This is a genomic window from Pseudomonas sp. GL_139_B, assembly GCF_057834475.1.
This window is the reverse complement of sequence record NZ_CM174403.1, coordinates 3,054,736-3,170,078: the sequence shown is the minus strand read 5'-3', so window position 1 is coordinate 3,170,078 and position 115,343 is coordinate 3,054,736. Positions and strand designations below refer to the sequence as shown.

The 115,343-nt window shown below is 58.2% G+C and carries 98 protein-coding genes and 3 pseudogenes (2 of these 101 only partly in view); 36 read left to right on the top strand and 65 right to left on the bottom strand.

Annotated features, from left to right (window positions below; translation table 11 throughout):
• Positions 1 to 23 precede the first annotated feature (23 nt).
• The gene (locus AC3ISI_RS14435) at positions 24 to 383 is read left to right on the top strand and encodes a DUF6124 family protein (protein ID WP_489337592.1); all 360 of its coding nucleotides are present in this window, start codon (positions 24 to 26) and stop codon (positions 381 to 383) included.
• 175 nt (positions 384 to 558) lie between these two features.
• Here the strand turns inward: AC3ISI_RS14435 and AC3ISI_RS14430 are convergent, their stop codons facing one another.
• The gene (locus AC3ISI_RS14430) at positions 559 to 1,869 is read right to left on the bottom strand and encodes an MFS transporter (protein WP_489337591.1); all 1,311 of its coding nucleotides are present in this window, start codon (positions 1,867 to 1,869) and stop codon (positions 559 to 561) included.
• Positions 1,870 to 2,036: 167 nt separating this feature from the next.
• On the opposite strand from AC3ISI_RS14430, the gene AC3ISI_RS14425 reads away from it, so the two are divergent.
• Positions 2,037 to 3,155, top strand: a complete 1,119-nt coding sequence (locus tag AC3ISI_RS14425) for a sugar diacid recognition domain-containing protein (RefSeq protein WP_489337590.1) — start codon at positions 2,037 to 2,039, stop codon at positions 3,153 to 3,155.
• A gap of 149 nt (positions 3,156 to 3,304) precedes the next feature.
• On the top strand, positions 3,305 to 4,441 hold the full coding sequence (locus tag AC3ISI_RS14420; RefSeq protein WP_489337589.1) for a glycerate kinase: 1,137 nt from the start codon (positions 3,305 to 3,307) through the stop codon (positions 4,439 to 4,441).
• A gap of 161 nt (positions 4,442 to 4,602) precedes the next feature.
• Here AC3ISI_RS14420 and AC3ISI_RS14415 read toward each other — a convergent pair whose 3' ends face one another.
• From AC3ISI_RS14415 to AC3ISI_RS14390, 6 genes are all read right to left on the bottom strand, one after another.
• On the bottom strand, positions 4,603 to 5,916 hold the full coding sequence (locus AC3ISI_RS14415) for an IS4 family transposase (protein ID WP_489336474.1): 1,314 nt from the start codon (positions 5,914 to 5,916) through the stop codon (positions 4,603 to 4,605).
• A 118-nt stretch (positions 5,917 to 6,034) separates the two neighbouring features.
• Complete coding sequence (locus tag AC3ISI_RS14410; RefSeq protein ID WP_489337588.1) at positions 6,035 to 7,012, bottom strand: NAD(P)-dependent oxidoreductase; 978 nt, start codon at positions 7,010 to 7,012, stop codon at positions 6,035 to 6,037.
• Positions 7,013 to 7,033: 21 nt separating this feature from the next.
• Positions 7,034 to 8,332, bottom strand: coding sequence for an MFS transporter (locus tag AC3ISI_RS14405; protein WP_489337587.1), 1,299 nt, complete (start codon positions 8,330 to 8,332; stop codon positions 7,034 to 7,036).
• A gap of 111 nt (positions 8,333 to 8,443) precedes the next feature.
• A complete protein-coding gene (locus tag AC3ISI_RS14400; protein WP_489337586.1) occupies positions 8,444 to 9,418 on the bottom strand; it encodes a sugar kinase in 975 nt (324 codons plus the stop codon).
• Positions 9,411 to 10,193, bottom strand: a complete 783-nt coding sequence (locus tag AC3ISI_RS14395) for a sugar phosphate isomerase/epimerase family protein (RefSeq protein ID WP_489337585.1) — start codon at positions 10,191 to 10,193, stop codon at positions 9,411 to 9,413. The genes AC3ISI_RS14400 and AC3ISI_RS14395 overlap by 8 nt, the downstream gene beginning before the upstream one ends.
• A gap of 166 nt (positions 10,194 to 10,359) precedes the next feature.
• Complete coding sequence (locus AC3ISI_RS14390; protein ID WP_489337584.1) at positions 10,360 to 11,385, bottom strand: LacI family DNA-binding transcriptional regulator; 1,026 nt, start codon at positions 11,383 to 11,385, stop codon at positions 10,360 to 10,362.
• Between AC3ISI_RS14390 and AC3ISI_RS14385 the strand changes: the two genes are divergently transcribed.
• The 4 genes from AC3ISI_RS14385 (at position 11,345) to AC3ISI_RS14370 (ending at position 17,001) form a co-directional block, all read left to right on the top strand.
• Positions 11,345 to 12,466, top strand: a complete 1,122-nt coding sequence (locus AC3ISI_RS14385; RefSeq protein ID WP_489337583.1) for a hypothetical protein — start codon at positions 11,345 to 11,347, stop codon at positions 12,464 to 12,466. The two genes, AC3ISI_RS14390 and AC3ISI_RS14385, sit on opposite strands and share 41 nt — an antisense overlap.
• A 77-nt stretch (positions 12,467 to 12,543) precedes the next feature.
• Positions 12,544 to 13,002, top strand: coding sequence for a hypothetical protein (locus AC3ISI_RS14380; protein ID WP_489337582.1), 459 nt, complete (start codon positions 12,544 to 12,546; stop codon positions 13,000 to 13,002).
• A complete protein-coding gene (locus AC3ISI_RS14375) occupies positions 12,950 to 14,593 on the top strand; it encodes a hypothetical protein (protein ID WP_489337581.1) in 1,644 nt (547 codons plus the stop codon). Before AC3ISI_RS14380 ends, AC3ISI_RS14375 begins: the two co-directional genes overlap by 53 nt.
• 200 nt (positions 14,594 to 14,793) lie before the next feature.
• Positions 14,794 to 17,001: an autotransporter outer membrane beta-barrel domain-containing protein gene (locus tag AC3ISI_RS14370; RefSeq protein WP_489337580.1), complete on the top strand. Its 2,208-nt coding sequence runs from the start codon at positions 14,794 to 14,796 to the stop codon at positions 16,999 to 17,001.
• A gap of 62 nt (positions 17,002 to 17,063) precedes the next feature.
• On the opposite strand, the gene AC3ISI_RS14365 is transcribed toward AC3ISI_RS14370, so the two are convergent.
• The 6 genes and pseudogenes from AC3ISI_RS14365 to AC3ISI_RS14340 all read right to left on the bottom strand — a co-directional run bounded on the left by AC3ISI_RS14365 (position 17,064) and on the right by AC3ISI_RS14340 (position 24,032).
• Positions 17,064 to 17,531, bottom strand: coding sequence for a hypothetical protein (locus tag AC3ISI_RS14365; protein WP_489337579.1), 468 nt, complete (start codon positions 17,529 to 17,531; stop codon positions 17,064 to 17,066).
• Positions 17,532 to 17,680: 149 nt separating this feature from the next.
• A pseudogene (locus AC3ISI_RS14360) lies at positions 17,681 to 17,776 on the bottom strand (DUF1345 domain-containing protein); the annotation flags it as partial.
• Between the two features lie 150 nt (positions 17,777 to 17,926).
• The gene (locus tag AC3ISI_RS14355; RefSeq protein WP_489337578.1) at positions 17,927 to 18,796 is read right to left on the bottom strand and encodes a hypothetical protein; all 870 of its coding nucleotides are present in this window, start codon (positions 18,794 to 18,796) and stop codon (positions 17,927 to 17,929) included.
• Between the two features lie 137 nt (positions 18,797 to 18,933).
• Positions 18,934 to 19,572 (bottom strand): DUF1345 domain-containing protein, encoded by a 639-nt coding sequence (locus AC3ISI_RS14350; RefSeq protein WP_489337577.1) that lies wholly within the window; start codon positions 19,570 to 19,572, stop codon positions 18,934 to 18,936.
• A gap of 188 nt (positions 19,573 to 19,760) precedes the next feature.
• The gene (locus tag AC3ISI_RS14345) at positions 19,761 to 22,859 is read right to left on the bottom strand and encodes a multidrug efflux RND transporter permease subunit (protein WP_489337576.1); all 3,099 of its coding nucleotides are present in this window, start codon (positions 22,857 to 22,859) and stop codon (positions 19,761 to 19,763) included.
• Positions 22,860 to 22,874: 15 nt separating this feature from the next.
• The gene (locus tag AC3ISI_RS14340) at positions 22,875 to 24,032 is read right to left on the bottom strand and encodes an efflux RND transporter periplasmic adaptor subunit (RefSeq protein WP_489337575.1); all 1,158 of its coding nucleotides are present in this window, start codon (positions 24,030 to 24,032) and stop codon (positions 22,875 to 22,877) included.
• Between the two features lie 293 nt (positions 24,033 to 24,325).
• Between AC3ISI_RS14340 and AC3ISI_RS14335 the strand changes: the two genes are divergently transcribed.
• Together AC3ISI_RS14335 and AC3ISI_RS14330 are read left to right on the top strand one after the other, a co-directional pair.
• The gene (locus AC3ISI_RS14335) at positions 24,326 to 25,027 is read left to right on the top strand and encodes a response regulator (protein WP_489337573.1); all 702 of its coding nucleotides are present in this window, start codon (positions 24,326 to 24,328) and stop codon (positions 25,025 to 25,027) included.
• A 4-nt stretch (positions 25,028 to 25,031) separates the two neighbouring features.
• Complete coding sequence (locus AC3ISI_RS14330; RefSeq protein ID WP_489337572.1) at positions 25,032 to 26,333, top strand: ATP-binding protein; 1,302 nt, start codon at positions 25,032 to 25,034, stop codon at positions 26,331 to 26,333.
• A gap of 144 nt (positions 26,334 to 26,477) precedes the next feature.
• Here the strand turns inward: AC3ISI_RS14330 and pncA are convergent, their stop codons facing one another.
• From pncA to AC3ISI_RS14310, 4 genes are read right to left on the bottom strand one after another with little or no spacing between them, the layout of a single operon-like run.
• Positions 26,478 to 27,107, bottom strand: coding sequence for a bifunctional nicotinamidase/pyrazinamidase (pncA, locus tag AC3ISI_RS14325; RefSeq protein ID WP_489337571.1), 630 nt, complete (start codon positions 27,105 to 27,107; stop codon positions 26,478 to 26,480).
• Between the two features lie 50 nt (positions 27,108 to 27,157).
• Positions 27,158 to 27,925: an anti-sigma factor family protein gene (locus AC3ISI_RS14320; RefSeq protein WP_489337570.1), complete on the bottom strand. Its 768-nt coding sequence runs from the start codon at positions 27,923 to 27,925 to the stop codon at positions 27,158 to 27,160.
• A complete protein-coding gene (locus tag AC3ISI_RS14315; RefSeq protein ID WP_489337715.1) occupies positions 27,922 to 28,419 on the bottom strand; it encodes an RNA polymerase sigma factor in 498 nt (165 codons plus the stop codon). Before AC3ISI_RS14315 ends, AC3ISI_RS14320 begins: the two co-directional genes overlap by 4 nt.
• A 57-nt stretch (positions 28,420 to 28,476) precedes the next feature.
• Positions 28,477 to 29,019 carry a tetratricopeptide repeat protein gene (locus AC3ISI_RS14310; protein ID WP_489337569.1) on the bottom strand — a complete coding sequence of 181 codons (543 nt, stop codon included), beginning with the start codon at positions 29,017 to 29,019 and terminating at the stop codon, positions 28,477 to 28,479.
• Positions 29,020 to 29,356: 337 nt separating this feature from the next.
• On the opposite strand from AC3ISI_RS14310, the gene AC3ISI_RS14305 reads away from it, so the two are divergent.
• On the top strand, positions 29,357 to 30,169 hold the full coding sequence (locus tag AC3ISI_RS14305) for a crotonase/enoyl-CoA hydratase family protein (RefSeq protein WP_489337568.1): 813 nt from the start codon (positions 29,357 to 29,359) through the stop codon (positions 30,167 to 30,169).
• Between the two features lie 6 nt (positions 30,170 to 30,175).
• Positions 30,176 to 31,006 carry an NAD(+) diphosphatase gene (gene nudC, locus AC3ISI_RS14300; protein ID WP_489337567.1) on the top strand — a complete coding sequence of 277 codons (831 nt, stop codon included), beginning with the start codon at positions 30,176 to 30,178 and terminating at the stop codon, positions 31,004 to 31,006.
• On the opposite strand, the gene AC3ISI_RS14295 is transcribed toward nudC, so the two are convergent.
• Positions 30,974 to 31,753, bottom strand: a complete 780-nt coding sequence (locus AC3ISI_RS14295; protein ID WP_489337566.1) for a TSUP family transporter — start codon at positions 31,751 to 31,753, stop codon at positions 30,974 to 30,976. The two genes, nudC and AC3ISI_RS14295, sit on opposite strands and share 33 nt — an antisense overlap.
• Positions 31,754 to 32,007: 254 nt before the next feature.
• Positions 32,008 to 32,484 (bottom strand): nuclear transport factor 2 family protein, encoded by a 477-nt coding sequence (locus AC3ISI_RS14290; RefSeq protein WP_489337565.1) that lies wholly within the window; start codon positions 32,482 to 32,484, stop codon positions 32,008 to 32,010.
• A 270-nt stretch (positions 32,485 to 32,754) separates the two neighbouring features.
• Here AC3ISI_RS14290 and pssA point away from each other — a divergent pair, with 270 nt between their 5' ends.
• Positions 32,755 to 34,098 (top strand): CDP-diacylglycerol--serine O-phosphatidyltransferase, encoded by a 1,344-nt coding sequence (gene pssA / locus AC3ISI_RS14285; RefSeq protein WP_489337564.1) that lies wholly within the window; start codon positions 32,755 to 32,757, stop codon positions 34,096 to 34,098.
• On the opposite strand, the gene AC3ISI_RS14280 is transcribed toward pssA, so the two are convergent.
• From AC3ISI_RS14280 to efeU, 5 genes are all read right to left on the bottom strand, one after another.
• Positions 34,055 to 35,272, bottom strand: a complete 1,218-nt coding sequence (locus tag AC3ISI_RS14280) for an MFS transporter (protein WP_489337563.1) — start codon at positions 35,270 to 35,272, stop codon at positions 34,055 to 34,057. The genes pssA and AC3ISI_RS14280 overlap by 44 nt on opposite strands.
• A gap of 194 nt (positions 35,273 to 35,466) precedes the next feature.
• Positions 35,467 to 36,291 (bottom strand): iron uptake system protein EfeO, encoded by an 825-nt coding sequence (gene efeO, locus AC3ISI_RS14275; protein ID WP_489337562.1) that lies wholly within the window; start codon positions 36,289 to 36,291, stop codon positions 35,467 to 35,469.
• Positions 36,292 to 36,315: 24 nt separating this feature from the next.
• Positions 36,316 to 37,611, bottom strand: a complete 1,296-nt coding sequence (efeB, locus tag AC3ISI_RS14270; RefSeq protein WP_489337561.1) for an iron uptake transporter deferrochelatase/peroxidase subunit — start codon at positions 37,609 to 37,611, stop codon at positions 36,316 to 36,318.
• Between the two features lie 18 nt (positions 37,612 to 37,629).
• Positions 37,630 to 38,829, bottom strand: a complete 1,200-nt coding sequence (gene efeO / locus AC3ISI_RS14265; RefSeq protein WP_489337560.1) for an iron uptake system protein EfeO — start codon at positions 38,827 to 38,829, stop codon at positions 37,630 to 37,632.
• 8 nt (positions 38,830 to 38,837) lie between these two features.
• The gene (efeU, locus tag AC3ISI_RS14260) at positions 38,838 to 39,677 is read right to left on the bottom strand and encodes an iron uptake transporter permease EfeU (protein WP_489337559.1); all 840 of its coding nucleotides are present in this window, start codon (positions 39,675 to 39,677) and stop codon (positions 38,838 to 38,840) included.
• Between the two features lie 274 nt (positions 39,678 to 39,951).
• On the opposite strand from efeU, the gene AC3ISI_RS14255 reads away from it, so the two are divergent.
• From AC3ISI_RS14255 to AC3ISI_RS14230, 6 genes are all read left to right on the top strand, one after another.
• Positions 39,952 to 40,968: an AraC family transcriptional regulator gene (locus AC3ISI_RS14255; protein WP_489337558.1), complete on the top strand. Its 1,017-nt coding sequence runs from the start codon at positions 39,952 to 39,954 to the stop codon at positions 40,966 to 40,968.
• A gap of 278 nt (positions 40,969 to 41,246) precedes the next feature.
• Positions 41,247 to 42,911, top strand: coding sequence for an AMP-binding protein (locus AC3ISI_RS14250; RefSeq protein ID WP_489337557.1), 1,665 nt, complete (start codon positions 41,247 to 41,249; stop codon positions 42,909 to 42,911).
• Between the two features lie 16 nt (positions 42,912 to 42,927).
• Positions 42,928 to 43,689, top strand: coding sequence for an SDR family NAD(P)-dependent oxidoreductase (locus AC3ISI_RS14245; RefSeq protein ID WP_489337556.1), 762 nt, complete (start codon positions 42,928 to 42,930; stop codon positions 43,687 to 43,689).
• Positions 43,690 to 43,700: 11 nt separating this feature from the next.
• The gene (locus AC3ISI_RS14240; protein WP_489337555.1) at positions 43,701 to 44,894 is read left to right on the top strand and encodes an acetyl-CoA C-acyltransferase; all 1,194 of its coding nucleotides are present in this window, start codon (positions 43,701 to 43,703) and stop codon (positions 44,892 to 44,894) included.
• Positions 44,895 to 45,039: 145 nt separating this feature from the next.
• A complete protein-coding gene (locus tag AC3ISI_RS14235; RefSeq protein WP_489337553.1) occupies positions 45,040 to 46,167 on the top strand; it encodes an acyl-CoA dehydrogenase in 1,128 nt (375 codons plus the stop codon).
• A 14-nt stretch (positions 46,168 to 46,181) separates the two neighbouring features.
• Positions 46,182 to 46,955, top strand: coding sequence for an enoyl-CoA hydratase (locus AC3ISI_RS14230; RefSeq protein WP_489337552.1), 774 nt, complete (start codon positions 46,182 to 46,184; stop codon positions 46,953 to 46,955).
• A 107-nt stretch (positions 46,956 to 47,062) separates the two neighbouring features.
• On the opposite strand, the gene AC3ISI_RS14225 is transcribed toward AC3ISI_RS14230, so the two are convergent.
• The 13 genes from AC3ISI_RS14225 to arnB all read right to left on the bottom strand — a co-directional run bounded on the left by AC3ISI_RS14225 (position 47,063) and on the right by arnB (position 62,202).
• Positions 47,063 to 48,214 carry an acyl-CoA dehydrogenase family protein gene (locus AC3ISI_RS14225; protein WP_489337551.1) on the bottom strand — a complete coding sequence of 384 codons (1,152 nt, stop codon included), beginning with the start codon at positions 48,212 to 48,214 and terminating at the stop codon, positions 47,063 to 47,065.
• A gap of 3 nt (positions 48,215 to 48,217) precedes the next feature.
• Positions 48,218 to 49,324 (bottom strand): enoyl-CoA hydratase/isomerase family protein, encoded by a 1,107-nt coding sequence (locus AC3ISI_RS14220; RefSeq protein WP_489337550.1) that lies wholly within the window; start codon positions 49,322 to 49,324, stop codon positions 48,218 to 48,220.
• A 193-nt stretch (positions 49,325 to 49,517) separates the two neighbouring features.
• Entirely contained in the window at positions 49,518 to 50,225 is a 708-nt protein-coding gene (locus AC3ISI_RS14215) for an HPP family protein (protein ID WP_489337549.1), read from the bottom strand.
• A gap of 162 nt (positions 50,226 to 50,387) precedes the next feature.
• Positions 50,388 to 51,566, bottom strand: coding sequence for an MFS transporter (locus AC3ISI_RS14210; protein WP_489337548.1), 1,179 nt, complete (start codon positions 51,564 to 51,566; stop codon positions 50,388 to 50,390).
• Positions 51,567 to 51,815: 249 nt separating this feature from the next.
• Positions 51,816 to 53,351: an ArnT family glycosyltransferase gene (locus AC3ISI_RS14205; RefSeq protein WP_489337714.1), complete on the bottom strand. Its 1,536-nt coding sequence runs from the start codon at positions 53,349 to 53,351 to the stop codon at positions 51,816 to 51,818.
• Between the two features lie 53 nt (positions 53,352 to 53,404).
• Complete coding sequence (locus tag AC3ISI_RS14200) at positions 53,405 to 54,784, bottom strand: UDP-glucose dehydrogenase family protein (RefSeq protein WP_489337547.1); 1,380 nt, start codon at positions 54,782 to 54,784, stop codon at positions 53,405 to 53,407.
• Positions 54,781 to 55,182 carry a 4-amino-4-deoxy-L-arabinose-phosphoundecaprenol flippase subunit ArnF gene (gene arnF, locus AC3ISI_RS14195; RefSeq protein ID WP_489337546.1) on the bottom strand — a complete coding sequence of 134 codons (402 nt, stop codon included), beginning with the start codon at positions 55,180 to 55,182 and terminating at the stop codon, positions 54,781 to 54,783. Before arnF ends, AC3ISI_RS14200 begins: the two co-directional genes overlap by 4 nt.
• Positions 55,179 to 55,523, bottom strand: a complete 345-nt coding sequence (arnE, locus tag AC3ISI_RS14190; protein ID WP_489337544.1) for a 4-amino-4-deoxy-L-arabinose-phosphoundecaprenol flippase subunit ArnE — start codon at positions 55,521 to 55,523, stop codon at positions 55,179 to 55,181. The genes arnF and arnE overlap by 4 nt, the downstream gene beginning before the upstream one ends.
• The gene (gene arnT / locus AC3ISI_RS14185; RefSeq protein WP_489337543.1) at positions 55,520 to 57,169 is read right to left on the bottom strand and encodes a lipid IV(A) 4-amino-4-deoxy-L-arabinosyltransferase; all 1,650 of its coding nucleotides are present in this window, start codon (positions 57,167 to 57,169) and stop codon (positions 55,520 to 55,522) included. The genes arnE and arnT (AC3ISI_RS14185) overlap by 4 nt, the downstream gene beginning before the upstream one ends.
• On the bottom strand, positions 57,166 to 58,050 hold the full coding sequence (gene arnD, locus AC3ISI_RS14180) for a 4-deoxy-4-formamido-L-arabinose-phosphoundecaprenol deformylase (protein WP_489337542.1): 885 nt from the start codon (positions 58,048 to 58,050) through the stop codon (positions 57,166 to 57,168). Before arnD ends, arnT (AC3ISI_RS14185) begins: the two co-directional genes overlap by 4 nt.
• A complete protein-coding gene (arnA, locus tag AC3ISI_RS14175; RefSeq protein ID WP_489337541.1) occupies positions 58,050 to 60,041 on the bottom strand; it encodes a bifunctional UDP-4-amino-4-deoxy-L-arabinose formyltransferase/UDP-glucuronic acid oxidase ArnA in 1,992 nt (663 codons plus the stop codon). The genes arnD and arnA overlap by 1 nt, the downstream gene beginning before the upstream one ends.
• Positions 60,038 to 61,057, bottom strand: a complete 1,020-nt coding sequence (gene arnC, locus AC3ISI_RS14170) for an undecaprenyl-phosphate 4-deoxy-4-formamido-L-arabinose transferase (protein ID WP_489337540.1) — start codon at positions 61,055 to 61,057, stop codon at positions 60,038 to 60,040. Before arnC ends, arnA begins: the two co-directional genes overlap by 4 nt.
• Complete coding sequence (arnB, locus tag AC3ISI_RS14165) at positions 61,054 to 62,202, bottom strand: UDP-4-amino-4-deoxy-L-arabinose aminotransferase (RefSeq protein WP_489337539.1); 1,149 nt, start codon at positions 62,200 to 62,202, stop codon at positions 61,054 to 61,056. The genes arnC and arnB overlap by 4 nt, the downstream gene beginning before the upstream one ends.
• Positions 62,203 to 62,622: 420 nt before the next feature.
• Here arnB and AC3ISI_RS14160 point away from each other — a divergent pair, with 420 nt between their 5' ends.
• On the top strand, positions 62,623 to 63,525 hold the full coding sequence (locus AC3ISI_RS14160; protein WP_489337538.1) for a site-specific integrase: 903 nt from the start codon (positions 62,623 to 62,625) through the stop codon (positions 63,523 to 63,525).
• A 2-nt stretch (positions 63,526 to 63,527) separates the two neighbouring features.
• On the opposite strand, the gene AC3ISI_RS14155 is transcribed toward AC3ISI_RS14160, so the two are convergent.
• From AC3ISI_RS14155 to AC3ISI_RS14110, 10 genes are all read right to left on the bottom strand, one after another.
• Positions 63,528 to 64,598 (bottom strand): ABC transporter ATP-binding protein, encoded by a 1,071-nt coding sequence (locus tag AC3ISI_RS14155; protein WP_489337537.1) that lies wholly within the window; start codon positions 64,596 to 64,598, stop codon positions 63,528 to 63,530.
• On the bottom strand, positions 64,595 to 66,193 hold the full coding sequence (locus AC3ISI_RS14150) for an ABC transporter permease (RefSeq protein ID WP_489337536.1): 1,599 nt from the start codon (positions 66,191 to 66,193) through the stop codon (positions 64,595 to 64,597). Before AC3ISI_RS14150 ends, AC3ISI_RS14155 begins: the two co-directional genes overlap by 4 nt.
• A 3-nt stretch (positions 66,194 to 66,196) precedes the next feature.
• Complete coding sequence (locus AC3ISI_RS14145) at positions 66,197 to 67,210, bottom strand: iron ABC transporter substrate-binding protein (protein ID WP_489337535.1); 1,014 nt, start codon at positions 67,208 to 67,210, stop codon at positions 66,197 to 66,199.
• 381 nt (positions 67,211 to 67,591) lie between these two features.
• Positions 67,592 to 69,133: an ArnT family glycosyltransferase gene (locus AC3ISI_RS14140; protein WP_489337534.1), complete on the bottom strand. Its 1,542-nt coding sequence runs from the start codon at positions 69,131 to 69,133 to the stop codon at positions 67,592 to 67,594.
• Entirely contained in the window at positions 69,130 to 70,878 is a 1,749-nt protein-coding gene (gene arnT, locus AC3ISI_RS14135) for a lipid IV(A) 4-amino-4-deoxy-L-arabinosyltransferase (protein WP_489337533.1), read from the bottom strand. Before arnT (AC3ISI_RS14135) ends, AC3ISI_RS14140 begins: the two co-directional genes overlap by 4 nt.
• A 116-nt stretch (positions 70,879 to 70,994) precedes the next feature.
• Positions 70,995 to 71,618 carry a lipopolysaccharide core heptose(II)-phosphate phosphatase PmrG gene (gene pmrG, locus AC3ISI_RS14130; protein WP_489337531.1) on the bottom strand — a complete coding sequence of 208 codons (624 nt, stop codon included), beginning with the start codon at positions 71,616 to 71,618 and terminating at the stop codon, positions 70,995 to 70,997.
• A 249-nt stretch (positions 71,619 to 71,867) separates the two neighbouring features.
• Positions 71,868 to 72,428, bottom strand: a complete 561-nt coding sequence (locus AC3ISI_RS14125; protein WP_489337530.1) for a PqiC family protein — start codon at positions 72,426 to 72,428, stop codon at positions 71,868 to 71,870.
• Between the two features lie 32 nt (positions 72,429 to 72,460).
• Positions 72,461 to 74,119: a PqiB family protein gene (locus AC3ISI_RS14120; RefSeq protein WP_489337529.1), complete on the bottom strand. Its 1,659-nt coding sequence runs from the start codon at positions 74,117 to 74,119 to the stop codon at positions 72,461 to 72,463.
• Positions 74,100 to 74,756 carry a paraquat-inducible protein A gene (locus AC3ISI_RS14115; RefSeq protein ID WP_489337528.1) on the bottom strand — a complete coding sequence of 219 codons (657 nt, stop codon included), beginning with the start codon at positions 74,754 to 74,756 and terminating at the stop codon, positions 74,100 to 74,102. The genes AC3ISI_RS14120 and AC3ISI_RS14115 overlap by 20 nt, the downstream gene beginning before the upstream one ends.
• A complete protein-coding gene (locus AC3ISI_RS14110; RefSeq protein ID WP_489337527.1) occupies positions 74,753 to 75,349 on the bottom strand; it encodes a paraquat-inducible protein A in 597 nt (198 codons plus the stop codon). The genes AC3ISI_RS14115 and AC3ISI_RS14110 overlap by 4 nt, the downstream gene beginning before the upstream one ends.
• A 243-nt stretch (positions 75,350 to 75,592) precedes the next feature.
• On the opposite strand from AC3ISI_RS14110, the gene AC3ISI_RS14105 reads away from it, so the two are divergent.
• The 5 genes from AC3ISI_RS14105 to AC3ISI_RS14085 all read left to right on the top strand — a co-directional run bounded on the left by AC3ISI_RS14105 (position 75,593) and on the right by AC3ISI_RS14085 (position 81,211).
• Positions 75,593 to 75,874, top strand: a complete 282-nt coding sequence (locus tag AC3ISI_RS14105; RefSeq protein ID WP_489337526.1) for a YtcA family lipoprotein — start codon at positions 75,593 to 75,595, stop codon at positions 75,872 to 75,874.
• Positions 75,875 to 75,890: 16 nt separating this feature from the next.
• On the top strand, positions 75,891 to 76,943 hold the full coding sequence (gene mdtN, locus AC3ISI_RS14100; RefSeq protein WP_489337525.1) for a multidrug transporter subunit MdtN: 1,053 nt from the start codon (positions 75,891 to 75,893) through the stop codon (positions 76,941 to 76,943).
• A complete protein-coding gene (locus AC3ISI_RS14095; protein ID WP_489337524.1) occupies positions 76,940 to 78,985 on the top strand; it encodes an FUSC family protein in 2,046 nt (681 codons plus the stop codon). Before mdtN ends, AC3ISI_RS14095 begins: the two co-directional genes overlap by 4 nt.
• Positions 78,982 to 80,451, top strand: coding sequence for an efflux transporter outer membrane subunit (locus AC3ISI_RS14090; protein ID WP_489337523.1), 1,470 nt, complete (start codon positions 78,982 to 78,984; stop codon positions 80,449 to 80,451). Before AC3ISI_RS14095 ends, AC3ISI_RS14090 begins: the two co-directional genes overlap by 4 nt.
• A 142-nt stretch (positions 80,452 to 80,593) precedes the next feature.
• On the top strand, positions 80,594 to 81,211 hold the full coding sequence (locus AC3ISI_RS14085; RefSeq protein ID WP_489337522.1) for a dihydrofolate reductase family protein: 618 nt from the start codon (positions 80,594 to 80,596) through the stop codon (positions 81,209 to 81,211).
• Between the two features lie 3 nt (positions 81,212 to 81,214).
• Here AC3ISI_RS14085 and AC3ISI_RS14080 read toward each other — a convergent pair whose 3' ends face one another.
• The 4 genes from AC3ISI_RS14080 to AC3ISI_RS14065 all read right to left on the bottom strand — a co-directional run bounded on the left by AC3ISI_RS14080 (position 81,215) and on the right by AC3ISI_RS14065 (position 84,547).
• Complete coding sequence (locus AC3ISI_RS14080; RefSeq protein WP_489337521.1) at positions 81,215 to 82,570, bottom strand: ATP-binding protein; 1,356 nt, start codon at positions 82,568 to 82,570, stop codon at positions 81,215 to 81,217.
• The gene (locus AC3ISI_RS14075; RefSeq protein WP_489337520.1) at positions 82,546 to 83,211 is read right to left on the bottom strand and encodes a response regulator; all 666 of its coding nucleotides are present in this window, start codon (positions 83,209 to 83,211) and stop codon (positions 82,546 to 82,548) included. Before AC3ISI_RS14075 ends, AC3ISI_RS14080 begins: the two co-directional genes overlap by 25 nt.
• A gap of 106 nt (positions 83,212 to 83,317) precedes the next feature.
• Complete coding sequence (locus AC3ISI_RS14070; RefSeq protein WP_489337519.1) at positions 83,318 to 83,755, bottom strand: hypothetical protein; 438 nt, start codon at positions 83,753 to 83,755, stop codon at positions 83,318 to 83,320.
• Between the two features lie 27 nt (positions 83,756 to 83,782).
• Positions 83,783 to 84,547, bottom strand: coding sequence for a COG4705 family protein (locus AC3ISI_RS14065; RefSeq protein ID WP_489337518.1), 765 nt, complete (start codon positions 84,545 to 84,547; stop codon positions 83,783 to 83,785).
• 245 nt (positions 84,548 to 84,792) lie between these two features.
• Between AC3ISI_RS14065 and AC3ISI_RS14060 the strand changes: the two genes are divergently transcribed.
• Positions 84,793 to 86,346 carry a phospholipase D family protein gene (locus AC3ISI_RS14060; protein ID WP_489337517.1) on the top strand — a complete coding sequence of 518 codons (1,554 nt, stop codon included), beginning with the start codon at positions 84,793 to 84,795 and terminating at the stop codon, positions 86,344 to 86,346.
• A gap of 17 nt (positions 86,347 to 86,363) precedes the next feature.
• On the opposite strand, the gene AC3ISI_RS14055 is transcribed toward AC3ISI_RS14060, so the two are convergent.
• The 3 genes from AC3ISI_RS14055 to AC3ISI_RS14045 form a co-directional block, all read right to left on the bottom strand.
• Positions 86,364 to 87,035 carry a class I SAM-dependent methyltransferase gene (locus AC3ISI_RS14055; RefSeq protein ID WP_489337713.1) on the bottom strand — a complete coding sequence of 224 codons (672 nt, stop codon included), beginning with the start codon at positions 87,033 to 87,035 and terminating at the stop codon, positions 86,364 to 86,366.
• 35 nt (positions 87,036 to 87,070) lie between these two features.
• The gene (locus AC3ISI_RS14050; RefSeq protein WP_489337516.1) at positions 87,071 to 88,486 is read right to left on the bottom strand and encodes a DUF2252 domain-containing protein; all 1,416 of its coding nucleotides are present in this window, start codon (positions 88,484 to 88,486) and stop codon (positions 87,071 to 87,073) included.
• Positions 88,487 to 89,044: 558 nt separating this feature from the next.
• Positions 89,045 to 89,578 (bottom strand): hypothetical protein, encoded by a 534-nt coding sequence (locus tag AC3ISI_RS14045; protein WP_489337515.1) that lies wholly within the window; start codon positions 89,576 to 89,578, stop codon positions 89,045 to 89,047.
• A 49-nt stretch (positions 89,579 to 89,627) separates the two neighbouring features.
• Here AC3ISI_RS14045 and AC3ISI_RS14040 point away from each other — a divergent pair, with 49 nt between their 5' ends.
• A complete protein-coding gene (locus AC3ISI_RS14040) occupies positions 89,628 to 89,891 on the top strand; it encodes a hypothetical protein (protein ID WP_489337514.1) in 264 nt (87 codons plus the stop codon).
• Positions 89,892 to 90,107: 216 nt separating this feature from the next.
• On the opposite strand, the gene AC3ISI_RS14035 is transcribed toward AC3ISI_RS14040, so the two are convergent.
• The 3 genes from AC3ISI_RS14035 to AC3ISI_RS14025 all read right to left on the bottom strand — a co-directional run bounded on the left by AC3ISI_RS14035 (position 90,108) and on the right by AC3ISI_RS14025 (position 93,360).
• Positions 90,108 to 91,403, bottom strand: a complete 1,296-nt coding sequence (locus AC3ISI_RS14035; RefSeq protein ID WP_489337513.1) for an OprD family porin — start codon at positions 91,401 to 91,403, stop codon at positions 90,108 to 90,110.
• Between the two features lie 130 nt (positions 91,404 to 91,533).
• Positions 91,534 to 91,989: a type II 3-dehydroquinate dehydratase gene (locus AC3ISI_RS14030; RefSeq protein WP_489337512.1), complete on the bottom strand. Its 456-nt coding sequence runs from the start codon at positions 91,987 to 91,989 to the stop codon at positions 91,534 to 91,536.
• Between the two features lie 15 nt (positions 91,990 to 92,004).
• Complete coding sequence (locus AC3ISI_RS14025; RefSeq protein WP_489337511.1) at positions 92,005 to 93,360, bottom strand: MFS transporter; 1,356 nt, start codon at positions 93,358 to 93,360, stop codon at positions 92,005 to 92,007.
• Positions 93,361 to 93,525: 165 nt separating this feature from the next.
• On the opposite strand from AC3ISI_RS14025, the gene AC3ISI_RS14020 reads away from it, so the two are divergent.
• Positions 93,526 to 94,410: a LysR family transcriptional regulator gene (locus AC3ISI_RS14020; RefSeq protein WP_489337510.1), complete on the top strand. Its 885-nt coding sequence runs from the start codon at positions 93,526 to 93,528 to the stop codon at positions 94,408 to 94,410.
• A gap of 101 nt (positions 94,411 to 94,511) precedes the next feature.
• Positions 94,512 to 95,903: an MFS transporter gene (locus AC3ISI_RS14015; RefSeq protein WP_489337508.1), complete on the top strand. Its 1,392-nt coding sequence runs from the start codon at positions 94,512 to 94,514 to the stop codon at positions 95,901 to 95,903.
• Positions 95,904 to 95,946: 43 nt separating this feature from the next.
• On the opposite strand, the gene pcaG is transcribed toward AC3ISI_RS14015, so the two are convergent.
• From pcaG to pcaQ, 3 genes are all read right to left on the bottom strand, one after another.
• Positions 95,947 to 96,549 (bottom strand): protocatechuate 3,4-dioxygenase subunit alpha, encoded by a 603-nt coding sequence (pcaG, locus tag AC3ISI_RS14010; protein ID WP_489337506.1) that lies wholly within the window; start codon positions 96,547 to 96,549, stop codon positions 95,947 to 95,949.
• A 12-nt stretch (positions 96,550 to 96,561) separates the two neighbouring features.
• Entirely contained in the window at positions 96,562 to 97,281 is a 720-nt protein-coding gene (pcaH, locus tag AC3ISI_RS14005; protein WP_489337505.1) for a protocatechuate 3,4-dioxygenase subunit beta, read from the bottom strand.
• A gap of 125 nt (positions 97,282 to 97,406) precedes the next feature.
• Positions 97,407 to 98,336, bottom strand: coding sequence for a pca operon transcription factor PcaQ (gene pcaQ / locus AC3ISI_RS14000; protein ID WP_489337504.1), 930 nt, complete (start codon positions 98,334 to 98,336; stop codon positions 97,407 to 97,409).
• A 422-nt stretch (positions 98,337 to 98,758) separates the two neighbouring features.
• On the opposite strand from pcaQ, the gene AC3ISI_RS13995 reads away from it, so the two are divergent.
• The 3 genes from AC3ISI_RS13995 to AC3ISI_RS13985 all read left to right on the top strand — a co-directional run bounded on the left by AC3ISI_RS13995 (position 98,759) and on the right by AC3ISI_RS13985 (position 104,045).
• Positions 98,759 to 100,846: an autotransporter family protein gene (locus AC3ISI_RS13995; protein ID WP_489337503.1), complete on the top strand. Its 2,088-nt coding sequence runs from the start codon at positions 98,759 to 98,761 to the stop codon at positions 100,844 to 100,846.
• Positions 100,847 to 101,205: 359 nt separating this feature from the next.
• Positions 101,206 to 102,603: a GGDEF domain-containing protein gene (locus AC3ISI_RS13990; protein ID WP_489337502.1), complete on the top strand. Its 1,398-nt coding sequence runs from the start codon at positions 101,206 to 101,208 to the stop codon at positions 102,601 to 102,603.
• Positions 102,604 to 102,911: 308 nt separating this feature from the next.
• Positions 102,912 to 104,045: a pyridoxal-phosphate-dependent aminotransferase family protein gene (locus AC3ISI_RS13985; RefSeq protein ID WP_489337501.1), complete on the top strand. Its 1,134-nt coding sequence runs from the start codon at positions 102,912 to 102,914 to the stop codon at positions 104,043 to 104,045.
• 96 nt (positions 104,046 to 104,141) lie between these two features.
• On the opposite strand, the gene AC3ISI_RS13980 is transcribed toward AC3ISI_RS13985, so the two are convergent.
• Together AC3ISI_RS13980 and AC3ISI_RS13975 are read right to left on the bottom strand one after the other, a co-directional pair.
• Positions 104,142 to 104,504 carry a DUF6124 family protein gene (locus AC3ISI_RS13980; protein WP_489337500.1) on the bottom strand — a complete coding sequence of 121 codons (363 nt, stop codon included), beginning with the start codon at positions 104,502 to 104,504 and terminating at the stop codon, positions 104,142 to 104,144.
• A gap of 413 nt (positions 104,505 to 104,917) precedes the next feature.
• Positions 104,918 to 105,733 carry a helix-turn-helix transcriptional regulator gene (locus tag AC3ISI_RS13975; RefSeq protein ID WP_489337499.1) on the bottom strand — a complete coding sequence of 272 codons (816 nt, stop codon included), beginning with the start codon at positions 105,731 to 105,733 and terminating at the stop codon, positions 104,918 to 104,920.
• A 96-nt stretch (positions 105,734 to 105,829) separates the two neighbouring features.
• Here AC3ISI_RS13975 and AC3ISI_RS13970 point away from each other — a divergent pair, with 96 nt between their 5' ends.
• A complete protein-coding gene (locus AC3ISI_RS13970; RefSeq protein WP_489337498.1) occupies positions 105,830 to 106,786 on the top strand; it encodes a threonine dehydratase in 957 nt (318 codons plus the stop codon).
• Between the two features lie 148 nt (positions 106,787 to 106,934).
• Here the strand turns inward: AC3ISI_RS13970 and gltS are convergent, their stop codons facing one another.
• Positions 106,935 to 108,149: a sodium/glutamate symporter gene (gene gltS, locus AC3ISI_RS13965; protein ID WP_489337496.1), complete on the bottom strand. Its 1,215-nt coding sequence runs from the start codon at positions 108,147 to 108,149 to the stop codon at positions 106,935 to 106,937.
• 265 nt (positions 108,150 to 108,414) lie between these two features.
• On the opposite strand from gltS, the gene nspC reads away from it, so the two are divergent.
• From nspC to AC3ISI_RS13950, 3 genes are all read left to right on the top strand, one after another.
• The gene (gene nspC, locus AC3ISI_RS13960) at positions 108,415 to 109,512 is read left to right on the top strand and encodes a carboxynorspermidine decarboxylase (protein ID WP_489337495.1); all 1,098 of its coding nucleotides are present in this window, start codon (positions 108,415 to 108,417) and stop codon (positions 109,510 to 109,512) included.
• Between the two features lie 26 nt (positions 109,513 to 109,538).
• Positions 109,539 to 110,783, top strand: coding sequence for a saccharopine dehydrogenase family protein (locus tag AC3ISI_RS13955; RefSeq protein ID WP_489337493.1), 1,245 nt, complete (start codon positions 109,539 to 109,541; stop codon positions 110,781 to 110,783).
• A gap of 202 nt (positions 110,784 to 110,985) precedes the next feature.
• Complete coding sequence (locus AC3ISI_RS13950) at positions 110,986 to 113,892, top strand: sensor domain-containing phosphodiesterase (RefSeq protein ID WP_489337491.1); 2,907 nt, start codon at positions 110,986 to 110,988, stop codon at positions 113,890 to 113,892.
• Positions 113,893 to 113,927: 35 nt separating this feature from the next.
• Here the strand turns inward: AC3ISI_RS13950 and AC3ISI_RS13945 are convergent.
• Both AC3ISI_RS13945 and AC3ISI_RS13940 read right to left on the bottom strand, forming a co-directional pair.
• Positions 113,928 to 114,902 (bottom strand): annotated as a pseudogene (locus AC3ISI_RS13945) (methyl-accepting chemotaxis protein); the annotation flags it as partial.
• Between the two features lie 282 nt (positions 114,903 to 115,184).
• A pseudogene (locus tag AC3ISI_RS13940) lies at positions 115,185 to 115,343 on the bottom strand (PAS domain-containing protein) (its annotated part continues 93 nt past the right edge of the window); the annotation flags it as partial.
• Positions 115,335 to 115,343, top strand: partial view of a hypothetical protein gene (locus AC3ISI_RS13935; RefSeq protein WP_489337814.1) — the beginning only. 456 nt of this gene lie beyond the right edge of the window; 9 of the gene's 465 nt are visible here — the first part of the coding sequence; its start codon is at positions 115,335 to 115,337; the stop codon falls past the right edge of the window. The pseudogene AC3ISI_RS13940 and the gene AC3ISI_RS13935 sit on opposite strands and share 102 nt — an antisense overlap.

The window sequence follows — 115,343 nt, the reverse complement described above, 5'->3', positions numbered from 1 at the left end:
TTTCGACGCAAGGAGTTTCATCTATGTTCAAGATCACACCCAACCCACCCGAAACCGACGACGTTTCCCCGTACGAATCCACCGATCCCAAAAAACTCAACACCGCCGCCGACCGCGCCCTCGATTACTACCTCAAACCGGTCATCCCCAAAGACACCCCACGCAAACCCAGCACCATCTACTTCGTCGGGCCCGACACCGATAACGAAACCCTGCTGGTCAACGCTTGTGAGTCGTTGGCGTCAGCGAGTGTGATGTTGAGTGATTTCGCGGGGCAACTGAACGGTACACAGCGCCACACCCTGCTGGGCATTCAACACTCCGTGATGCTGGGTGAACTGGCGGTGAACCGGATGCTGGATAACGTCGATCCATATAGCTAACACGGTCTCAAGATGATCGTTCCCACGCTCCGCGTGGGAGTGCAGCCCCGGACGCTCTGCGTCCCTTTGAGAGCTGGAACGCGGAGCGTCCCTTGAGGCATTCCCACGCAGAGCGTGGGAAAGATCAAATGAAAAACGGCCCGCAAGGGCCGTTTTTTGTAGGGCTGGAACAGGCTTACACCCGCAACGTCCGCGTCATGCGCAGCGCCAGCAAGCTGCCACACACAATCACGCCCGCCAGCAGATAAAGCGCAGCATCGGTCGAGCCGGTGCTGTCCTTGACCCAACCCACCAGATAAGGGCTGAGGAACCCAGCCATCTGCCCCATGGAGTTGATCAACGCCAAACCACCCGCCGCCGCACCTGCGCTCAGCAGTGCAGTCGGCACCGGCCAGAACATTGGCAGGCCGGTGAGGGCGCCCATGGTGGCGATGGTCAAGCCGAGGATCGCAATGGCTGGCGTCGTCGCAAAGTTCACGGCAATCAGCAGACCCACCGCGCCCATCAACATCGGCACCACCAAATGCCAGCGCCGTTCTTTGCGCAGGTCAGCCGAGCGACCGACCAGCAACATGAACACCGCCGCAAGCAGGTACGGAATCGCACTCAACCAGCCAATCACCAGGTTATCGCTGAAGCCCAGGTTCTTGATGATCGACGGCAGCCAGAAGTTGATCGCGTAAACGCCGCTCTGGATGCAAAAGTAAATCAGACCGAACGCCCAGATCGCCGGATTTTTGAATACGGCCGACAGCGAGTCGGTGGTTGTTTTCGGTTTGTTGGCCAGGTCTTCAGCGTGATCCGCTTCCAGTACCGAGCGCTCAAGCGGGGTCAGCCATTTGGCGTTGGCGTAGCTGTCGCTCAGCAGGAAGTAGGCGAGGGCGCCGAGAATCACGGTCGGAATGCCTTGCAGCAGAAACATCCACTGCCAGCCGGCCAAGCCACCCTGGCCCGCCGCGAAATGATTGAGGATCCAGCCGGAGAACGGGCTGCCGAGCAGGCCGGACACCGGAATCGCCGACATGAACAGCGCCATGATGCGGCCACGGCGGAAGGTCGGGAACCATTGCGAGAGATACAGCACCACGCCCGGGAAAAACCCCGCTTCCGCCGCGCCAGTGAACAGGCGCAAGGTGTAGAACTCGGTCGGTGTGGTGACGAACAGCAGGCAGGTTGAGAGCGTGCCCCAGACGATCATCATCAGCGCGATCCAGCGTCGTGGGCCGAATTTGGTCAGGGCCAGGTTGCTCGGCACGCCGCACAGTACGTAGCCGATAAAGAAGATCCCGGCGCCGAGGCCGTACACGGTTTCGCTGAATTTCAGGGCGTCGAGCATCTGCAGCTTGGCAAATCCAACGTTCACCCGGTCGAGGTAGTTGAACAGGTAACAGATGAAGATGAAGGGGATCAAACGCAGGGTAATGCGTTTGTAGACGGCGTTTTTCTCGTCAATGATGGCCTGGGTAGCGGCGGCGCTCTGTGGCATGGAGGCTCTCTCTTTATTATGATTTTTTGCGATGCAAGGGTAACGTTGATCGCCTGGAGAGTCTCGGCCACGCTTCGGGTTGTTGTCTTTGTGCCTGAGCACAGGGTTTTAGACCCAGGCCCGTGCGGGTGAACAATCCGTCCCACCCGTTTTTCAAGGATCCCGTTATGTTCGAACTCGATCACGATCTGGCACAGGACATTGTAGACCGGGCAATGGCCATCCTCCCCTACAACGTTAACGTCATGGACAGCCAAGGGTTGATTCTCGGCAGCGGCGAGCCGGAGCGGATCAACACCCGTCATGAAGGTGCGCAATTGGTGTTGGCCAATGGCCGGGTGGTGGAGATCGACGCGCAAACCGCGATTCATCTCAAGGGCGTGCAACCGGGAATCAACCTGCCGCTGCTGCTCGATGGGCGCTTGATTGGTGTACTCGGCATTACCGGCGATCCCGAGCCACTGCGCACGTACGCCGAACTGGTGCGAATGACCGCGGAGATGCTGGTCGGCCAGCGCAATCAACAGGCCGAACAGCATTGGCGGCGTCAGCGTTGCGATGATCTGTTGGCGTTGCTGCTGAGCGAGGCGGGGGATTCGCCGCGATTGCTCGATGAAGCGCAGCAGTTGGGGCTCAAGCCGCAGATGACGCGGGTGCCGTATCTGTTTGAATTGGGCATGGAACACAGCCCGGCGCAAACCGTTGAAGCGCTGAGCGCCTGGCTGACCTCACGTTACTCGGACAGTTGGTGCGTCAGTTCGGCGAAGTCATCGTTACTGTGGTGCCGACCGGCTTCGCAAACCATCGAAAATGAAAGGCTGCTGGAAAAACTCGACGCTCTGGGATGGAATATTCTGCGCATTGCGGTGGGCGGGCAGGCCGAGGGTTTGTCGGGACTGAGGCGCTGCTACCGCCGTGTCGGCGACTTGCTCGCATATGGGCGCGATGTATTACCGCGATCGCGCTTGCTGACGCTGACCCGTTACCGATTGCCGGTGATGCTCTGGCGGCATCGTAACGACGATGCACTGGATGAATTGCTTAAACCGCTGCGTAAGGTCATCGCCAAGGACGGCAACGGCCAACTGTTGACGACCTTGCGCAGCTGGTGTGATCACGATGGGCAGAGCCAGGCGTGTGCCGATGCGCTGGGGATCCACCGCAACAGCCTGCGGTATCGGATGGAGCGGATTGCCGAGCTGAGCGGGGTTGATCCGCTGAAACTGGACGGGATGCTCGCTTTGTATCTCGGTGTTCAACTGCTGCCGCAGACGGATGTCCCGTAGCGATCTCAAGGACGCCATCGCGAGCAGGCTCGCTCCCACAGGGGTTTTGTGAAAATGAACAATAAACACCATGACCGCTTGTGCAGCAGACTGGCGTTATTGTCCGGGGCTACTGGCAGCATGGAGCGCATTGGAACTGGAGAATTCGCATGAAAATCGTCATCGCCCCCGATTCGTTCAAGGACAGCCTCAGCGCTCAAGGCGTGGCCGACGCTATTGCGTTAGGTCTGGCAGACGTCTGGCCTGATGCGCAACTGATCAAGTGCCCGATGGCCGACGGCGGTGAAGGCACGGTTGAGTCGATTCTGGCAGCGTGCGAGGGCGAATTGCGACGCACAAATGTACGTGGTCCGCTCGGTGCAACCGTCAATGCCGCATGGGGCTGGCTGCCGCACAACCACACCGCGATCATCGAAATGGCCGAGGCCAGCGGCCTGCAATTGGTGCCGCCGGGCATGCGCGATGCATGCGTCAGCAGCACCTTTGGCACCGGCGAACTGATTCGCGCGGCCCTCGACGCCGGGGCGCAACGGGTGATTCTGGCAATTGGCGGCAGCGCCACCAACGATGGCGGCGCCGGAGCGATGCAGGCGTTGGGCGTGAAGTTGCTCAATGCGCAGGGACAAAGCCTGGCGCCGGGTGGTTTGGCGTTGGCGCAACTGGATCGCATCGATCTCAGTGACTTCGACCCGCGTCTGGCCGAGGTGCGCTTCAACATCGCAGCCGACGTTAACAATCCACTGTGCGGTCCTCACGGCGCTTCAGCGATATTCGGCCCACAAAAAGGCGCATCGCCCGAGCAAGTCCAGCAACTGGATAATGCGCTTGGGCACTTTGCCGAACTGTGCGCCCATGCGTTGGGGCACGACGTCAAGGACGAACCGGGCAGCGGTGCGGCGGGCGGGTTGGGATTTGCTGCCAAGGCCTTCCTCTGCGCCCAATTTCTGGCCGGCGTGGAAGTGGTTGCTGAGCTGGTCGGGTTGACTGAAGCGATACAGGGCGCTGATCTGGTGATCACTGGCGAAGGGCGATTCGATGCCCAGACTTTGCGTGGCAAGACGCCGTTCGGCGTGGCGTGCATTGCCCGGCAGCAAGGTGTGCCGGTGATCGTGATTGCCGGCACCTTGGGTGAGGGTTACCAGGCGTTGTACGAGCACGGCATCGATGCCGCGTTTGCCTTGGCGAGCGGGCCGATGACGCTCGAGCAGGCATGCGCTGAGGCTCCCCGGTTGCTACGTGACCGTGCCGTTGATATCGCACGGGTCTGGCGGATCGCCAAAGCCTGACGCAAAACGCGCAGTCTTTGGCAGCAGGGGATTTGCTGGAGGCGCGGCGAGCCTGAAAGATTTTCGCTGAGTTTGATGGCCCCTTCGCGGGCAAGCCCGCTCCCACATTGGATCTGTGGCGCACACAAAACCCTGTGGGAGCGGGCTTGCCCTAATGCCAGTCAGTTAAGCCCTCTTGCCTTCTTTTTGGGATATTTGACTGGTCTGGGCTTGACCACTCGTGGATAACTTCGCTCTCGTCTGGCAGGCAGCATGAAGTGCTTAGCCTGGACTCTCAGTTCTGCCAGTCGTTTAGGGATCGTGCCTGGCGTTTCCAGCGGGCAGAAGCGCAGCGCATTGGTGACCGCTTGAGCCAGCCAGAGAAAACTCAAGCGCTGCGGCACCACCTTTATTTCTTCAGCCATCAAGCGCATTTCCTGACGGATCAGGTTGTAGGCCAACAGAGTTCCCCACAGTTCTTGGCGCACCAAATCAGGTTGTTTACTGCGTAATTGCTCCCCCTTAAGCAGGTTTTGCTTGATCTCGCGGTAACCCAATTCAATTTCCCAACGTTCGTTGTAGTGCCCCGCCACCCGATTGGCAGGGTAACGCTCGGCATCGATCAACGAGGTGAGATAACGGCGGGGTTTGTCGTCTATCGAATACTCAATCAGCCGTGCATGCCAATGGGTAGGAAGGTCTGGACGTTGCTTGAGCGCATCTCGGGATACAGCCAATCGCACGAGCCAATCACCGGCGCCCAACTCTTCGACTACCTCGTATTTAAGCGGTTTGCGTGCCCGCATGAGCCAATGCCGTTCGGTTCCACTGTGCTGCCAGTCGAGCAAGAGGGCTGCCGAGTAATAGGCACGGTCAAAAATCGTCACCGAGTGATCGCTTACCGCTTTCTCCAGACCTTTGGCATGGCGAAGTTCGCCGATAGCAAACTCGCCAAAACAGGCGGCCCGAATCAAGTGACTATAGGTATCCATCAGGCAAACACCGCGCACTTGTGGCCAGGCTCCGTCTCCCGAGTGAGTCCGCCCGCCACCGAAGGCTTGGCGGTTTTCTGGCGTGTCGGGGGTGGACCACACCACGCCGTCTACCGCAAAGCTGCGTAACCCTAAAAAGCCAGCCGAAGCGGGCTGCTCAGCGCCGCCCCATGACTCGGCCAATTGCTTGAACAGTGCGGCCAGCGGCTCTGCTCCAAGCCGTTGCCGGGCCTGGACTGCGGCGCTGGGCACAGGCACCTTGGCTTCGCCCAAAGCCAGTCCCAGCTGCTGCACAATGAGCCAAATCGGCTCGTTCTTGAACAAAGCCAACCCCACCACCAACCATACGATGCGCTCGGCCGGCAGGCGTCTGCGGCGCAGAGAAACCGTTCCGGTCGAGGCCAGCGCTTGCTCGATCCATAAAGGATCAATCAGTTGCGCAAGGCGCTCGAAAGAGATCGGATTGAGTTTGGTAACTTCTTGAAGGGCGTTTTGCAGGGACATGAAGCGGGCTCATAAAAACATAAGCCCGTTTCTATTACTGCTTGGCGGGCAAGTCAATTCCTTAACTGACTGGCATTAGGGCTTGCCCGCGATGGCTGCCTGACAGGCACCGAATTTCTTAAGCCTGCCACGCTGTGGTATTCACCAAATTCCTCGGCCGCTCACCCGCCAACGCCATCAGCAAATTGTCCACCGCGCACGTGGCCATCGCCTCCCGCGTTTCATGCGTCGCCGACCCTATGTGCGGTGTTGCCACCACGTTGTTCAACGTCAACAGCGGCGAATCCGTGTCCAGCGGTTCACGCTCAAACACATCCAGCCCCGCCCCCCGAATCTGCCCCGCGCGCAACGCTTCAATCAGAGCAGATTCGACCACCACCTTGCCCCGGGAAATGTTGATGAAAATGCTCTCCGAGCGCATCAATGCGAATTCTTCAGCGCCGATCAACCCTTCGGTTTCAGCCGTCAGTGGCAAGGTCAGGCAAATGAAATCCGCCTGCTGCAAAAGCTCGGTCAGGCTTCTGTACTGAGCATTGAAACGCTGTTCCACCGCCGGTTTTGGCGAATGGCTGTGATAGATCACCGGCATGCCAAACCCGAAATGTCCGCGCTGCGCCAAGGCCTCGCCAATGCGTCCCATGCCGATGATGCCCAGAGTCTTGCCATGCACATCGGTGCCAAAATGCACCGGGCCGATGTTGCGTTTCCACTGGCCGCTGCGAACCAAGTTCGCCAGTTCCACCACACGCCGGGCGGTCGCCAGAATCAGCGCGAAACCGGTGTCCGCGGTCGTTTCAGTGAGCACGTCCGGCGTGTTGCTGAGCAGGATGCGGCGATCGGTGAGGTAATCGATGTCGTAGTTGTCGACGCCGACGGAGACGCTGGCGATGGCTTCGAGATTCGGCGCCAGGTCCAATAAATCCGCGTCCAGTTTCAGGCTCGCGCCAAGCAAACCGTGGGCCCGGGGGAGGACTTCACGCATTTGCGCGAGGCCCTGCGGGTTGAGGTTGTCGATCAGCGTCACCTCGGTGTGCTCATGCAGGCGAGCCATGAGCAGCGGCGAGAGTTTCTTGTACAGCACAACCTGCTTTTTCATCGTCATGTTCTCAATTTCAATTCAAGGGTGAGCAGTCGCCGGATGTTGTGCAGCAGCCTTCTCAATGACCCTGTCACTGGCGCCGGGCTTGAGGAAAATCGTCAGCACCACCGAGAGCATCAACGCGCCGCTCATCAGTAAATACGAAGCCCCCGGCGATCCGGTGCTGCTGTTCAAGTAGCCCACCAGATACGAGCCTCCGAACGAACCCAGCGCGCCCATGCTGTTAATCAGCGCCATGGCGCCGCCAGCAACGTTGGCCGGAAGAATTTCCGGGATAATCGCGAAAAACGGCCCGTAAGGCGCATACATGCAGGCGCCGGCAATCACCAGCAGGGTGTAAGACCACCAGAAATGTTCGGCGCCCAATGCGTAGGAGGCGTAGAACGCGCAGGAGGCGATCAACAGCGGTGGCCAGACGAAGCGTTTGCGTTTCTGCAATTTGTCCGAGCCCCAGGACACCAGCAGCATGCCAATCACGGCGGCCAGATACGGCAACGCCGACAGCCAACCCGCTTCGATCATGTCCATCTGCGCGCCAGCCTTGAGGATCGATGGCAGCCACAGCACGAAGCCGTAAACCCCAATGCTCCAGCAGAAAAACTGCAAGGCGAGGATGATCACCTTCGGCGAGCGAAACGCTTCGGCGTAGTTCTTCACGGCTTTGATGCCAACCTGTTCGGCGGCGAGGGCGCTTTCAAGGTCCTGCTTCTCTTGATCGCTGAGCCACGTGGCTTGTGCCGGACGGTCATCGGCCAGCCGCCACCAGATAAACGCCCAGAGTACCGCCGGCAACCCTTCGATGATGAACATCCAGCGCCAGCTGAAATGCTGCACCAGATACCCCGACACCACTGACATCCAGAGCATGGTCACCGGGTTGCCGAGGATCAGGAAGGTGTTGGCGCGTGAGCGTTCGGCACGGGTAAACCAGTGGCAAAGATAGATCAGCATCGCCGGCATGACGGCGGCTTCGACTACGCCGAGCATGAAGCGGATGACGATTAGCCAGTAGGCGTTGGAGACGATTCCGGTCAGCGTCGCGAGGCCGCCCCAGAGGATCAGGCTGACGAAAATCAGCTTCTTGACGCTGTGCTTCTGAGCATAAATCGCGCCCGGCACCTGGAAGAAAAAATAACCGAGAAAGAACAGCGCGCCGAGCATCGACGACAGGCCGGGTGTGATCATAAGGTCGGCGGCCATGCCCGAGGCAGCGGCGAACCCGTAGTTGGCGCGGTCCAGATACGCCAGGCTATAGGTGATGAACACGATGGGCATGATGTACCACCAGCGGCGGGTGGGGAGTGAAGCTGTTTTCATAGCGGTGCTCCTGAGCTTGTTGTTTTTGTCGCAGCAGGTAACGGGTTAAATCTTTAGTGACTGCAAGGGCCTCTTCGCGGGCGAGTCCGTCCAATTACAGGGGGGGGGGCGCTAGTCCTGTAGGAGCAGAGCTTGCTCGCGATTGACGCCCTCAAATTCAGCAGATAATTCCAGCCGGGTCGGCAAACCTTCCATATCCCCCCGACTCTGCACCGCCCGGCTACCAATCCAGTTGGCCCGCCGCACGGCGTCGACAACGCTGTGGTTTTCCAGGAGCGCGCTGATCATGCCGACGGCAAAACCATCGCCGGCGCCAACCGTATCGACCACGGTTGCCACCGGCACACCGGCGACAAATCCCTGATCTACAGGCGTGCGGTAATACGCACCCTGCGGGCCGAGTTTGATCGCCACCGCTTCTGCACCGAGATCAAGGTAAAACGCCGCGATATCTGCCGGGTCTTCAAACCCGGTCAGCAAACGACCTTCACTCAACCCCGGCAGCACCCAATGGGCGAGGGCAGCGAGGCGGTTGATCTCGGTGATCATCAGCTGTTCGCTGGCCCACAGGCTCGGCCGCAGGTTCGGGTCGAACGACACGCTGCGCCCGGCATGGCGCATGCGGGTCATCAGTTCGAAGGACATCTCCCGAGCAGACGCAGACAACGCTGGCGGAATGCCGGTGGCGTGCAAGTGCCGAGCATTGAGCAGTTGCGGGGAAATCGACTGCACCGACAAATGACTGGCCGCTGAACCGCGACGGAAATATTCGACCGCCGGATCGCTGCCATCGTCAGTGCGGGACTTGAGCTGAAACCCGGTCGGGTGTGCCGGATCGATGGCGACATGGCCGCAGTCCAGGCCTTCTTTGCGCAGCGTATCGACGACAAACCGCCCCAACGAATCGGCGCCCACCCGGCTTAACCACGCCACGTTGAATCCGAGCCGTGAAAGGCCAATCCCGACGTTGCTGTCCGCCCCGGCAATACGTTTGTGGAACTGGCCGACGTCGGCCAAATCACCGCTTTGCTCGGCGACAAACATTGCCATGGTTTCGCCGAACGACAAGATATCGAACTCAGACATGCTCATTCTCCAACCGGGTTTGACCGAGGTGGGCGAGGGTGGCGACGTGTTCCTGGGTCAATTGCACCAGGTCATCCCCTCGCAGCGGATATTCCGCCGCCCGCATAACGCCTTGGCTCATGTGCCGCAGCAGTTGCTCCCACGATTGCACATCGCTGGCCGTCGGCGGGATGGCGACCAGTTTGCCATCGGCGCGGCGTGTCACAGCTTTGCAGTGCACATAACCGACATGCCGACCGAGCAATCGCGCGGCGCTGGCGGCGGACTGGTCTTGCCATTGCCAGTTGCCGATATCGAAGGTCATTTTGATCGGCAGCCGGTGCTGCGCAACCTCGCCGAAAAAGCGTTGAAACGGTTCGATGCGGCCTCCGTGCAAAGTCTGGTCGTTTTCCACCAGCAACTGCACTGGGCTCTGAGCGAGGACGCGGCTCAATGCCTGGAGATCATTGTTGTCAGTAAAGTAACCCAAGGAGATTTTCAGCCATTTGGCGCCGAACGTTTCGGCACGCTCAAGGGTTGTGAGCAGGTCGGGATTGGGTTTCGACTGACCGGCCAGCCACAGTTCCATCGGCGCAGAGTAGATACTTTCCAGACCTTGGGATCGGCTGTCGTCAGCCAGTTGCAGCGGGTTTTCATCCGTCAGCAACTCTTCGCGCCATTCAATTTGGGTGGCGCCGGCGGCGGCCAATATGTCGATAAAACTGCCTTGGCCGCGTTGACGCACAAGGTCCGCGCCGTAGCTGGAGAGGCTGATGGAAACGGGTGGTTTATTCATTGTTCTGCACCTCTGAAACCGGTTTCATTTTTTTTCAAAAAAAATGGCTGCTTAAGTGATGGTGTTCTTGCGGGCCTCTTCGCGGGCAAGCCCGCTCCCACATTGGATCTATGGCACCCACAAATCCCCTGTGGGAGCGGGCTTGCCCGCGAAGGGGTCATAACAATCACCGCAAATTCCCAAGGGTCGACCCCCGCACAATCAACCGCGCCGAAAAATCCAGGGTCCGCACCGCACCGACATCCCCGCGCAGCCGCTTGAGCAAACACTCAAACGCACTCGCGCCAATTTCTTCCGTCGGCTGAGCAAGCGCGGTAATCCCGCTGCCCACCAACGGATACCAATCCAGATCATCCAATGCGATCAGCCCGACGTCCTCAAACAAATTGCAGTGCAACTCACGCAGCGAATGAGTGCTGGCCAGCGCGGCAATGCCATTGGCAGAGAACAAGGCTTTCGGCCCCGGACCGGGAGTGTTCAAGAATGTTTTCAACTGCGTGGTCAGCTCATAGCCGGTCTCGATCACCGCACCTTTGAATGACGGGCGTTGCGCGATCTGCGCCTTGAAACTGCTCACCCGCTCGGTCCGCGCGCTGGTGCCGTCAAGCGGTTCGGTCACCATCAGCACATCGCGATAACCGCGTTCCTGCAAATGGGCCAGCGCCATTTCCACCGCCGCCGGGTTGTCCAACCCGACCAGATCGCTCTCCAACTGTTCGACCTTGCGGTCCACCAGCACCAGCGGCATTTCGCGATGCAGTTCGCGCAGTTCGTCGCGGTGATGGCCCAGAGTGTTCACGATCAAACCTTCGATGTTGTACGAGCGCAGCAGCGCCAGGTGCTGACGTTCCTGCTCGTCATCGCGGTCGGTGTTGCACACCACCAGGCTGTAGCCGTGTTGACGGCAAGCGGTTTCCACCCCGTGCATCACGGCAATCGAATAAGGGTTACGGATGTCGGCCACCAGCATGCCGATCAGGCGAGTGCGCCCGCGTTTCAGACCGCGAGCCATCTGGTTGGGGCGGTAGCCGAGTGCGGCAATCGCCTGCTCGATGCGAAGGGCAGTGGCATCGGAGAGCAGGGCGCGGTCGTCGCCGATGAAGCGCGAGACGCTGGCCTTGGAGACGCCGGCGTGTTCGGCGACGTCGAGCATGGTCACGCGGCTGCGCTGGGCGGCGGAGAAATCGTTCACGGAGTTGGGCCTTGTTTTTGTTTTTGATCTTGCGGTGATGAAACCGGTTTCAGTAGGCGCCAAAAGCAGATTCTTCGTCAAGTTTGATTATGGAAGAAGTTGCGTAGAAACCGACAGGCGGTCATCAAGCCTGTCAGATATGACAGTAGACCACTCGATAAAAGTCACGCTTAATTCATTTCAAATGAAAACCGAAAGATTAGAGCTTATCGAGATATTAAATGCGTCTCGACAGGGAGCGCTCATGGCAACTTTTAATAAAAAAATCAAGAAGACAGATAGTTCATCATTGTCACCGGGAGTTCAAAACTATGACGCGCCTGAAGTAGTTGGTGTAGATATTAATGACCCGGAAGGGCAAGTGCCTATAGAGCTTATCACTAAGGGGTTAGAGGTAGTAGTTGAGCGCTGGGAAAACTTTCCGGACAAGCCGCCTAGAAAAGACCGTTTAAGGGTGGCCTGGGAGTTCGCTGGCACTACAACATGGGTTTTTGATGAGCTGGTCTACCCCGTCCCGCCAGAGCGGATCATTATAAAAATTGCCCCGGATTTGTTAACGGAAGATGGCATCGCATATGTCAGCTATGAGGTGTTGCTGGAGGACCTCAATCTTATACCTTCTGCAAGGCGAAAGTTAACAATAGACAGCGCTCCAGTTGATCTTCTTGAGCCAACATTTCCGAGTGCGGATTCCCAAGGATATCTGAATTGTTATACCGATAATCCTCCATTGTGGGAGGGGGTCCGAGTAAAGGTACTGCCCGATCCAGGCTTTGCACTTGAGGATGTACTAATCGTTTATTGGGAAGGTTATAAAAGCCTTAATGGGAGTGGACCGCCTATTGCTAACACTTACAAGAACATACGCAAGACAATATTGACGCAGGAAGAGTTGGATAAAGGTGTCGAAGTGTTGGTTGACCCCTTTGTGCCTCACATCGAGCCAATGATAGATAACGCGTCTGCGCTTGCTCGATACTCCCTGGAAAGAAATGGTCGGGTAGTAAGAAAGTCAAAAGTCGGACTGGTGCGTATTGATAGAACTCTTCCAGGGCTGAGGGGTATCTGTGGACCACCCTAAAGGACGTTGTGTTTTGAGTAGGCTAGATTTTAAAGAATGGTTGCTTGGGAATTAATTAATTAATGGAGTTATGAAAAATGAATAAGTTGACTAATGCTGGATCCCGAGTGATTCGTTCTGCCGGTAGCCGGCGGCGTATGCCGGGAGTTTTGGCAGAAAAAGCACCAGATGTCCCAGGGATTCTTGCGGATGGAACACTTCCGGTAACCCTCATACCGGTGGGAAGTCCATTATCGGTAATAATTCCGAAGTGGAATAATGAACATGTAGACGACTATGTTGAATTTAGAATTCTTAAGGATACTCTCCCTGCAGATCCTTTAACCGATGGAACGATTGTGGAGGAAGGAGAGGCTGGGCCAATTATTGGGCGCCCAGTTAAAGTAGAGGTAACGCCGGATTGGTTAATCGAGGACGCAAGCGTACCTGGCCCTGCCACTTATTACATCTGGCCCTGCCACTTATTACATCTGGGCAGTCATCTTGTTGGCAGGTATCAACCCGATAGAAACCCTCCCCACCAAAATCATCGTTGACCGCACGGCACCGGGTCAAAGCAAGGCGACGGGCGTGAAAGCTCAACTTAAAGTCGCAACATGGCCACTCGACTTATTAAACAACCCGATTAACGATACATTTATTACAAACAACCCCGGCGGGTTGGTTATGACAATCCCTAAGGATTACGACAATCCTTTGCCGCCACCTAATGGTGATACTTACAAACTTTGGATGAGCGTAAGTTATTCGGCCACGCCGACATTTTTACCCGTCAGTTCGGGTGAGCTACCAGCAGACGGAAAAGTCACGATCCCAATTGCCGAAGTAGCAAAGTTGCTGGGGCAGTCGGTGTACGTCTGGTACCAACTTACTGATTTCGCGGGAAATGTGAGTAACACTTCAGTGCCCGCGGGGAAAGCCGTACAGTTATTGCCTCCGCCGGTGTTGAAAGCAATCACCGTTCCGAAGGCGGATCCTGTTATCAATATTCAGGACTGTGTCGACGGTGTGACGGTCGAGATGGCAAGAGGTGACAATGTACAGAATACAGATCATTACGTACTTCAATATGGAAACGTAATTATTTATGACGAAGAAGCTGGGGCCGCGGCGACGTTTTCGATACCGATCGACAAAAATGTTATAGCCAGTAAGTACAATGACGCAACAGGTGGCGATCAGCCGATAACGGTTACGTGCAGTTTGTCCCGGGGTCCTATCAAAGTCGGGAATGAGGTAACCGTCGGTGTTCTGGCGAATCTGGACTATGCGGGTCCGATCAACCCGGAACATCCCAGCGTTGAGAACCCTGCAATGGATCCTGTGGAGGTTTACGGCGTTTTGGATTTGAAGAATGAATTAACACCCGAAGATTTTGACAAAGAAGCGAGGATGACCATCAAGCTTTGGGATGAACCTGGCAGGCAGCCAAAAAATGGGCAGGAGGTTAGAGTTTACTTTGATGGCAAGTTTGTTCCGCCAGTTATATTTTTAAATGATGGCGATGAGGGGAAAGAGCTGTCGCATGCACTTCCTTGGGACAGCGTTAAAGACTCCGTGCCGGGTGCCGTCAAGGCTTATTGGACTGTCGCTACAATTGGCGGTGTGAATACAACGGAGTCAGTAAAAACAGACGTTGCATTCAACGCCATTAAAATCGAACTGAAAGAGCCTACGGTTGAATTTTCACGTGGTGGGAAAATAGGTTGTCCTACCTTGGTTGCGCCTAATTATGAAATCAGCATTATGGTGCCACCTAATCCCGTTCACCTGCCAGAGGATGCGGAGGTAACAGTTTTCTTCAAAGGTTATTCGGATTTTCCAGGCGTTACGCCCAATCCTGATGCTAACCCATTTAGTGTGACGCATACGGTATTGGATACGGAGGTGAATACAGGGTTTAAGGTTCGCGTAACTCCATTCAATCCTGTTATAAAATACTCGACCGCCGAGCCTGACGAAAATACGCCGGGCACTTACTCTGGTGCAGCCAAAGTGTGGTATGAAGTTAATATAGGTGGGTCACCCACGCCGACGCCATCACTAGAGTCTGATTATGAAGTGATTTTGATCAGGACAGATTTTACATATTGTGACGGAACGAAATATGACGATGGCAAACCATAGTTGAATTATGGGTGTGATTGGGGAGGGCTGCCGTCATCCCCTTTCGCGCTTATGTATTGTTATCAGAGTGGCTGTAAATTTTCCGATGCATTTAGAGATTATTCCTACATACCTTGGTTACTCAGGTCGATATTCTCGCCGCCAATTTACAGGAAGAGCGGTGGCTACTGCTCTTGAACTGGTCATTACAGGGAAGCGCTATGTCACTCAGGTTAAAATACACCTTCGGCCACTTAACCTCGCGTTACGTTATGTTGGTTGCCATGCCGTTACTGGTCAATAATCAGGCCCTTGCCAGAGCGCTTATTCCAGGCGAAACCGCCGTAATTTCAAATCCTTCACCATCTGAAACATGGGCTGCTGGGCGCAGTAGTTCTCTGACGATAAACGGTGGCGGCACACTCAGCATTGCTGCTAGCGGCGCGTCCTCTGTTGTTCTTAATGGCGTTACAACTACTGGCACTAGCGGTGCAAGTGCTGTTCAGATCACCAACAGCACTGCAGATATATTCGCGAGCAACATAGTGGGCAATCGATTGGGGCTGCAGGCCGCGCGTACCGCCAACAGTTCGACCGGCTCGGTAGTCAATGTGAGCGATAGCGTTATTTCAGGCGTAATCGGAGGGGCCGCCGTTTCCTCCTATAGCATGCTTAATCTTTCCAATACACGGGTCGAAGGCACCGGGGCTAACAGTTATGGCCTTGCGTTGTTAGGGGGAAGTGCCAACATTGCGGCCGATAGCCGCGTTGTGGGTGTACAAAACGGCGTAGTCTTTAAATCAGACCCAACTGATACACAATCCAGTCAACTGGTCCTGAACCACTCGCAGATTGAAAGTACTAGCGGTGCAGCCATTCTCGTCGATGTGCCGAGCACTTCCGGTTCGACGGTGCGGGTCGACGTCAACGATGGTTCGTCGATAGTGGGTGGCAATGGTGTCATTTTTGATGTGGGGGGTGGTGCCGTCGCGACGATGAACGTCGATCGCAGCACGTTGTCAGGTGACATAGTGAGCGACTCTGCGAGTAGCGCCTCTGTTGTTCTGAGTAATGAAGCGGTGCTCAATGGACGCATGGAAAATGTAGCCAATGTCACGATTAATGAAACAGGGCGATGGAATGTGACGGGTATCAGCAACGTCGGTTCGCTTGAGATGAACGGTGGCACGGTGTCGATGCATTCAGGCACTGGATTTTATCAGTTGAATCTCGACCGATTGACGGGAAGCGGTGGCAAATTTGAATTGAAAACAGATTTTGCGACAGGTGAAACCGACAGACTCAACATTAGTGGCGAGGCCTCAGGCAAGCATCAACTAGCCGTCGCCAGTAGTGGACAGGAGCCCGCCAGCGGACAACCCATCACATTAGTTCATACGGGCGGCGGGGACGCGCAATTCAACTTGAGTGGCAACTCCGTTGATCTCGGTACCTTTAGTTACAAGCTGGCAAACAGTGGAAACGACTGGTTCCTTGACCCTACGACGAGCGTTGTGAGTCCTGGGGCGCGTTCAATTTTGGCTATATTTAATACGGCGATCCCTGTTTGGTACGGCGACATGGCGCCTGTTCACAGCCGACTCGGTGAGTTGCGCGACAGTGAAGGTAAGGCCGGTAGTTGGGGGCGGGTTTACGGGAAAAAATACAACGTGGCAGATGGTTCGGGGGTGGGATACCAGCAAACACAACAAGGTTTCTCGTTAGGGGCTGATGCTCCGTTGCCCTTTGGTGATAAGCAATGGGTGATTGGTGTGCTGGCAGGACAGAGCCGGTCGAACCTGAACCTTGATTACGGCACTTCCGGCACGATCAATAGTTACTATTTGGGTACCTATGCTACGTGGATTGACCGGGCCAGCGGTTACTACTTTGATGGTTTAATGAAACTCAATCATTATCGCAACGAGTCAAACGTTTCCTTGAGTGATGGAGATCGAGCCAAAGGCCGCAACAATACCTTGGGCATAGGTTGGGAGAGCGAATTCGGACGACACATCGTGTTTAACGACACATCCTTCATCGAGCCGTTCGCGAAGCTTTCGGCAGTGGTTATTCAAGGAGATGACTTCAGCCTGGACAATGGCATGGAGGCCAAAGGCGATAGCGGCCGTTCTTTGTTAGGAAGCGTCGGGATGAGGGTCGGCCATGCTTTCAACTTTGAAAAAGGTGTTTCGGTGCAGCCCTATTTGAAGGGCAGTTGGGATCACGAGTTTGAACAAAATAATGAAGTAAAAGTGAACAATACTGTATTCAACAATGATCTGTCTGGCAGTCGTGCTGCATTGGGGGGCGGTCTTGCGGTTTCGATGAGTGAAGCGCTGCAAGGTCATGCAGAGTTTGATTACATCAACGGTAAGAATTTCGAGCAGCCTTACGGCTTTAGTTTGGGGTTGCGTTATCAATGGTAGCATTCGTTATTTACTAGATAGGAGGCACCGGAGCAGCACACAAATGCATGCTCCGGCATTGTTTAGCCCTGCTTCCCGAGCACTATAAAATCGGGGATGTCTATTGCAAATGTTTCGCTGCCGTCGCTACCTGAATTGTCCATCACAGCATTCAATTCGCCTGTAATTGAATTTAACTGCTCGTCGAGCGTAAATCGTATAGTGCCACCAACGCTCTTATGAGCAGTGGGCTTCTCCGGGTCGGAGTAATCGACGTAATCGACAAAAATACTTTTGTCGATTTTAGCCAGTTGGTGCGTTCCGTCTTCCAGATCAACAGGGATGTAAATCCTTATCTCCTTATAAGTAAGATCGCTGGCTCTATCGTGCACGCGAACCACCAAGCGCTCGCCAATTGGATCAGGGTGAGCTTCATTTTGCAGATTAAAGGAGGTCGCCTTATAAGCTATTCCATCGACTGTTCCTTCGAATCGATTTTCCTGGTTGTTTCTGATTCTGGGTGCGAATACACGTTGCGCTGTTGAAGCCATGATGGGAATCTCCAATTTTGATAGAAGTTATCCTTAAACACTAGGTGCCTTGTACAGGCGTTATCATAGAAGCGCGAAATAGGTGGCTTTGTATACTGTCAAGATTGACAGGTATAAAAGGAGGGTCTGCTATCGCACTTTAAAATCAGTCATCCGAAAAGCCCCGCAGCGATGCTGATCGAAAACCCGAGTATCGCTGTATTGAAAACAAAGCTTATCAGTGACTGCGCTTGCACACTTGGCCGCGTTGAACATGCCAGCAATATATCCATGGATCTTTGAATACCGTCAAAGTTTGGGTCGACCGGAGCCAGTGATTGACCTGGACCCAAGAAGGGCCCAGGCAGTCAGGCAAGGCGGGGCGACCGCACAGATAAAAAAAGGCAGCAGAGAGTTCATTTCTGCCAACGGAACTTACCCTTTGTCACAGAAACCTTTTTATCAGGATCGGTTACGCCTTTGGCATCGAACGACAGACTCCCTTCAAGATGCTGTTCGGTAGGGTCGAATGCGAGGTAAAGCTCGCCGCTGATCGCTTTAAAAACATCGGTTTCCTGATTGGGCGTGACGTAAGCAGCGCGGATATTTGCATCATCTTTGCTGAAGATATGCAGCCCTGCTTTCACGCCGTCCTTGATAAAGAGGGTAATACGGTGCTGCTTGGGTGGGAGCAGATCCCAAACAAACTGGTCCGCAGTGAGTACCAACTCCTGCTTGTCGTACTTGACACTCATGGAGTCCGACATGAACTCCTGGCTGATACCGCCTATCAAGGTTGCACTGAATGCGCCTTGCGTCTTCCGGGCGCAGACACAGTCGGAAGTGGTGATGCCAGCCAAGTCAAAGTTCGCATCGGTGATAGTGATGATTTCGCTTCCGGAACTCGCCTTGCAGTGGAAACTGCCTTTCATTATTTGCTTGGCAGCGTGATAGGTCACCCTTACCGTTCCTTCAACTGAGGTGTAAGGCCTGCTGCCTGCATCTACATAACGCCAATACCTTGCAGTCGAAAGATCTGACGATTTCATTTCATAGGTGTGGGTTTGGCCGTCTTCGGGAATGTCGCCTGGCAGATACAGATCAATACCCTTGAACTCGGTCGGCTGGGAACCAACTCGCTGAGTGGCCCCCAAGTACCAAAGGACTTTGTCCTTGTACAACTGCATTTCTAGTGGGTCGCCCACGAAATCACCATCGACGTCACTTTTAGCTGTAAACGTGCCGGTTGTAGAGTGTTTTGATGCATCAGGTTTTGTAGAAGGCATGATGTTGCTCCTTGGCCGAGTATCTGGCAGGAAAAGGTTTCCTGCCTACCCAAAAATATGCCAGGTGCAATCGCTGTTGAACTGTCAAAAATGACAGGTATAAGGGAGCGGGCTGCTATCGCGCTTCGAACTAAACATCAGAAAAGCCCCGCAGCGATGTTGATCGAAAACCCGAGAATCGCCGTATTGAACACAAAGCCGATCAGCGACTGTGCCAGCACTATTTTGCGCATCCCCGGCGTCGCCACGCTGACATCAGAGGTCTGCACCGCAACACCGATGGTGAACGAGAAGTACAGGAAGTCCCAGTAATCGGGGTTATCCAGCCCCTCCGCAAAGCGTAACGCCAAGTCTTTGCCATCCCACGTGTAAAACAAACGAGCGTAGTGCACGCTGAAAATCACCCCGATCAGCAGCCACGAACCGATGACGCTTAGTGCGGTAAACCCGTAATGCAGCCACTTGCGGGTGGTGTCCAGGTCTGTGCTGCCAGCCAGTTCGTAAGTAATGGTGGCCAGGCTGGCAAGTGCTGCGAGGCACACCACAAACAGCACCAGCCCGGCGTTTTCGTCTTCGATCTCGGCGATGCGCTTCACGTCTGGCGCCTTGGCCCGTGCGGCGAGCCACAGCATCAGGACCAGATAAGTCCAGACCCCGACATTCCAGCCGACGAGGATTTTACCAATGACCGTATCGGCAGGAACCAGAATGCCTGTCGCCACCCCCAGGATGGTGGCGGCAGACAGGCGAGGGTGGGTGCGGGCGAGGAAGGGCATGGAGGCTCGATGCGTCAGGACTTTGCAAATACCTTAGCCCAGTGCAGCCGGCAACGCGATCGACTGTGGGAGCGAACCTGCTCGCGATGGCGGCTTAATAGCCGACATTGATGTTGAGTCTGATGGCCTCATCGTCGGAACGCCGCCCGGAGCCGGCTCGCTCCTACATTAGTGGATCTGTGTGGTGGTTAGATGTCCTTGTGCCGTTTGCGCACCAACTTCATCACCACCACAAAAAATACCGGCACAAACACCATCGCCAGCGTTGCCGTGATCATCCCGCCTATCACCCCCGTACCAATCGCTTGCTGACTCGCCGAGCTGGCCCCGGTGGCAATCGCCAACGGCACCACGCCGAGAATAAACGCCAGCGACGTCATCACAATCGGCCGCAGTCGCAACCGCGCGGCTTGCAACGTGGCGTCGATCAAGTCGTGGCCTTCGTCGTACAGGCTCTTGGCGAATTCAATGATGAGGATCGCGTTCTTCGCTGACAGGCCGATGATGGTGATCAGCCCGACCTTGAAAAACACATCGTTGGGCATCCCGCGAAGGGTCACTGCCAATACTGCGCCGAGCACACCCAGCGGCACCACCAGCAGCACCGAAGTCGGAATTGACCAGCTTTCATACAGAGCCGCCAGGCACAGGAACACGATCAGCAGCGACAGGCCGAGCAGAATCGGCGCCTGACTGCCGGACAAGCGTTCCTGCAACGACAACCCCGTCCATTCCTGACCCAATCCCGCCGGCCCCAGTGCAACCAGTCGCTCGATTTCCGCCATGGCTTCACTGGTGCTGTGGCCCGGCGACGGCTCGCCCGAAATGGCGACCGCCGGATAACCGTTGTAGCGGGTCAGTTGCGCCGGGCCCTGGGTCCATTTGGCCTTGACGAAGGCCGACAAGGGCACCATTTGTCCGGTGTTGTTGCGCACGTGCATCTTCAACAGGTCGGCCACCTGGCTGCGTTGATCGCCTTCGGCCTGCACCACCACACGCTGCATCCGTCCCTGATTGGGGAAGTCGTTGATGTAAGCCGAACCAACGGCGGTGGACAGCACGTTACCAATGTCGGCAAACGACACGCCCAGCGCGTTGGCTTGCTTGCGGTCGACGTCCAGTTGCACTAGCGGCGCTTCGGCCAAGGCGCTTTCGCGCACGTTCATCAGGATCGGGCTTTTTTCGGCAGCGGCGAGCAGTTCACTGCGGGCTTGCATCAGCGTGGTATGGCCAAGACCGCCACGGTCCTGCAAGCGGAACTCGAAGCCGCTGGAAGTGCCGAGACCGTCAACCGGTGGTGGCAACACGGAAAAAACCACGGCGTCCTTGATCTGACTCAGCGCGGCGTTGGCTCGGTCGGCAATCGAACTCGCTGAATCGTCACTGCTGCGATCAGACCAATCCTTGAGCGTGGCGAACGACAGCGCGGCGTTCTGCCCGCTGCCGGAAAAACTGAAGCCGAGAATAATCGTGCTGTCGCCGATGCTCGGTTCCGTGGCGTTATGCGCCTCAATCTGCTCAACCACCTGCACCGTCCGGTTCCTGCTTGCACCGGGTGGCAGTTGTATATCAGTGATGGTGTAACCCTGGTCCTCGACCGGCAGGAACGAGGAGGGCAGGCGACTGAAACACACCCCCAGTCCGATCAGCAGCACGCCATAGATCAGCAGGTAACGCCCGCTGCGTTTCAGTGCGTAGGCGACCCAGCCTTCATAACGTTCGGTCAAACGGTCAAAACCCCGGTTGAACCATCCGAAGAAACCGCTTTTGTCGTGATGCTCGCCCTTGGTAATCGGCTTGAGCAGCGTGGCGCACAACGCCGGGGTCAACGTCAACGCAAGGAACGCCGAGAACAGGATCGAGGTGGCCATGGACAACGAGAACTGGCGGTAAATCACCCCTGCCGAACCCTGCATGAAAGCCATCGGAATAAACACCGCCACCAGCACCAGCGTGATGCCGATGATCGCCCCGGTGATTTGCTTCATCGCCTTGCGCGTCGCTTCCTTGGGCGACAGGCCTTCAGTGACCATGATCCGCTCAACGTTCTCCACCACCACAATGGCGTCATCGACCAGAATACCGATGGCCAGCACCATGCCGAACATGGTCAGCACGTTGATCGAGAAGCCCAGCACCAACATCGTCGCGAACGTACCCATCAGCGCGACCGGCACCACCAGCGTCGGGATCAGCGTATAGCGGATGTTTTGCAGGAACAGAAACATCACCGCAAACACCAGCAGCATGGCCTCGCCAAGGGTGTAAACCACTTTGGTAATCGAGACTTTGACGAAGGGCGAGGTGTCGTAAGGGATCTTGAATTCCACGCCAGCCGGGAAGTAGCGCGACAGTTCGTCCATCTTCGCGCGCACCCGCGTGGCGGTGCTAAGGGCATTGGCACCGGGTGCCAGTTGCACGCTGACGGCGGTCGACGGTTTGCCGTTCAGGCGGGTAGAGAAATTGTAGTCCTGGCTGCCGATCTCGACCCGCGCGACATCGCCTATGCGCACGGTAGAACCATTTGGGTTGGCCTTGAGGACAATGTCGGCAAACTCTTGCGGCGTTGATAATTGGCCCGTCACCAAAATGGTCGCGGTGATTTCCTGTGTGGTGCGAGTCGGCAGGTCGCCAATGCTGCCGGCGGACACCTGGGCGTTTTGCGCGACTATGGCGGCGTTGACGTCGGCCGGGGTCAGGTTGAAACCGATCAGCTTCTGCGGATCGATCCAGATGCGCATGGCCCGTTCGGCGCCATACAACTGCGCCTTGCCGACGCCGTCCAGGCGCTTGATCTCGTTCATCACGTTGCGCGCCAGGTAATCGCTGAGCGCTACGTCGTCGAGTTTGCCGTCGCTGGAAGTGAGGGTGACCAGCAGCAGGAAACCGGCGGAAACTTTTTCTACCTGCAGGCCTTGCTGAATCACCGCCTGCGGCAGCCGCGACTCGACCACCTTGAGGCGGTTTTGCACATCAACCTGGGCCATTTCCGGGTCAGTGCCCGGTTGAAACGTGGCCTTGATGGTGGCGCTGCCAAGGCTGCTTTGCGACTCGAAATAAAGCAAATGATCGGCGCCGTTGAGTTCTTCCTCGATCAGGCTGACCACGCTTTCGTCCACTGTCTGTGACGAAGCGCCCGGATACGCGGCGTAAATTTCGATTTGTGGCGGTGCCACGTCGGGGTATTGCGCCACCGGCAACTGCGGAATGGCCAGTGCACCGGCCAGCAGCATGAACAACGCAACCACCCAGGCGAACACCGGGCGATCAATAAAGAACTGCGGCATAAAAAAGCGTCCTGCTTACTGACCAGAAACCTGGGCAAGTGGAAGAGGGGTACTGTCGATCTGGACCTGCTCACCGGGACGCGCGTGTTGCAGGCCTTCGATGACGATGCGGTCGCCAGGCTTGAGGCCGCCGGTAACGATCCAGCGATCGTCCTGCTCCGCGCCCAGTTCAACCGGTTGCAAGCCAACGCGCTCTTCGGCGTCGAGCAGCAACACTTGCGCAATACCGGCACTGTCCCGCTGGACGGCCCGTTGCGGCACGCTGATGCCTTGCTGGTTCACCGCTTGCTCCAAACGTACACGCACGAAGCTGCCGGGTAGCAAGTCGAACTCCGGGTTGGGGAATTCGCTGCGCAGGATGATCTGGCCAGTGCCGGGGTCCACGGTTATGTCGGTGAACAGCAGCTTGCCCGGGAGTGGGTAGAGGCTGCCGTCGTCCTGGATCAACGTCGCTTTGGCTTGACCCTGACCGACTTGCTGCAACTGGCCGGAGCGGAAGGCCCGGCGCAGGTTGTTGAGTTCGCGGGTCGACTGGGTCAGGTCAGCATGAATGGGATTGAGTTGCTGAATCAGCGCCAGTGGCGTGGTTTCGTTCTGCCCGACCAGAGCGCCTTCGGTCACCAGTGCGCGACCGATGCGGCCGGAAATGGGTGCGGTCACGGTGGCGTAACCAAGGTTGAGTTTCGCCCGCTCCACGGCGGCCTTGTTGGCGGCGACGTCGGCTGCAGTTTGCCGCACGTTGGCACGGGCGTTGTCGTAGTCCTGGCCGCTGATGGCATTGCCTTCAATCAATTGGGCATAACGCTGCTCTTGCAGCCGGGCCTGGAACGCATTGGCCTCGGCTTTGCGCAACGCCGCTTCGGCGCTGTCCAGATCCGCTTTGAACGGCGCCGGATCGATACGGAACAGCACGTCGCCTTTTTTTACATCGCTGCCTTCATTGAAGGTGCGTTGCAACACGACGCCGGCGACACGGGCGCGGACTTCGGCCATCCGTGGCGCAGCAATCCGTCCGCTTAATTCGCTGGTGATCGACAGCGGTCGGGCTTCGATGGTTTCTATACGCACGGTGGACAGCGGTGCCTGTTCTTCGGCGTTGGAGGGCTTGTCACAGGCGCTCAGCGTCAGCGCCAGTGCAAGCAGTCCGAACGCGGCAAGCAGATTCTTTGACATGGAAATACCCCAATATTGACCCCCCGCATCCTACGGGGCGCCGAGGAGGGTAGCGGTGAAGCTTTGTTGGTGCAGTGTGAAATTGTGTAAGGGTTTTACTCAGGCGGGGGTGAGGGCGTATATCCTTGGCGACTTGATATATTTTGCGACTGTTATGCCGTCATCGCGGGCAAGCCCGCTCCCATAGGGATCTGATGTGGACACAGAATCTGTGAACACCACCGGCCACTGTGGGAGCGGGCTTGCCCGCGATAGCGATCTATCAGTCGCCACTGCACTTTCTGGAACACCCCATGCCCGACATCCTCCTGGTCGAAGACGACTCCGCGCTCTCCGAACTGATTTCCAGCTACCTGGAACGCAATGGCTATTCAGTCAGCGTGATCAGCCGTGGTGACCACGTGCGTGAGCGCGCGCGGGTCAACCCGCCGGACCTGGTGATCCTCGACCTGATGCTGCCGGGCCTCGACGGTCTTCAAGTCTGCCGTTTGCTGCGCGCAGATTCGGCCACGCTGCCAATCCTGATGCTCACCGCCCGCGACGACAGCCACGATCAAGTCCTGGGCCTGGAAATGGGTGCCGACGACTACGTCACCAAGCCCTGCGAGCCCCGCGTATTGTTGGCACGCGTGCGCACGCTGTTGCGCCGCAGCAGCCTTGGTGAGCCGCAGACGGCCAACGACCGTATCCTAATGGGCAACCTATGCATCGACCTGTCCGAGCGCACCGTGACGTGGCGTGAGCAACTGGTCGAGCTGTCCAGCGGCGAGTACAACCTTTTAGTGGTACTGGCCCGACATGCCGGCGAAGTGCTGAGCCGCGACCAGATCCTGCAGCGCCTGCGCGGCATCGAATTCAACGGTACCGACCGCTCGGTGGATGTGGCGATTTCCAAGTTGCGGCGCAAATTCGACGACAACGCGGGCGAGGCGCGCAAGATCAAGACCGTATGGGGCAAGGGTTATCTGTTCAGCCGTTCCGAGTGGGAATGTTGAGACGATGTTCAGGATTCTGTTTCGCCTGTACCTGGTGACCATCGTTTCGTTCAGCGCGGCGATTTACCTGGTGCCAGACCTGGTGGTCAAAATTTTCCATGAGCGCTTCGTCACCTACAACCTCGACTATTCACGCGGCTTGCAAACCCTCATCGTCAAACAATTCCACGCCGTGCCCGAAGCGCAATGGCCGGCAATGGCGGTCGAGCTGGACAAGGATTTCGCCCCGCTACACATCGTTTTGACGCGCAATGATGATCCCGATTTCACCCTGTTCGAGCGCGAAAGCCTGCAGCGCGGCGAGAACGTGGTGCGCATCGGCGACTGGGGCTGGCGCACTTTGGCTGTGGCGCCGCTGAACCAGCAATTGGTCGTACAAATGGTTGTGCCGCCGGACCCAATGGACGTCAGCCTGTTGTACTGGAGCATCAACGTGCTGATCGGCGCGACCATGCTCGCGTGCCTGCTACTGTGGCTACGCCCGCACTGGCGCGACCTGGAACGCCTCAAAGGTACCGCCGAACGTTTCGGCAAAGGCCACTTGAGCGAGCGCACGCAGATTTCCCGACACTCCAACATCGGCAGCCTGGCTAACGTCTTCGACACCATGGCCGGCGACATCGAAAACTTGCTGAACCAGCAGCGCGACTTGCTCAACGCCGTGTCCCACGAACTGCGCACGCCTCTGACCCGCCTGGATTTCGGCCTGGCCCTGGCGCTGTCCGACGATTTGCCCGCGGCCAGTCGCGAGCGCTTGCAAAGTCTGGTCGCGCACATCCGCGAACTCGATGAATTGGTCCTGGAGTTGCTGTCCTACAGCCGCTTGCAAAACCCTGCCCAGTTGCCGGAGCAAGTTGAGGTATCGCTGGACGAGTTTATCGACAGCATTCTGGGGAGCGTTGATGAAGAACTGGAGTCGCCGCATGTCGTGATGGATGTGCGGCTTCATGGCCAACTCGAGCGCTTCGCGCTTGACCCACGCCTGACCGCCCGCGCAATTCAGAACTTGCTGCGCAATGCCATGCGTTATTGCGAAAATCGCATTCAAATTGGTGTGCAGGTATGTGCGAAGGGTTGTGAAATCTGGGTGGATGACGATGGGATCGGCATTCCCGATGACGAGCGAGAGCGGATCTTCGAACCGTTCTATCGGCTGGATCGCAGTCGGGATCGGGCTACGGGTGGGTTTGGCTTAGGGCTGGCGATCAGCCGTCGGGCACTGGAAGCGCAGGGTGGCACGCTGACCGTCGAACCGTCGCCGCTGGGCGGCGCACGGTTCCGTTTGTGGTTACCTACCCAATCCTGACGCATTCTTTGTAGCAGCTGCCGAGCCTGCGTAGCAGTCGTAAAACCTGAAAACGCGGTCCTCCTGAAAGACCACGTCACCTGATTTCACGACAGCTTCGCTGCCGGACGCAGCCTCGCGCTGCTCGACAGCTGCTACACAGGTTCAGCCCGGCACTTCGTTCGCTGAGATCAGCCCGACCCCCGCCACTTGCATCCGATCAATCGCTGCCGCCAACGAACCCTCAAGATCAATCGCGCGGCACGCATCCATCACCACAAACGCATTGAAACCGGCCGCCCGGGCATCCAGCGCCGAGAACATCACGCAGAAATCCAGCGCCAGTCCGACCAGGTAAACGGTGTCGACACCACGTTCTTTCAGATAGCCGGCCAAGCCTGTGGTGGTGGTTCGATCTGCCTCCAGAAACGCCGAATAACTGTCGATGTCCGGGTTGCAACCCTTGCGGATGATCAGTTGTGCGTGGGGCAGGGTCAGGTCCTTATGTAACTCGGCCCCGGCGGTGGCGCGCACGCAATGATCCGGCCAGAGCGTTTGCGCGCCGTAAGGCAGCTGAATCACATCATAAGGCTTGCGACCGGGATGGCTGGAAGCGAACGAGGCGTGTCCGGGCGGGTGCCAGTCCTGGGCGATGATCACCTGTTTGAAATGGCCGCCGAGACGGTTGATCAAAGGCACGATCACATCCCCCTCCGGCACCGGTAGCTGGCCGCCGGGAATGAAGTCGTTTTGCATATCGATGACTAGTAGGGCAGTGCGTGAATCAATTGGCATGAGTTGGTTCCTCCTTGGAAAATCTCAGGCCAAGCATAGTGGAACTTCACTCAAGCGCTAAGTCGCCCCCTCAATAACTTCGCCATGTCTTCGAGCTCCGCCGCCGGGTTGTGTCCGATCAGCATCCACGCGTGTTCCATGTCTGCCCAGTACACGACGTTCATGCCGTGCCGGCGCTCACGGGCGAAGTGTCGGCTGCCGCTATTGGAGAGCGTGACGCACAGCGCCATCGGGCCATTTGCCGGGTCCAGGTAGGTGATCTGGGCAATCGGCACACCATCGTATTCGAGGATTTGCGCGCGCTTGAACTCAGAGCGCGGCAAGATCAGCTTCGCGGGCGCAAGGTTCAGGCCCAGGCGCGTATCGATGGAGCGCAGTTGCGCAAGCTGGGTGGCTTCATCGCTGGGCAAGTGTTCCAGGGTTTCTGGCACATAGAGCGACATGTAATCTGCCACCAACCCGCGCCAATTGTTCTTTTCCTGACTTAATTGCCAGCCGAGGAACAAGCGGTCCGCCACCACGCTGGTGATTACCAACCCGGCCGCAGCCGCCAGAAACCAGCGACGATCCATCGACGGACGTTCAGGCGAAGGCAAGGTGTCGAGCATGGACTGCAAACGATCTATGGGCGCCTGTTGCGACAGTTGGGCAAAAGCGTCCTTGAACGGCAGGCTGCTGCGGGCCAGCCATTGCAGGCGTAGGTTGAGCGTCGAGTCTTCGGCGATGGCCGTGTCGATGCGAGTGCGTTGTTCGGCATCGAGTTGGTCGTCGAGATAGGCCACCAGTTGCTCGTCTGAGGGTGTGGCGCGATCGTTCATCGACGTTCTCCCGTGAATGGGTTCGGTACGGCATGCAGCGGTGGATATTCGGCCAGTTTTGTCCGAGCAGCGGCCAGCCGGCTCATGACCGTGCCAATGGGCACTTGCAGCAGCTCGGCGACTTCGCGGTACGACAAACCTTCGACGTACGCCAGGTACACCGTTTCGCGTTGGGCTTCGGGCAACGCGTCCACTCGCCGGATCACTTGAGCCGCGCGAACATGGGTTTGCGCCGCGTGCTCACCGTCAAACGACAACTGGCTTTCGGCATCCACCAAGCCCTGACCCTGGCGCACCCGCCGGGCGCGCACTTCGTTGAGCCAGATCGAATGCAGAATGCTCAGTAGCCAGCGGTCCATGCGCGTGTCAGGGTCAAACTGCCCGGCACGCTCAAGCGCCCGAACGCAGGTCGCCTGTACCAGGTCTTCGGCCACATGCCGTTGCCGGGACAGCAGCAAGCCATAGCGCCACAAACGCGCTAAATGCTGGCTCAGTTCTGCCCGTATTACCTGATCGCTGGCGATGGCGACCTCCGTCGTTCTATATCGGTGTCAGGTTTTCGATGAATGGATAATAGCCTCGGCCAGATCCTGGTATTCCTCGCAGGTGCTGCCGCAGATCGATTTGATGTGCTGCAACTGCTCCTGAGCCAGGTCCACTCGACCTTTGATCACATACGCTTCGCCGAGGTACTCGCGCACTTTCGCATACTGCGGGTCGAGTTTGACCGATTGCAGGTAGTAACCGATACCTTCGTCGGTGCGCCCCAGTTTACGCGTGGCGTAACCGCGATAGTTCAAGGCTTTGGCAGTATTCGGTTCTTTTAGCGTATCGAGCAAGGCCAAGGCTTCTTCGTAACGACCGTCTTTGGCTAGACGATAGGCGTAATTGGTGCGGTCGTCGTCCGGCACCAGATTATTGGTTTGCTTGAGGCATTTTTGAGATCTGGAGTCGAAGACCTGGCCTTTGGGGCAGTTGGGTTTGGCGGGCGCGTCATCGTCGCCATGGGCCAGGGCCAGCGAACTGGTCAGCGCAGCCGTCAGACAACCGGCAAGCAGCAGCGGGGCGGTGAAAACAGCAAAGCGCGCGTTCATGGGCAAGGCTCCAAGGGTTACGGGTTTCGGTTAAAACCACGATTTGTTTGGGTCATGAACTAAGAACACCGCAGTGAGAACAATTATTCATTTCTTTCTGGGGAACTTTTCAAGGAAAGTGCAAACCTTGTCGCTATGTTCGACAGCATTAGGGCCCGGGCGCTTTTTTGGTGGTGAAGGTCAGTTAGATAGGTATTGCGGCCAATCGCGGGCAAGCACAGTCGCAGGAGATCCAGAAGCCAGTCCCGCTTTTGGCCGAACCACTGCCTTACTAGCCCCACCCATGCCTTGTTATAGTCCGGGCCTCATTTTTTTGCCCGGTAAAAGGATCACTGCCATGTCTCAGTACACCGCGTTCACCGTCGAACTCGCCGACAACATCGCTCATGTGCAGATCAACCGCCCGGAAAAAATCAACTCGATGAACGCTGCGTTCTGGAGCGAGATCATCGAGATTTTCCAGTGGATCGATGACACCGACGAAGCGCGCGTCGTGGTCCTCAGCGGTGCCGGCAAGCATTTCTCCTCCGGCATCGATCTGATGATGCTGGCCGGCGTGGCCAATGAACTGGGCAAAGATGTAGGTCGCAACGCGCGCCTGCTGCGCCGCAAGATCCTCGCCCTGCAAGCGTCGTTTAATGCTGTCGACAATTGCCGCAAGCCCGTACTGGCGGCAATTCAGGGTTATTGCCTGGGTGGTGCCATCGACCTGATTGCCGCCTGCGACATGCGCTACGCCGCCCAAGACGCGCAATTCTCGATCAAGGAAATCGACATCGGCATGGCCGCCGACGTCGGCACCTTGCAACGCTTGCCGCGCATCATCGGCGACGGCATGCTGCGTGAACTGGCTTACACTGGTCGCACGTTTGGCGCCGACGAAGCGCGCACCATCGGATTGGTCAATCGCGTCTACAGCGACAACGCCAGCCTGCTGGATGGCGTCATGGGCATTGCCCGCGAGATCGCCAGCAAGTCGCCGATTGCAGTGACGGGCACCAAAGAAATGATCAACTACATGCGCGACCATCGCATCGACGATGGCCTTGAATACGTCGCCACCTGGAACGCCGCCATGCTGCAATCCACTGACTTGCGCGTGGCTATGGCTGCCCATATGAGCAAACAGAAACCCGAATTTCTGGATTGATTAAACATGACTTCACGCTGGACCACCGCAGTACTGGACACCGACCAACCCGGCGGCTGGGCCGTGGCCCGCAGCCCGGAAGGCTTCCTGTTCGATGACAATGGCGCGCTGTTCCCGCGTGAATGGCTCAAGCGCCAGGACTTGTCGATTCTCGCCGAACACGGCATCGGCCATCTGGACGGTGAGCCGGTCTATCTGCTGGAACTGCGCAGCGCCAGCGACGTGGCGGGTTGCAACTGGAAAGGTCTGCGGGCGTTCATGCTCGAAGGCGATCACACGGTGTACAAGGTGCTGGGTTATGCCGCGCAAATTGGCACCTGGTACCGTGAACATCGCTTTTGTGGCAACTGTGGTCAGGCGGCAACGCAAGTTCCACGTGAGCGGGCGATGTACTGCGAGCCGTGTGATTTGCGCTATTACCCGCGTATTTCGCCGAGCATGATCGTGCTGGTGACCCGTGGTGATGAAGTGTTGCTGGCCCGTTCGCCCCGTTTCGTCAGCGGGGTTTACAGTACGCTGGCAGGGTTTGCCGAGCCGGGCGAATCCGCCGAAGACTGCCTGATTCGCGAGGTACGCGAGGAAGTGCAGATTGAGGTAAAGAACATCCAGTATCTGGGCAGCCAGTGCTGGCCGTTCCCACACTCAATGATGCTGGGTTTCCATGCCGAGTACGCTGGTGGCGAGATTGTCTGTCAGGAAGACGAAATCGAAGACGCCCAATGGTTCAACGTTCACGCGCTGCCGCCGTTGCCGGCGTCGCGCTCGATTGCCCGTTACCTGATAGACGTTTATGTGGCGCGGCGCTTAGGCCACGCTGAACCAGTGTTGCCAGGCTAACCGCACGGTCAATCCCAGCACCACGGTGATGAACACTGGACGGATGAACTTCGCGCCGCCGCTGATGGCGGTGCGAGCCCCAAAGAATGCGCCGGCCATCACCGACACGCCCATGCTCAGGCCGATGATCCAGTCCACCTGTCCGGAAAACACAAACACCGACAGCGCCGCAATGTTGCTGACGAAGTTCATGCTGCGCGCCACGCCGCTGGCTTTCACCAGATCGATGGGGTACATCAGCAGGCTGCTGACGGTCCAGAACGCGCCCGTGCCGGGACCGGCCACGCCGTCGTAGAAACCGAGGCTGAAGCCTTGGGTCGATTGCCACTTTTTATTGATCGGTGCATCGCTGTCCAGGGGCGCTTTGGGGGTGCCGCCAAACAACAGATACACGCCGCAGGCGAAGACGATCACCGGGAGCATTTTGTTCAGCCATTCCGCCGGCAAGTAATGCGCGACGATGGCGCCGGTCAGTGCGCCGACAAGTGTGCCAACGATGGCGTGTACCCACTGCCGGGGATGGAACAGCTTGCGACGGTAGAAGGTAAAACTGGCGGTGGCCGAGCCGAAGGTCGAACTCAACTTGTTGGTGCCCAGTACCAAGTGCGGCGGTAGGCCTGCGGTCAGCAATGCCGGGGTGGTCAGCAGACCGCCCCCCCCGGCAATCGCGTCGATGAAACCGGCAATGAAGGCAACAAAGGCCAAAATGGCCAGGGTGGTGAGGTCAACGCTGAGTTCGAAAGGCATGGAATCGGCTTATTCGGCGGGGTGCAGGAAAGGGCTGCGGGGAAGGGGCGCTATCTTACCTAGATCCGACTTCTGCGGCGACCTGTCTGGCCTCATCACCAGCAGGCTGGCTCCCACATCAAATCTCTGCAGCACCACTGATTCCTGTGGGAGCGAACCTGCTCGCGATGGCTGAGTGTCAGTCAATACATCCAGTGACGGATGCACCGCGATCGCGAGCAGGCTCACTCCTACAGTTTTGTATTTAGGTGGATTTACAGACCGAGGTCGGACAGCCCAGGGTGATCATCCGGCCGGCGCCCCAGCGGCCAACGGTATTTGCGCTCGCTTTCCTTGATCGGCAGGTCGTTGATACTGGCAAACCGATTGGCCATCAGTCCGTTCTCGTCGAACTCCCAGTTTTCGTTGCCGTAGGATCGGAACCAGTTGCCCGAGTCGTCGTGCCATTCATAGGCATAACGCACGGCGATGCGGTTGCCGGTGAAGGCCCAGAGTTCCTTGATCAAGCGGTAATCCAGTTCCTTGGCCCATTTGCGGGTCAGAAAAGCTTTGGCTTCTTCGCGGTTGTTTGCGAACTCGGCGCGGTTGCGCCATTTAGTGTCAAGCGTGTAGGCCAGCGACACCCGTTCCGGGTCGCGGGAGTTCCAGCCGTCTTCGGCCAGACGAACTTTTTCGATGGCCGATTCGCGGGTGAAGGGCGGTAATGGCGGACGAACTTCAGCGTTAGGCATGTAAAGTCTCCCTGTAAAAGTAAAGTTCAAACACGTTGCTGGTCAGTTTGTTCATGTTGCAAACAGTAGAACGATCGTTCTCCTTGGTCAGCAGGAGTTTTCATCGCCTGTAATACCGCCATCGCGAGCAGGCTCGCTCCCGCAGGAGATATGTATACCAATATAGGAGCGAGCCTGCTCGCGATGGCGGTATTGCAGACGCTAACAAGACCCGAACCGATCCATGGTGTAAGCTCATGAATTCTTCGGATTCGACCCACTGCGAGCCCTATGCCGTCGCTTTTCAAACGCTCTCTGCTGCCCAAACTGCGCAGTTTTCCGCTGACCGCCGATGCCGTCACCATCCTTTCCGGCGCTGCCGAATTTCGTCGTTGCCTGCTGGAGAAAATCGCCCAGGCCACGCACCGCATCTATATAGTCGCGCTGTATCTGCAACAGGATGAAGCCGGCCAGGAAATTCTCGATGCCTTGCACGCCGCCAAACTCGCGCGTCCGGAACTGGACGTGGTCGTGGTGGTTGACTGGCTGCGTGCCCAGCGCGGCTTGATTGGTGCCGGCAAGCAACCTGGCAACTCGGCGTGGTATCAGGAAGCGACCCGCACCCACGCCAGTGAGGTGCCGGTGTATGGCGTGCCGGTGCAAACACGCGAACTGTTCGGCGTGCTGCATTTAAAGGGCTTTGTCATTGATGATTGCGTGATTTACAGCGGTGCGAGCCTGAACAACGTTTACCTGCACAAGTTCGACAAATACCGCTTCGACCGTTATCACGTATTGCAGAACCAGGCGCTGGCCAATTCGATGCAGCATCTGATTCAGCACGGCTTCATAGCGTCCAAAGCCGTGCACCGCCTCGACTTGCCGAACCTACCGACCACCCGCAGCCTGCGCCACGACATCGGCGACTTGCGTAGCCGACTCAAGCACGCGGCGTACGACACCACGGCGGGCACCACGTTGAAGGATGGTTTGTCGGTCAGTCCATTGCTCGGTGTGGGCAAGAATAATCCATTGAACCGGGTGATTTGCGAGTTGATCGCCAGCGCCCAGCACCACTTGACCATCTGCACACCGTATTTCAACCTGCCACTGGCGGTGACCCGGGAAATAAACCGGGCGCTGGGCCGCGGCGTGAAGGTCGACATTGTGGTCGGCGACAAGACCGCCAACGATTTCTACATCCCGCCGAGCGAGCCGTTCAAGGTGATCGCAGCGCTGCCGTACCTCTACGAGATCAGCCTGCGACGCTTTGCCAAAAAGCATCAGCACAGCATCGACAGCGGCAAGCTGAACCTGCATTTGTGGCGTGATGGCGACAACACCTATCACCTCAAAGGCATGTGGATCGACCAGCGCTATACCTTGCTGACCGGCAACAACCTCAACCCGCGGGCCTTCCGCCTTGACCTGGAAAACGCGCTGCTGATCGATGACCCGAAAGGCGAATTGCTGGAGCCGCGCAAGGCCGAACTGGTGGAGATTTTTCAGAACACCCAGCGCATCGAGCGTTACCAGGACCTCGAAACGCTGCTGGACTACCCGCCGGCCGTGGCCAAGTTCCTCACGCGCGTCAGTCGGGTGCGGATCGAACGGTTGCTCTATCGGATTCTGTAAGGCTCAACGCTGCCGGGGGCTTTGGCCACAGGGCCACCAGCAGCAGTAGCGCAGCGGCCACCAGATAGGGCAGGCGCGGTTCGAGGTCATAGATCAATGTGGCTGCCAATGGCCCGATGACCACGCCAAAACCTTGCGCAGCGCCGATGGAGCCCGCCGTCGCGCCTTGCTCTGAGGCGTCCACGGCGTTCGCTGCCAGCGCTGCGAATGACGGAAAGATCAGCCCCATCCCACCCGCCGACACGAAAAAGCACAGCCACAAGCCCCATGCGGTATTCGCCAGGATACTGCCGGCAAATCCCACGGACGCCACCAGTGCACCCGCGCGGATCAACCGCAGCGGCGGCCATTCCAGGCGGCGCACCACCAGTTGCGAACAGATCAACGCGAAACCGACCATGGTCAGGGCTATGCCTGCGGTTTGCGCAGCGTCGGCAGGACTCATGCCGAGTCGGTCGAGGGCGAAGAAACCGACGGTGATCTGCGCAATTGACACACACAACATCGCCACAAACGCGACCGCCATGGGCCGACGCAGGCGCGGATCATTCAGGTGCACCTTGCGCGGTACTTGCCGCAGGTGCAATTCCTGGCCCTTGAGCTTGAAGCGCAACACCAGAAAAGCCAGCAACGGCAGGACGGCCATGGCGTAGAACGGCAGACTCAAACTGAAACGCGAGAGCAACGCGGCGATGGCGGGCCCGATCACCAAGCCACAGGCGTTGGCGGCGCCCAATGCGGCCATGGCTTTGGCGCGATGCTGCGGTTCGATGTTGTCAGCGATCAGCGCATTTCCGCCTACCGGGATGGCCGCGTAGAACACTCCGATCAATCCGCGCCCGACCATCAAACCGATGAACCCCAATAGCGCCGACGGCAGAAAGCGCAATGACGCGTCGATGAACAGGCACAAGGCCCAATAGGCGAGGGTAAAACCGGCGGTGGCGATCAACAGAATGCGGCGCCGGCCATAGCGGTCGCTGGCCTGGCCCCACGGGCGGGCAAGCAGCATCCAGATCACCCCGGACACGGTCACCGCCGCACCGGCCTGCCACGTGGCAAGGCCCAGCACTCGGGCAATCGGGCCGATCAGCGAGACGAACGCCATCATCGACATGGAACAGGCCATGTTGGCCACCATTAATGGGCGCAGGTCGAAGGCGGGGGTGGTCATGGGTGAGTCTTCCGTGAGCTTTTGTTGTTTGCGGGGGATGGTAGCGCGGGTATGGGAGGGGCGGGGGGAATATCGGTGGTAGTGATAATGCCTTCGCGAGCAGGCTCGCTCCCACACTGGATTTGTGAACGACACAAACCCCCTGTGGGAGCGAGCCTGCTCGCGAAGGGGACAGCCCAGAAGCTATAAAAACCTCAGTTCAACCCGAGCTTTCCGCGCAACGTCGACAAATCTTCAGCCAACGTATTCACCGGCCCAACCAGCGCTTTACGGTCGCTCTCTTTCACCTTGTCATACGTTTCGAAACCACCCTCCTTGGTCTTGTACTTGGCCAGGATCTTGTCCACGGTCGCAAAGTTCTTGTCGACTTTGGCAATGAACGCCGGGTCTTGCTTCTCGATCTGCGGACGGAACAGGTCAACGATTTTCTTCGCGCCGTCGACGTTGCCCTGGAAGTCATACAGGTCGGTGTGGCTGTAACGGTCTTCTTCGCCGGAAATCTTGGTCGCCGCCACTTCTTCCAGCAACGCGGCCGCGCCGCCAACGACTTTTTCAGGCGGGAAGGTCAGGCCGGCCACGCGGGTTTGCAGGTCTTTGACGTCTTTATTCAGACCGTCCGCCAAGTCGCCCAAGCCCTGAGTGCTCTTTTCCGAGAACAGCGAGTACTCAATGCGGTGGAATCCGGTGAAATCTTCGGCTTTCACGCCTTTTTCGTGATCGTCGACTCGGGAGTCGATGGACGCGTCCAGGTCACTGAACAGTTCGGCAATCGGCTCGATCGACTCGTAGTAGACGCGAGTCGGGGCGTAGAGTTTTTGCGCAGTCGCCAGGTCGCCTTTTTTCACCGCGTCGGTGAACTGCTGGGTGTGGCTGGCCAGTTCGTCCAGTTGTTCGGTGACGTAGATCTTGTAGTCCGACACCGGCCCCACCAGGTCCAGCGGCGCGGTCGCCGCGAACGCTGAAAGCGGAGTGTTGAGCAAGCCTAGGGTCAGCAGCAAAGCGAGGGGCGACTTTTTCATGGGACGGTTCCGTGTTGGGAGTTGTTATGCGGTTATTGAATGTGTGGCGTCCAGCAGCGAGCGACCGATGAAGTCCTGGTCGCCCGTGACACCCGGCAGTGTGAAGAAGTAGCCACCGCCGACAGGCTTGAGGTATTCCTCCAACGGTTCGCCGTTCAGACGGGTTTGTACGGTGATGAAGCCTTTTTCCAGATCGGCCTGGTAGCAGATGAACAACAAACCCATGTCGAGCTGACCGTTCTTGCTCACGCCGTTGGAGTAGTTGAACGGCCGGCGCAGAATCAGGTTCGCCTGGCTCGCGGCGGTGCGGGGGTTGGCCAGGCGGATGTGCGCGTCGAGTTTGGTCAGCCTGCCTTCCGGGTCCTTGGTGTAGTCCGGGGCCTCGGTTTCATGGGCGCCGCCCATGGGCGCGCCGGTGCTTTTGACCCGTCCGAGGATGCTTTGCTGTTCCTGCAACGGCGTGCGGTCCCAGCGTTCAACGAAGTTGCGGATGATCCGCACCGCTTGATAACTGCCATTTGCCGCCCAGGCCGGTTCATCGCTGCCAGGCTGGACCCAGACGATGCTGTCCATGGCCTTGGCGTCGTTCGAGTTGGGGTTGGCCGAACCATCGCGGAAACCGAGGAAGTTGCGCGCGCTCTGTGCCGGAACACCCGGTTTCGCCGGGGCTTGCGGCGGCACACTGCCTTCCTGCTTCCAGCGCACCAGCAGCAAGTCCGGGAGGTTTTTCACGATGTCGCGCAGGGCGTGGATGTTGGTGTCAGTGGTGTTGGAACAGAACTGCAAGCTCAAGTCGCCGTGGCAGCAGTCGGCCTCCAGCGCATCGTTGGGAAAACCGACCATGCGGATCAACCGCTTGGGTTTGACGTTGGCCAGACCGAAGCGCTCATCGAACAGCGACTCGCCCACCGAGACGGTGATGGTCAAGTTGTCCGGGGTTACCACCGGGCCGAGAATCCCGGAATCCACCGGCGGCAGTTTCGGATCGACCTGCGTTACGGGGCCGCCCTTCATCAAAAACGCGATCCGCTGGTTGAGGGTACGGAACAGCCGCTCCAGATCTTCGCGATCACTGGCCAACACATCAAACGACACCAGCATGCCGGACGCCGGGCGCGGGGTGATGATGCCGGTCTGGTGTTTGCCGTGGAAGGCGTGGCGGTCTTCGGTCTTGTCGCTGCTCGGCGCTTCGGTGACTTGCGCGGGGCTGGCGGCCATGACCGGGCAGCTCAATGCCGTGCCGGCCAGCGCCACGCCGGCAGCGCCCATGCCCATCAGGATCCGGCGACGCTGGAGGTTGAATTGCTCTGAATCGTTCATCTGAATGTCGTCTTCTGCTTACAGGCCGGAGAGGCCAAGGGCGGGATCGATGGCGTCGAGTGTGTCGGCCAGTGCCAGCGCCTTGTCGGCGAGCTGTTTACGCTGCTCGGCACTGACGCTGTCATAGCTTGTGTAGCCATCGTTGACCTTGAAGCCACTGAGTTCGGCTTCGAAGGCGGCGAGGGCGCTGTCGACCTTCGGCAACAACTCCGCGGCGGATTGGGTCAGCATTGGTCGCAACAAGTCGACAACCTTGCGAGCGACGTCGAGGTTGGCGGCAAAACCGTTCAGGTCGGTGTGGCTGTAGCGTTCTTCTTCACCGCTGCTGGCGCGCACATCGGCGAGGGTGTTGAGGTTGCGCACCACAATGCTTACCAGTTGTTCCGGTGGCAGCGGCTCGGCCAGCAGTTGCTGTTTGAGCGTGGTGACATCGCTGGTCAGGCGTTGCGCAACCGGCGTCAAACCGTCGAGGTTGCGTTGTTGGAACAGCGCATATTCCAGGCGATGGAAGCCGACGAAGGCCGGGTCCTGCTCGCGTTTTTCGAAATAGTCGGCGCGGGCGTTGATCGCATTGTCCAGTTCGGCCAGGCGCTGGGCGGCCGGGGCGATGCGTTGATAGGCGGCACGGGCCGGCGCGTACAAAGCTTGCGCCTGGCTCAGGTCGCCGGTCTCGATGGCTTGCTCAAGCGCAATGACGGCTTTGATCAGCGCAGTGCTCTGGCTGCTCAGGTAAACGCGAAACTCCGAGAGCGGCCCAATAAATGCGACCATCGACGGTTTGGCCTTGGCAGCGGCGTCGGACGCGGCGGTCGGGGTCACGTGCAAGGTGCCGCGCGGGTTGCTGAGCAAACCACAGGTGATGGTGTAGTCGCCGGGCGCAAGGTTGGCGTTGATCACTTGGCTCAGGCCCGGCGCGATGTTCTCGCGCTCTTCGAGGACCAGCACGCCGTCGAGGATTTCCCATTCAACGGCCCGGTCCGAGCGGTTGACGATGCGGAAACTCGCGCGACCGGCCGGGACCGTCAACGTGTTCGGCTCGCAGCTGTGCGGGTGAATGTTCACCACGACGTCGTCATGGTTGGCCTGGCGCTTGGCGGCGGCCATTTTCGAGGCGTAGTAGAACAGGCCGCCGGCAGCGATCATCACGATCACCGAACCGGCCACCGCCCAGCGCAAGGCCTTGGACGGTGCGGCGACGGTAGAAGTAGGCGTTGACATGAAAGCCCTTACTGACTGGAAACGGAAGAAGACTGTTTGGTTGGCGCCGACGCAGGGAGGAAAAACATCACCAGCGCCACCACCAGGTAAAACAGATAAGCGCCCAGAGTGCTGACGGTTGGTGCGTCCTGATAGCCGAACATGCCCGCCAGTACCGAGCCCAGCGGGCCGTCCATTGGTAGCGTGGCGCTGAAATCGAACAGTACGGTTTGCAGGTGATTCCACAGCCCGGCCTCATGCAGCGCCTGCACTGAGTTGGCGAGGATGCCGGCGGCGACCACCAGGATGAACAACCCGGTCCAGCGGAAAAACGCGCTGAGGTTCAGGCGCATGCTGCCGGTGTAAATAAGGAAACCGATGACGATGGCCAGGACCAGGCCGAGCAGGGCGCCGATGGGCGCGGCGGGGCCTTCGCTCTGTTGGAACACCGCAAGCAGGAAGAACACTGTCTCCAGGCCTTCCCTGGCCACAGCGAAAAACACCATGGCGATCAGCGCGATGACCTGATGCTTGGAACCGGTCAGCGCGTGATCGAGGGAGACGTGCAGCGAGTGCTTGATCGAACGCGCCACTTTACGCATCCAGAACACCATCGAACTGAGAATGCCAACGGCCACCAGACCGACCACGCCTTCGAACAGCTCTTGTTGTTTTTGCGGGAATTCGGCACTGACCAGCTCCAGGCCACCGCCCACCAACAGGGCCAGAGCCGCAGCGAGGAACACACCGATCCACACGGCGGGCATCCACTGGCCACGGCCGGTTTGCTTGAGGTAGCTGGCGATGATGCCAACGATCAACGCGGCTTCAATGCCTTCGCGCAGCATGATCAGGAAAGGGACGAGCATTCAGCACCGGGTCGGAATCAGTAGGGTGCTAATTTGTAACATAATGACACTCATTCCCATATGGGGTTGATTGCCATTTACCTGAACCTAGCCTGAACGAGCCTGAACATCACCCCGCCCTTTGAGGAGCGAGGCTTGCCAGCGATGAACGATTACACGGTTTCAGGGTAAGACCGAGTTGCCTGCTTCGCGGGCAAGCCTCGCTCCTGCAGGATGGGGTCGCGGTGCGGTAAGATGCCCGCACTCAAATAAACAACAAGGCTCTCCGCGCTCAATGTCGGAAAAAGACACCATCTCCATTCAACTGGTGCGCGAAGCGCTGCTGCAAAGTTGCGCCCCCGGCCAGGCCACCGATGAGGTGTTGAACAAAGTCGGTATCGATCCGGCGCTGCTGCAAACCCCCGATGCCCGCGTCCCGGCCACCGCGTATGCGCGGCTCTGGCGTTTGCTGGCCCGGCGTGGCGACGACGAGTTTTTTGGCATGGACCCGCGCAAGCTCAAGCCCGGCAGCCTCGCGTTTCTGTGCAGTTGCTCAATGGTCCAGCCGAGTCTCGCCGCGGGCCTGAGTACGGGCCTGCGTTTTCTGTCATTGATGCTTGAAAACCTGCCCGCTCAGTTGGTTCGCCAGCAAAGCCTGGCCGAAATCGTGCTGCTGGAAGACGATCAGGACCCGCGTCGCGCCTTCACCTATTTCACTTACTGGATGATTGTTCATGGCGTTGCCTGCTGGCTGGCGGGGCGGCGAATACCAATCCTGGCCGTAGAATTACGCTGCGCAGCGCCGGATTTTTGTGATGACTATCAGGTGATGTTCTCCGAGAACCTGCGCTTTGACCGCCCGCGCACCCGGATGATTTTCTCGGCCGAGTGCCTGGATTTGCCGATCAAGCGCAGCGTTGAAGAACTCAAGCGTTTCCTGGCTCATGCGCCAGCCAATATCCTGGTCAAGTACCGTGCCCCAGAGAGCCTGGCGAGCCGCATCAAACACGATCTGCGGCAACTCCCAGCCGCACAGTGGCCCGAAACCGAGCCTCTGGCGCAGCAACTGTGCATGTCGGCCTCGACCTTGCGCCGACGATTGGCGGAGGAAGGGCAAACCTATCAAGGGCTCAAGGACAGTGTGCGCAAGGAACTGGCGATTGTCTGGCTGGCTGAGCCGAGTATCAGCTTCGCCGAGATCGCGACGCGGTTGGGGTTTGCCGATGCGAGTTCGTTCTACAAGGCGTTTCGAAAGTGGGCGGGGTCGAATCCAGGGCATTACCGCAGTTTGATTCTGAACGAAGTGCACTGATTCGGATTATGGGTCGACTGGACAGACGCCATCGCGAGCAGGCTCGCTCCCACAGTGGTTTTGTGGTGTGAACACACTCTACGCAACACCGACATCCCCTGTAGGAGCAGGCTTGCCCGCGAAGGCGTCCGCCCAAGCACCACGTTTCTCAAATTTTGGCCAAACCAGTCAAGCAACTTGATAACTTTGACCATTGCCCCGTTCTACGCACGGAGCGAGTATTTCTCTGGTTTTTACGGTTCCCCCAAACCTAATAAAAATACAAAGGGATTCTGGCAATGCGCGATTACTTGTCTGCTTCATCTCAGTTCAATTATCAGCACACCGTCGACGCCGCACTCAGCGGTTCGCTGCAAGCGCTCAACGCCTGTGTCGAGTGTTGCGACCGCCATGCCTTGCCAGGGCGCATTGCGCTGTTCTGGGAAGGTCGCGATGGCGCCAGCGCTACGTACACCTTCAGCGACTTGCAGGACAAAGCCGCACGTCTTGCCAATTTCCTGCTGTCCCAAGGGGTGAAAAAAGGCGACAAGGTTGCCGGTCTTTTGCCACGTAACATCGAATTATTGATTACCGTGTTTGCCACCTGGCGCATTGGCGCGGTGTATCAGCCACTGTTTACCGCGTTCGGTCCGAAAGCCATCGAACACCGTCTCAGCAGTTCCGCTGCCAAAATTGTGGTGACCGATGCGGTCAATCGCTCGAAACTCTCTGAAGTGGCCGACTGCCCGACCATCGTCACGGTCGGTGGCGCCAAGGGTCAGGGCATCGTTCGCGGTGACTTCAGTTTCTGGGCCGAACTGGCCAATTATTCCGCCGACTGCGAACCGGTGCTGCTGACCGGCGAAGACCCGTTCCTGCTGATGTTCACCTCGGGCACCACCGGCCCGTCGAAAGCGTTGCCGGTGCCACTCAAAGCCATCGTCGCGTTCCAGAGCTACACCCGCGACGCTGTGGATTTGCGCCCTGAAGACGCGTTCTGGAACGTCGCCGATCCGGGCTGGGCCTACGGCATCTATTTCGGCGTCACCGGGCCCCTGTCAATGGGCCATCCGATCACCTTTTACGATGGCCCATTCACCCTCGAAAGCACCTGCCGGGTGATCAATAAGTACGGGATCACCAACCTCACCGGTTCACCGACCGCTTACCGTCTGCTGATCGCGGGCGGCGACGAGTTTGCCAAATCGATCAAGGGCAAGCTGCGCATCGTCAGCAGCGCCGGCGAGCCGCTGAACCCGGAAGTGATCCGCTGGTTTGCCGATAACCTCGGCGTGGTCATCCACGACCATTACGGTCAGACCGAACTGGGCATGGTCCTGTGCAACCACCACGCACTGGAACATCCGGTCCACGTCGGTGCTGCGGGCTTTGCTTCTCCTGGCCACCGTATCGTGGTGCTGGACGACGAATACCAGGAACTCGGTGTCGGCCAGCCAGGCATTCTGGCCATCGACCGCACCCAGTCACCAATGTGCTGGTTCAACGGCTATGAAGGTGCGCCGACCAAAGCGTTCGTCGGCGACTATTATTTAAGTGGCGACACTGTGGAGTGGAACCCGGATGGCAGCATCAGCTTCGTCGGTCGCAGCGATGATGTGATCACCACGTCCGGCTACCGCGTCGGCCCGTTCGACGTGGAAAGTGCGTTGATCGAACATCCGGCCGTGGTCGAGGCGGCCGTCGTCGGCAAACCCGATCCGGAGCGCACCGAGCTGGTCAAAGCCTTCGTCGTGATCTGCTCGCAATACCGCGCCACACCGGAGCTGGCCGAAGAACTGCGCCAACATGTGCGTAAGCGTCTGGCGGCGCATTCCTATCCTCGTGAAATTGAATTTGTCAGCGAGTTGCCGAAAACCCCAAGCGGCAAATTGCAACGCTTTATCTTGCGCAACCAGGAAATCGCCAAGGCTCAAGAGGCCGCAGCGAAGAACGTTTCAGCTTGAATCCAAGGAAACAATGATGCAGATCGAAAACAAGGTTTTTCTCGTCACTGGCGGTGCTTCCGGCCTGGGTGCTGCCACCGCTGAAATGCTGGTCGCAGCCGGCGCCAAAGTGATGCTGGTGGACATGAATGCCGAGGCCGTGGCGGCGCAGGCCCAGCGGTTGGGCGCGCAAAGCGTGGTCGCGGACATCAGCAACGAAGCGGCAGCGGAAGCGGCGGTGCAGGCGACGGTCAAAGCCTTCGGTGGCCTCAATGGTCTGGTCAATTGCGCCGGCATCGTGCGGGGCGAGAAAATCCTCGGCAAGAACGGCCCGCATGCATTGGCCAGTTTCAGCCAGGTAATCAACGTCAACCTGATCGGCAGCTTCAATATGCTGCGCCTGGCCTCGGCGGCTATCGCTGAAACCGAACCGGACGCCGACGGCGAACGCGGCATTATCCTCAACACTGCCTCGGCTGCGGCCTACGATGGCCAGATCGGCCAGGCCGCTTACGCCGCGTCCAAAGGTGCGATCGTCAGCCTGACCTTGCCTGCCGCCCGTGAACTGGCGCGCTTTGGCATCCGCGTTATGGCCATCGCTCCGGGTATTTTCGAAACGCCAATGATGGCCGGCATGACCCAGGAAGTGCGCGATTCGCTGGCCGCTGGCGTGCCATTCCCGCCGCGCCTGGGCAAACCCGGCGAGTACGCCGCGCTGGTCCGGCATATCATTGAAAACAGCATGCTCAACGGCGAGGTGATCCGTCTCGACGGTGCCTTGCGCATGGCCGCCAAGTAAGGAGATTCGTCATGACTATTGCCAACGACCCCATTGTTATCGTCAGTGCCGTCCGCACCCCGATGGGTGGTTTTCAGGGCGAACTGAAAAGCCTCAGCGCACCACAACTCGGCGCTCTGGCCATCCGCGCCGCCGTCGAGCGCGCCGGCATCAACGCCGAATCGGTCGAAGAAGTGCTGTTCGGCTGCGTACTGTCCGCCGGCCTCGGCCAGGCGCCGGCGCGCCAGGCTGCACTGGGCGCTGGGCTGGATAAATCGACTCGTTGCACCACGTTGAACAAGATGTGCGGTTCGGGAATGGAAGCGGCGATTCTGGCCCACGACATGCTGGTGGCCGGCAGCGCGGACGTGGTGGTGGCGGGCGGCATGGAAAGCATGTCCAACGCGCCGTACCTGCTGGACCGCGCACGTAGCGGCTATCGCATGGGTCATGGGCGTGTGCTCGATCATATGTTCCTCGACGGTCTAGAAGATGCCTACGACAAGGGCCGCCTGATGGGTACCTTTGCCGAGGATTGCGCCGAAACCAACGGTTTCACCCGTGAAGCGCAAGACGCTTTTGCCATCGCCTCGACCACCCGCGCACAGCAGGCGATCAAGGACGGCAGCTTCAAGGACGAGATCGTCCCGGTGTCAGTCATGGTCGGTAAGGAGCAGGTGCTGATCAGCAACGATGAACAGCCGCCGAAAGCCAAACTGGACAAGATTGCTTCGTTGAAACCGGCGTTCCGCGATGGCGGCACGGTCACGGCAGCGAACTCCAGTTCCATTTCTGATGGCGCGGCGGCCCTAGTGTTGATGCGCCGTTCCGAGGCCGAGAAACAAGGGCTGAAACCGCTGGTAGTGATTCACGGTCACGCGGCGTTTGCCGACACCCCGGGCTTGTTCCCGGTGGCGCCAGTGGGCGCGATCAAGAAGCTGATGAAGAAAACCGGCTGGTCGCTGGACGAAGTTGAGCTGTTCGAAGTCAATGAAGCGTTCGCCGTGGTCAGTCTGGTGACCATGAGCAAACTGGAAATCCCACACGAGAAGGTCAACGTTCACGGCGGTGCATGCGCCTTGGGCCATCCGATTGGTGCGTCGGGTGCGCGTATTCTGGTGACCTTGCTCTCGGCCCTGCGCCAAAAAGGCTTGAAACGCGGCGTTGCAGCAATCTGCATCGGCGGCGGCGAAGCCACGGCCATGGCGGTTGAATGCCTGTACTAAACGGCGCACCAACCCCTGTGGGAGCGAGCTTGCTCGCGATGAGGCTGTGTCAGTCGCCATCAATGTTGAATGACATACCGCTATCGCGAGCAAGCTCGCTCCCACAGGTTCTGTGCCTTCAGGCTAAATTACTTAAGGACTTGGCATGATTCCCAATGACGAACAACTGCAGATCAGCGAAGCGGCCCGGCAGTTTGCCCAGGAACGGTTGAAACCGTTCGCCGCCGAGTGGGATCGCGAGCACCGATTCCCCAAGGAAGCCATCGGTGAAATGGCCGAACTCGGCTTCTTCGGCATGTTGGTGCCTGAGCAGTGGGGAGGGTGCGACACCGGTTATCTGGCCTACGCCATGGCCCTGGAAGAAATCGCCGCCGGCGACGGTGCGTGCTCGACCATCATGAGCGTGCATAACTCGGTGGGTTGCGTGCCGATCCTCCACTACGGCAACGACGATCAGAAAGAGCGCTTCCTCAAGCCCTTGGCCAGCGGTGCGATGCTCGGCGCCTTTGCCCTGACTGAGCCGCAGGCCGGGTCCGACGCCAGTGGTCTGAAAACCCGCGCGCGGCTGGAGGGCGATCACTACGTGCTCAATGGCTGCAAGCAGTTCATCACCTCCGGGCAAAACGCCGGGGTGGTGATTGTGTTTGCGGTGACGGACCCGAGCGCCGGCAAGCGTGGCATTACCGCGTTGATCGTGCCGACCGATTCGCCAGGCTATAAAGTCGCCCGCGTCGAAGACAAACTCGGTCAGCACGCGTCCGACACCTGCCAGATTCTGTTTGAAGACGTTAAAGTCCCGGTCGAAAACCGTCTGGGCGAAGAGGGGGAAGGTTACCGAATCGCCCTGGCCAACCTTGAAGGCGGCCGCGTCGGTATCGCTTCGCAATCGGTGGGCATGGCCCGCGCAGCGTTCGAAGCGGCCCGTGATTACGCCCGTGAGCGCGAGAGTTTCGGCAAACCGATCATCGAACACCAGGCGGTTGCGTTCCGTCTGGCCGACATGGCCACGCAAATTGCCGTGGCCCGGCAGATGGTGCATTACGCGGCGGCATTGAGGGACAGCGGCAAACCGGCACTGGTCGAAGCTTCCATGGCCAAGCTGTTTGCCTCGGAAATGGCTGAAAAGGTGTGCTCCTCGGCGTTGCAAACTCTCGGCGGTTACGGTTATCTCAACGACTTCCCGCTGGAGCGGATCTACCGCGACGTGCGGGTCTGCCAGATTTACGAAGGCACCAGCGATATTCAGCGCATGGTCATTTCGCGCAATTTATAAGAAGGAGTCCATTTGTGAGCTACGAAACAATTTTGCTGGAAACCCACGGCCGCGTCGGCCTGATTACCTTGAACCGTCCGCAAGCGTTGAATGCGTTGAATGCGCAGATCGTCAGCGAACTGAACCACGCCCTCGATGGCCTGGAAGCCGATTCAAACATCGGCTGCATTGTGCTGACCGGCTCGAAAAAATCCTTCGCCGCCGGTGCCGATATCAAGGAAATGGCCGAGCTGACCTACCCGCAAATCTACATCGACGACCTGTTCAGCGACAGCGACCGCGTGGCCAACCGCCGCAAGCCGATCATCGCGGCGGTCAACGGCTTTGCCCTCGGCGGCGGTTGTGAGCTGGCACTGATGTGCGACTTCATCCTGGCCGGTGACAACGCCAAATTTGGCCAGCCGGAAATCAACCTCGGCGTGCTGCCGGGCATGGGCGGCACCCAGCGCCTGACCCGCGCCGTGGGCAAGGCCAAGGCCATGGAAATGTGCCTGAGCGGGCGTTTGATCGATGCGGTGGAAGCGGAGCGTTGCGGCATCGTTGCGCGGATCGTGCCGGCGGATGAACTGCTGGACGAAGCGCTGAAAGTAGCGGCGTTGATCGCGAAGAAGTCGCTGCCGATTGCGATGATGGTCAAGGAAAGTGTGAACCGCGCGTTCGAAGTGAGCCTGTCCGAAGGCGTGCGCTTTGAGCGTCGGGTGTTCCATGCGGCGTTTGCGACGCAGGATCAGAAGGAAGGGATGGCGGCGTTTATTGCCAAGCGTGAGGCTGAATTCCAAGGTAAGTGATGTAGCGTTTTCGCGGACGCCTTCGCAGGCAAGCCCGCTCCCACAGGGATCTCCAGTGTTCAAGAGATCCCTGTGGGAGCGGGCTTGCCCGCGATGCTTTTAAGGTTTCACACCAGGTAGTGCTTCAACTCACGGGCGATCACCATCCGCTGTATCTCGCTCGACCCTTCGTAAATCTGCGTAATCCGCGCATCCCGGTAGTACTTCTCCACCGGATAGTCTTCCAGATACCCATAACCGCCATGAATCTGAATCGCGGACGAGCACACCTTTTCGGCTATTTCCGAGGCGAATAGCTTGGCCTGTGAGGCTTCCGACAGGCAGGGTTTGCCGGCGGTGCGCAGGCGTGCCGCGTGCAGGATAAGCAATCGCGCGGCGTTCAACTGCATGTGCATGTCGGCGAGCATGTTGGCGATGCTTTGGTGTTCATTGATCGTTTTGCCGAACTGCACCCGATCCCGCGAATACGCTAGGGCTGCTTCGAACGCGGCACGGGCGATGCCCAAGGCTTGCGCGGCGATGCCGATGCGACCGCCTTCGAGGTTGGACAGGGCGATGGCCAGGCCTTTGCCGCGTTCACCCAGCAGGTTGGCTTCTGGAATGGTGCAGTTGTTCAACGTTACCGCGCAGGTGTCCGAGGCGCGAATGCCCATCTTGTGTTCAGTGCGATCGACGATAAAACCGGCGCTATCGGTCGGCACCAGGAATGCTGAGATACCGCGCTTGCCCAGGTCCGGATCGGTCACGGCAAACACAATCGCCAGTTTCGCCCGCTTGCCGTTGCTGACAAATTGCTTGGCACCGTTGATCACCCACTGGCCGTCGCGCAGTTCGGCGCGAGTGCGCAGGTTGTGCGCTTCGGAGCCTGCTTGCGGCTCGGTCAGGCAGAAGCAGCCGATGGCCTGGCCGCTGGCAAGATCCGGCAGCCAGGTCTGTTTCTGTTCTTCAGTGCCGTAATTGAGGACCGGTCCGCAGCCCACGGAGTTATGGATACTCATCAGCGCACCGGTAGCACCGTCGCCTGCTGAAATCTCTTCCACCGCCAGCGCATAGGCGACGTAGTCGACATAGGTGCCGCCCCATTCTTCAGGCACCACCATGCCCAGCAGCCCGAGTTCACCCATTTTCGCCACCAGACCGTCGTCGATCCAGCCAGCCTTTTCCCAGGCCTGGGCGTGAGGCGCGATTTCACCACGGGCAAAGTCCCGGGCCATGTCGCGGATCATGACTTGCTCTTCGCTCAATTCGATATCGTGCATGGCTCAGTTCCCGCTTTCGTCAAGGCCGGTGAAGAAACTCGCGACATGCTTGGCGTCCAGCGCCTGCAAGGTCGGCGGGTTCCAGCGCGGCGTCTTGTCTTTGTCGATCAGCAAGGCGCGTACGCCTTCGATCAGGTCGCCGCGCTCGAACCATTGACGGTCCAGGTGCAGCTCCAGGGCGAAGCAGTCTTCCAGACTCAAGCGCCGACCACGACGGAGCATTTCCAGGGTCACGCCCATGGCTAGCGGGGAACGGCTGTCCAGCAGGTCGGCGGTGGTCTGTGCCCACTCATGGCTGTCGGCAATCGTCACTTCACGCAGTTGCTCAACAATACTCGGCACATCGGGCAAGGCGAAGAAGTGGTCGATGGCCGGGCGCAATGCTTCTAACGGTGCATCGGGCAGGTGCTGTACCGCGAGTTTAGAGAGCAAGCCCTGAAGGTCTTTGAACGGTGTGTCGTGCCATTCGAGCTGATCAAGCTTCTCGTCGAGCGCGGCCAGTTTTTCGCTCTCCAGATACCAGTCGGCCAACCCGCAATAGAGCGCATCCGCCGCGCGAATCTGCACGCCGCTGACGCCGAGGTAGATCCCCAGCTCGCCGGGGATGCGTGGCAGGAAGTAGCTGCCGCCGACGTCCGGGAAGTAGCCGATGCCGACTTCCGGCATCGCCAGTCGGCTTTTTTCCGTGACCACTCGCAAATCGGCGCCTTGCACCAGACCCATGCCGCCACCCAAGACGAAGCCGTCCATCAGGGCGAGCACGGGTTTGCGGTAATGGTGGATGGCGAGGTCGAGGGCGTACTCCTCGACAAAGAAATCCTGGTGAAGTGTGTCGCCGCTTTTGAAACTGTCATACAGCGAACGAATATCGCCACCGGCACAGAAGGCTTTCTCGCCGGCACCGCGCAAGACCACCGCATGCACCTGTGAATCCTCAGCCCAGGCGTCAAGCTGACGTTGCAGGTTGCGCACCATGTCCAGGGTCAAGGCGTTAAGACCGGCGGGGCGATTGAGGGTCAGGTGACCGATGTGGTTGCGAATCTCGGCCAGCACTTCGTTTTGCGTGGCATCCATGGACGAAGTCCCCTTCGATGAAACCTGAGCAGTCATCGATAACTCCCTGCTTTTATTGTTCTTTATAGAGATGCTCGCGAGCGAGCGATGCAGGATCGTACCAGTGCAAATTTGTGATGTACAACGGGGATATGTGCAGGTTCTGTCTGCGTTTTTGCCTTAAGGCCAATGCTTTCCGGATCCCTGCACCAAACCTGTGGGAGCGAGCTTGTTCCCACAAGGGGGGGCGTCAAATTCGGTTGCTGAGTACTTCGCTGATACTGCGCCGCTTGGCATGCAATTCACTGGCATGAATCAGCTGTTCGAGGTCTTCAGGCGTGACGTCGAAGAACGCTTCCATGTCTGCCAGCGCCAGTTTCAGGTCCTGGGCGGTGATGGCCTGGGTGTCAACGGGCGAGTAGTCGGCGGGGATTGTGGCCACTGGTTCGCTGGCGCGCTTCGGGTAGCGGATGCGCGTCAGGTTGTTGTATACCAGAGCGCTGAGCAGCATCGCTGATGCACCCAGCATCACCGGGCCGAGGGCTTTCCAGTCCATGGATAGGGTGGCCGGGTCCGCCAACACCAGCGTCAACGCCAAAGCGCCCGCTGGTGGATGCAGGCAACGCAGCCAACACATCAGAATCAGCGCGATGCCCGCCGCCAGGCAGGCGCTGCCGAGGGTCCGTCCAAGCACATGGGCGACCAGCAGCGAGACCACCCCGGCACTCAAGTAGCCGCCGAGAATCGACCAGGGTTGCGCGAGCGCACCGGAGGACACAGCGAACAGCAACACCGCTGACGCGCCCAGTGGACCGATGAGGTGCAGTGCCACGTCGATGCCAAACACTTGCCCGCAAACCCAGACGCTGAGCATCGTCCCCAGGGCCATGCCGATGGCGGCGCGGCTCCACTCGGAAGGTCGGGTGTTAATGGCAGCGGGCAACCAGCGAGCGAGCATGATGAAATCGATCCGTAAGCAAAAAACTTGAGCAAAAAAAAGGGCTTGGCTGGGATATCCAGAAAGCCCTTGAAGGTGTTCCAACTATTGGGGGAGGAACGGGGCACAGTGTGCCGGTGATTTCATCTACTGACAAATTCATATTAATGAAGATTGAGTGCATTAATTTTGCGGTATGGTAACCCGCTGTCCACTTATGACGCAGAGGAAACCACCCAGTGCTGCCAGTGCACTCATGGCATAGAACATCGTAGGGGCGGGCGTGTGCATCAGCAGGAAACCGCAAATCACCGGGCTTAATGCGCCGCCAAGCGCTGCAAGGTTCTGCGCGCCGTAATAACTGCCGCGCAGGTCCTGCGGGGCCAATGTGTCGACGAAGAGAAATTCGGCGGGGTAAATGATTATTTCACCGAGTGTGAAGATGAACATGGCCACGCACCACGACACCAGACTGTCCGCCAGGCTGAAACCAATCAAGCCGACGATGAACAGGCTCGTGCCGCCGGCAATCCAGTAGCGTAGTTGTTCGCGCTTGAGGAGCCGGCCGACCTGGTATTGCAGCAGGATCACGCTGATGGCGTTGCAGGCGAGCAGGGCGGCCATGGTGTCCATGGTCCGTTTTGAATCGTGGGTCATCAGCAGGTATTGCGACAAGTAGAGGGTGAAGCGCCCGTGGACCACGGTACTGAGCAGGCAGCCACACGTGAACAGGATCAGCGTGCGGTCGTTCTTCAGGGTGATCAGCGTCTTGAGAAAGCTCTGGGGCTCGCCAAGGTGGGATGCCGGGGCCGAGTCCCGGGGTATCCCGATCATCAAAAAGATGCTGAAAAACGCGATGCCGCCGGCGATCCAAAACGGTGCAATCGGGTACACGCCGGCAATCACCACGCCGAGCATTGGCCCGATAGCATAGCCAATGTTGGTCAATGTGTAGCTCAGCGAAAAGGCCTTGGCGCGCTGCCCCAGGGGCAGACTTTCGCTGAGGATCGCTTTCGATCCAATCAGGAACAGCGCGGAGGCGGTTTCGGTGATCACCAGGGTGGCGGTGGTCAGGTAAAGGTTTTCGGCAAACGTCAGCAGTACAAAGCCAATGGCGCTGGAGAGCATGGTGAGGACCAGCAGACGACGTTTTTCCAGGCGGTCGATGATGTAGCCGCCGTAAAGCGCAAGCAGGGTGGCGATGAACACCGCGATACCCAGCAGCAGACCGACGTCCTGTTGGTTGAGGCCGAGTTTGTTGCTCAGGAACAGCGTGAGCAGCGGACTGGTGATGGCGCGGCTGACGACAATCGTAAGGGACACGATCATCAACCGGCGGATAACGAGCGAGTAAGTGGCCACGGGGGGCAAATGTCCTTATTTAGTTTTGTAGTGTTCGCCGTCAGTCCGAGTTGCGGCCAATCGCGAGCAGGCTCGCTCCTACTTTTGGAATGCATTCCCCTTTGGGAGCGACGGTGCGACGATTCGACCTGCTCGCGAAGGCGCCAGTCCATACAACGCCATCTTCAAACCAGCCAGCGATCAAGAGTACGGGCCGATTCCATCTTTTCCAGCTAAATGTGCAGTTTGCTTTACGTAGCCGTTGCCGCCTTACTGCACTAAGTGCAGCAACACGAAATCGTTATTGTCGAAACGCCCGCTCAACACCGGCCGCAAGTTACCCAAGGGAGTGCCCTGCAAGGCGTTGTAAGCGTTCAGGTCCATCATCAACCACGCTGGCCCTGAGAAGCTTTGCAGTTCCTGGATGGAGTCGGTGAACAGCGGTTGTAAGTCATGCGGGATGTTGATCATGAACTTGATTGCTTTGGCATCTTTGCCCATGCCGTGCAGCACCAGCGGTGCTGGCGCTCCTTGAACCTGTTCATAGACGGCAAGGCTAAAAGTGCGGGTGTCATAGAGCCGGCGCTCGGCCGGTTCCAGCACGCTCATGTAAGCCGACCACACCGCCAGCACCGCGCAAAACGCTAGTGCCTGCGCTCGCCAATGGGGCTTGAACAGCATAGCGAGACCGATCGCTTGAAGAGCGCCGAGCAGAATCACTACCGAACGAATCGACGTCACTTGCTCGGGAAACCGGTGCTGAGCAACCACCAACCCGACGATCATGAGCATCGGGGTCAGCAACCATGCTCCTTGCATCAACCCGCGCAGCGCGGCAAACAATCGACCCTGTGCCACCTGAAACGGATACGCCGCGATGATTGCTGCCATGGGCAACATCGGCAGCAGATAGCGGGCCTTTTTCGCCTGTGGAATCGACAACCCGATCATTACAACCAACCCAGCCGCCAGGCAGTATTTCAACAGGCGCCATGCCGGGCCAGCCTGCCTCGGCTTTGTCAGCGCGACCGCCGCCAACACCAGCCAGGCCAGCGGATAGGCGAGCGCATAGTTACCCATCGAACTGGTGAAGTAATACAGCGTACCGCTGGCGCCTTCGCTTCCGTCCATGCGCCCCATGAACTGCATGCGCACCACGTCCTGCATGAAGGCCGGGCCGCCATCGATCTTGGCCAACCACAACAATGCGCCGACGCACACCGCCAACAACACTGCCGACGTGAGGCCGAAGCCGAACAGCTGACGCCATTGGCGATTGAGCAAAAAGTAGCTGCACAAGATGCCCGTGGGCACCACCAGTCCGATCGGTCCGCGAACCCCGAAGCCAAGCATCAATAGCGTAAAAATCAGCCACCAACGACGCCGTGCAGCGAAGTGGTCGGCGGCATACCCCAGGTAAAACACCGAAAACGCGACCGCAGCGAGGATCAGGTCCTGGGACACCGCGCGGGCTTCGGTGATGAACGTGCTGGTCATCAACATCAAGGCGATGCTGAGCAGCGCCCAACGTTGGGAGTAGGGCGCCAGCAAGCGGTACATCAAGGTGACAATCACCGAGCCGGCCAGCGCGCTCGGCAGCCAGGCGCTGAGGCTGTTGACCTGCCCGAAAGGCAAGGACAGCAGCCAGATAAACAGCGTCGAAACGGCCGAGTAGTCGGCGTAGGGTTGGCCATAGGTGGTTGGAAACACCGATGGCCCGTTACGCAGCATTTCCTGGGCGAACATCACAAACCGAGAATCAAAACCGATGGCCGCCTGCTGATAAACCCCGGCACTGAATAGAATCAGTGCCAGTAACCCGATGCCCAGGGAGTGCTGTCGGGTCGATGATGACGGTATCAAGCGACGACCGAATCAGCGGGCCATTGTTGGAGTGGAATCGGCAGTTTGCGCGACTCACCACGGCCCATCGGGAAGTACTTGAAACCGCTGCGTTCAAGGCGTTCGGCGTCGTACAGGTTACGCCCGTCGAAGATCACTGGAGCGTTCAGACGCTGCTCGATCAAATCGAAATCCGGAGCCTTGAACTGCTGCCACTCGGTGCAGACGATCAAGGCATCGGCGCCCGACAGGACGGATTCCGGTGTGCCCATCAGCATCAGTTTCGATTCGTCCGGGTACAGCCGCTGGGTTTCCTGCATGGCTTCCGGATCGTACGCTCGCACGTTGGCCCCGGCTGCCCAGAGTGACTCCAGCAGAACCCGGCTCGGCGCATCACGCATGTCATCGGTGTTTGGTTTGAACGCCAGTCCCCAGACGGCAAAGGTCTTGCCGCGCAGATCGCCGCGGTAGAACGCCTTGATGCGCTCGAACAGCTTGTGCTTCTGGCGCTCGTTGATCGCTTCTACCGCTTGCAGCAAGTCGCTGGAGCAGTGTGCTTCCTGGGCGCTGTGAATCAGTGCGCGCATGTCTTTGGGGAAACATGAGCCGCCATAACCACAGCCGGGATAGATAAAGTGGTAACCGATGCGCGAGTCGGCACCGATGCCCAGGCGCACCGATTCGATGTCGGCGCCCAAGTGCTCGGCCAGTTCGGCGATCTGGTTGATGAAGCTGATCTTGGTGGCCAGCATGCAGTTGGCAGCGTACTTGGTCAGCTCGGCGCTGCGCAGGTCCATGAACATGACGCGATCGTGGTTGCGGTTGAACGGTGCATAGAGGTCGCGCATGACGTCGCGTACTTCGTCACGTTCGCAGCCAATGATGATCCGGTCCGGGCGGCGGCAGTCGGCGACAGCGGAGCCTTCTTTTAGAAACTCGGGGTTGGAGACGATATCGAACTGCAGTTCGCGGCCGATCCTGGCCAGGGATTTGTCGATATGCGCGCGCAATGCATCGCCGGTACCCACCGGTACCGTGGACTTTTCCACCAGAATCGCTGGTTGTTCGCGATGCCGCGCCACGGCGTCGCCGACGGACATCACGTAGCTGAGGTCCGCCGAACCATCCTCCCGGGACGGCGTGCCCACTGCAATGAACAGGACCTGACCATGTTGCACGGCCAGTTTCTCATCACTGGTGAATTGCAGCCGTTTGGCTTCCAGGCTTTCGCGTACCAGGCTGGCGAGCCCCGGTTCGAAGATGCTCACGTGGCCCTGTTGTAGTAGCGCGACTTTCTTCTCGTCAATGTCCATGCAGACCACATCGTGGCCAACTTCAGCCAGGACAGCTGCCTGGACCAGGCCCACGTAACCGCTACCAAATACACTGATTTTCATGATGCATCCCTGAGTTCGGTCGCGCGAACTGAACGAGAGTTAATGATGATGACCCCGAGCATGACTAATGCCACCCCGAGGGATTTTGAAAGGCTGAACGTTTCGTTAAACAGAGGCAGGCTGGCAGCCAGCAGGTACACCAGCGCGTAGCTGATGCTCAGCAGTGAATAGGCCCGACCCAGCGGCAAGTCGCGAAGGGCGGCCAGCCAGCAGAGCATTGAGAGGGCATAAGCCACAATCGCGCTCAGCACGACCACCACCGCAACGGGATCGATGCTGGCCACTAACAAGTGTTCTGGGGACGGCAGGCGAGTCATGCTCCAGCGCATGCCCAACTGCGCGGCACTGACCAGCAGCACGCTGCTCATGGCGAAGATGATGCCGCGACGAAGGCTCATGCGTGTTGCCCCAGCAAAACCACACCACCGATCACCAATGCCACGCCGCACCAGTGTCGGCGGTCGATCGTTTCATGGAAGACAAAACGGGCGACCAGAGTGACCAGTACAAAATTAAGACTCAACATCGGGTAGGCAATGCCGACTTCAAGGCGCTGTAACACCAGCAGCCAGACCAGCAAGCCCAATCCCAGCGAGGCGAGTGCCAGCCAGAGCCAAGGCGAGCGCAGTTTTTCGGTCCATGCTGAAGTCCGGCCGCGCCAGCTTTCTACGGCGTATTTCTGAGCAATCTGACCCAGGCACGTCAACAGGCACGCGACCAGAACCAGCAGCAGGCTCATGATGCCTCCTGAGGGAAAATCAGAATCACCAGGTTGCCCTGTTCATAACGTTTCCCGTCCTTGGGTAATAGTTCGATTTCCTGCAATTCGTCTTCACCCTTGACCCGCATGACCACCCCGACCGAGCCACTACGGCGAGCGTCTTGCATCCATTGCTGAATCTGGCCGACGGAAACGAGCTGCTGTACCGAATCAGGATAGGCAAGACCGTATTTCAACTCGCCTATCGAGTTGTACAGCGACACGTCCGGGTTTTTCATGCGCCAAGCCAGCGCCGACGCGGCACCGAGATCGTTACTCAGCAGTTTTCCGGTTTGCGACAGCTCATCCATGTGATGGAGGATGAATTGGTCGGGGGTCTTGTTGGCGACCACTGAATTGGGCAGTCCGGCCGGGATCAAACCGATCAGCAGCAGACTGCCGAACGCCGGTGCGGCCCAGCATTGCAGTGGCCTGAAAGCTTGCAGCAGGTTGGCCATGATCCAGCCGATCAAACCAATGAACACCAGCACCAGGTTGTGCAGTTCGTGGTCATACAGTGGTTTTTTCAGTTGCAGGTAGACCAGAGCGATCAGGGCCACCAAGCCCAGCACCAGGTTAAGTAAACCGTTGATCCCCAGTACCCGGCCCTGTTCCAGCTTCAGTCGGTCGGCCAGCGCATTACCCAACAGCAAAGCCAAGGGCAGCAGGCACGGCAGGATATAGCTCGGTAATTTGCCTTTGCTGATGCTGAAAAACACCAGTGGCATCACCATCCACAGCAGCAGAAAGCCAATGCTGGCCTGGCGTCGGGTTTGCCAGGCTTGTTTCAGTGCCGACGGCAACAACGCCGCCCACGGCATACTGAAGGCGACCAGCAACGGCAGGTAGAACCACCATGGCTCGTCATGCTGAGCGTCTTCGCCGGCAAAGCGCTGAATGTGCTCGTGCCAGAAGAAGAACCGCCAGTAATCGGACTCTTGCGAGTGAATCGACCACACCCACGGCAGACTCACCGCAATGGCCACGACAATCGCTACAGGGCCAAAGATCAACAGTTCTTTCCAGCGTTTTTGCCAGACCATATAGGGCAGGGCCACCAGCACCGGCAGCAACCAGGCAAGAAACCCTTTGGTCATGAAACCCATCCCGCAGGCCAGTCCCAGCACCGCCCAACTGATGAGCCTTTGGCCACGGCCGGCGCTGTCGAGCGCGAACCACAACGCTACCAGACTCAGGTTGACCCAAAAGGTGAACTGCGGATCAAGGTTGGCGTAACCCGCCTGTCCGGCGATGACGCTGAAACTCATGTAGAGCAGCGCGCAGGCAAAACTCTTGCGTGGATCGTTCCACAACCGGCGGGCGATCAGGAAGCACAGCAATACACTCAGGCCCAGGCTCAGTGCCGAGGCAAATCGCACGCCAAACAGGTTCTGACCGAACACCGCCTGGCTGGCAGCGATCATCCAGTAACCCGCCGCCGGTTTTTCGAAGTAGCGCACGCTCATGAAGTGCGGCGACACCCAGTTGCCGCTCAGGAGCATGTGCTGACTGATCTGCGCGTAGCGGGTTTCGTCCGGAATCCATAAACCATGAGAGCCCAGTGGCAGCAGATAGGCCAGGACGAACAGGAACAGCAGGAAGGGTAATGCCCAGCGTTTGCTCATGCGCCTTGCACTCCCAACCAGCCTTCGCGACCTTCAAGGGTGCCGCGCACGACACGTCCTGTGGGCAAGGTGTTGGGGGCGTCGGGCAGCAGATTGCCCAAGGGCTGGAAATGAATGTCACGCTGGCGTGCATCGGCCAGCAGCTGACGGAAATCGTTGGCCATCAGAATCCCTTCTACTTCAGCATGAATGGTGTAGACGTTGAGTTTTTCGGGGGAAAAGCGCTCAAGAATGAACGCGTTGAAATCCTGGGCAGCGACTGTCGGGCCGACCACCTCGTCAAAGGTTGGCAGGTCCACCGGGATTTGCGGTGCACCCAAACCACCGCCGGCCAGGGTCGGTTGAAACAGGCTCTGGCCCCGGCAGTCGCTGTTGTAGCGAAAGCCGAATGCTTCCTTGGCTTCGATCACGCGCTCGTCCGCGCGCCAACCGGCGGCGGCCGAACAGTCGACCTTGTTCCCGAGGATGTCGCTGAGCGTATCGACGCCCTGGCGGATCTGCTCGATCAGCTGTGCGTCGCTCCAGCGTCCGGCATTGGCCTGCCAACCATGGTGATCCCAGGCGTGCAGACCGACTTCATGCCCCGCAGCCTGAGCCTGGCGCATCAAATGCCCCAGATTCCGGCCGATCGGTTTACCGGGCCAAGCAGTACCGGCCAGCAAAATGTCCCAGCCGTACAACCCGGCAGCATTGGAACGCAGCATTTTCCAGAGGAATTGCGGACGGATCAGGCGCCACAAGTGGCGCCCCATGTTGTCCGGCCCGACACTGAAGAAAAACGTCGCCTTGACCTGCGCCTCATCGAGGATTTCCAGCAGCCGAGGCACCCCCTCACGGGTGCCTCGGTAGGTGTCGACATCGATTCGAAGGCCTGCCTGCATCAGCCTTTGTCCGCGATTTCGAGCATGGCTTCACGGAGGAAGAAGTCCAGTGTGTTGCCGATGGTCTCGCTCATCTCTACGGTTGGCGTCCAGTCCAGCAGACGTTTGGCGTTGGCGATGCTTGGTTTGCGGTGGGACACGTCCTGGTAGCCGGTACCGTAGAAGGCTTTGCTTTCTACGTCGCGGAAACCGGCGAACGGTGGGAAGTTGTCGCGCAATGGGTGAGCTTCGAACTGACGCAGCAGTTCTTCGCCCAACTGACGAATGCTGGCTTCGTTTTCCGGGTTACCGATGTTGATGATCTGACCGTTGCAGGCGTCGTTTTCGTTGTCGATGATCCGCGCCAGGGCTTCTACACCGTCAGCGATGTCAGTGAAGCAACGCTTCTGCTCGCCGCCATCGAACAGGCGAATCGGCGTGCCTTCTACCAGGTTCAGGATCAGCTGGGTAATGGCCCGGGAGCTGCCGATACGTGCCGAGTCCAGACGATCCAGACGTGGGCCCATCCAGTTGAAAGGACGGAACAGGGTGAAATTCAGGCCTTTCTGGCCGTAGGCCCAGATGACGCGGTCGAGCAACTGTTTGGAGACCGAGTAGATCCAGCGTTGCTTGTTGATCGGGCCAACGATGAGGTTGGAGGTGTCTTCGTCGAAGTTGTTGTCCTGGCACATGCCATAGACTTCGGAGGTCGACGGGAAAATCACGCGCTTGTTGTATTTGACGCAGTAGCGAACCAGTTTCAGGTTCTCTTCGAAGTCCAGTTCGAACACACGCAGTGGGTTACGGGTGTATTCGATCGGGGTGGCAATCGCTACCAGCGGCAGGATCACGTCGCACTTCTTGATGTGATACTCGATCCACTCGGAGTGAATGCTGATATCGCCTTCGACGAAGTGGAAGTTCGGGTGGCTGCGCAGGCGGTCGATGGCGTCCGAACCGATGTCCAGGCCGTAAACCTCATAACGATCGTCACGCAGCAGGCGCTCGGACAAGTGATTGCCGATGAAACCATTGACGCCGAGGATCAGCACGCGGGTGCGGCGTGGCGCACGACCGGATTCGGCGCCGCGCAGAACGGAACCGTCAACCAGACCCAATTCGTTGGCGAGTTGCGGGCCGCTAAGGTACAAACCATTGTCATTGCGTTGACCGGCGGTGATCACCAGCGAGTCTTCGCCACAAGCGATACGCAGTGGATCGACGCTGATCACACGGCCCGGTGCCAGACCTTCATTGCCTTTGGCAACTTCGGCACTCCAGACAATCAGCTTGTGCTCGCCCACGTCGCAGAACGCACCCGGATACGGCTGGGTAACAGCGCGAACCAGGTTAAACAGTTCTTCAGCGGGCTTTTTCCAGAGCAGTTTGCCGTCGGCCGCTGTGCGGCGACCAAATACTGTGGCTTTGGATTCGTCCTGAGCCGTTTCGGTGACTTTGCCTTGTAGCAACGCGGGTAGGGTGTCGCGCAACAGGTCGGCAGCGGCTACACGCAATTTACCGTGCAGGGTCAGCGCTGTGTCGCTGCGTTCAATGGCAACTATTTGCTGGGCGATGATCGCGCCGGCGTCGGCGCGCTTGACCATGCGGTGCAGGGTCACGCCGGTTTCGGTTTCACCGTTCACCAGCACCCAGTTGGCCGGCGCGCGGCCACGGTAGCGAGGCAGCAACGAGCCATGCAGGTTGAACGCACCTTTGCGGGCGGTGGCCAGCAATGGCTCGGTCAACAGGTTGCGGTAGTAGAACGAGAACAGGTAGTCAGGGTTGAGTTTGGCGATGCGCTCAATCCACAGCGGATGGTTGGCATCTTCAGGCGCATGCACCGGAATGCCTTTTTGGGCGCACAGCTGCGCAACGGAACCGTAGAAGGCGTTTTCTTTCGGATCATCGGCATGCGTAAACACCGCAGCAATTTCAAAGCCGGACGTGAGCAGGGATTCGATACCGGCACAACCAATATCGTGGTAGGCGAAGACAACAGCTTTTACGCTCATGAGAGAACCTGATCGGAAGAAGTGGAAGTAAGGCCGTCAACGGTGACAACGGGAGCGGGCGCGGAGGGTTGGCTACGCAAAACTTTTTCGACAAAGAAGCGGGGACGGGCGCGGACGTCGCTGTACATGCGTCCCAGGTACTCGCCCAGCAGGCCCATGCCGATGAATTGCCCGCCGGTGAAGACGAATAGCACGGCAAACAGCACGAACGAACCGTCACCGGCCCATTCAGCGCCAAATACCAAGCGCAAGAAAATCAACGCGAAGGCGAACAGCACCCCCAGGCCGGCCATGGCGAAACCGACAATGCTCAGCAGGCGCAACGGCGTGGTGGTCATGCAAGTGATCAGGTCGAACATCAGGTTGACCAGGCGCATGGGGCTGTACTTGGATTCACCGTGTTCACGTTCGGCGTGCATCACCAGGATTTCCGTAGTGTGCCGGGCAAAACTGTTGGCCAGAATCGGAATGAAAGTGCTGCGTTCGCGGCAGGCGAGCATCGCGTCGACGATGGTCCGGCGGTAAGCGCGCAGCATGCAGCCGTAATCGCTCATGGCAACACCGGTCGAGCGCTGCACGGCCATATTGATCAGTTTCGACGGCCAGCGACGCAGGGCCGAGTCCTGACGGTTGTTGCGCACGGTGGCGACCACGTCATAACCGAGCTCGGCCTGGGCAACCAGTCGCGGAATTTCTTCGGGCGGGTTTTGCAGGTCGGCATCGAGCGTGATGACGACATCACCTTTGCAGTGTTCGAACCCGGCCATGATTGCCGCGTGTTGGCCATAGTTGCGGTTGAGTATGACCGCGACCACCGGGCTGCCTTCGCGACTGGCGGCCTCTTCGAGGATTTGCGCCGAGTTGTCGCGACTGCCGTCATCCACCAGCACGATTTCGTATTCATGATGCAACTGCGCACAGGCCGCTTCGGTACGCCGTAGCAACTCGGGCAGGCTGTCTTGCTCGTTGTAAACCGGGATAACAACCGATACACAACGGATTGGGTAAGGTTTCACTGAGATCTGTCCATAACGTTTTCAATGGCATCGACCACACGATTGACATCATCGGTGGTCATGTCCGGGAACAAGGGGATCGAACATAGCCGCGCCGAATTCCATTCGGTGTTGGGCAAGTATATGTTCGGGAACCGCTGGCGATAATACGTGTGAAGGTGGGTGGCGATAAAGTGGATGCCGGTGCCAATGTTCTGTTCCTGCAAGCCTTTCATGAACGCTTCACGGTCGAGACCGCAGCGCTCGGCGTCGATACGCAGGATGAACAAGTGCCAGGCGTGTTGCTGCGGATACGTCGGCACCGCCAGCGGTTGCGCGGCAGAGCCTTCCAGGCGTTGCAGGTACGTTTGCGCCAGCGCGGTGCGTTTGGCGTTGATGTCGTCCAGACGCTCCAGTTGCACCAGGGCGATGGCAGCATTGATGTCAGCCAGGTTGTATTTGAAACCCGGCTCCATCACTTGCGCCTGAGGCTTGCGGCCATGGGTCATGCGGTCGTAGGCGTCGACGCCGAGGCCATGAAACTTGAGCATGCGCACCCGGCTGGCCAGCGCTTCATCGTCGCTGACGAACATCGCGCCTTCGGCGCAGGTCATGTTTTTGATAGCGTGGAACGAGAAGATAGCCGTGCCTTTGGAGCCAACGTGACGACCTTTGTAGAAGGTGCCGGCGGCATGGGCGGCGTCTTCGATAACAGGAATGCCGTGTTTGTCGGCCAGCGCATAGAGCGGGTCGAGGTCGAAGGCGGCGCCGGCGTAGTGCACCGGAATGATCGCTTTGGTACGCGGGGTGATGGCCGCCTCGATGCTTGAGAGGTCGCTCATCAGCGTGTCGCGGTCAACGTCGACGAACACTGGAGTAGCGCCCAGCAGGCAGATCATGTTGGCGGTGGACACCCACGTCTGCGAGGGAGTAATGACTTCGTCGCCAGGACCAATGCCCAATGCCAGCAACGTGATATGCATGCCGCCGGTGGCCGAAGAAAGTGCAACGGCGTGCCGGCACCCGACGTAGTTGGCGAACTGTTCTTCCAGCTGTTGGTTTTTCGGCCCGGTGGTGATCCAGCCGGAGCGCAATACTTGCTCTACCGCTGCAATTTCTTCATCGCCGATACTGGGGCGGGAGAAGGGGAGAAACGCCTGGCTCATGGGTACCTCGGGCTGGGATTGGACACTCAGTGACACTGGATTGGTTGGATCCAAGGCAAGCGTAGTCGATTAAAAATTAGCTGCTTCAATCGGTTACGCAAATTACATTACAAACCGCTTCAATTGACTTTTTCTATTCGGGTCGGCACGTTGGAGGCTTGCGAGGGACCGTCGCGGCTCATTGAGGGTAAGCGTATTTTCGTGAAAGGAACATGAAAACCCGGTCGGCAAATCGTTTATCTGAGGCTTATACAGCCGTTGTTCAGTCTCTTGCCAATCTTCGCTACTTTATAAGAAACGTACTACAGAAGTCTTCGCTGTATATGAGCGATGTTTTCAACCTTAGTTGTATTACTGCAATGTTCTCACTCAAGGCCGTCTCGTTTGATTGACTTACCTGTTATCCATCCTGTTGCGTCAATGACCAATCCGTTGACCCTGTACCTGGCCCGGCTGGCACCTTCCAGTCAGCTGACCATGCGTTATGTTTTACAGGATGCAGCAGACCGTTTGGGCTTCGACGATATGAATATCGAAGAGATTCCCTGGCATCAGCTTCAGCCAGAAAACGTCATTGCGCTGGTCGCGGCGTTACGCGAAGACGGCTATGCGCCCAATACCTCTTCGCTGTACGTGAATGCGGTGCGCGGCGTGATGAATGAAGCCTGGCGCATGAGCCTGATCAGTCAGGATCATCTGCTGAAAATGCGCTCGGTCAAAGGGATTGCCGGCACCCGGTTGTCCCAGGGACGTAACTTGCGGCGCACGCTGATTCAGGAGTTGATGGCGGTCTGTGCCGCCGACCCACGACCACAAGGATTACGGGACGCGGCGATCATCGGGATTTTGTACGGTTCAGGCATGCGCAAGTCCGAGTCAGTGAACCTGGACCTGTCACAGGTCGATTTTGCCGAGCGCAGCTTGCGGGTCACGGCCAAGGGCAACAAGCAATTGATCAAGTACGCACCGGCCTGGGCCTTGGCCAAACTGGAGGCCTGGCTGGCGTTTCGTCGATCGCAACTCAAGGAAGGCGAGGTAGACGACCCGTTTCTGTTCAATCGTATCCGTCGCGGCAGCCATATAACCCGTGAGCGCGTGACCAAACATGCGATCTATTACATTGCGCGCCAGCGCGGTGCCGAAGTCGGGGTGAAGATCATGCCGCATGATTTTCGCCGTTCGTTCATCACCCGCGTCATCGAAGAACACGATTTGTCGATCGCGCAGAAACTGGCGCATCACAGCAATATTCAGACGACCGCCAATTACGATGTGCGCGACGACAATGAGCGGCGCCGCGCAGTGGACCGCTTTGATCTTTAACGTTACGACCCGCTGAACACGTGGGCATGGCCGATGGTCGAGACGTGGACCGCGCTGCCGGCAGGGGGCGCATACATGCCTGAACCGCGTACCGTCAATGACCGGCCGGACTGTTCGCCGGAAGTGGGGGCTTCTAATTCCACGGTCAATGTGCAGGTGTTGCCGCTGAAGTCGCGCTCTGTCACTACGGCGCGGCACCCGGCCATCTCGGTGGGGTTCGGCTGGATGCTGACGAGTTGCAACTGCTCGGGGCGTAGCATGATCTGCGCCGAATGGTTGTTGCGGTGGTTGTTCACCGGTATCCGGCCGAGGTCGCAATGCGCCCAGCCGGCTTCGATTTTGGCAGGCATGACCACGGCATCCCCGAGAAACAGCGCGGTTTGTTCGTCGTCGGGGTAGCGGTACAGATCTAGTGGGTGGCCTGACTGCACGAGCCGACCGCCACGCATCACCGCCAGTTGATCGGCAAACGACAGGGCTTCGCTCTGGTCATGGGTGACCAGAATGGTGGTGACACCGGCATCGGACAGCAGTCGGGCGACCATTTTGCGCATGGCGCCTCGAAGGCCGGTATCGAGGGCTGAAAACGGCTCGTCCAGCAACATCAAGCGCGGCTGTTGCGCCAACGCTCGTGCCAGTGCCACACGTTGTTGCTGGCCACCAGAGAGCTCATGGGGCCAACGTTGGGCCATGTTCGCATCCAGGGCCACGCTGTCCATCAGCTCGGCAATTCGTTCGTTTTTCTCGCTGCTCTTGCTCGAAAGCCCGAATCCGATATTGGCCGCTACGGTCATGTGCGGGAATAGCGCGCCGTCCTGAGGAACGTAGCCAATCAGGCGCTGATGTGCCGGCACCTCATGAGTGCCGTCGACGAGCGTCTGGCCATTGAGTGTTAGACGGCCGGTGTCCGGGAACTCGAAGCCGGCGATCATCCGCAACAAGGTGGTTTTACCCGAGCCGGACGGGCCGACAATCACTGTCCGGCTGCCAGCGGGTACCGACAGGTTGATGCTCTCCAGCGCCTTTTGGTCGCCGTAAGACTTGGATATGGCATGCAATTCAAGAGCGTTCATCGGCCAGCCGTTCGTTTGGATTGGTGATAAAGAAGTCCGGTCAGCGGGAGCGACAGCAGGATCATCAATAGGGCATAGGGGGCGGCAGCGGCATAGTCGATTTCGCTGGTCATGGCCCAGAAACCGGTGGCCAGGGTGCGCGTACCATTGGGCGCGAGCAACAGGGTAGCGGTGAGCTCGTTGGTGATCGCCAGAAACACCAGCGCCGCCCCGGCGGCAGCGCCCGGCGCGGCCAGGCGCAGAGTAATCAGCCACAAGGCCCGACCCGGCGAGCGGCCGAGACTGCGTGCGATGTTTTCCAGTTCCACCGGTGCCTGGGCTATTCCCGCCCGTAAACTCACCAGGGCACGGGGCAAGAACATCAGCAGATACGCCAGCAGCACGGTGATCGTGGTCTGGTAAATCGGTCGGGCAAAATGGATGGTGAAGGTTACCAGGGCCAGGGCGACGACAATCCCTGGCAACGAACTGGTGATGTAGTTGCAGCTTTCCAGTACCCGCTGTAAACGGCCGGGAGAGCGAATCGACAGCCAGGCAATCGGGATCGCGGCGCAGGTGGTCAGGACTGCGCCCGCGGCGCCTAGCTGCAGCGTCTGTTGCAGCGCCGGCATCAGCTCGTCCATCTGCCAGACCTGTGTGCCACCGGCAATCAGCCACTTGCCCAGAGTGATCAACGGCACACCCAGCGCCAGGGCGCAGGTGAAGGCTTGCAGCAGCAGGCCGAGGATCGTTGCCGGCGAGTCCAGGCGCACAAGCCGCTGAGTGCGAGCGCTTCCCGATCCGACCCTGGCGTAACGCGCTGTGCCGCGAGCGGCGGACTCGGCGGTCAGCATCGCCAGGCAACACAGGGCCAACACGCTGGCCAGCATGTTGGCGGCAGGGCCGTTGAAGGTGGATTTGAACTGGTCGAAGATCGCCGTGGTAAAGGTGTCAAAGCGAATCATCGCGTACAAGCCATACTCGGCCAGCAAGTGCAGGCCCACCAACAAGGCTCCCCCGCAAATGGCCAGGCGCAGCTGCGGCAGCACCACACGGAAAAAAACCGCCCAAGGCTTGAGCCCCAGTGATTCGCCAACGTCCTCGATGGCCGGGTCGAGCCGACGCAGCGTGGCAGCAATCGGCAGGTACAGAAACGGGAAGTAGGCAATGACCGAGACCAGGACGCCAGCAGGCAGCCCGTGAATCGACGGCACCAGGCTCACCCACGCATAGCTGTGAACGAAGGCCGGTACGGCCAGTGGCGCCGTCGCCAACAGTGACCACCAGCGTCGGCCCGGCAGGTTGGTGCGCTCTGTCAGCCAGGCCAGCGCCAGGCCGAGCATGACGCACAACGGAATGGTGATCACCACCAACAATACGGTGTTGATCAGTAATTCAGCGACACGAGGTCGAAAGACCAGGGGCACGATGGCCGCCCAGCCTGTCTGGATCGACACGCCGATCACGAAGGCAATCGGCAGCAGCGACAGGAGCGAGACCAGTACGGACAAACCGATCACCCACGCGCCACCGCGACCTGCGAAGACGCCCCGGGAGCGTCGTCGCAAGTTCGAAGGTATCGCCGAGGCGACACCCCCTGGCAAGGTTTCAGGCATCAATTAGAGCAGTCCCGCCTGAGTCATCAGCTCTACGGCTTTTTTGCTGTTGAGTTTTGAGGCATCAACTGCCGGCGCGTCAAGCTGCTCCAAAGGCACCAGTTTAGGATTGGACGGTGCGTTCTTGCCCACGGCGTATTCAAACGATTTGCCGGTTTCCAGAACTTTCTGGCCTTCCTTGCCGGTGATCCACTTCAGCAGCGCCTGAGCGTCTTCCTTGTGTTTGCTGGAGGCCAGAACGCCGCCACCGGAGACGCTGACAAAAGCACCCGGATCTTTATGTTTGAAGTAATACAGGGCAGTGTTCTTGCTGTTTTCGCCGGTCTTGGCCTGATCACCGAAGCTGTAATAGTGATAGATCACACCGCTGTCGACCTGGCCGGCGTTAACGGCTTTGAGCACCGCGCTGTTGCCGCGATAGATCGTCGCGTTGGCTTTCAACCCTTTAAGCCATTCAAGGGTGGCCGCTTCGCCCTTCAATTCAAGCACCGCAGCGACGATGGCCTGGAAGTCGGCACCGGCGGGCGACGCGCCCCAACGGCCTTTCCAGCTTGGCCCGGCCAGGTCCATCAACGATTTTGGCAGATCGGCTTCAGGCAGTTTGCTTGGGTTGTAGACGAACACGGTGGAGCGTGCGGCGATCCCGACCCATTTGCCATGTGCCGGACGATAAGCCGCGTCCACTTGCTCCAGCGTTGTCGGCGCTACGGGTGCAAGCAGGCCCGCATTGTCCACCAGCACCATGGCCGGGGAGTTCTCGGTCAGGAATACGTCGGCCGGGGAGGCGGCACCTTCCTGAACAATCTGATTGCCCATCTCGGTGTCGTCGCCGTTACGCAGGGTGACTTTGATCCCGGTTTCTTTGGTGAACCCCTCGACCCAGGCCTTGGTCAGGCTCTCGTGTTGGGCGTTGTAGACCACGATACCGTCGGTATCAGCGGCATAGACATGTCCGGCGGTCAGCAGTGCAGTGGTCAGCAATGCTGTTTTGAGGAACGAAGGGATGGAGGGCGTCATAAGGGGGGCAGCTCCTGTTCTTTTTAGTAGTCATGCGCGCCGATTCGCTAGCAACTCAATGCGAATCATTTGCATATTTTGAATCGCAGGGAATGTAGAACGTAAAATGAGAAAAAAACGTCAAAGAAACCGTTAATACATGTCATTTTCATTCAGATTAGCAGCCCCTCAGCTGCTTGCCCGGCAGATTTGATCTTAATGGAGTCACCGATCAGGACAGGCATTCGAGCACAACGTCGGGTTTGTCTACCAGCAGGATTTTGGTCACGCACCAAGATTTGAGCAACCGGCCCCCATTTTTGCGCGCGGTTGCTCAAATCTGAATAGTGGCGAAAGGGTAGTACGGCGATCCAAAGGCGCCAGGAATCGGGGCTGCCCGATTCAATTCTGCGCTGGAGACGACTCCGGAATAAACGCCACGCTCTGGTCTGCACGGGCGTGAAACATCCGCTCGCCGTTGGTGGGCTTGGTGGTGATGACCTGATGGTCGGCACTGAGGTAGTTCAGCGGCAACGCATCGCCTTTGTGGTATTGCGCGATAACGATGGTGCGTGTCGGGTCCCAGTGTTGACCGCTGGTGCGGTCTAGCCAGCTCATCAGCGCTGCGGTGTCGCCGGTGCGAGGAAAGTCATCGGCTTGCTGCACGTAATAAAACGGTGCGCCCCCGGTTTGCAGGTACATCGGCACTTTGTTGTCGACGTCGATCATGACCATGCGCCAGTGACTCAAAGGTGCGCGTTTGCTGGCCTCCAGCTTGACCGTCTCACCAAAATGCACCACGCCGCCACCACTGTTGGTCCACGGGTACAGCACGCCGAGCACGGCCATTAATACGGCTGCACTCACGCCGAAACCGATCTTCAATCCGCGACTGCCAAACGTGCTAGTCGCGTTGCGTTCGGCCATGCGCCGGGTGATCCACCAGGCACCCAGCAATTGGGCGAAGGGCACGAGGGGCAATACGTAGTAGCTGCGTCGACTGCCGCTGGCGGTAAAAAACAGCGTCAGCAGCCCCAGCGCGCACATTAGCCAACGCGTATTGGGCTCGACGCTGCGCCAGTTGCGCAACGCGACCCAGCATGCCAGCAGCCAGCAAGGCGCCCATGGCAAGGTGTAGACCGGGAGGTACACCAGATAGGTGTAAATCGGGCCGATATTATCGAAAGGCTTGAAAAACCGGACAACGTTCTCGCGCAACACCAAACCCAAGCCACTCTCGCCATAGGTCGGTTCCCCATACAGATGGGATAACACGAACGGTGCCATATAGAAGACACCAGCAACCAGCACGGCTGCACACAGCCGCAGATTGAGGTGGCGTTTCCAGCGCCCTTCCTGCACCAGATGCGGCAACAGTACCAACCCCGGCAGGATGAATCCGATCAAGCCTTTGAACAGCGAGGTCAGGGACAGCAGCAGGAAAAACACCAAGTAACGACCCAAGCGCGTGTCGTCCGGCCCGCGCCAGTACCACCACACCGCCGCCAGGACTCCGCAGACCGTAAGGATGTCTGCCGTGGCCACCCGGGCCCAGAACACGAAAAAGAAGGTGGTCGCCAGCATCCAGCCGGCAATCAAACCGGTGTCTTTGCGAAACAGTCGCTCGCCGATCAGGTACACCAGCCACACGCTTAACCACGCGGCAATCACCGAGGAGAGACGCAATGACCAGTGACCCAAACCGCCAGTTAGCCAAGCGGTAGCCGTGATCAGCCAATAGGAGGGCAGGGGTTTGTCGTAATAGGCTCCGCCCTTGAGATAGGGATCAAAATAGTCGCCACTTTGCAGCATTTGCAGTGCGATGTTGGCCCAGCGCGTTTCTGCGCCCCATAGCTCCCGGCTACCCAGCCCCAATAACAGAATCAATGCGGTCACGCCCAGCAGGAGCGTTAACTTGCCTTTGTCACTGGCCCAGTACTTCATGACGGATTTCCAGTCGGTACGTTGGCAGAAACGCTGTCAGTGCCGGTTTTCGGGAAAATCAGAATTTGCAAATTGCCACGCTGATAGCGCACGCCATCGATAGGCAGCAGTTCGACCTCCTGCACTTCCTGGACACTGTTCACCCGCATGACGACACCGACCGCGCCTTTTTTACGCGCCTCGGTCATCCACTTTTCGATACTGGCCTTGGTAACTTTGCGTGAGTCCATGGCGGGGTCAGTGAGGCCGTATTTCAGCTCGCCGATGATATTGAACAGATCAACCTGGGGTCGTTTCAAGCGCCAGGACAACGCCGAAGCCGCGCCAAGATCGTTACTGAGCAACGAGGAGGTTTGCGCCAAAGCATCAAGGTGTTCGGCGATAAACTGATCCGGCATCTTGCTGTTGACGATTTGCGAGGGCATGGCGGCTGGCGCCAACGCAACCAATATCCAGATACCGATCGCCGGCATGGCCCAAAACACCAACGGCCGCATGATTTGCAAGGCATTCGTGATGATCCAGCCGATTAACACGATGAACACCAGTGACAGGCTGAACATCTCGGTGTTTTCGTAGATTTCCTTGCTGATCTGCAGATAGAGCAAGGCGATCAGGGACATCGTGCCCAAGGTGATGTTGATCACACCATTAATGCGAATTGACCGGACTCGCCCCTGATTTAACTGTTCCATGACCGTGTGCCCCATCAGCAAGGCCAGCGGCATCAGACACGGCATGATGTAAGTCGGCAGTTTGCCGCTGCTCAAGCTGAAGAAGGCCAGTGGCAACAGCAGCCAAAGCAGCATGAAAGCAATGGCCGGTTGGCGTTTTTGCTTCCAGGCCTTGATGAACGTACTCGGCAGCAATGCAGCCCACGGCAGGCTTGAGGCAACCAGTAGCGGCAGATAGAACCACCATGGCCGAGCATGCTGCGCATCATCGGCGGCGAATCGGCGGACGTGTTCGTTCCAAAAGAAAAAGTGCCAGAAGTCCGGTTCCTGATGCTGTATGGCGAGTACCCACGGCAAACACACCACGACCGCGACCAGTACGGCCAATGCGCCGTAACGCACCAATTCGCCCATGCGCCGTTGCCAAATCATGTAGGGCAGGGCAATCAGTACCGGTAACAACCAGGCCAGAAAGCCTTTGGTCATAAAACCCATGCCACAGGCAAAACCCAGCAATGCCCAGGCGCCTGCTTTGTTTCGTGGGGTATGACGGTCGATGGCAAACCAGAGCGCGACCAGGCTCAAGTTCACCCAGAGGGTGAATTGCGGATCGAGGTTGGCGTAGCCGGCCTGACCGGCAATCAGCCCGAAACTCATGTATAGCAATGCGCAGGCAGCGCTTTTGCGCGGGTTGTTCCAAAGCCTGCGCGCGATCAGGTAGGTCAACCAGACACTCAGCCCTGTACTCAGCGCCGACGCAATCCGCACACCAAACAGGTTATCGCCAAAGATCGCCTGACCGATGGCGATCATCCAATACCCGGCAATAGGCTTTTCGAAGTAACGAATGCCCATGAAGTGCGGCGCAACCCAGTTGCCGCTCAGAAGCATTTCCTGGCTGATCTGGCCGTAGCGGGTTTCGTCAGGGATCCACAATCCGTGCGTCATCAGCGGCAGGAGATAGAAAACAACAAACGCCAACAACAGGCCGGGCACGATCCAGCGTTCGACAGGCGCAGGCGTGCGAGATAACTGATCCGCAGAAAAGGGCAATGGCCGATGTGAAGTCATGACGCGTCCTTGACGCAATACCGCGAGAGGGTAGCGTGGGTGGCGAAGTTCAATGGGCAGTGCGACGACTCAAATTGAGTCGACGCTACTGTTTACGGTTGGCAAGTTGCGGTTGTTTATTTTCCCTGCAAAGCGTTCCAGTCTTCGGGATTAACAATGCCCAGCACTTGAAGTTGCCCGTTAGTGTCAATGCGCAAGAACAGTGAACTGCCATATTCACTCTTTGGCGCATGGGCGAAACCGGTCTCGGCTAAAAAGTCGCTAATGCAGCCACTGTGAGAGACCAGTACCAGATTACGATGGGCCTGCTTGTGCGCCACCACATCGTTGCGCAGAGTTTTGCCACACGTGACCAGCCACTCCTGAGTCACCGGGTCCGTGCCAAACATGGCGTGCGAGGTTTGTACTGTGCGTGTTTCCGGGCTGCTCAATACATCAGTCTGTGCCAAGCCCAGACGCACATAGTGCTGGCCCACTGCAGTGGAAGACTCGTTGCCGAACCGGGTGATACCGTTGGCCGGCCCCAGGCAAGGGTTGCTGGATTGGTCGCACCGCTCGGCGTGACGAACCAGCGCTACCACTTCGCCAGCCTGCCAGTCTTTCAGTAGTTCGGCCCTGGCGGAGGGATTTGCGTTGGCCAGATGGGTGGGCGATTTCGTCCTCAAGACAAAGCCTGTGACCACGATGGCAGTCACCACGATGGCAGTCAGCGATGCCAGTTTTACTATGCGCGAAGTCATGTTTCGTTCGTTATCTAATATAGGAAAGATGCGAGCAAAACTAGAGCCGGACAGGTAGCAGAGGAGTGAAACGAATGTGAAAAAATTGCGCGGCGAGAGGGTGGGGGCATACTTACCGGGTTAATGAAAACCTTTGTCTTTTACTCTGTTCTTGTTGAGACGCTGGTGTGTCGAAATAGAAATATCATTTGATGTTGAGTTCAGCGGTGGCTGGAGCACCGCTGAACACACCGGGCGAAAAAAGTGGCGTTAGCCAGAGGGCGGGCAACTCTGTTGTGTCCCCCTGGCCGCCTGGCCGATCAGTGCAGCCAGGCGCTTGACGTTATTCTGCTGGGCCAGGGCCAGATCTTCGATGCTCCCCCCCGAAGGCGTTTGCAGGATGCTACGACAGGTGACAGACGCGCCATTGACGTCATTGGCGGCGCGCAAGCGCCAGGTCACATCAATCAGCCCGTATTGCCCCGGAACGGAGTCAAAGCGCAGCACATCGATGCGCAACGACAGCTTGCGCTGAGGGTTGATGCTGGCCAGTTGATCCACCAGGGCACTTCGAAACTCCTCTCCCAGCGACGCCCCCCACCATTCGGATTCGAGCAGCACCAGGCCACTGTTGCCTTGGCGAATAACCACCTGTGGTCGGTCGACCTGCGCCGGCACACTGAGGCTTTCAATCTCGATGTCCACCACGTTACTGTGCGTTGCACCCCCTGTGTGCGGGGGCATCAGCGTGTGGTAATGAACAGGATCACTGCGGCAGGCCGCAAGCAGCAGGAGCGCAGCGACCAAGGTGAGCTTCGGCATAAAAGCCATACATGTTGCTCCTTTGTTCTGCGACGCAGTCATTATTTGTAGTCCTTTGCTGCGGGATTTTCAGGTCGACCGCGGAGCAGTGATTCCGGATGCCGGATCAGATAATCCGATAGCTCACGCAATGATCGCGACGTGCGTTCCAGCTCACCCAGGGTCTGCCCGAGTTTTTCCCGTGATGGCGAACCTTCGGCAAGGGTGGCGTTAGCTGATTGCAGTGTCGTGTCGGCCGATTGCAGGGTTTTGCTGACATCCAACAGGGCGGTATCGACGCCGGGCAATGTTTTGTTGTTGAATTTCACCAGCCCTTTGCGCACTTCCACCAGGTTGCTATCGAGGTTGCCGGCAATGCGCTCGATCGGCAGTTTGTTGACTTTGTCGACCATGGATTCAAGTTTTTCCTGCAATTGTTCGAGGCTTCCCGGAACCGTTGGAATCATGACCGGGCGCGCGGTCGCATCGAAGGTGACTTTGTCTGCTTTGGGGTAGAAGTCCAGGGCGATGTACAACTGGCCGGTCAACAGGTTGCCGGTGCGGGCCTGAGCACGCAGGCCGTTTTCGATGAATGAGCCAATCATCCGAACGCCAGCGGCTTCGTCGTTGGGGTCATGATTGAGCGCCTTGATCATCTTGGTGTGGGCCTGACCCAGACGCTGCGGGTAGATCACGATGCCGACATTGACTGGAAAACTGCGTTTTTTCTCGTCGAAATCCAGATTGACCGACACTACCTTGCCGATTTCTATGCCCAGGAATTCCACCGGCGCGTCGATCTTCAGCCCACGCATGGCCTGATCGAAACGCAAGGCCAGGAACTGTGCCTTGCCATTCGGTGGTGCGAGGGCGGTTTGCTGATCTTCGAACAGCTCGTAGGCATACTCTTCGGGGGCAGGTTTGTCGTTCGGGTTGTATTCCGGCGCGCGGAAGGCAATACCGCCCACCAGCAAGGAGGACAACGACTCGGTTTTGACATCAACGCCATTGGCATCAATTTTCACGTCCACACCGCTGGCATTCCAGAACCGGGTGTTTTCAGTGACGTACTGGTCATTGGGCGCATGAATGAACAGGTCGATGTTCACCCCTTTGCCATCCGGGTCCAGCGCATAGGCCACTACCTGACCGACCGGAATCTTGCGGTAATACACCGGCGAGCCGACGTCCAGAGACCCGAGATCCTCTGTGTGCAAGGTGAAACGCTTGCCCGGTTCGCCATAGGTGATGGCTGGCGGGATTTCCAGGCCCTTGAAGTTTTTCGCGCGGCTATCGGCCTGACCGATATCAGCGCCGATGTAATCCCCGGACAGCAACGTGTCGATCCCCGAGACCCCGCCGGCACCGATGCGTGGACGCACGACCCAGAACTGAGAGTCTGAACGGGTGAAACCTTCGGCCTGTTTGGTGAGTTTTATCGTGGCGTTGACACTTTTCTGATCGTTGCTCAGCTCCACGTCCGACACCTGGCCGATGATTACGCTGCGGTATTTGACCTCGGTTTTGTTGGCTGTCAGGCCGTCACCGGTCTTGAACATGACGGTGATGGTCGGGCCTTCCTGCAAGATGCTGTGAACCACCAGTGATATACCCACCAATACCGCAACGATGGGGACGATCCAGACCAGCGAGACGCTACGACCGGTCTTGATTGGGGCCTGGCCGGGGGCTTGTGGCCCTTCAGTGGCTTGCGACTTCATCCATGATCTCCTCGTTTTGTGGGGTTTCTCGTGTTTTATCCCAAATCAGGCGCGGGTCGAAACTCATCGCCGACAGCATGGTGAACACCACCACCAAACCAAAAAACAGAATGCCTGCGCGCGGTTCGATGTCGGCCAGGGCTTTAAACTTCACCAGTGAGGCCACCAGTGCTACCACGATCACGTCGAGCATTGACCAGTAACCGATGACCTCGACGAAGCGGTACAGCTGCGACCGTTCCTTGCTCGCCCAGAAACTGCCGCGATGCACGGAGACCAGCAAAAACGTAAGGGCCAGGAACTTGATACCCGGTACCGCGATGCTGGCGATAAAAATGATCAGCGCGATGTCCCAGGCCCCGGCCGCCCAGAACTCCAGTACACCGCTCATGATCGTGCTGTCGGCGCCATTGCCGAGCATCTTGGTGTTCATGACCGGCAACAGATTGGCCGGGACATAAAACGCCAGAGCCGTGAACATAAAGGCCCACGTACGGGCCAACGAATTGGTTTTACGCCGATGCAACGCAGCGCCACAGCGTTCGCATTCGTGAGGCTCATCGGTCATGTCGCAGATCATGCCGCAGCTATGACAGAGGCACAGGTTGAAATCGCTTGCGACCGGGGGCGTGTTCATAATATGTCCCATAATTCACGGATATCGCGACCGGCGATGCGGATCATCACCAGGCTGAGCACAGCCAGGGCAAACAGGCCGATGCCCGGCAGCACCTCGAGAAATCCGGCGAGTTTGATGACCGCAACCATCGCCCCCAGAAAGCAGACCTCCAGCATGCTCCAGGGACGGAGGGCTTCCAGCCAGCGCATGCAGAATTTAAAACCGGGTGAACGTTGGTGCTTGAGGGCGAAACTCAGGACCCAGATCAGCAGCAACAGTTGGCAAATCGGCGCGAGGATCATCGATATCGCCGCGACCAACGCGATGAAGGTGATCGGCCCAAGACTCAAGGCCACTACCGAATCCCACAGGGTCGCACTGTTTCTAACGCCTTTCAGGCTGATGGTCATGACGGGGTAAAAGTTGGCGAAAACCCACAGCATCAACGCCGCGAAGGTCAGGGCCAATCGCTGTTCTACCGTCAAGCGGTTATGGCGCCGCAGCACCGCACCGCAGCACGTACACAGGGTTTTCTGGTGTTCAACGAGCGTGACTTTTTCATACACACAGTCGCAGTGCTCGCAGATGATCAATTGATCAGTATTTGCCATGGGCCAAGGCTCAACAGGTGGCAGGAAATTCAGAGCACCCCCTCAATATAGAAGTGCCTTGCAATTGAGCAAATCGAAAGTCGAAACGGTGGCGCAGTGCAGCCATGAAACTCCCCTCTTTGTGAGCTATAAAGGATGCTCGCGGCCAACACGTGACCACGATATGACCAGGCGACATACACTACAGAGATGGTTTTTTATCGACTGTGGAAACTCGGGTTTTCCTGTAGTGGAGGAACCTTGATGGGCCATAAGGGCAAGAAGACGAGAACCTGGCATGGCAGCGTTGTTCTGCTGATGCTGGCGCTATCAGCCTGTTCCAATGCGTCTTCGGTGCCCGTGCTGGGAGCGTTTTTCCCTGACTGGCTGTTCTGCATTCTGGGCGCTGCGCTACTTGTCCTGCTTGTCCATAAGTCGCTGGCTCGGCTCGGTTACAGTGCCTGGCTGGCGCCGCCAGCGCTGTTTTATCCCATCTTGACCGCGCTCTTCGCCTTGAGCGCCTGGCTGCTGTTCTTCCAGTCCTGACCGGGAGTCGCCGACCATGAGCGAAAAAGCTGTGAAGCCGCTGCCCCGGCGCGTTCTGATACTGGTGCTGCTGGGGCTGACGCTGGTCCTGCTGATAGGTGTGGTCTGGCGGCTCGACAATGCGCCCCGCACCGATGACGCCTATGCCTACGCTGACACTATTAGTGTCACCCCCGAGGTGAGCGGCAGCATCGTTGAGCTACCGGTGCAAGAAAACCAGCAGGTAAAGCAGGGGGATGTGCTCCTGCGCATTGATGCGCGTCCCTATCAGGACGTCCTCGACCAGACTCAAGCGTCGATGCAAGCATTGAACCAGGAAATCATCCTCAGCCAGCGCCAGGTCGATGCCCAGCAATTCAACTCCGACGCGGTACAAGCCAGCATCGAACGGGCCAGAGCGACCGCGGCCCAGACGGCAGATACCCTGCGCCGGATGGAACCGCTGCTATCACGCGGCTACGTGTCCGAGGAGCAGGTGGACCAGGCGCGGACCGCCGCCAAGAGCGCCCGAGCCGAGTTGAACGCCGCGCAACTGCAGGTCAAACAAGCCGCTGCGGCCGTTAGTGGGGTTGATGCGTTGGTCGCTAAACGTGCGGTGATTCAGGCGCAAATAGCCCGCGCCGAGCTGGATCTGGAACACAGTGTTGTGCGCGCGCCCTTCGACGGAAGAATCGTCGGCCTGACGACCTCCGACGGCCAGTTCGCCGCTGCGGGGCATCCGTTGTTCAGTCTGATCGATACGCGGCACTGGTACGTGGTAGCGAACTTTCGCGAGACCGAACTGCACAACATCCATACCGGCAACCGCAGCACGCTCTATCTGATGAGCGACAGCGGGCGTGCATTCAGCGGTACCGTCGACTCCATCGGCTTTGGCGTTTTTCCCGACGATGGCGGCGCTCAAGTCAGTGGACTGCCCAAAGTCGCGCGAACCATCAACTGGGTGCGGGTGGCCCAACGTTTTCCGGTGCGTATTCGAGTCGATCAGCCCGACCCGCAGCTGTTCCGTATCGGCGCATCGGCGGTGGCGGTGATCCATACCGATAGCGGCGAAGGTCCGCGCCAATGACTGTCGTCGATGGCTGGTTTGAGCGGTACTGGCGCTTTCTCGTCACGGAGTTGGCGGCCTTTCCCGGGCGCAGCAATGCATTACTGCGCAATCTGCTGGCGTGTACGCTAGTCATCATTCTTTCGATGAGTCTTGAAGTGCCGCTGCTGGCACTGTCACTGATCATGGTGTTCTTTGTCAGCCAGACCAACGTGGTCCTGACAAGGATGGCCGGCATCCTGTTCATTGTCAGCGCGACGCTCGCCATCGGCCTTGCAATCCTTGTGCTCAAGTTCACTTATGGCTATCCGCTGCTGCGCATTATTTGTGCCAGTGTGGTCTTTCTCGTCAGCCTGTTCGCCATGCGCGCCACGCGCCTTGGCCCGCTGTTTTTCGTGGTCGCTATCGTCACTATTTACGTCCAGAGCCTGGTGGATCTCGTTGCTCAGCCCGAGTTGCTGTTACGGGGTTGTCTGTGGGTATGGATGGCCGTGGTTTACCCGACGCTGGTCACGCTGCTGGTCAATACATTGCTGTTGCCGCAAGAACCGCAGCAGCTATTGCGCGAGGCCATGCAGCGGGAGTTGGCGAAGGTCAAGGCGTGTCTGGTCGCGTTGGAGGAAGGGCGGGCGAAGATTCCTGTGGTCAGCGCGACTGACGTGCAGCAGAGCGTGCTCGGCCTGCACAAACTGCTGAAGTTTGCGAGCATGCGCGATGCTGGCTGTCGCGCCCACGAGGTGAAGCAGTTGGCGTTGATCACTTGTGTGAGCCGGCTGCATGCGGCTGCAGCGTCCTTGAACACTGGCGTCTCTGACATTGAGGCACTGGCGGCGTTACGTCAGGATTGCGTGGCGCTGGCCAAAGCCATCGATACAGATCCCATGCCGTCGCTGCAATTGCACAGCACGACATTGGCGCGGCCAGCGATGCCGCCGGCACTGGAGGAAATGCGCGATGCGTTGCGCACCCTGGCCGTCAGTGAGCGTGAAATCCCGGCCAGCAGCACCCCGGTGAAGGAGCCACTGTTGGCAAGTGACGCCTTCAGTAATCCCAATTACCTGCTTTTTGCCTTCAAAACCTGGCTGGCAACGCTGTTTTGCTATGTGTTCTACAACGCGGTTGACTGGCCCGGCATCCACACCGTGATGCTGACCTGCGTGATCGTCGCCTTGCCCAGTCTCGGCGCCTCGACCCAGAAGGGCGTATTGCGCATTGGCGGTTGTTTGCTGGGAAGTGCGTTGGCGCTGCTGTGCATGGTCTTTGTCATACCGGGCATCGATACGTTGGTCGGCTTGTTGATCATGAGCCTGCCGGTGATCGGTCTCGGTGCCTGGGTCGCGGCAGGTTCTGAGCGCATCAGCTATGCCGGATTGCAGATCATGTTCTGTTTTGCCCTGGCCTTGCTTGAACAGTTTGGCCCGACGACCGATCTCACGGAGATTCGCGACCGTCTGGTGGGCATTATTCTCGGTGTTCTGGTCAGCACACTGGTGCATGTGGTGCTGTGGCCGGAACGTGAGGGTGACAGTTTACGCCGGCGTCTGGGCGCCACCTTGCAGAGCATTGCCGGATTGTTGCGCGCCCCCAGCGCCCTTGAATCGACCGATCAACTGCACCAACAAAGTGTGCGCAGCTGGGGTCAGCTTGCCGAATGCGAGACCATGCTCGCACGGGTCGCGCTGGAGCCCGGTTGGCAACAAAGTGAGCATGAAGAGCTGACGCTGTTCACCCAGACGCTGTTGGCCCGGGCACGGGAGATCCTGCTGTTGACCGGCCAGTTCCAGCGAAACCGAGCGGCACTCAATGCCGAACTGCCGATGTCGCTGCGCGGCTGGCTGGACCAGCAACAGGCGCAAATGAGCACGTGGCTGGTCAATTACGCGACACGACTGCTGGATCCGACCGTTACGCTGGAGGCTTTACCACCCTTCGATCCGCCAACACAAATCGGGCAGGGCGGTGACGCGCTGTTGCAGGCGCTGCAGGAGCTGCGTCGCCAGATTGATGCTCTACCAGATTGGCTGTCATTCGAAACGAGGACGCTGGCGGAGTTGCGCTCATGAACGCCAGTGCTCGTTGGTGCGCGTTGCTCGGCATCTGCCTGATTTTCGGCGGGTGCGCGCTGATCCGCGAGGAGGGCGAGCTGGTGCCGCAGCGCGACCCGGCCAGTATTCGTCTCTCGGATGACCTGCACCTGGCCCGTGAAAGTTGGCCCGAAGCGCGGTGGTGGGCACGCTATCAGGACCCGCAGCTTGACCAGTTGATTAGCATGGCGTTCGCTCAGGCGCCGGGCATCACCATCGCTCGCAGTCATATCGATCAGGCCCGCGCCCAAGCCGCCTCGGTGAAATCCCTGACCGGCGTGCAAGTGGAGCTGGTCGGACTGGTCAATCGCCAACACGTTTCCGCCAACGGCTTTCTCGGCCCCTTTGCGCAAAACGAACCGCAACTCGGCCTCACTGGCCCTTGGTACACAGAGGGTATCGTCGGCCTCGGCGGCTCGTACCAACTCGATCTCTGGGGGCGCCAACGTGCGCAAGTAGACGCGGCTTTGGGTGTGCGCAACGCGCGTGAGGCTGAAGCAGCCTGGGTCGAACTGGAAGTGTCCAGCGGCGTTAGTCAGTTGTATTTCCAGATCCAGACGGCACAGCAACTATTGGCCAACCTTGAGCAAATGTCGACCATTGCCGCCGAAGTGGTGGCCGCGCATCAAGCGCTCATTGAGCGGGGCCTGGAAGCGCAACCACAAAAGCAACTGGCACTGAGCAACCAGGCACTGATCGATCGTCAGATTGCCTCGTTGCGCAGCCAGACACAGCAACTGCGCGAGGCCATGCGCGCATTGCTCGGCGCCAGCGCTGAAGTCTCGCTGCCATTGAAACCGCGAACCCTGCCGCAACATGCTTATGGCGTGCCACAAAGCCTGGGTTACGAATTGCTGGCGCGACGTCCGGATTTGCAAGCCTTGCGCTGGCTGGTGCAATCGTCTTATTCAAATATCGATGCGGCCAAGGCAGCCTTTTATCCAAGTTTTGACATCAAGGCGTTCTTCGGTGCCGATGCCTTGCACATGGGAGACCTGTGGGACCATGGCAGTCGGCAAATCAACCTGATCCCTGGTGTGACACTGCCGATTTTTGACGGTGGCCGCCTCAATGCCGAACTGGCAAACACACGCAGCCTGAGCAACACCCTCGTGCAGCAGTACAATCAAGCGGTGCTTGACGCCGTTCGTGATGTCGCCGTAGCGGGAACCAAGTTGCAAGGGTTGGACGCGGAGGAGAGGTTGCAGCAGGCTCGAATCGGTAACTTTCTGTTCAACCGTGACAGCGCCGAGGCGCATTATCAACGCGGCCTGTTAGGTCGGGTGGTGGCATTGGAAGCGAACCTGCCGCTGCTGGCCGAGCAGAGCAGCCTGGCGTTGTTGCAAGGACAGCGTCTGGAAAGCGAGGTGGCGCTGATCAAGGCGTTAGGCGGTGGCTATCACTCCGATCCTTCTACAGCCATGAGTGAAGCGAAACGAATGTAGCGTTTGGATAGTCAGGTGTGATCCGTGTATTGCGCTGTCGATTTCGCACCGGCATGTTCGACTATCCATCATGGAACTAGCCTGTCGGGTTGCTGTGACCCCAGGCGTTCCCTGCACGAGTACTCACTGGGAGAGCAAGACTGTGCGCAAACTCATCGTTGCCGCATTCATCAGTCTGGACGGCGTTATGCAAGCGCCCGGCGGGCCTGAAGAAGACATCAGCGGCGCATTCCACTGGGGTGGCTGGATCGTGCCCTACGCCGACAACGTCTCCGGCCAGGCCATTCAGGACCTGTTCGCGAAACCGTTCGAATTGCTGCTGGGGCGGCGTACCTACGACATTTTTGCCACGTATTGGCCGCACAGACAGGCCGATTCAAACCACCACGCCATCGCTGATCTGTTCAACAGCGTACCCAAACACGTCGCTACGCATCACCCCGATACGCTTGATTGGCACAACAGCCATGCTTTGCAGGGAAATCCGGCCGACGCGATTCGCACGCTCAAACACGAGGACGGCGCCGATCTCTTGACGCAGGGCAGCGGCATTCTGGTGCGCCAACTGCTTGCCGTCGGGTTGGTGGACGAGCTCAGGCTCATGATTTTTCCTGTGGTGCTGGGCCGCGGCAAGCGCTTGTTCGACGACACGGCACAACCGTTGGCGTTCACGCTGGCGCATTCGATCAGTACGCCTCGCGGTGTGCTGATCGCTCATTACGTCAGACAAGGCGAGGTGCGCACAGGGGCGTTTGACTAAGCTTCACGGTTTAGCTCTTTTCAAGCAGACCGAAACACATAATCCGCTCTGCTTCACCACATCTGAAACACTCAATCGGATGTGCGCGCCCGTACGATCGGCTATCGCCTTGACGATGGACAAACCCAGCCCGGAGCCTGTTTCATCGGTTCCCAAACTGCGGTAGAACGGATCGAACACCAATAGTTGTTCTTCTGCGCTGATGCCTGGGCCGGAGTCCTTGATTTGAAGGATCACTGTGTCTTGCGCCAACGCGATCGTCAGGTCGACTCGTCCATCAATGGGGGTGTAACGGATAGCGTTATCCACTAGATTCTTGACCAGGATGAACAGATCCATTTCGTTGATGTTGACCTGTACATCTTCGATGCCTTCAACACCGATATCGATGCGTTTGCGCTCTGCCAGCGGCAGCAGGTCCTCTAATACCCGTCGATAGACGTCATGGACTGAAACGGTTGCCTGTGATCGATCCGGGCTCGATTGTGCGGCGGCCAAGGCCAGCAGCTGATCGATCAGTTTTCTGCTGCGTTCTATTCCCCGGGACAATGGCAACAAACGTTCATAGGCCGACGCCGACATTTCGGTGGTGGACAGTCGCTCGGCTTGCAGTGACAGGGCTGTCATTGGCGAGCGCAGTTCGTGGGCTGCGTCGGCGATGAAGCGGCGCTGGGCTTCCATGGACTGCGCGACGCGCGCCAGTAATCGATTGATCGCTACGACGAAAGGACGGATCTCGGTCGGCAGGTGGTTTTCATCGATAGGGTGCAGTGCTTGTTCATCACGCTGATCGATTTCCTTCGAGAGATTCGCGATGGGCCGGAACAGTTTGCGCACCAGATCGCCCACCACCAGCAACAGCACCGGAAACAAAATGAGAAACGGCAACAGACTGCGCCAGGCACTCTCGCGAGCCTCTTTGTCGCGCACGCCGGCTTCTTGGGCGACAACGATGCGCTCGCCACGGAGTGTGGTTCGGATCAGCACACGAAAGTTTTCTCCCGCGATGTTTATGGTCGACAAACCATCGGCCAGCGTTGTGGGGAAGGGCAGCGGTATTCTTGCGTCGTCAGCGCCGGTCGCTTTGCTGCTGTCGGCCAGGTATTGCACGATGACCCTGGATTCTTCGTCGTCGCCAATGATCGGCTCACCCGCAGGGTAACGCAGGGTCATTTGCTGCCGCTCAAAAAGAACGGCCACTTGACGCAGGGTCTCATCCTGCATCTCGTGTGCCTCGTTCAGCGCGGAGACGAACGCGAAAACACCGGCGAGCGCCGCCACGATCAGGATGGCCAGCGATAGCGTTACAGAAAGCCGTACCTGTATCGATTCGCTCAAGTGCTTTTTGAAACCATCCATCCCATTCCCCTGACGTTTTTGATGACATGGTTCCCCAATTTGCGCCGCAGTGCGTGAATCAGAAATTCCACCGCGTTGCTTTCCACTTCATTGCCCCAACCGTAAATCCGGTCTTCAAGTTCGCTGCGAGAGAGAATGGCGCCAGGCCGGATTAATAGGGCCTGCAGCAAGGCGAACTCACGGCTGGAAAGCTGAACATCGGGGAAGTCGGCGGTGGTGGCTTGTTTGGAGACCAGATCCAGTGACACCACGCCATTGTCCAGCAGTGACTGGGCGCTGCCGCCTTTGCGGCGTAGCACGGCGCGCATGCGGGCCAGCAGTTCCGCCATGGCGAAGGGCTTTAGCAGGAAATCGTCAGCACCGCCATCGAGGCCGCGCAGGCGATCATCGAGACTGTCCCTTGCAGTGATGATCAGCACCGGTACCGGGTTGTTGCGGCCGCGGATGACATCGAGCACATCGAGCCCGTCTTTGCCGGGCAACCCGAGATCCAGCAGTACCAAGTCATAGGTATGGGTTTGCAGTGCAGCAAGGGCGGTGAGCCCGTTTTTTACCCAGTCGGTGGCGTAGCTCGCATCGTTTAGCGCGCCCTGGATGGCATCACCAATCATCGGGTCATCTTCAACCAGCAATATCCGCATGTACGGCTCCAAAAAAAGACGCGGCGGTCAAGACCGTCGCGCCTGTATTGAAGCACCTGCGCCGGTGATTGTCCGCCGCCGGATCAACGCAATGTACGGCTGCTGGTCATTGCTTGCCCTTCATCGAATCGAAGGCTTTCAATAGGTCATCCATCGCGGCCTTGCAATCGGCCTGCTTCGGCGCGCTAGCGCGCAGGGCATCGAGTGCCCGGTCAATCGCTTTGTCCAGCACATGCCAGTCACTGGCAGCGCGGGGTTTGATGCCGGCTTCGGCAGAATCCCAAGTCGTTTCCAGATCCTTGATGCGGGTTTTCGCCGCTGGCAGATCGTTTTTATCGACGAGCGCGGTGACATCGGCGGCGATAGCGCGGAACTCGGACAGATCGCCCAGTTTTGAACCGGACTGGGCGGATGTGCTCACCGAAGCAGTCGAGGTGCCGGCACCGGGTTTGTCGGCAGGTTTCGAGCAGCCGGCGGCGACGCCAAGTAAAAAAATCGACGAGACGATGGCAATGTAGCGAATGGCATTTTGAAGTGAACGCATGACAAATCCTTGATGGGCTTTGAAGGGTTACTGAGTGATTGATTTACGTTGGCCAACGCTGATTTGCGCGACCGCAACCAAAAGAACAATGACGCACAGGAAAATAGCGCTGGTCCAGGCTGCGCCCATACCGAGGCCGCCGTAGGTTTTGGCCTGGGTCAGCAAGTCGCCGAGGGAGGCACCAAACGGACGGGTCAGGATGTAGGCGATCCAGAAGGTCCACACCACATTACCGCCCATGCGCCAGGCCACCAGCGTCGTGGCGATCAGCGCACCGAAAATCACGGCGCCGAGGGTGAAGCCCAGGCCCAGCGCTTCGGTGGCCAGGTCGCCCGCGGCAGTGCCGAGGGCAAAGGTGCAAAGCACGGTCGTCCAGTAAAAAAGCTCCCGTCGCGGGGTGATGATTTCGCGGATCGACAGGTTGTGTTCCACCCGGTACCAGACCAGGAAGTTGATCGCCAGTAGAACGGAAAAGACCGCCGTGCTGGTGTACAGGCTGATGTCGAGCATGTCGGTCATGATGTCGGTGATCTGTGTCCCGACGATGCTCACCAACACGACGGTCAACCAGTAGATCCAGGGCGAGTAAGCCTTGGTGCGCAATTGAAAGCACAATGCGAGCGCCAGCAAGACGGCCATGCCGATGCTGGTCCAGCCGGCGCCGAAACCGGCATCTACCGCCAGAAAGTCTGCGCCCGTTTCACCCACGGTCGTGGACAAAATCTTGATCACCCAAAATGACAGTGTCACCTCGGGTACTTTGTTGAGCCATCCGGCTTTTTCGGGATTCATCTGCGGGTAGCCTCTCCTGAGTGGCGCTGAACTTGCGCAGGGGAGAAGATACGTAGCGAAACTTAGCTGAGACTGAGGGAGAGCAATGTGGGTGGAACGGCCGGTAAATTTCGACAGGCTGCTTGAACCGGGCTTTACTGGAGTAGGTTGTGCCGATTGCCGGGGGTTACCTGTGGGCTGCGTCCTGCAAATACTGGCTGGCTCCCCAGGTCAGCACTACCTCCATTAGGTTGAGGACGAGCCCCTTGTCCATCTCCTGGTTTCTCCCCGCACTGTTGCTCGCACTGCTGGTTGCCGGCTGCGCCACTACGCCCTTGCCACACGACTTCAGCGAGGCAATACCTGCCGGAGAATCGTCATTCGGGCGATCCATTCAGGCCCAGGCCGCCCCGCATGAGGGGCGCTCGGGTTTTCGCCTGTTGCCTAACAGCAGTGAAGCGTTCCGGGCCCGCGCCGAGTTGATCCGCAATGCGCGCAAGAGCGTCGATCTGCAGTACTACATCGTGCATAACGGTCTGAGCACCCGAGCACTCGTGCGTGAATTGTTGGTGGCCGCCGATCGCGGCGTACGGATACGCATCTTGCTCGACGACACGGCCAGCGACGGTCAGGAAGAAGTCATCGCTACCCTGGCTGTGCACCCGAACATTTATATCCGTGTCTTCAACCCTCTGCATCTGGGGCGCAGCACCCTGGTGACCCGAACCATGGGCCGACTGCTGAATCTTTCCCAACAGCACCGGCGCATGCACAACAAATTGTGGGTGGCCGACAACAGCGCGGCCATCGTCGGCGGGCGCAACCTGGGGGATGAATATTTCGACGCCAAGCCCGATCTCAACTTCACCGACATGGACCTGCTGTGCTTCGGCCCGGTCGCCGAGCAGTTGGGCCACAGTTTCGATCAGTACTGGAATAGCGCCCTGAGCCAGCCAATCAGTGAGTTGGTGCTCAACAAGCCAACCGCTGAAGACTTGCTAAAGAGTCGCCAGCGCCTCGAACAATCGCTCCAGGCCGCAAGTACCGAGAACAAACCTTTGTACGACCACCTCATGACCTACCGGACTCAACCACAACTCAATCTATGGCGCAAAGAGCTGATCTGGGCCCATAGCCAGGCAATGTGGGACGCCCCGAGTAAGGTGCTGGCTGACGACGAACCGGCCCGCTCTCTATTGATGGCCACACAACTACGACCTGCGCTCGACGGCGTCAGTAAGGAGTTCATCCTGATCTCGGCCTATTTCGTCCCGCAAAAGCCGGGCATGACCTACCTCATCGGCCGTGCCGATGCCGGTGTCGATGTACGCCTGTTGACCAACTCACTGGAAGCCACCGATGTACCGGCGGTGCATGGCGGCTATGCACCTTATCGCAAGACCCTGCTCGAACATGGTGTGAAGCTCTATGAACTGCGGCGCCAGCAGGACGACCCCAGAGGGGGTTCTTCTCGTGGCTTCAGGGGTGGCTCGGACTCGAGCTTGCACACCAAGGCCATGATTCTGGACAAGCAGAAGGTGTTCATCGGCTCCTTCAATTTCGATCCGCGTTCAGTGTTTTGGAACACTGAAGTGGGGGTGCTGGTCGACAGCCCTGAATTGGCCGGCTACATGCGCGACTTGGCGCTTGAGGGCATGGCACCGGCCGTGAGTTACCAGGCCAGCCTGGAAAACGGCGAAATCGTCTGGATCGCCGAAGACGACGGCCGCCGGCATACCTTGCATCAGGAGCCGGGTGGCACATGGCGCAGCTTCAAGGCCTGGCTCAGCGACAAGATCGGGCTGGAGAAAATGCTCTAGATGGGAGCCGGCGGCGCTCATCCCCGTTGTTCGGCCACCAGCAGCAGCGACTGCGGCACAGGACTTTGCGGGTGCTGTGGCTCCTGCAAGCCGACCAGCCGAAAACCGGCCATGTCCAGCGCATTCAGCCAACTGGACAAGGTGCGAAAGTACCAAGGCATGGATTGCCACTGCCCCTCGAACCCGGAAAAGGTTTCTTCCCGCCAGCCATCCTGATAATCGCTCGCCGCAGTGGTCCACGGATGCAACGTCTGGATCACCAGCGCGCCGCCAGGGGTGAGCAGGGCGTTCATGGCGGCTAGCAGGGGGATGATGTCTTGGTGCAACAGTGCGAAGTTGGCGCAGATCAGGTCGTAGTCGCGGCCGACGTTTACCTTCGCTTCCACCAACGCTTCATAACTCGCCAAATGTACGGGTGAAGAGCCCGCTGCCCGCGCCGCGTCGACCAGTGTCGCGGCGCCATCCACCCCAACCACCTGGATGCCCCGTTCAGCCAGCGCACGCAACAACCAGCCCTCGCCACAGCCAAGATCGAGCACACGTTCGGGCTGGCGGCCCATCACCGCCAACAGGATGGCCTGATCGGTGACCTTCAGGCGGCTTTCGATGGCGCCGCTGCGGATGGCATCGATCCAGGATTGCGCGTTACGGTGCCAACTTTGGAGAAGAGTGAATTCGGGGGCGGGCATTTCGATGTCCGGAGTTGTCAGTTGGGTCGGCGCCATCAGTCTTCTTCTCTCAACGCATTGATCCGCCCTGATTTTTCTGCGGCCACCAGCGCGGTATGGTCTTTTACATTTTGATCGGCATAGGCGATGGCAAATGTTCCGATGGCCTGGTCGAAGGAGTCTGTCTTGCCCAGGTAGCCACTAATGAGCGCTGCATCCCCTGATTTGGCGTGGGCACGGGCCAGGGTAAGACCGCAACATTCGGCGTACATCTTCATTCGTGCGGCGGATGTGCCTTCGATGGGCGCTGACATCTTCATGTCTCGCAACTGACGCACAAAGAAGTACCGCCCGTTTTGGCCGCGCGTCCAGCCCAAAAAGATGTCGCTGGACGACTGCATCAGACGCTGCCCCGTGACCACACGCTGCCCTTGGTTCTCATAGACGCTCTTGCCTGCATAGGGCGCCAGTACCGAGGGACAGGCTTCCTTGAATTGCAGGAGCAAAGGATGGTTCTCCGCAGAAAAGAACAGGCCGACGAAACAATAGGTACCGACACTGCCGATGCCCACCGCTTTGACGGCAATGTCTTCCAGACGGTAGCGATCAAAGAGCACGCGCCGTTCATGGGGCAGCGACAATCGATAATCTTGCAGCGCCAAATGGACGCCTCGCGCGAAGCCCTTTTCATACACATGGAAAAGTATGGGGGGTTGATCGATCAGGCGTCGCCGCCCTCCGACTTCGCTGCTGATCCGGGGATAGAGGTAATCGCCGACGCGCATCTTGGCCTTTGCGACCAATTGTTCGCGGATTTTCTTGATTTCAGCATTGGGCGACATATCAATGATGGCTTGGGCATCCAGGCGGTCATACCAGACATCCATTGGGTTCATCTTCGAAAATTTACGCAGGTACACGCGGTAAGCACGAACGCATTCGGCGGCTATGCCCTGTGCCGCTTTATCGCTGAGGTGGTTATCGCGCGCGGCCACGGCAAAACTGATTGCCAGGCGTTTTACATCCCATTCCCAGGGGGCGGGGAGCGTTTCGTCGAAGTCGTTTATGTCAAAAATCAGATTGCGCTCAGGTGTCGCAAACAACCCGAAATTCATCAGGTGACAATCCCCGCAGGCCTGCACCTGAATGCCGGTGGTCGGCAGAGCGGCCAGGTCATGCGCCATCAAACCCGCAGAACCGCGTAAAAAGGTGAATGGACTGCGCAACATGCGGCCGTAGCGCACTGGCACTAGATTGGGTAGTCGATAGCGGTTGGACTCTTCGAGGAGTTTGATCGGGTCACGGTGTTTGCGTGCCGGTTTCCATTCCGCGTGAAGGGCATGCGGCAGACGCGCGCGTAATAGCTCACCTTCGTACAGACGCTCCTTGCGCGAGTGAAAGACTCGCTCGTCCCCGTTGTCTTCCGATTGCCCTGTTTTGCTTTTGGAAAATCTGTTTTTGCGGGGGGCCATGTCCACTCCTTTGCTCAACGAAGTCTGACTCGCTTGGGCACAGGATCGGGTAATTCGACTGTTCCATCAGTCACAGAGAACACGTGCGCCGGTAGGCTGAAAAGCGCCAAAGCTATTGTTTCAAGCGTAGCAGTTTTGATCTTGGGTGCTGCATCAAGCGTGTGATTGCGTTGAACTTGAGTGGACAGCACTTATCAAAAAAGAATGTGGGAATACTTCCCCACTCAACGATGCTAACTGGCTCTAAGGGATCGTGCGCAACCGCAGTGGCTCGTTAATGCTGCAAATTTATGACCGTGCCGGTTAGCTGGCCGCTCCAGTAGGTGGCCGGGAACTCACTGGTGATTGCGTTCGATACGGAGATGACGACGCAACGCCAAGCGGAGGTGGCTCATGTTTCTCAAGAAATGTTTATTGGCCCTCGCAATTGGCGGAGTCCTGTCGGCTTCGACTGTCCTTGTACCCGATTACATCAGTAGTTTTTCCAGCGTGTACGCCAAAGATGGCGGCAGCGGTGGCCACGGAGGCAGTGGTGGTCACGGTGGCGACGGCTCAGGCTCAGGAGGCGGGCACGGTAGCAGCGGCCATGGCGAAGGTGGCAATCATGCTGCTGGTCATGACGGTGACGGTGACGGTCATGGCGGCCCGGGGCGCGGAGACGCTGACCATGGGGGAGATGCCGGCAACAGAGGCCCAGGCAATGCGCATGACAACGACGCTGGCAACGATGCCGCAGATGCGGAAAGGGATGCTGCCAGAAACGATGCAGATGCCGCCCGGGATAATGCCAAAGCTGCTGCAGATGCCGCTAGAGATGCGGCCCGAGCCGAGGCGGATGCTGCCAGAGACGCTGCAAAAGCTGCAGGTGTAGCGGGCGCAGATGCGACCAGAGATGCGGCGCGGGCCACGGCAGATGCAGCCAGGGACGCCGCCAAAGCTGACGCAGATGCCGCCAGAAATGCGGCGAAGGCTGCTGCAGATGCGAACAGAGACGCCGCCAAAGCTGAGGCGCGCGCGGCCAGAGAGGCTGTTGCGGACGCGCCGGACAGGGACGAAGTTGAGGCACAAAATTAGGCCCGCAAGTTCCGTCATGAACTCCGCAGGCCTCTAAGTGATTGAATACTCTGGCAGGAGGAGAATCATGATTCGCACACATTATTTGTCTGTCTTGGCCACACTGGCCATTGCAACTGGCGGCCTCTGGGTGCCGACGCTGGTCCATGCAACCGATCAGGCTGACCAGCGACAAGAGTCGCGCGATGTCAAGCAGGAAGGGCGCGAGGCTTCCCGGGAAACCAAGGAGGCATGCAAGGAGGGAGATGAAAAGAGTCGCAACGATTGCCGTCAGGACAAGCGCGACACCAAACAGGACACCCGCGACACCGCTCGTGATGTCAAATATTGATCATTAACCCGTTACAGTCCATCAACGGGTCAATCTAACCGGAAGTCGGTCAAGGGGGCAGGAAGACATCGCGGCGGAACAGGCGTTTAGCGTCCGATAGAAGCCCTCACTTGACTGGCCACTTCTGGCCCGGAATGCGGATAAACACCCGCACGAACACTGCCACGTTCAATCTGTATCCTTTCAGATGAACGCAGCGTGCTCAGCCAGGCAGAGTTACAGCAACGATATCGGGTAGCTGATGAAGATCCGGTTTTCGTCAAATTCGTTGGTGCTGAAGTTTTTCCGGATACTGGCGTTTCTCCATTTGACGCTCAGGTTTTTCAAGGTGCCAGACTGAACCACATAGGCCAACTCCGATTCGCGACCCCATTCCTTGCCGTCGGTGATTGCGCCCGTGTGCACGTTGTCGCCACTGATGTAGCGGTTCATCATGGTCAGCCCCGGGACCCCCATTCCGACGAAGTTATAGTCATGGCGAACCTGCCAGGGATGTTCCTGCGCGTTGTCGTAACTGGAGTTGTAGCTGTCGTTCGCCAATGTGCCGCCACTGGAACCGTTGACCCGCATCCACGCGTTATCGCCGGTGAGCTTTTGCAGGCCGACATAGAACGTATTGCCCCCCAGTTTGGCGGAGAACAGGCCGAAGGCTGTCTTGTTGTCCAAGTCGCCGGCCAGACTGGCGCCGTTTTCCTTACCCGAGAAAAAGCCCATATTGGCGCCCAGTACCCAGTCGCCCACGGGCTGGCTGTGATTGAGGCTGAAATATTGCTGTTGGTAGATGTCTTGGAGTTCGTCGTACCAGACTCCAACCGTCGTGCGCTTCTCGTTGAACGTGTATTCACCACCGCCGAAGTTGAATCGATCGGACGTGAACGCCGCTTTGCCGTTCATGGACATGTCTTCCATGCTGGCGTCATTGCGCGGGCTGTTCTGCCGGATTTGACCGCCGTATAACGACAACCCTCCGATCTCTTGGGAGGTGATCTGTGCACCTTGAAAGGTCTGCGGCAACGAGCGGCCGTCATCCGAACGCAGAATTGGCAGGGTGCTGACCCATTCGCCTACTTTTACGACCGTCTTGGAAACCTTGGCCTTGCCAGCAACTGCCAACCGTCCGAAGTTGTCAGCAGGCTCTCCATCACCATGGACAGGCAACAGTTGCGTACCGGCAGTGCCTTTGCCCCCATCAAGCTTCTGCGAATAAAGCCCCAGAACATCAACACCGAAACCTACCGGCCCTTGGGTATAACCAGAGCGGGTATCGAGGATGAAGTTTTGCGTCCACTCCTCAGCTTTGTTCTGTGGTGCGGCGGCATTCGGGTAGGCGGGATTGACGAAGTTACGATTGATGTAGGCGTTGCGCAGATTGAGCGTGGACGTCGCGCCCTCAATGAAACCGCTGTTTTCATCGGCATGAACGACAGTCGCTGAGCCGGCACTGATTGCCAGGGCCAGGCTGATCAAGGAGTAGTGAGCGGGCACGTTACGGCTAAAAACAGAGTGATGCATGTTGGTTTTCTCGCATTCAATTATTATTTTTTTGGCGTTTTTTTACAGCCGGCGACTGAATTTCAGGCGCAGGCGGCTCTGGCAACAATCTGCCGAGAGACCGCCGTGTAAGCGTTTAGCGAAGAGGGGGTTAGCTGTTGGACACCTGCCGACGCAGCAGGTCGTCAATGGCCCGGATGGCGAGGGGATAACCGTCGGCACCCATGCCGCAAATCACGGCATTGACTGCGCCAGACATGATTGAGTGGCGATGCAGTTCGTCGCGTGCATGGATGTTCGACAGATGCAGTTCAATCAACGGTGTGCTGAGCAGCTTCAGGGCATCGAGCACCGGAATCGAGTGAAACGAAAAGCCGGCCGGGTTGATGATCAAGGCTGCGCCTTGCTCGAAAGCCTCTTGAATCCAGTCGACCATCACGCCTTCGTGGTTGGTCTGGCGAAAGTCACATACCAGGTCAAGTTCCTCAGCGAGCCTTTCACTGCGTTGACGAATCTGTTCGAGCGTAGTGTGGCCGTAGATGTGCGGCTCACGACGACCCAGCAGATTCAAGTTAGGGCCGTTAAGGATGAAGACGGTGCGGTTCATGGTCGTCCTGCTGCGTTATTTGGAAAGAAGGGCTGGAGCGGCAGTATCGTCCGCGTCAGGTGCCGCGACGGCGTTCAGGTCAATGCCGCGGGTTTCTGGGCCGATGACGATCATCGCCAGCGAGATCAGGTTGATCACCGCGCACAGCGTCACCAGTGGCCACGGCGAGTTGTTCGACTGGCTCATCAGATAGACCGCAATCATTGGCATTGGGCCGCCGATCACCAGGTTGGCGCCGGTGTAGGCCAGTGCGGAACCCGAATAACGGACCTGAGTGGGGAACGCTTCGGCGAATGCCACTGGCTGGATGCCGCTCTGAAACTGAGTGAAGCCCAGGAACAGGCCCATGATGGCCATGATGGCGGGGACGTTCAGTGTGTTGAGGATCGGGAAGTACACGAACAGGATCAGCAAGGTCATGCACGAACCCAGGGCCAGCGCCTTTTTACGGCCCCAGCGATCCGCCAGGTAACCACCGGCCAGTGCACCGAAAATCGCGCAGACGTTAGCCACCATCAGCGACATGAAGCCCGTCGACTGGCTGAAGCCCAAGTGCTTGGTCAGGTAGCTGAGGGAAAAGATCACGATCAAATAGAACAGTGCAGCTGGCGAGCAGAAGAACAGCATCAAGCGCAGGATCGTTTTGTAATGGCTGCCCACGGCGGATTTGAGCGGACTTTTTTCCTGCTTGACCGGAGTCTTTTTCAAGGCAACGAAAGCTGGGGTTTCATCGACTTTCAGGCGGATGAAGATCCCGACTACCACCAGTATGAAACTGAGGAGGAATGGGATTCGCCATCCAAAACTTTCAAACTGCTCGCTGGACAACGTGGCGGCCAGTCCCATTAGCACCCCGTTGGCCAATATCTGGCTAAGCGGTGAGCACAGGCCCAGCATCCCCGAGTAGCGCCCACGGCGATCAGGTGAGGCGTGTTCCAATGCCATCAGTTGGGCACCAGTGGACTCACCGCCCAGTGCGAAGCCTTGAATGATCCGCAGCAGCACCAGAAGAATCGGTGCCCAGACGCCGATCTGACCATAAGTCGGCAACAGGCCCATCAGCACAGACGCCAGACCCATCAGGGTCACGGTGGCCAGCATCAGGTTGCGACGACCCAGTTTGTCGCCGAGGTAGCCACAGGTAATCGCACCCAATGGACGAGCAGCCAGGCCTACGCCGAAGGTTGCCAGCGAGGCGAGCAGACCGGCGGTTGGCTCCATCGCCGGGAAAAACAGCTTGGGTAGAATTGTCGCCGAAATCGCGCCATACAGCGTGAAGTCAAACCACTCCAGGGCAGTGCCAATGGTCGCGGCGGTCACCGCTTTGCGAGGCATGCGCGAATCATGAGTCTCGTGACTGGTTGTGCTCATTGAGTGCTCGTCGTTATTTTTATGGTTACGGGATACCCATACGATTCCGCTCGGGCCCAGGCGCTGGCAGGAAACGTCGAAGTGAGTAGACGTTAACGCATCTAGCTTGCAGAATAATTATCGAAATCCAGACAAATAGATAAGCCAGCCTTATGAGTGAGGGTTATGGAACTGCGTCATCTAAAAGCCTTTGTGGTCGCTGCCGATCTGCAACACTTCAGCCGGGCGGCGGAACAGTTGGGGATTGCGCAACCGGCACTGAGCCAATTGATGCGAACGCTTGAGTCCGAGTTGGGGCTGGCATTGTTCCGGCGAGAAAACCGGGGGGTGGCGTTGACCGCTGCCGGCATGGCATTCCTGCCGCATGCGCGCCAGTCCATCGAGTCCAGCGAACTGGCAACAGCCGCGGCCCAGCGTGCCCGACGCGGGGAGGTCGGTGAGATCAACATCGGCTATCACTCGGCCTTGTTCGAGGCCAATTTGCCGCAATTGCTGCGGTACTATTTCAGCACGTTTCCCGAGGTGAACGTATCGCTGGTGGATGCGGGTATTCGTGCGCAGTTCGACATGTTGCTCGACCACAAGCTTGATCTCGCCTTTGCCAGGGTGTTCAAGGACCACCTGCCAGACCGTTTGCGCACCCATCATTTCAGTGAATCCAATCTCGTTCTGCTGATGCCGGACAACCATGAGCTGGCAGAGAGTTTTACCGGAGAATTGGCGACACTTCGGCACGAGAAGTTCGTTTTTCTACACGACACCGCGGGTATCGGTTTGACCTCTCACACGCTTCAGGCATGCCGGCAAAACCAATTGCATCCCAAAAACATCATGTACGTCCCTTCGTTGATGAGTATCCCTGGCCTGGTTGCAGCGGGCATCGGCCTGAGTATCGTGCCTGAAACGATGACCCGGCTGACCATGCCAGGCATACGAATTGTGCCGTTGGCTCAACCGGAAATGGTCAGTGAACTGTCGCTGATTTCAAGGATAGATGAGCGCTCAAGCGCGGTGCTGCACTTCATCGAGGAGGCGCATGGGTGGGGATAACCGTGCCCATGCGGCATGTTTTAAACGCGATGCGTTTGATGTTGTACCCCACATTCGATAGTAAAGTGTCGAGCATTGTCGTAGCTAACCAGGGATGACCGATGCCTCAACACCGCTCAACATTGATCGCCCTGTTGGTAGCGGTCACCTTCTTTATGGAGAACCTCGACGCTACGGTGATTGCTACCGCGCTACCGGACATGGCCAGGACATTTGGTGTGCCGGCGGTGGATGTGAGCATTGGCATGAGCGTCTACATGCTCGCGGTGGCGGTGTTCATCCCCATCAGCGGCTGGTTGGCTGATCGCTTCGGCTCACGCCTTGTATTCAGTTCGGCGATTGTGCTGTTCAGCCTGTCTTCATTGATGTGTGGGTTGAGTGACAGCCTGCAAGCCTTTGTCGCCGCGCGCGTGCTGCAGGGCATCAGCGGAGCGATGATGGTTCCGGTGGGGCGCTTGGCAGTGCTTCGCACGACCGAGAAAAAAGACCTCGTGCGGGCAATTTCTTTTATCACCTGGCCCGGTCTGGTCGCGCCGATACTCGGGCCGCCCTTGGGTGGTTTCATCGTCACCCACGCGTCCTGGCCGTGGATTTTCTACCTTAATCTTCCGTTGGGGATGCTGGCCTTGATTGCTGCGCTGATCTTGATTCCCAGGCAAGTCCACGGCATTGCCCGGCCATTTGATTTCACGGGTTTTCTACTCGCCGGCGGCGCCAGCGCTGCGCTGCTGTTCGGCGTAGAGATGCTGGGGCAAAGTCATGCCAATCTGTTGCCGGCACTATTACTCGTTGGTGCAGGCGTGATACTCGCTGCTGTAGCCTGGCGACATCTGCGTCGGCATGCGCAACCGTTACTGGCGTTGGGTGTTTTGGGAATCCGTACCTTCAGTGTCTGCCTTTGGGGTGGGTCGATTTTTCGGATCGCCATCAGCACCTTGCCGTTTCTCTTGCCGCTGATGTTTCAACTGGCCTTCGGTCTTTCTGCATTGGATGCGGGGCTACTGGTATTGGCCGTCTTTGCCGGCAATCTGGCCATGAAGCCGTTCACCACGCAGGTGATGCAACGTTGGGGTTTTCGCCCGGTGCTGATGTTCAACGGCATCCTCGGCGTCCTGGCGATAGCGGCCTGTGCATTGCTGGATGAGCACATGAGTCGGGTACTTGTATTGTTGATTCTGTTTGTTGGTGGCTTGTCACGATCCATGCAGTTCACCGCGTTCAACACGCTGGGTTTTGCCGATGTCCCCAAGGAACAGATGAGCGATGCATCAACCTTGTTCAGTATGTTTTTCCAACTGAGCATGGCGATGGGGGTTGCCACGGGCGCGTTGCTGCTTCGTCTCTCCATGAACATCCATGGCAATGCCGGTCACGCAGAGACCGGAGACTTTCAGCTGACGTTCCTTTGTGTTGCTGTGATAGCGGCGATCGCATTGCTGGATAACCTGCGATTGCCACCGAAGGCGGGTGAGTCGGTATTGCAGCGCGCATAAGCACGGTGTTGAGCACTTGTGTCTCAACACCGTGCCTGCGTCGTTAGAAGTCGAAGAACACAGTTTCCGATTCGCCTTGAATATAAATATCGAACCGGTAAGCCAGCTTCCCGTCAACCGTGCAGCGCTTGGCGATCAGAGATTCGCGCCGATGGGGTTGTTCGATCAGGTTTAATACGGGGTCCTCGGCATTCGCTTGGGGTTCGTCGTCGAAATACAGGCGGGTCTGCAGGTGGATGTTGATGCCCCGAGCAAACAACGCCACGTTGATGTGCGCGGCCATAGCAACATTCGACGCATTTTTCACCACGCCGGGCTTCACGGTTTTAATCGTCCATTCCCCGACATCGGTCGTGGCGGTACGGCCAAAACAGTTGAACGGTTTTTCCAGATCGTAACCGGTGTCGTAGACACCCTCGTGATTCGCCTGCCAGAACTCCAGAAACGCGTCACGAATCAAGTGGCCATTGCCGTCATACACGTGGCCCATCACTACAATGTGCTCACCTGGTGCGTCAGGTTTCGCCATGGCGCTCCAGATTTCCTGCTCGCGCGGCGGGTTGCCGGCCGTCTCCAGCGCCAGGCCGATATGCACATAAGGGCCGGCTGTTTGCGATGGGGTTTCAGGTAGCAGTTGAACGGGCATACGCAGGCCTCCTCAGCGATTTTCGAAGTGGGTCTTGCGCTGACCGCGCAGGACGATATCAAAACGATAAGCCAGGCAATCCATAGGATTGGCCATGCTCATATCCAGTTTGGCGATCAGACTTTGCACCGCTTCCTGATTCGCGATCGACTTGACGATCGGGCACATGGGGATGAGCGGATCACCTTCGAAATACAACTGAGTAATCAAACGCGTGGCAATTGACGGGCCACTGATGGACACATGGATATGGGCCGGGCGCCAATCGTTGGGACCGTTGCGCCATGGGTAAGGGCCGGGTTTGACGGTGCGGAAGCTGTAGTTGCCATCGCGGTCAGTCAACGCACGGCCGACGCCGCCGAAATTCGGGTCAAGGGGGGCCAGGTAACTGTCTTTTTTGTGCCGGTAGCGGCCACCGGCATTGGCCTGCCACATCTCCACCAGGGTGTGGGGAACCGGCTTGCCGTACTGATCACACACTCGACCCGCGACGATGATGCGTTCACCGATAGGCAGACCGCCGTGATTGAAATTCAATAGCAGATCGTTATCGTGCTGACCCATCTTCAGATGGGAAAAATCCGGGCCGCTGGTTTCGGATAAAGACTGGGGGATGCTCACCAGTGCCTGGCGGGGGGACCGCAGGATCGACGTCTTGTAGTCGGGCGTCAGGGCTTTGGGATGCCAATTACGGTCGCGAATGACGAAACGGCTGTCGTGCGCATCAGACATGTCGTTTTTCCTGTTGTTATGGTTGGACGGAGGCAGGCACTGCGTTGGCAGCGATGTGTAGCCAGTTTCCTCCTGGACAACCCAACTCAAAATTGAAAAAAGCGACTTGATCCATGTCCAAACGGTTATGGATGTTTTCCCTCACGATACTCTTGCCCGACCTCGCGCAGCGCGTCCACGCACCACTGCGCCGCGGTTGTCACCGGCAACGCAGGATTGGTGCATAGGCCCACAGAACCGCCGGGTTCGCGCATCCCCAGATCCAGCTCAACCAAATTACCTTGCCTCAAGTCCTGTCTGACGGCGTCAAATGGCGCGACCCAGATAGCCTGGGTGCATTGTACGTAGCGCCGGCTCAGGGCGACCGACAGGGTTTCCAGGCGTTGGCTTGATGGGGTGATCCCGTACTGCACAAACAGGCTGTCGGCAAATTTGCGGATCGTCGTCCCCGCCAACGGCAATACCAGCGGGTAGTCTTCGAGGTTTTTATGCCCCAATGGATCGGCGAGTACCGGGTGACCGGTGCGTACCACCAGGGTCATTGATTCGCTGTAGAGGTGTTCGAACGCCAGCCCGAGAATCAATGGACTCTCGGTCATCCTGCCCACCACCAGATCCAGTTCACCGACACGCAGCTGTGACAGCAAATAGGCACTTGGCCCTGTCACAACACTGACCACCAAGGCGGGGTGTCGGTTGTGTAAGCGGCAGACAATTTCAGGCACCAACAGACTTTCGACGGTGGACAGCACACCGAGCTTCACGGTAATGGGCTCATGTACACCGGAGCGCAAACTGTTGACGCCTTCACGCAGCGATTGCACGCTCGGCCCTGCATATCGCAAAAAGGCCACGCCGGCCTCGGTCAGCGTCGAGCCCTTTTTACCCCGTGCAAACAGTGTGGCGTCCAGCAGGGATTCCAGTTCCTTCAGCGTTTTGGAAAGCGCCGGCTGGCTGATGGCCAACTTGTCGCAAGCGCGTGCCAGGCTGCCCTGGCGTGCCACTTCGAGAAAACACACCAAATGACGGAATTTGATTCGGGTATCGATGTTCAATCGGCTGCTCTGCCTTCGTGGTATGGAATCCATTAATGTTGCAAGCGAAGCGCGTTGTGTAGTGGTCCAGTGTTGCGCTGCTCATTTTCTGCTTTTAATGTCGTTTTTTACAGGGTGAGTAACTGCTTATGGCTGATTCTGCTGGAACAGTCGGATGTTCAGCTGGCCTGAGCTCAGGCACAGCCCCGCACCTGGAAAACAAAAGGCTCGCACAGAGCACGCTGACGGTGTCCGCAGCTGTTTGCGTCCTGCTGACTCTACTGGCAGGCTGCGCCGACCCAAGCCGAGTGCGCGCGCAGCCCACATGGCGGCGCTCAGCCCCGCACCGATGATCGCGCACCCGATTTGACCGTATACGCTTTAGAGGGCGTGTCGGTTGGGCTGCTGGCGACAATGGTGGTCACAGCGACAGCGTCTCTGGCGTGATCGCTGGCAGCGGCGGCCTGAATCTGGCCGGTGCTGGCACGACGGCGTTGTTTGGCAGCAACACCTACAGCGGCGGCACTGTCATCACCGGCGGCACCTTGTCGGTGGACAGCGATGCCAACCTGGGCAACACCAGTGGCGATCTGACGCTAAACCGCGGCACCTTGCTGAGCACGGCCGACTTCAGCAGCGCGCGCGACATCAGCCTCCTCGATGGCGGCACGCTCGACAATGGTGGTCACAGTGACAGTTTCTCCGGCGTGATCGGTGGCAACGGTCCACTGACACTGGCCGGCAGCGGCACCACGCTGATTTCTGGAGTACTGAATACCAGCCTGATCAACGCCAGTACCCTGCAGGTCAACAAGGCTGTCAATATTTCCGGTTATTACGAGCAGGGCGCCAACGCTAGCCTGACCCTTGGTGTGGCTGACAATGCCGTAACCACCGGCGATATCACTGACAGCGGCTATGGTCGCTTGGTGGTTGCCGGGGCTGCCAACATCGCAGCGGGCTCCACGATCGGGTTGCAGAAACTGAGCAGCTATGGCTTTGCCCAAGGCCAGCGTTACCTCGTGGTTCAAGCCAATACCATCGGCACTCACTACAACGCCGACAACCTCCACTACACCGTTGCGGGCTACAACGCCTCCGGTACCAGTGTGACCAGCGGTGGCAATACTGATTTGTTGGTTACTGTGGGCAGCTCTACGGCACCGGATGTCACACCACCTGTGGTTGTCACGCCACCGGATGTCACACCACCCGTGGTTGTCACGCCGCCGGATGTCTCCCCACCTGTGATTGTCACGCCACCGGGTGTCACACCATCTGTAGCGGTTGTTACGCCACCGGATGTCTCCCCGCCTGTGGTTGTCACGCCACCGAATGTCATACCACCTGTTATGGCCACACCCGAGGCGCCATCCGTCGGTCCGATCAATCAATCGACCACCGCTGGCGGTGCCACAACCCTGGCCGGGCTGTTCAACTACAACGGCTACGATGCCCAGCTGATGAACCTGTTCAACGCCGCCGCGGCGCTCCCTGATTCGGCAGCGGGCAACAAGGCCGGTGCACAGTTGAGCCCGGCGGCAACCGTATCGGCCGCCACCCAGGCGTCCACCGCTTCCACCGCGCAGGTACTCAATGTTGCGGCGGCGCACCTGGACGGGTTGCGCACCGCGCAAGACAACACGGGTGGTAGCAGTGGTATCGCCACGGGGGAGGGCGCCAGCAACTCCGGGCTCTGGGGCCAGGCGTTCGGCGGCACGTCTCGCCTGAGCGAGAGCAATAATATCGCCGGCTACCACAGTCACTACGGTGGCATGCTGATCGGTGCCGATGGCGCCGTGAACGACAGCTGGAAGGCCGGCGGCCTGATCAGCTACACCCAGACCACCGTGAACAGCGACGGCGACAACGAAGGAAGTTCTGCCGATGTGAAGTCCTATGGTCTGTTCGGCTATGCCAGTTACCAAGGCCATCCCTGGTACCTGGACCTGTCGTTGGGTGCGGTCCAGCAGCAATACGACACCCAGCGGGAAATCAACTTCCCCGGCTTCAACGGCGTGGCCAATGGCAACCACGACGGAATGCAGTACATCGCCGCTGCCCGGGCTGGTTACCCGATCGACCTCGGCAACCATACGGTCCTGACACCCATTGCCGGCTTGACCTACAGCACCCTGGATGAGGACAGCTTCACCGAAAGCGGTGGCAACGGCGCGGCACTGCACATCGATTCCACCAGCACCCACTCGCTGAAAAGTGATCTGGGAACCAAGCTGGAGCATTCCTTCGCCACCTCCTACGGCAACGTGGTGCCGTCGGCGCAGCTAAGCTGGCGTCATGAGTACCAGGACACTCGCCTGCAGTCGGTCTCCAACTTTGCCGCCGATACCTCGGGCGCCACCAGCTTCAGCAGTCCGGGCGCCAAGCCAGTGGACGACACCGGGGTGCTGGCGCTGGGCGTGACGTTGCTGCGCAGCAGTTCTCTGAGCCTTTCGGCGAAGTACACGCTGGAAGCCGCGACTGGCTACACCGCCAATACGGGTGATTTGCAAGTGCGTTGGGATTTCTGATCTTGGTCAAGCGTGTGAAGGCGTAGTATTTGGTGATACCGGCTACTCTTCGGGAAAGACAGTTGTTACCGCTGGATTGCGCATAAAAGCGTCTAGGTTGAGCGTCGCGGAAAAAATGGAGGTTTCATTTTGGCGCAGGACATCGTTGACCAGCTTCGTGGTTTGCTAGCGAAAGAAGAGGTGATAGAGCTCTACCTCTCTATCCGAGACGAATCCATGCGCCTCGAAGATGAGTGGCGCGCGGGTTCAGTTGGAACAGTCGAGCAAGCTGAACCGCTTGATGCTCTGTGGGGTGGTGGCGGTGACTGTAGCGCCGCCATTGTCGAACGGTGGCGTGGAGTTGCTTGCCTCAGGGGTGAGTGGGCGCAATCAAAGTGCTAACGGTCAAGCAGTGGGTGCAGCTGATCCTCGGCGGATTGGTGTATTACCTGTGCGCGCGCTTCGGCATGCTGCTGTTTTCCCTGCAGCCGAGCAATATCACCCCGCTCTGGTTGGCCTCGGGGATCGGTCTGGTACTCGTGCTGCGCGTTGGCGGGTTGGCGTTGCCTGTGATTTTTTTTGTCAGCCTGCTGGCCAATTACCCGGGGATGAAGCACGAGGGCGCGCTCTGGCAGTCCTGGCATGTATTGATTGCCGCCGCCGCCGACACCCTGAGCGCCTTTCTCGCGGCGCGCTTTTTGAACTGGCAATTGCCCGGTGGCTTGCAGCGCGCGAGTGACCTGGCGCGCTTCAGCTTTTATGTGTGTTTTTTGCCAACCGCGATCAGTAGCCTGCTGATTGTCATCAACCTGGCATTGGGCGGTTATATTCCATCGACCGAGGCGGCGGAGTTGCTGCGCGATCTGATTCTGGCCGACAGCCTCGGGATATTGCTGATCTACCCCTTGTACCAGGCTTGGCCAGCGCAGTTTCCGCATGGCCGTGAATGGGGCTGGGTGTTAGCAAACCTGCTGTTTTGCGGAGTGCTGCTGGCGTTGGACATCTGGGGCGTCAGCGGCTGGTTCTATTTAATTTTGCCGGGACTGTTTCTCCTGGTCTTCCGGGTACCGGCGGGTGGCGTCTACCTTGCATTGCTGCTGACGGTGGCAGCGATAGTGGCGCTAAGCGCCAAACAATTGGGGCCTTTCAGTGAGTACAACGCAGATGAAGCGCACTTCCGGTTGCTGGGGTTTGTCTTCTCCACCACCTATGTCAGCCTGTGTCTGGTCTTGAAATACCATCATTTTTTGGAAACCGATGCGTCTGGGCAGCACTGGCATCGCGAGGCTCTGCGCGATCCGTTGACCGGCTTGCTCAATCGCCGCGGTTTTACTCCGCTGCTGGCCAACGAGCATCAGCGGGCCATGCGAAGTCTGCGCCCGAGTGCGCTGGCACTGATTGATATAGACCATTTCAAGACGATCAACGATCGCTATGGGCATCCAGAAGGCGACCATGTGCTGCAAGTGTTGGCGAAGGTATTGAGTACGCAGTTGCGCGATATCGACAGCCCGGCGCGGGTTGGCGGCGAGGAGTTCGCCATCCTTTTCCCTGAATCGAGTGCCGCTCAGGGGGTGCTGGTGCTGGAACGCATCCGGCAGCACCTGGCGACGCACCCACTGCGGCTGGCCGGCGAGACGGTCACGGTGACATTCAGTGCTGGTGTCGTGGAGTTCGCCGGTGGGACCGAGGGCGTTGAGCAGCTGTTCGAGGCGGCTGATCGCAGCCTTTATACCGCCAAGGCCAGCGGCCGAAACCGCAGCGTGACGGCCACCTAGAGTAGAAACAAAAAAACCGGAGACGTTGTCCGCGGCGCTTCAAGCCTCGACCACTGCGGCCCTTCCTAACGAATGCCCAGGCACTCAAATGGATGGAAAACACGATGGAACACCCTGTGGGCAGCAATGGTGTACCAATCCATTCAGCAAGTACGCAACCCGATGCCTAACCATTGCTACGTCCAGTAATCGACCTGTGATGCCAGCCGCTCGACAGAAGTCGCAATTCAATCCCGAGCAATCTTGTCATTTGCCAAGGCTTAGGGCAGGGTCGATACCACTGAGATCTCTGCCAAAGGAGTCACCCCATGTCAAAGCTATATCCCAGTATCGATCCCGAGGGGCTGGTCGAGTACTCAGTGGTCTACACCGACCGCTCGCTCAACCACATGTCGCAGTCATTTCAAGGCGTGATGAAGAACATTTCCAGGACCCTGAAACAGGTCTACAACGCCCAGGCTGTTGCGGTGGTCCCGGGCAGCGGCACATTCGGCATGGAAGCGGTGGCGCGACAGTTTGCCACCGACCAGCAATGCCTGGTGATACGCAACGGCTGGTTCAGTTATCGCTGGAGCCAGATCCTTGAGATGGGCAACATCCCGGCGGCCACTACGGTGCTGAAAGCCCGACCGGTCGACACTGGTCGCCAGGCTGCCTACGCCCCACCCCCTCTGGACGAAGTGCTGGCAGCTATTCAGGCGCAGAAGCCGCAGATTGTCTTCGCCCCCCACGTTGAAACCTCATCAGGGATTATCCTGCCCGACGACTACCTTCGGGCCGTCGGCGACGCCGTGCATGCGGTGGGTGGCCTGTTCGTGCTGGACTGCATCGCCTCAGGCACGCTTTGGGTTGATATGCACAAATGCGCAGTCGACCTGCTGATCAGCGCACCGCAGAAAGGCTGGAGCGCCTCCCCTTGCTGCGCCCTGGTGATGCTCAGTTCTTTGGCCCTCGAGCGCATCGAGCAGACGCATAGCAGCAGCTTCGCCTGCGACCTGAAAAAGTGGCTTCAGATCATGCAGGCCTACGAGCAGGGCGGACATGCCTACCATGCGACCATGCCCAGCGATACCCTTGCGCGGTTTAACGAAGTGATGAAAGAGACGCAAGCCTACGGTTTCGACAAGGTCCGCGGCGAACAACAGGCTCTGGGCGATCGGGTGCGCGCAATGTTGACCGGCAAAGGCATCAAAAGCGTGGCCGCACCCGGCTTTCAGGCCCCTGGCGTAGTAGTGAGCTACACCGATGATGCCGACATCAAGAGCGGTAAGAAATTTACCGACCACGGCCTACAGATCGCCGCCGGAGTGCCGTTGCAATGCGACGAGCCGGCCGACTTCCAGACCTTCCGCATCGGTCTGTTCGGACTCGAAAAGCTGCACAATATCGAGCGCACGGTCAGCACCCTCGAGCAGGCACTGGACGAGGTGATGGGTAACTAAGCTCTCATCTCCCCCAGCAGCACAAACCGGGTTTGTGAATTCCAGGAAGGCATCCCTCTGTGGCGAGGAACAAATTTGCGCCATAGAGGGCCGTGCTTACTCCTTCAGCTCAACCTTATCCAACGCCTGATTCACCGCCAATTCCCCCAACATGACCACTTGTGTAATTCCCAGCAGGGTCTTGCGGTGTGAGTTGTCCAATAACGCCGCGAAATTGCTGAGCATGGTGGTGGCCGAGCCCAGTGATTCGCTGGCGTTGGCCAGCAGGGATTCGGTGTCGTACTTGGGATTGGCGAGGAACATGGGTTCGGGTTCGTGGGTACTGGCCATGATTTGGGCCGCCGGGTTGAGGTAGTGGTCGAGGGCGCGCTCGGCCGCTTCGTGGAATTTTTTGGAATCGAGGGATTCGTAGGGCGATGCCGGATCGGTTTTCGGTGGGTTGGGTGTTGGTTTGATCATGGATGGAACTCCTGGAGGAACAATTGAGGAGCCATCACCCTTCGCTACCAAACGAATGGTGGTGACCATACACAGGTTGGTAGACCGGTCCAGGAACCCGGCGCTCCCGAGGGAGCCCTGCGCATGGCCACCATAAAAAACAGAGATTAAAACGATCTCTGTAAAAGGTGGCGCTATGCGCCTGGACATACTGGGCTACCAAACCCGATCACTGTTTTTCAGTGACCCAGCCACGATAGAACCCGTGCCCTGGACGCACAAGCCGGCGGATTCTGTCTTACCCGTAGGCGATGACGCAAGGCGTTGTAGCCTTTGGGTGGTAACAGGAGGCTTCGTTTAAACAGGCAGGATTTTTGTTGTTTAAGCGCCAGAGAAAAAGAGGCGAATCACTCAATCCCACAGGGATTTGTGTTTTATCTGAAGGTTATTCGCAGCTGTGCCGGACTCACGCCAAGACGTTGCTTGAACGTAGTCGCCATGTGCGACTGTGAGTTGAAACCGCAAGTCTGGGCGATTTCCGCCAGCCTGGCGGTCGAATCGCGCATCAGCGCACGGGCCTTGGCGAGGCGTCGGTCGATCAGGTAACTGTGAGGGCTTTTGCCCGTTGCATTCTTGAATGCACGAATGAAATAGCCCTCGGACAATCCAAGTAGCCCCGCCATCGCCGGGACACCCAACACGCCGTCAAGCCCGGCATCAATGAACTCGTCGAGCAGACGCATCCGGCTACCGGTTATCGAGCCTATAGGGGGCGCCGACAATGCATCATTGTCCTGCGCCCGTTCAGCCAATGCGAGTGCCCAGTCCTCCCAATCATCGTCCACTGAGGCATGTAACAGCGCGGCGCGCATTCGCAGCGCCAGGGTAATGGCCTGTTGATCAATGCGATTGTTGAATGCACGGTCGCCTGTCAATCCAACACCATCAGTGCGCATGACTCGCAGGTATTCACCGCCCTTGGGCGACTCTGACAACACGTCACAACCAGCAGGGACGAACGCCAAACCGTTGGGCGTGGCGTTGTAGGGATGCACTCGATCGCTGCCGATGGCGTGCAGACCTCGCTGGCTATCGAAGGCAAAGCCAATCGCCGCCTGGGTTGCTACATATCGGGTTGCATAAGCGGCGCCGGGTAGCAACTCGATCGCCCATGGCCCGGCTTCGACCCGACGGATCGGTTCAGGCGGGAGCGGGGGCTGGTGGCGGTTTCGATGGCTCATGAACACCATAGTAAAGAAGCAGGTGCGTAAAAGTCAGGTCAGTTTTTTGAAAGCCGACAGGGTGAGCCGGTGCCTAGACTGGGCCAAACCCAAGGAGGACGCCTCATGCACACACTGACCCGCGACGATATCGAACAAGCAGCTCGCCACGTTTACCAGGTCATGCCGGCCACCGCCCAGTACGCGTGGCCTCTGCTGGCCGAGCGGTTGGGTTGCACTGTGTGGGTCAAACACGAAAACCATACACCTACCGGTGCTTTTAAAGTGCGAGGGGGTATTACCTTCATGCACTGGCTCAAACGCATGCACCCAGAGGTCAAGGGCATTGTCACCGCTACACGCGGCAACCATGGTCAGAGCCTGGCGCTGGCAGCCGGCGCGCTGGGCTTGAAGGCGTTGATTGTTGTACCGAAAGGAAACTCCGTAGAAAAGAACACCGCCATGCGCGGGTTCGGCGGCGAAGTGGTCGAGTTTGGCCGCGATTTTGATGAGGCCCGTGAAGAGGCCGAGCGCCTGGCACCAGTGCATGGCCTCTATTTGATTCCGCCGTTCCATGTCGAGTTGGTCAAAGGCGTGGCCACTTATGCGCTGGAGTTGTTCAAGGCAGCGCCGGATCTGGATACCGTCTATGTGCCGATTGGCTGTGGATCAGGGATTTGTGGGGTGATCGCCGCCCGGGACGCGCTGGGCCTGAACACCCGGGTGGTGGGCGTGGTGTCCGGTGAGGCAGCGGCAGCCAAGTTGTCGTTTGAAGCGGGAGAAATCCTTGAAACCGCTACGGCGAATACCTTCGCTGACGGCCTTGCCGTGCGGAAACCGGTTCCCGCCGCCTTTGCCATCTACGGCGCGGCTGCCGCACGAATCGTATCCGTCAGTGAGGAGCAAATTGCCGAGGCCATGCGTGTCTATTACACCGACACTCACAACCTCGCTGAAGGGGCCGGTGCGGCGGCCTTGGCGGCGCTTATTCAGGAACGTGAAGCAATGGCGGGGAAACGGGTAGGGGTGATTCTGTCCGGCGGGAATGTTGACCGATCAGTGTATGCACGAGTGATTGAGTGAATGATCGCTGCTGATGCCAAGGACATTCGCCTGGCTTGAGACCCCGTTTCAAACGCGAAACGCTTGGGGGCAGGCATGTCTGCTAAAACCCGTGCCCCCAGTAATGCTTGCGTCAACAAAATTGCTCTGAAATGGCCTGATTTGGTCATCAGATTCCACTGAACATGCCGATGATCACGGCATTGACCAGGTCAATGAAAAAGCCACACACCAGCGGCACGATCAGGAAGGCCTGGTGGGCGGCGCCGTACTTTTGAGTCACGGTCGTCATGTTGACGATGGCTGTGGCGGTGGAACCAAGGGCAATCCCGCCGAAACCGGAAGCAATCACACTGGCTTCGTAATCGCGCCCCATAAAGCGGAAGACCACAAAATACGTATAAAGGACCGTCAGCAGAATTTGCAGGGTCAAGGCGCACACAATGAACAGCAACACGCCATTGAGCTGCCATAACTGAAGCCCCATCAGTGCCATGGTCAAAAACATGCCCAGACAGATATCGGAGATCAGCGACAGACCCAGGCTGGCGCCGCTCCAGGATTTCAGCCGCTGATCGCCCACCAATGCGAGAACGATGTGGTGAATGACGATCCCCGAAAACAGGCAGCTGACGAATTTGGGCAGCGTAATGCCGGCATCGACCAACAGCAGGTTGAGCCCATAGCCGAGCATCAGGGTCAGGTTGAGCCACATCCACGCCCAGAGCACGTCGTAGTAGTCCAGTGGCTTGCTCTGTTGATCCTCGAGAATGCCGACCTCCAGCGCCGCATCCCCGGACGTTTTTAGTCGATAACGACGTATCAGTCGGTTGGCGATAGGACCACCGATCACGCAAGCGGCAATCAGACCGACCGTGTTGCTGGCCATGCCCAGTTCATGCGCGTTATGGATTCCCAGCTTTTCGATGAAAAGCGGCGCCCAAGCCAGGGTGGTGCCCGCCCCACCCGTGAGGGAAATGGAGCCCACCATCAAACCGGCCTTGGGATCGAGTCCAAAGGCCTCGGCCACACCCATACCCAGTACGTTTTGCAGGACGATGAATACTGCGGCGAGCACCAGCAGGATCAGCAGAGGGCGTCCGCCCTTGAGCAGTTGGCGCATGTCCGATTTCAAACCAATGCCGGCAAAGAAATAGAGCAGCAGGGTGTCGCGTATTTGCAGATCGAATTCGACCTCGATTTTAAGACCGAAGTACAGCAGGGACGTCACTGCCGCACAAACGAAGCCGCCGACGACTGATTCGGGAATACAGTATTGACGCAGTAGGGTGCTTTTTTGAACGAGGGTTTTGCCGAGGAAAAGCAGGAGGATGGCAAGGGTAAAACTCACGAGACCGTGAACCGAGAAGATCTGGGGCGTCATACAGAGCCTACCTAAAATCGGAAAAATTCATTATCACGAGTTGGCCGTTCAGTGTTTGGACCTGCGTCAATGAACGGTGGAAGGAGCATAGCAGGTAGGTTGAATCCTTCCTTCAGCCCCCATTCACTCGATAAATATCTGATATTTACGGGTTTGAAGTAAGCCGTGCTTCGCGTCGCGAGCACTTTCTGTACTTTCGATATATCGCCAGTGAAGGCACAATGCGCATCCTTTTTTTGGCTGGCCTTGCCGGAGGCGCCTCGAAATGATCAAAACGCCGTACTACCTTATCGACAAACAAAAGCTGCTGGCGAACATGCAGAAGATCGCCTATGTGCGCGAACAGTCTGGGGCCAAAGCGCTTCTGGCACTCAAATGCTTCGCCACCTGGTCGGTGTTCGACCTGATGCAGCAGTACATGGACGGCACCACGTCGTCGTCGCTTTACGAGCTCAAGCTCGGTCGGCAGAAGTTCGCTGGTGAGACCCACGCCTACAGCGTGGCCTGGGCCGACGACGAGATCGAGGAGATGCTCGAGAACTGCGACAAGATCATCTTCAACTCCATCAGCCAGTTGCAGCGCTACACTGAAGCTTCAGCAGGCAAGGTGCGCGGTCTGCGGGTCAATCCGCAGGTGAGCAGCTCGGATTACCTGTTGGCCGACCCGGCGCGGCCGTTCAGCCGTCTGGGTGAGTGGGACCCGGTGAAGATCGAGCAGGTCATCGAGCAGATCTCTGGTTTCATGTTCCACAACAATTGCGAGAACGGCGACTTCGGCCTGTTCGACCAGATGTTGAGCACCATCGAAGAGCGATTTGGGCATTTGCTGCACAAGGTCGAGTGGGTCAGCCTCGGCGGCGGTATTCACTTCACCGGTGACGACTACGAGTTGGACGCATTCTGCGCTCGCCTCAAGGCCTTCTCACAAAAATACGGCGTGCAGGTCTATCTGGAACCGGGCGAAGCGGCCATTACGCAGAGCGCGTCGCTGGAAGTCACCGTGCTCGACACGCTCTACAACGGCAAGCATCTGGCAGTCGTGGACAGCTCCATCGAGGCCCACATGCTCGATCTGTTGATCTATCGCCTGAATGCCAAGCTGGCGCTGAGCGAAGGCGAACACACCTACATGGTGTGCGGCAAATCCTGCCTGGCCGGAGATATTTTCGGTGAATATCAATTCGATCGTCCGCTGGCCATCGGGGATCGACTGTCGTTCATCGATGCAGCGGGTTACACCATGGTCAAGAAGAACTGGTTCAACGGTTTGAAAATGCCGTCCATCGTAGTGAAACAACTCGACGGTAGTGTCGAGGTGGTTCGTGAGTTTGGTTTCAACGACTACCTGTCCAGCCTCTCGTAAGCTGGCAGAAAGGAGATATAAAAAAATTGAAGAAAAACGTACTTATCATTGGTGCAGGAGGTGTCGCCAAGGTGGTGGCCCACAAGTGCGCGCAGCACAACGACGAACTCGGTCGTATTGCTATCGCGTCGCGCAACATCTCCAAATGTCAGGCCATCATCGACAGCGTCAAGTCCAAGGGCAGCCTTAAGCAGCCCGCCGAAATCAAGGCTTTCTCCCTGAACGCCCTGGATATTGAGGCGACCAAGGCGCTGATCCGCGAAACCGAATCGCAAATCGTCATCAACGTCGGTTCCGCTTTCCTCAACATGTCGGTGCTGCGTGCCTGCATCGATACCGGCGTGGCCTACCTGGACACCGCCATTCACGAAGAACCGGGCAAAATCTGCGAGACGCCGCCCTGGTATGGCAACTACGAGTGGAATCACCTCGAAGAGTGCAAAGAAAAGAACATCACGGCCATTCTCGGCGTGGGTTTCGACCCGGGTGTGGTCAACGCCTATGCAGCACTGGCGCAACAACAGTATTTCGACCACATTGATTCGATCGACATTCTCGACGTCAATGCCGGTTCCCATGGCAAGTATTTCGCCACCAATTTCGACCCGGAAATCAATTTCCGCGAGTTCACCGGACAGGTGTGGAGCTGGCAGAACAGCCAGTGGACCAGCAACACCATGTTCGAAGTCAAACGCACCGACGACCTCCCGGTTGTCGGGGCGCAGAACCTGTACCTGACCGGCCACGATGAAGTGCACTCTCTGTCGAAGAACCTCGGCGTGCCCAACGTGCGTTTCTGGATGAGCTTCGGCGAACACTACATCAATGTGTTCACGGTGCTGCGCAACCTCGGCCTGCTTTCCGAGCAACCGGTCAAGACCGCCGAAGGCCTGGAAGTCGTACCGCTCAAAGTGGTCAAGGCCGTGCTCCCTGATCCGAGCTCGTTGGCACCTGGCTACACCGGCAAGACCTGCATCGGCGATCTGGTCAAGGGCACCAAGGATGGCCAGCCGCGTGAGGTGTTCATCTACAACGTGGCCGATCATGAGGACGCCTTCGCAGAAACTGACAGCCAGGGCATTTCCTATACCGCAGGCGTGCCACCCGTGGCTGCCGCTCTGCTGGTCGCCCGTGGCGAGTGGGATGTGCAGCGTATGGCCAACGTCGAAGAACTGCCGGCTGAGCCGTTCCTCAAGGCGCTGGATGTGATGGGCCTGCCGACCCGTATCAAAGACGCGAATGGAGACCGTCCCTGGAACGGCAACGCCTGAGGCGCCAAAAATCCTGGTGAATCCCGTTTGCCGTTCTAAACGCAAAAACGCCGCTCTTTGAGCGGCGTTTTTGTTTGTGCGGTCTCGTAAAACGAATAAATCTATTGAAATAAATTCGTATTCGCTATAAACGGGAAGCACACTGGCACATTGCTAACAACAAGATAGTGAGTATCGCCATTTTTTGGCTCAGGGAGCGCTGATGAGTATTCGTCCATTGACCGACTCCTCGCGGCAATCAAACGATTGCGACGTTGTCGCACCTCGACTGAAAGGGAACTCGGATACAGCCGGCATGGCTTACGCTGGCAACGAAGATACGATCGAACAATTGCTGGACTCAGCGCGCAACTGGGCCCACACCACTGCGTGGGTGGTTTACCGCGCCGGTGAACAAATGCATTGGGTCGGGCAGGGCGACCCAACGATGCAGTGGCCGTCAAGCGTTGCTAATGGAGAATTTGAAGCTTTCTGCCTGAGCAGGGGCTTGCACCGCTGGCCGACCGGCAGAGGCGAAAGTGAGCTGGGTTGGCTGCTCGCGCCCGTCGCCGATGCCGCGGAACCAGCGCTCGCCGAGTTTGCCCAGCGCCTGGGCATTGAGCTACAGACCAATACCCTTGCCCGTGCGCAGATTACTCAGCGTGTGTTGTATGAAATTACCTATCTGGCCAGTTCGACCCGCGACCGGTCAGTGTTTCTGGTGGGGGTTCACGAGTTGCTGGCCAGCCTGATCGATGCCGAGAACTTCTATCTCGCACTGTATGACCCGCACAGTGGCAAGATTGACTACCCGTATTACGTCGACATCATCGACGTTGATGCCTTGGAGTCCCAGCAATACGAATACCTTGACCCTTCGCACCTGTCGTTGACCGGCCAGGTATTGACCTCTGGCCAGCCGTTGCTGATCGACGCCGCCGGCATTCTTGCGGCTCAAGCCGAGGACCGTTTCTACTGCGTAGGTGATCGTCCCGAGTTCTGGATGGGCGCTCCGTTGAAAAATGCCTCGGATGACGTGTTTGGCATGCTTGCCATGCAGGTCTACGACGTTTCTCGTACCTACAGCGCTGAAGACCGCGCGCTGTTTCTGGTGGTGGCGCGCCATGTTGCCATGGCGCTGGACCGGATTCTGCACCGCGAGGATCTGGAAGAGACGGTGGTGCGTCGCACCCTGGAACTTTCTGCACTCAACGACGCATTGCGCCAGGAAGTGGCAGAGCGAGAGCGCGCCGAACATCTGCAGAGTGCCTTGTTCCAGATTGCTGAACTGTCGAGCCAGCCTGGCGACATGGCTGAATTGTTTCAAACCTTGCATGGCATCGTCGGTGATCTGCTGTTCGCGAAGAACTTCTACATTGCGCTATTCGACGACGCGATCAGTGAAGTGACCTTTCCGTATTATGTCGATGAGCGGCAAATCACCTGCCCGTCGGCACGCCGTGGATGCCGGGGCTTGACTGAGTACGTTATCCGACAGCGTCGACCGTGCCTGATCGACGCCGACGAGGCTGAACGACTGGCTGCGCACGGTGAAATCGAACTGGCCAATGAGTCTGTCCGATCCTACTCCTGGCTGGGCATTCCATTGTTCGATAGCGATGTGGTGCGTGGCGTGCTCGCGGTGCAAAGCTATACCTCGCAGGTGCAGTACACCCAGCGAGACCAGGAATTGCTGACATTCGTGTCGCGGCACATTGATACCGCGCTGTCGCGACGCACGGCCGCCGAAGCGATCCATGCCGCCAACCTCAAACTGGAAGCACGGGTGCAGAACCGCACCCGCGAACTCGATCACGCCAATGCCAAGTTGCAACACGAAAACTCCCACGACTCGCTGACCGGGCTACCCAACCGTACTTACCTGCAACAACGCCTCAGCCAGGCCTGGTTGCGGTTCGGCAGCGAAGGCGGGCACCTGGCGGTGATGTTCATCGACCTTGACCGTTTCAAGATGGTCAACGACAGCCTCGGCCACCATTTTGGTGACCTGCTGTTGATGCAGGCCGCCCACCGTTTACGCGGTTGTCTGCGCGAGACCGACATGCTGGCGCGCCTTGGGGGGGATGAGTTTTCGGTGCTGGCGCCTGAAGCGCCGCTGGACGTGCTGATCGAAATCGCCGAACGAATCCTGGTGGCGTTTGACCTGCCGTTTTTCATCAATGGCCATGAAGTTTTTTCGTCCTGCAGCATCGGCATTGTCAGTGCCGACAGTCAGTTCCATCATGAGCCAGCCGACTTGCTGCGCGATGCAGATGCAGCGATGTACCGGGTCAAGAGCGCCGGGCGCGACAGCTACGCGGTGTTCAACCAGGAAGTGCGCCGTGAAGTCTCGGACCAGGTGGAGCGGGAAGGCGCCTTGCGTAATGCACTCAAACGTACTGATGAATTGCTACCGTATTTCCAGCCGATTGTCAGCGTCGAAAGCGGCGAACTGTTGGCCCTCGAAGCGCTGATCCGTTGGCATCAGCCGGGCGGCCGGGTGATCGCGCCGGGCGAGTTTTTGCCGGATGTCGAAGGTTTGCGCCTGATCGGTCGACTGGACTTGTACATGCTCACCAGCGTTGCGGCGATCCTCGCACAGCCCCAACACGCCAATTGGCCTGCGGTGCACGTCAATTGCTCCAGCTACAGCATGACGCGCCCGGATTTCGCCAGTGATGTGCTCGCACTGTTGGAGCGGCACGGGGTCGCGCCGTCGCGAATCTGCCTGGAGCTGACCGAAGGTGCGCTGGTGGCTGAGCCAGCCATTGCCCGACGGACCATGCAGCAACTGGCCGATAACGGTATGTCGGTGGTGCTCGATGACTTCGGTGCAGGGTTTTCATCCCTGAGTTATGTGCATCAATACCGTTTCAGCGGCTTGAAGATCGACAAGTCGTTCATCCTCGAATTGACTACCAGCGCTCGCAGCCGTGCAATCGTGCGGGCAATTGTGCGGATGGCCCAATCGCTGGACCTGAGTGTGGTGGCTGAAGGCGTAGAGGATGAAGCGACACTGGACTTGCTGCGCGAAATCGGCGCCGGCCAGGCCCAGGGTTATTATTTTGCCAAGCCAATGGGGTTGGAGGCGTTGTTGGCGAGTTCGCTGATCGTCCCCTCAGGTTGCTGACCCACATCCCTGCAGGTCGTCAACTGGAATAATGGCTACCGGTTAAACCGCTCAGCCAGGCTGTGCAGATATTCCGCCATTTCTTCAAGATCCTGACTAATTGCGGCCCCTTGTTTAGCCTGCCCGGCACTGTGATCACACAACTGGGCAATCCGCGTGATTTGTTGATTGATATCTTCAGTTACGTGACTTTGCTCCTCCGATGCGGACGCCATTTGCTGGCTCATGTCGGTGATCCGGCTGACGGCTTGACTGATGCCAACCAGAGCCGATTGCACCGCTTCGACACGTTGCATGCTGTCGCGAGAAATCTGCTCACCCTTGCTGGCCGTTGATACGGCGCGATCGGCACCGCTATTGAGTGAAGCGATGATGCCGTGGATCTGTTCGGTGGATGTGCGGGTGCGCTGTGCCAGCGAACGCACCTCATCGGCCACCACAGCAAAACCTCGACCTTGTTCACCTGCCCGGGCCGCCTCGATTGCCGCATTGAGTGCCAGCAGGTTGGTTTGTTCGGCAATCGACGTGATGACATCCACGACACTGCCGATTGATTGCGTCTCGCTCGCCAGCGCGTTGACCGCCTGCCCGATTTCATTGACGGCCTCATTCATGGCGACCATGGCATGCAGACTTTGCCGGGCCAGTTCACTTCCTTCCCTGGTCAACTGGTCGGCGTCGGACGCAGCATGCGCAGTAGTGATTACATTTTGAGTCACTTGCTGATTCGTTGCCGCCATCTGCGCGATGGCCGCGGCAGACTGGTCCGTTTCACTGCGCTGGCGGTCAAGCGACTGGGCTTGCGAACCGGAAAGTTCGGAGGACAGTGCCGCTTTGGCCTTTACATTGACCCCTGCATCGACAAGTCTGCTCAAGGCTGTCTGCAAGCGAGATTCCTCACTGAGCATGGCCATGTCCAGCCGAGCCTGGGGGCCGTAGTTGTCGCTAAACGTGAGCGCTACCAACGGGTCGGAAAATGCTTTTGGATGCTCCGCCAGGGTGCGTTCGATGGCCCGGCGATGTCGGGACTCGATCAGGTACCAGGCAATGGTCAGGCTCGCCAACAAAACTCCCTGAGCCGCAGCTTTGGGTAATAACTGATCACCCAGCAGTGAAATCCCGCCTGCCATCAGCAATGGCCAAGCGTGTTGCAGAGGCCGGAAAATCCGCGCGCTCAGCGCAACGATCGGCTTGCCAGCCCGCATCCTTGCATAAAGTGCTGTTGCCCGACGGACCTGGTCGCGGCTGGGCACCGAGCGAACCGACTCGTAACCACTCATGCGGCCGTTTTCATAGATGGGCGTAACGTAGGCACTGACCCAATAGAAATCACCATTTTTTGCGCGATTTTTCACAATACCCATCCAGGGTTTGCCTTGCTTGATGGTGTGCCACATATGAATGAATACCCCAGGTGGCATATCGGGGTGTCGAACCATGTTATGGGGCTG

Excerpts from the sequence above, each read along its gene's own strand:
- AC3ISI_RS14435 (WP_489337592.1), top strand. The coding sequence starts at position 24 with ATGTTCAAGATCACACCCAACCCACCCGAAACCGACGACGTTTCCCCG.
- AC3ISI_RS14430 (WP_489337591.1), bottom strand. The coding sequence starts at position 1,869 with ATGCCACAGAGCGCCGCCGCTACCCAGGCCATCATTGACGAGAAAAAC.
- AC3ISI_RS14425 (WP_489337590.1), top strand. The coding sequence starts at position 2,037 with ATGTTCGAACTCGATCACGATCTGGCACAGGACATTGTAGACCGGGCA.
- AC3ISI_RS14420 (WP_489337589.1), top strand. The coding sequence starts at position 3,305 with ATGAAAATCGTCATCGCCCCCGATTCGTTCAAGGACAGCCTCAGCGCT.
- AC3ISI_RS14415 (WP_489336474.1), bottom strand. The coding sequence starts at position 5,916 with ATGTCCCTGCAAAACGCCCTTCAAGAAGTTACCAAACTCAATCCGATC.
- AC3ISI_RS14410 (WP_489337588.1), bottom strand. The coding sequence starts at position 7,012 with ATGAAAAAGCAGGTTGTGCTGTACAAGAAACTCTCGCCGCTGCTCATG.
- AC3ISI_RS14405 (WP_489337587.1), bottom strand. The coding sequence starts at position 8,332 with ATGAAAACAGCTTCACTCCCCACCCGCCGCTGGTGGTACATCATGCCC.
- AC3ISI_RS14400 (WP_489337586.1), bottom strand. The coding sequence starts at position 9,418 with ATGTCTGAGTTCGATATCTTGTCGTTCGGCGAAACCATGGCAATGTTT.
- AC3ISI_RS14395 (WP_489337585.1), bottom strand. The coding sequence starts at position 10,193 with ATGAATAAACCACCCGTTTCCATCAGCCTCTCCAGCTACGGCGCGGAC.
- AC3ISI_RS14385 (WP_489337583.1), top strand. The coding sequence starts at position 11,345 with ATGGTCACGCGGCTGCGCTGGGCGGCGGAGAAATCGTTCACGGAGTTG.
- AC3ISI_RS14380 (WP_489337582.1), top strand. The coding sequence starts at position 12,544 with ATGAATAAGTTGACTAATGCTGGATCCCGAGTGATTCGTTCTGCCGGT.
- AC3ISI_RS14370 (WP_489337580.1), top strand. The coding sequence starts at position 14,794 with ATGTCACTCAGGTTAAAATACACCTTCGGCCACTTAACCTCGCGTTAC.
- AC3ISI_RS14365 (WP_489337579.1), bottom strand. The coding sequence starts at position 17,531 with ATGGCTTCAACAGCGCAACGTGTATTCGCACCCAGAATCAGAAACAAC.
- AC3ISI_RS14355 (WP_489337578.1), bottom strand. The coding sequence starts at position 18,796 with ATGCCTTCTACAAAACCTGATGCATCAAAACACTCTACAACCGGCACG.
- AC3ISI_RS14350 (WP_489337577.1), bottom strand. The coding sequence starts at position 19,572 with ATGCCCTTCCTCGCCCGCACCCACCCTCGCCTGTCTGCCGCCACCATC.
- AC3ISI_RS14345 (WP_489337576.1), bottom strand. The coding sequence starts at position 22,859 with ATGCCGCAGTTCTTTATTGATCGCCCGGTGTTCGCCTGGGTGGTTGCG.
- AC3ISI_RS14340 (WP_489337575.1), bottom strand. The coding sequence starts at position 24,032 with ATGTCAAAGAATCTGCTTGCCGCGTTCGGACTGCTTGCACTGGCGCTG.
- AC3ISI_RS14335 (WP_489337573.1), top strand. The coding sequence starts at position 24,326 with ATGCCCGACATCCTCCTGGTCGAAGACGACTCCGCGCTCTCCGAACTG.
- AC3ISI_RS14330 (WP_489337572.1), top strand. The coding sequence starts at position 25,032 with ATGTTCAGGATTCTGTTTCGCCTGTACCTGGTGACCATCGTTTCGTTC.
- pncA (WP_489337571.1), bottom strand. The coding sequence starts at position 27,107 with ATGCCAATTGATTCACGCACTGCCCTACTAGTCATCGATATGCAAAAC.
- AC3ISI_RS14320 (WP_489337570.1), bottom strand. The coding sequence starts at position 27,925 with ATGAACGATCGCGCCACACCCTCAGACGAGCAACTGGTGGCCTATCTC.
- AC3ISI_RS14310 (WP_489337569.1), bottom strand. The coding sequence starts at position 29,019 with ATGAACGCGCGCTTTGCTGTTTTCACCGCCCCGCTGCTGCTTGCCGGT.
- AC3ISI_RS14305 (WP_489337568.1), top strand. The coding sequence starts at position 29,357 with ATGTCTCAGTACACCGCGTTCACCGTCGAACTCGCCGACAACATCGCT.
- nudC (WP_489337567.1), top strand. The coding sequence starts at position 30,176 with ATGACTTCACGCTGGACCACCGCAGTACTGGACACCGACCAACCCGGC.
- AC3ISI_RS14295 (WP_489337566.1), bottom strand. The coding sequence starts at position 31,753 with ATGCCTTTCGAACTCAGCGTTGACCTCACCACCCTGGCCATTTTGGCC.
- AC3ISI_RS14290 (WP_489337565.1), bottom strand. The coding sequence starts at position 32,484 with ATGCCTAACGCTGAAGTTCGTCCGCCATTACCGCCCTTCACCCGCGAA.
- pssA (WP_489337564.1), top strand. The coding sequence starts at position 32,755 with ATGCCGTCGCTTTTCAAACGCTCTCTGCTGCCCAAACTGCGCAGTTTT.
- AC3ISI_RS14280 (WP_489337563.1), bottom strand. The coding sequence starts at position 35,272 with ATGACCACCCCCGCCTTCGACCTGCGCCCATTAATGGTGGCCAACATG.
- efeO (WP_489337562.1), bottom strand. The coding sequence starts at position 36,291 with ATGAAAAAGTCGCCCCTCGCTTTGCTGCTGACCCTAGGCTTGCTCAAC.
- efeB (WP_489337561.1), bottom strand. The coding sequence starts at position 37,611 with ATGAACGATTCAGAGCAATTCAACCTCCAGCGTCGCCGGATCCTGATG.
- efeO (WP_489337560.1), bottom strand. The coding sequence starts at position 38,829 with ATGTCAACGCCTACTTCTACCGTCGCCGCACCGTCCAAGGCCTTGCGC.
- efeU (WP_489337559.1), bottom strand. The coding sequence starts at position 39,677 with ATGCTCGTCCCTTTCCTGATCATGCTGCGCGAAGGCATTGAAGCCGCG.
- AC3ISI_RS14255 (WP_489337558.1), top strand. The coding sequence starts at position 39,952 with ATGTCGGAAAAAGACACCATCTCCATTCAACTGGTGCGCGAAGCGCTG.
- AC3ISI_RS14250 (WP_489337557.1), top strand. The coding sequence starts at position 41,247 with ATGCGCGATTACTTGTCTGCTTCATCTCAGTTCAATTATCAGCACACC.
- AC3ISI_RS14245 (WP_489337556.1), top strand. The coding sequence starts at position 42,928 with ATGCAGATCGAAAACAAGGTTTTTCTCGTCACTGGCGGTGCTTCCGGC.
- AC3ISI_RS14240 (WP_489337555.1), top strand. The coding sequence starts at position 43,701 with ATGACTATTGCCAACGACCCCATTGTTATCGTCAGTGCCGTCCGCACC.
- AC3ISI_RS14235 (WP_489337553.1), top strand. The coding sequence starts at position 45,040 with ATGATTCCCAATGACGAACAACTGCAGATCAGCGAAGCGGCCCGGCAG.
- AC3ISI_RS14225 (WP_489337551.1), bottom strand. The coding sequence starts at position 48,214 with ATGCACGATATCGAATTGAGCGAAGAGCAAGTCATGATCCGCGACATG.
- AC3ISI_RS14220 (WP_489337550.1), bottom strand. The coding sequence starts at position 49,324 with ATGACTGCTCAGGTTTCATCGAAGGGGACTTCGTCCATGGATGCCACG.
- AC3ISI_RS14215 (WP_489337549.1), bottom strand. The coding sequence starts at position 50,225 with ATGCTCGCTCGCTGGTTGCCCGCTGCCATTAACACCCGACCTTCCGAG.
- AC3ISI_RS14200 (WP_489337547.1), bottom strand. The coding sequence starts at position 54,784 with ATGAAAATCAGTGTATTTGGTAGCGGTTACGTGGGCCTGGTCCAGGCA.
- arnF (WP_489337546.1), bottom strand. The coding sequence starts at position 55,182 with ATGAGCCTTCGTCGCGGCATCATCTTCGCCATGAGCAGCGTGCTGCTG.
- arnE (WP_489337544.1), bottom strand. The coding sequence starts at position 55,523 with ATGAGCCTGCTGCTGGTTCTGGTCGCGTGCCTGTTGACGTGCCTGGGT.
- arnT (WP_489337543.1), bottom strand. The coding sequence starts at position 57,169 with ATGAGCAAACGCTGGGCATTACCCTTCCTGCTGTTCCTGTTCGTCCTG.
- arnD (WP_489337542.1), bottom strand. The coding sequence starts at position 58,050 with ATGCAGGCAGGCCTTCGAATCGATGTCGACACCTACCGAGGCACCCGT.
- arnA (WP_489337541.1), bottom strand. The coding sequence starts at position 60,041 with ATGAGCGTAAAAGCTGTTGTCTTCGCCTACCACGATATTGGTTGTGCC.
- arnB (WP_489337539.1), bottom strand. The coding sequence starts at position 62,202 with ATGAGCCAGGCGTTTCTCCCCTTCTCCCGCCCCAGTATCGGCGATGAA.
- AC3ISI_RS14160 (WP_489337538.1), top strand. The coding sequence starts at position 62,623 with ATGACCAATCCGTTGACCCTGTACCTGGCCCGGCTGGCACCTTCCAGT.
- AC3ISI_RS14155 (WP_489337537.1), bottom strand. The coding sequence starts at position 64,598 with ATGAACGCTCTTGAATTGCATGCCATATCCAAGTCTTACGGCGACCAA.
- AC3ISI_RS14150 (WP_489337536.1), bottom strand. The coding sequence starts at position 66,193 with ATGCCTGAAACCTTGCCAGGGGGTGTCGCCTCGGCGATACCTTCGAAC.
- AC3ISI_RS14145 (WP_489337535.1), bottom strand. The coding sequence starts at position 67,210 with ATGACGCCCTCCATCCCTTCGTTCCTCAAAACAGCATTGCTGACCACT.
- AC3ISI_RS14140 (WP_489337534.1), bottom strand. The coding sequence starts at position 69,133 with ATGAAGTACTGGGCCAGTGACAAAGGCAAGTTAACGCTCCTGCTGGGC.
- arnT (WP_489337533.1), bottom strand. The coding sequence starts at position 70,878 with ATGACTTCACATCGGCCATTGCCCTTTTCTGCGGATCAGTTATCTCGC.
- pmrG (WP_489337531.1), bottom strand. The coding sequence starts at position 71,618 with ATGACTTCGCGCATAGTAAAACTGGCATCGCTGACTGCCATCGTGGTG.
- AC3ISI_RS14125 (WP_489337530.1), bottom strand. The coding sequence starts at position 72,428 with ATGGCTTTTATGCCGAAGCTCACCTTGGTCGCTGCGCTCCTGCTGCTT.
- AC3ISI_RS14120 (WP_489337529.1), bottom strand. The coding sequence starts at position 74,119 with ATGAAGTCGCAAGCCACTGAAGGGCCACAAGCCCCCGGCCAGGCCCCA.
- AC3ISI_RS14115 (WP_489337528.1), bottom strand. The coding sequence starts at position 74,756 with ATGAACACGCCCCCGGTCGCAAGCGATTTCAACCTGTGCCTCTGTCAT.
- AC3ISI_RS14110 (WP_489337527.1), bottom strand. The coding sequence starts at position 75,349 with ATGGCAAATACTGATCAATTGATCATCTGCGAGCACTGCGACTGTGTG.
- AC3ISI_RS14105 (WP_489337526.1), top strand. The coding sequence starts at position 75,593 with ATGGGCCATAAGGGCAAGAAGACGAGAACCTGGCATGGCAGCGTTGTT.
- mdtN (WP_489337525.1), top strand. The coding sequence starts at position 75,891 with ATGAGCGAAAAAGCTGTGAAGCCGCTGCCCCGGCGCGTTCTGATACTG.
- AC3ISI_RS14095 (WP_489337524.1), top strand. The coding sequence starts at position 76,940 with ATGACTGTCGTCGATGGCTGGTTTGAGCGGTACTGGCGCTTTCTCGTC.
- AC3ISI_RS14090 (WP_489337523.1), top strand. The coding sequence starts at position 78,982 with ATGAACGCCAGTGCTCGTTGGTGCGCGTTGCTCGGCATCTGCCTGATT.
- AC3ISI_RS14080 (WP_489337521.1), bottom strand. The coding sequence starts at position 82,570 with ATGGATGGTTTCAAAAAGCACTTGAGCGAATCGATACAGGTACGGCTT.
- AC3ISI_RS14075 (WP_489337520.1), bottom strand. The coding sequence starts at position 83,211 with ATGCGGATATTGCTGGTTGAAGATGACCCGATGATTGGTGATGCCATC.
- AC3ISI_RS14070 (WP_489337519.1), bottom strand. The coding sequence starts at position 83,755 with ATGCGTTCACTTCAAAATGCCATTCGCTACATTGCCATCGTCTCGTCG.
- AC3ISI_RS14065 (WP_489337518.1), bottom strand. The coding sequence starts at position 84,547 with ATGAATCCCGAAAAAGCCGGATGGCTCAACAAAGTACCCGAGGTGACA.
- AC3ISI_RS14055 (WP_489337713.1), bottom strand. The coding sequence starts at position 87,035 with ATGCCCGCCCCCGAATTCACTCTTCTCCAAAGTTGGCACCGTAACGCG.
- AC3ISI_RS14050 (WP_489337516.1), bottom strand. The coding sequence starts at position 88,486 with ATGGCCCCCCGCAAAAACAGATTTTCCAAAAGCAAAACAGGGCAATCG.
- AC3ISI_RS14045 (WP_489337515.1), bottom strand. The coding sequence starts at position 89,578 with ATGACGGAACTTGCGGGCCTAATTTTGTGCCTCAACTTCGTCCCTGTC.
- AC3ISI_RS14040 (WP_489337514.1), top strand. The coding sequence starts at position 89,628 with ATGATTCGCACACATTATTTGTCTGTCTTGGCCACACTGGCCATTGCA.
- AC3ISI_RS14035 (WP_489337513.1), bottom strand. The coding sequence starts at position 91,403 with ATGCATCACTCTGTTTTTAGCCGTAACGTGCCCGCTCACTACTCCTTG.
- AC3ISI_RS14030 (WP_489337512.1), bottom strand. The coding sequence starts at position 91,989 with ATGAACCGCACCGTCTTCATCCTTAACGGCCCTAACTTGAATCTGCTG.
- AC3ISI_RS14025 (WP_489337511.1), bottom strand. The coding sequence starts at position 93,360 with ATGAGCACAACCAGTCACGAGACTCATGATTCGCGCATGCCTCGCAAA.
- AC3ISI_RS14020 (WP_489337510.1), top strand. The coding sequence starts at position 93,526 with ATGGAACTGCGTCATCTAAAAGCCTTTGTGGTCGCTGCCGATCTGCAA.
- AC3ISI_RS14015 (WP_489337508.1), top strand. The coding sequence starts at position 94,512 with ATGCCTCAACACCGCTCAACATTGATCGCCCTGTTGGTAGCGGTCACC.
- pcaG (WP_489337506.1), bottom strand. The coding sequence starts at position 96,549 with ATGCCCGTTCAACTGCTACCTGAAACCCCATCGCAAACAGCCGGCCCT.
- pcaH (WP_489337505.1), bottom strand. The coding sequence starts at position 97,281 with ATGTCTGATGCGCACGACAGCCGTTTCGTCATTCGCGACCGTAATTGG.
- AC3ISI_RS13985 (WP_489337501.1), top strand. The coding sequence starts at position 102,912 with ATGTCAAAGCTATATCCCAGTATCGATCCCGAGGGGCTGGTCGAGTAC.
- AC3ISI_RS13980 (WP_489337500.1), bottom strand. The coding sequence starts at position 104,504 with ATGATCAAACCAACACCCAACCCACCGAAAACCGATCCGGCATCGCCC.
- AC3ISI_RS13975 (WP_489337499.1), bottom strand. The coding sequence starts at position 105,733 with ATGGTGTTCATGAGCCATCGAAACCGCCACCAGCCCCCGCTCCCGCCT.
- AC3ISI_RS13970 (WP_489337498.1), top strand. The coding sequence starts at position 105,830 with ATGCACACACTGACCCGCGACGATATCGAACAAGCAGCTCGCCACGTT.
- gltS (WP_489337496.1), bottom strand. The coding sequence starts at position 108,149 with ATGACGCCCCAGATCTTCTCGGTTCACGGTCTCGTGAGTTTTACCCTT.
- nspC (WP_489337495.1), top strand. The coding sequence starts at position 108,415 with ATGATCAAAACGCCGTACTACCTTATCGACAAACAAAAGCTGCTGGCG.
- AC3ISI_RS13950 (WP_489337491.1), top strand. The coding sequence starts at position 110,986 with ATGAGTATTCGTCCATTGACCGACTCCTCGCGGCAATCAAACGATTGC.